We start from the raw sequence: 115,343 nt of genomic DNA on the forward strand, positions 1-115,343 counted from the left end.
GCCGTCGGCCTGGTGGCGCGCGCCCTGCCCGGAGCCGCCGCCGACCGGCTCGGTCCCGTCGTGGCGCGACTGCAGCTCGGCGTGGCTCCAGCGACGGTCTGGGCCGACCTCGCCGCCGACGCCGACCTCGCGCCGCTCGGCCGCACGATGGCCCGTGCGCAGGACTCCGGCGCGCCCGTGGCCGCCGCCGTCGAGCGGCTCGCCGACGACCTGGCCCGTCGCGCGCGAGCCGACGTCGAGGACCGCGCCCGGGCCGTCGGCGTCAAGGCGGCGGTGCCGCTCGGGCTGTGCCTGCTGCCGTCGTTCGTGCTGATCGGCATCGTGCCGCTGGTGGCGGCGCTGCTGGAGTCGATCGCGTGGTGAGCGCGTGCCCCGGGCGGCCCCGATGCCGCTCGAGGGCTGTGGAACCGTCCCGGAAGCGTCCACAGGGCGGCTCCCGTGCAGGGTTCTCCACAGCCGCAGGTCGCGCGGTCGCGGTCACCGGCGCGACGGCGCAGGGTCGACGTCGACGGGCCGCACGGGGCGGCCCCGCACCCAGGAGAACGTCCGTGACCCATCTCGCCCGCACCACCCGCATCCACCCGCGCGACGAGCGCGGCATCACCACCGCCGAGTACGCCGTCGGCACCGCGGCGGGGGCCGGCCTGGCCGGCCTGCTCTACACGCTGCTGTCCGGCGGGTTCGGCGACAAGCTGCTCAAGACCCTGTTCGACCACGTGCTCGGGCTGCTGGGCATCGGGTGAGCCGGAGCCGCGTCGAGCGTGGCGCCGTCACCGCCGAGCTGGCCATGGCGCTGCCGCTGCTGCTCGCGGTCACCGTCGGCCTGGTCTGGCTCCTCTCCGTCGGGGCCGCGCAGGTGCGCACGGTCGACGCCGCCCGCGAGACGGCCCGGGCGATGGCCCGCGGCGACGACACCGGTGCGGCGGTCGCCGCCGGCACCCGGGTGGCGCCACCGGGGGCACGGGTGCAGGTGACGACGTCGGGCGAGCAGGTCGTCGCGACGGCCTCGGCCCGGGTCGACGGACCGGCCGGCCTGTTCGGCTTCCTGCCGTCGGTCACCGTGCACGCCGAGGCCGTCGCGCTCGCCGAGGACGACCCGTGACGTCGTCGCGGCGGCACGACGACCGCGGGGCGGCGACCCTGCTGACGGTCGCGCTCGCCGGTCTGCTGCTGTTCGTGGGCGCCGCGCTCGGCGTCGTCGGGGCCCTGCTGGTCGCCCACCGCACAGCCCAGGCGGCGGCCGACCTGGCTGCTCTTGCAGCCGCCGAGACCGCCGCTCGCGGCGGCGACGCCTGCGGTGCGGCCGCGACCATCGCCACGGCCAACGACGCCGCCCTCACCTCGTGCGTCGTCCGCGGGCGCGAGGTGCGGGTGGGCGTCGAGGTCACCGGGCCACGGTGGCTCGGTCAGACGGGCGACCTGGTCGCCGAGGCGCGGGCCGGCCCCGTCGGCGGCTGACCGACCGGCGCCGGGGTCACCCGGCCACGGCGGCCACGGCCGGCGGCGCCGGGTCGGCGTCGGCGTCGGCCAGCAGGGCGTCGAGCAGCCGCACGGCTCCGGCCTTGTCGAGCGGGTTGTTCTGGTTGCCGCACTTGGGCGACTGCACGCACGACGGGCAGCCGTGCTCGCACTCGCAGGAGGCGATCGCGTCGCGGGTGGCTCGCCACCACCGGTGGGCGGCCCTGAACCCGCGCTCGGCGAACCCGGCGCCGCCGGGCTGGCCGTCGTGCACGAACACGGTCAGCGCCCCGGTGTCGGCATGGCGTGCCGTCGAGACGCCGCCGATGTCCCAGCGGTCGCAGGTGGCGACGAGGGGCAGCAGGCCGATCGCGGCGTGCTCGGCAGCGTGCGCGGCGCCGGGCAGGTCGACCCCGGTCTCCGCAGACCCGGGGGCACCGGGCGCACCGGCGAGGCCGGCCGCGGCGAGCACCGCGTCGGGCACGGTCCACCACACGGCCGCGGTGAGCAGGGTGCGCGCGGGCAGGTCGAGCGGGTGCTCGGCCACCACCTCGCCCGAGGGCTGACGACGCTGGAGGAACGAGACGACCTGCGAGGAGACCTCGACCTGTCCGAACGAGAGCCGGCACGCGCCCCACGACCGGTGCAGCTGGTCGGCCTCGTCGCTGACGACGGTGATGTCGGTGACCTCGCGAGCCGACGTGGTGTAGCCGAGGTCGCGGCGCTCGATCGTGGCGACGCGCTCGTCGAGGTCGAGCTCGGTGACCAGCCACGACTCGCCCATGTGCACGTAGACGGCGCCCACGTGGGCGTGGGTGTGGGCGCGACCGCCGTCGACCGTGCCGACGACGCGACCGGTGCCGGCCTCGACGAGCGAGACCGCCGCGCCGCCCGCGCCGCGGATGTCGACGAGGTCGGCTGCCCGTTGACGGTCGGTCCAGTACCAGCCGCGGGTGCCGCGCCGACGCAGCAGGCCGCGCTCGGTCAGCAGGTCGACGACGCCGCGGGCGCCTGCGCCGAACCCGGGCAGGTCGGCCTCGACGAGCGGTCGTTCCTGCGCGGCCGCGCACAGGTGCGGGCCGAGCACGTGCGGGTTGTCGGGGTCGAAGACCTGGGCCTCGACCGGCTGGCCGAGCAGCACCTCGGGGTGGTGCACGAGGTAGGTGTCGAGCGGGTCGTCGCGGGCGACCAGCACGCCGAGAGCGTCCTGCGAGCCACGGCCGGCGCGGCCGAGCTGCTGCCACAGCGCGGCCCGGGTGCCGGGGAACCCGGCGACGACGACGGCGTCGAGCCCGCTGACGTCGATGCCGAGCTCGAGGGCGTTGGTGGCCGCGAGCCCCATCAGGTCGCCGCGCCGCAGGGCTGCCTCGATGGCGCGGCGCTCCTCGGGCAGGTAGCCGCCGCGGTAGGCCGCGACCCGAGAGGCGAGCGCCGGGTCGACCTCCTCGAGCAGCTCGGAGGCCGCCATCGCCACCTGCTCGACGCCCGAGCGCGACCGCACGAACGCGAGGGTGTGCACGTCGTTGGAGACCAGGTCGGCCAGCAGGTCGGCCGTCTCGCTGGTGGCCGCGCGGCGCACCGGGGCGTCGAACTCGTTGGTGTGCGAGGTCAGGGGTGGCTCCCACAGGGCGACCGTCAGCTCGCCGCGCGGCGAGCCGTCGCGGGTGACGGCGGCGACGTCGAGGCCGGTGAGCCGGCTCGCGGTGACGGCCGGCTCGGCGGTGGTGGCCGAGGCGAGCACGAATGTGGGGTGGGCGCCGAGGTCGGCGCACACCCGGCGCAGGCGGCGCAGCACGTGGGCCACGTGGGCCCCGAAGACCCCGCGGTAGTGGTGGCACTCGTCGACGACGACGTAGCGCAGCGTCGACAAGAACGCCGCCCAGCGCTCGTGGCCGGGCAGGATCGAGCGGTGCAGCATGTCGGGGTTGGTGAGCACGTACTCGGCGTGCGCCCGGGCCCAGTCGCGCTCGTCGCGGCTGCTGTCGCCGTCGCAGGTGGTGATGCGGGTGGCGTGCCGCAGGGTGCGCAACGACGACAGCTGGTCGTGCGCGAGGGCCTTGGTAGGGGCGAGGTAGAGGGTGCTGGCACCGCGTTGTCCGCGGTCGCCGCGCGCCGCTGCGGCGGCCGAGAGGGCGGGCAGCTGGTAGGCCAGCGACTTGCCGGACGCCGTGGCCGTCGCCACCACGACGTGCCGTCCGTGCCACGCCGCGTCGGCGGCCTCGACCTGGTGCGACCACGGCCGGACGACGCCGCGCGCGACCTGGGCCTCGACGAGCGCGGGGTCGGCCCAGGCCGGCCAGTCGTCGTGCACGGCGGCCCGCGCCGGACGCACGTCGAGGTGGGTCAGCCGGCCGTCGCGGCCCGGGACGGCGGCGAGGCGGGCGACGAGGTCGGCGATCGGCTCGCGCCGCGGTGCGCCGGGCCCGGGAGCGGTGGTGGCAGTGGCTCCGGGCATGCTGGCGATGGTGGCACAGGGTCCCGACAGCAGAGGTGGGGAAAGGACCTTGTCTGTGCGCGCTGACAGGTGGCGTGGTTGGATGTACCCGCCCTGCTGCTCCCTCCCCCGGAGATCCACGTGGACCTGAGTCTCGAGACGCGCGCCGTCGACGGACGCACGATCATCGCTGTCGGCGGTGAGATCGACGTCTACACCGCGCCCAAGCTGCGCGACAAGATCACCGAGCTCGTCGCGGCCGGTTCGTACGACCTCGTGGTCGACATGGAGGCGGTCGAGTTCCTCGACTCCACCGGCCTGGGCGTGCTCGTCGGCGGCCTGAAGAAGGTGCGCGCGCACGACGGCTCGCTGAGCCTGGTGTGCAACCAGGACCGCCTGCTGAAGATCTTCCGCATCACCGGTCTGGCGAAGGTCTTCGTCATCCACTCCTCGGCCGAGTCGGCCCTGGCCTGACCGGCCTCCTGCCGCGCGTGTCGCCCTCGCGACGACGCGCGGCTCTTGCGCGCCCTGAAACCGGGTTCACCCCGCCGGGCGACAAGACGTGGTCCACGTCACACCCTGTGCCCCTGCGGGGGTGACTCGTGCGTAAACTCCGCTCCGTTCCACACGAGACCTGAGTCACACCGACACCGGTCGGCCCTCATGGCGCATCGGCGCCCGCCCCCAATACGCAGGAGGAAGCATGGTCGGGATTCATCCCGCAGCCGTGGATGGCAACGTCGAGCTGGCCGGGGGCAACCTGGTCCTGGTGCTCGTCGTCGCGGCGATCTCGCTCGGCGCGCTCGCGATGGCCTACCTGTTCCGCCAGGAGGTGCTGGCGGCCGGCGAGGGCAGCGACAACATGAAGACCATCGCCCAGGCGGTCCAGGAGGGCGCCGACGCCTACCTGCAGCGGCAGTTCCGGACGCTGGCGATCTTCGCCGTGGTCGCCTTCTTCGGGTTGCTGGCGTTGCCGGCCGACGACACCACGGTGCGGATCTTCCGCTCGATCTTCTTCGTCATCGGTGCCGGCTTCTCGGCTGCCGTCGGCTACCTGGGCATGTCGCTCGCGGTGCGCGCCAACCTCCGCGTCGCCGCCGCGGCCAACGAGCCCGGCGGCCGCGAGCCCGCGATGCGCATCGGCCTGCGCACGGGCGCGATGGTCGGCATGCTCACCGTCGGCCTGGGCCTGCTCGGCGCCAGCCTGGTGGTGCTGTTCTTCCAGGACGAGGCCCCCGACGTGCTCGAGGGCTTCGGCTTCGGCGCCGCGCTGCTCGCCATGTTCATGCGGGTCGGTGGCGGCATCTTCACCAAGGCCGCCGACGTCGGCGCCGACCTCGTGGGCAAGGTCGAGCAGAACATCCCCGAGGACGACCCGCGCAACGCCGCGACGATCGCCGACAACGTCGGCGACAACGTCGGCGACTGCGCCGGCATGGCGGCCGACCTGTTCGAGTCCTACGCCGTGACCCTGGTCGCGGCGCTGATCCTCGGCTCCCAGGTGTTCGGCGACAAGGGCCTCGTCTACCCGCTGCTCATCCCGGCCATCGGTGCGCTCACCGCCGTCGCCGGCGTCTACCTGACCAAGCCGACGCCGGGCGTCAACGGACTGACCACGATCAACCGGTCCTTCTACCTGTCCTCGGGCATCGCGGCGGTGGCGAGCGTCGTCCTGTCGTTCATCTACCTGCCCACCGACTTCGCCGACTTCGGCCCGGCGTTCGCCGAGATCGACGGCAACCCGGCCGTCATCGCCTCCCTGGCCGTCGTCATCGGCATCGTCATGTCCGCGGGCATCCTCGCGCTCACCGGCTACTACACCGGCACCGAGTACGAGCCGGTCAAGGGCGTGGGTCGCACCTCGCTCACCGGTGCGGCCACCGTCATCCTCTCCGGGCTCTCGGTCGGCTTCGAGTCGGCCGTCTACACGACGCTGGTCATCGGAGCGGCCGTGTTCGGGGCCTACCTGCTCGGTGGCGCCACGCTCGGCGTCTCGCTGTTCGCCGTCGCCCTGGCCGGCACCGGACTGCTCACCACCGTCGGCGTGATCGTCGCGATGGACACCTTCGGCCCGGTCTCCGACAACGCCCAGGGCGTCGCGGAGATGTCCGGCGACGTGAGCGAGGAGGGCGCGCAGATCCTCACCGACCTCGACGCCGTCGGCAACACCACCAAGGCCATCACGAAGGGCATCGCCATCGCCACCGCGGTGCTGGCGGCCACGGCGCTGTTCGGCTCCTACGCGACGTCGGTCTCCGAGGCGCTCGACAAGGCCAACCCCGACCTCGACGAGCTCTACCTGCTCGACTTCAGCGTCTTCAACCCCGCGGTCATCGTCGGCGTGCTCATCGGTGCCGCGGTGGTGTTCCTGTTCTCGGGCCTGGCCATCAACGCCGTGGCCCGGGCGGCCGCGGCCGTCGTCTACGAGGTCCGGCGCCAGTTCCGTGAGATCCCCGGGATCATGGAGGGCACCGGTCGTCCCGAGTACGGCAAGGTCGTCGACATCGTCACGCGCGACTCGCTGCGCGAGCTGGTCACGCCCGGCATCCTGGCCGTGCTGGCGCCGATCGCCGTCGGCTTCGGCCTCGGTCCCACCGCCCTCGCCGGCTTCCTCGCAGGAGCCATCGGCACGGGCACGCTGATGGCCGTCTTCCTGGCCAACGCCGGTGGCGCGTGGGACAACGCCAAGAAGCTCGTTGAGGACGGCAACCACGGCGGCAAGGGGTCCGAGGCGCACGCCGCCACGGTCATCGGCGACACCGTCGGCGACCCGTTCAAGGACACCGCGGGGCCGGCGATCAACCCGCTGATCAAGGTGATGAACCTGGTCTCGCTGCTGATCGCCAGCGCCGTGGTCTCGCTGAGCGTGGGCGACGACCAGAACGATGTCGTGCGCATCCTGATCGCGCTCGTCGCGGTCGCGATCATCGCCGGTGCGGTCGTGGTGTCGAAGCGTCGCAGCTCCGACCTGTCCGACGACGTCCCGGCCGCTGGGGGCGTTGTCTGACCCACGTCCACACCACCACGGCCCGTCGTCCTCGGACGACGGGCCGTGGTGCGTCCGGCGCAGGAGGCCCGGCGCCGCGGTGGTGCGGCACCGCCGGGCTCGAGGCGGTCGGCGGGTGACGGTCAGCGGGTGACGGTGAGCACCCGCACGGACGAGGTCGACGCGGCGTGGGCGACGTCGCCGCCGTAGACGGCGGTGAGCCGGTGGCGGCCGACGCCCTGGCGCGGCAGCGTGATCGTCGTGACCCCACGCGCCGCCCTGACCATCCGGACGACGCGCACCGAGCGCGCCTCGTCGCGGATTGTGATCGGCCCGGTCGGCGCGAGCCCCGCGCCGCTGCGCACCTGCACCCGCACGGTGGGCGCCTGCGACTTCTTGACCGTCGCCCTGGTCAGCGTCAGGGCCACGGAGGTCTTCGCCTTCGGCACCACGACCAGGTTCGAGACGGCGGCGCCGCGCTCGTAGCCGACCCGGTCGGCGGTGACCAGCACGGCCAGGACCCGCCCGGAGTCGCCGGCCACCGGGCGGTAGGTGGTCGTGGTGGCGTCGGCGATCGCCTCCCACCCGGTCGCGGTCGCGTTGGTGCGGTACCACCGGTAGGTGAAGTCGGGCTGCGGCTCGCCCCACGAGCCCGACGTCGTCGTGAGCGTGCCGCCGACGGTCGGCGAGCCGGAGACGGCCGGCGGTGCCGAGGCCGTGATCTGCTCGCCGAGCACCGGCTCGACCTCGGCCGAGGTGGCCTGGCCCGGGGCGAGCGAGCCAGGGCTGGCGCCGGACGCGCGCACCGACAGGACCTGGTCGTAGTCCTGCGACACGAGCGTGTAGCTCTGGCTCGTGGCGCCGACGATCGGCTGTCCGTCGCGCAGCCACTGCCACCCGGTGGTCGTCGCGGTCGGCTGGTCCCACGTCGGGGGTGTCGCGGTGACGGTGGCGCCGATCCGGGCCGGCGTCGGGATCGTCGGCGGCGTCGTCGCCGCGGGCGAGGTGATGCAGGTCAGGGGCGGCAGGAGGCACGGTGCCGCGCTCGCGACGTCGGCTCGGACGACGGGGACGACGAGGAGGGCGGCGGTCGACGCCGTCGTGAGCAACCCGAGACAGGCGCGGCGGGGGGAGCGGCAGGTGGGGGGCATGCCGGCAGCGTAGGTCTGGACGGCGCGCCGTGGAGGCGATCAGCCAGGATGGTCGGGTGGACCCCGCCCTCGCCCCCGCACTCCGCTCGGCGCTCGTCGCGGCCGGCTTCACCTACGACGGTGTCGCCGGCCTCCTCGGACCCCGCGCCCACGACGCCCTGGCCCGCAACGAGACGGCGCCCGGCCGCACCGCGACGGCCGGCGGCAGCCCGCTCGAGACCCTGGTGCGCCTCTTCCTGCTCCAGACCACCGTGCCGCTCGCCGACGCCGAGCGGGCACTGCCCGGACTCGTCGACCGGCTCGCCGTGGCCGGCCTGCTCGAGCGCAGCGTCGGCGAGGTCGCCGCACGGCTCGACTGCCGGCCCTACGCCGCCACGGGCGCCGACGGCGCCGACGACGACCTGTGGGTCGTCAGCGACCTGACGCCCGGCCTCGACGGCGGCCCGCAGCGGGTCACGAGCGACCACGTGCTCGGCATCAGCCCGGCCTCGACGTCGCTCGCCCAGCTCACCATCCGCGAACCGGTCTGCAGCGCCCTCGACCTCGGCACCGGCTGCGGCGTCCAGGCCCTGCACCTGGCGCGGCACGCGGGCCGGGTCGTGGCCACCGACGTCAACGCGCGCGCGCTCGCCGTCACCCGCTTCAACGCCGCGCTCAACGAGGTCGACGTCGACGTGCGCGACGGCTCGTTCTTCGAGCCCGTCCGCGGCGAGAGGTTCGACCTCATCGCGACCAACCCGCCGTTCGTCATCAGCCCCGCGACCGGCGAGCGGCTCGTCTACCGCGACTCCGGCCTACCCGGCGACCAGGTCGTCGAGCACGTCGTGCGCACCGCGCCGCGACACCTCGCCCCCGGCGGCTGGTGCCAGGTGCTCGCCAACTGGGTCATCGAGCGCGACCGCCCGTGGGACGAGCGGCTCGCCGGCTGGCTGCCCGACGACCACGACGCGCTCGTCGTCCAGCGCGAGGTGCTCGACCCGTCGGCCTACGTCGAGCTGTGGCTCAAGGACTCCGGCCGCCACGGCGGCCCCGACTACCTCGACCGCTACGACACCTGGCTGTCGTGGTTCGACGAGCAGGGCATCGAGGCGATCGGCTTCGGCTGGATCAACCTGCACGCGACGAGCTCGCCGGGCCGCCGCGAGCTGCTCGAGTGGCCCTACGACGTCGAGCAGCCCATCGCCCCGGCCGTCCGTGACTGGGGCACGGCCGTGCGGGCCGAGGCCGACGTCGACGACCACCTGGTGGCCCGCCCGGACGTCGTCCAGGAGACCCACGGGCCGGTCGGCGCCGAGCACCCGGAGACGATCGTGCTGCGCCAGCAGCTCGGCTTCCGACGGGCCCGCACGGCCGACACGGTCGAGGCCGCGCTCGTGGGGGCCAGCGACGGCGACCTGTCGGTCGGGGCCATCCTCGACGCGCTCGCCGACCTCCTCGAGCTCGACGTCGACACCACCCGCGACACCTACCTGCCGGTGGTCAGGGAGCTCGTCGCCCAGGGGTTCTTGAGCCAGGCGTCCTCCCCGGCGGATGAACCGACCCGGCGGGCGCTCCTTCACTAGACTCCCGCCCGTGGCGACTCCTGGCTGGTACCCCGATCCGTCCGGTCAGCCGGGCGCCTACCGCTACTGGGACGGTCAGGCGTGGGGCGACGACGTCACCGACAACCCGTTCGGCGGCCCGCCGAAGCCACCGGTCCCCGGCGCCGGCGACCCCTTCGCCGCCCCCACCGTCTTCCCGGGCGCCTCCCAGGAGCCGGAGCCGCCCGAGAGCGACCACACGGTCGTGGCCGGCGGACCGAGCGGGCCCCCGCCGTCGAGCCCGCCGCCGACCCCGCCGCCGTCGAGCCCGCTGTCGGCCGAGCCGACCCAGGTCGGCTGGTCCACGCCGCCGCAGCCACCGCCGTCCCAGCCGAGCTGGCAGCAGCAGCCGGCGCCCTACCAGGGCTACCAGCCGCCCGGCGCGTCCTCCCCGCAGCAGTTCGCGCAGCCGTTCGGCGCTCCGCCGCCGGCGGCCCGGGGAGGCGGTGGCAAGACCGTCGGCCTCGTGGTGCTCGCGGTGCTGCTCGTCGTCGCCATCGGCATCGGCTCGTTCTTCGTCGTCCGCGGCCTCACCGACGACGGCGACGACACCGCCGGCGAGGGGGAGTCCTCGCAGACCGACGACCCGACGTCCGACCCGACCGAGACCGACCCGACGACCGACCCGACCGAGGACCCGACCGAGGACCCGACCGAGGACCCGACCGAGGACCCGGGCGGCACGATCGCCGATCCCGGCGACCCGTTCACCGACGGCATCACGCCGGTCGGCTGCACCGTCGGCACCCCCACGCAGGGCGTCACCGGCGAGGTCGGCAGCACCTGGACCGGCGGAGGCCTGAGCATCCCGAAGGTGCCCGGCTACCTGACGATCAACAACGAGGGTGTGACCTACGACCAGTCCGCGGCCTTCGAGTTCGCCGACGGCGTGCTGGCGCCCTCGCAGGAGGTCGAGGCCGGCTGGGCCTCGGTCTACGCCCTGGGAGGTCTCCGGAAGTCGACCTTCGCCGACCCGGGCGCGGCTGCCGCCGCCGTCATGGAATGCATGTCGGCGTCCCCGAAGTTCTACCGCGACCTCAGCGGCGCCGAGCTCACGGACTCGAAGGAGATCGAGGTCGACGGCGCACCGGCGTGGGAGATGGACGCCGTCATCCGCATCGACGACCCCGAGGTGCAGGCCGAGGGCGACGTCGCGAAGGTCATCGTCGTCGACACCGGCGACCCGCAGCGCTGGGGCATGTTCGTCTCGGTCGTGCCGATCGGCGACGACTCGCTCACCGGCCAGCAGCAGTCGGTGGCGGCCTCGCTCTCAGTGGGCTGAGATCGCCGGCGCCACGTCGGTGTGGGTGGAGTCGTCGCCCTTGAACGGCTGTTCGGAGCCGCCGTCGTGGCCGTGGACGACGGCCGCCGCACCCGCCCATCCACAGCCCGGTGGTCAGGGGGGCTGGACAGCACGCGCTACCGTGATCGGCGCTGAGCCCCGGAGCGGGGCCACCCCCCCCCCCAGCACCTCCCCAGCACGGCATCGGAGTTCGGAAGACACGTGGCACACAAGCTCGTCATCGTCGAGTCGCCGGCCAAGGCCCGCACCATCGGCGGCTACCTCGGCAAGGACTACGTCGTGGAGTCGTCCATCGGGCACATCCGCGACCTGCCCAACAACGCCGCGGACACGCCTGCGTCGATCAAGGACAAGCCGTGGGGCCGCCTCGCGGTCGACGTCGACAACGAGTTCACGCCCTACTACGTCGTGCCCCGCGACAAGAAGTCGCACATCTCGAAGCTGAAGAGCCTGCTCAAGGACGCCGACGAGCTCTACCTCGCCACCGACGAGGACCGCGAGGGCGAGGCCATCGCGTGGCACCTGCTCGACGAGCTGAAGCCGAAGAAGAACGTCACCGTCAAGCGCATGGTGTTCCACGAGATCACCAAGCAGGCGATCATCGACGCCGCCGCCAACCCGCGCGAGCTGGCGATGGACCTCGTCGAGGCGCAGGAGACCCGCCGCATCCTCGACCGCCTCTACGGCTACGAGGTCAGCCCGGTGCTGTGGAAGAAGGTGATGTCCGGGCTGTCCGCGGGCCGCGTGCAGTCGGTCGCCACGCGGCTCGTCGTCGACAAGGAGCGCCAGCGCATCTCGTTCAAGGTCGCCTCCTACTGGGACCTCGAGGGCACCTTCGACGCCGGCTCGAAGCACGAGCAGCGGATGTTCCCGGCCAAGCTCCACTCGATCGACGGCACCCGGGTCGCCTCGGGCGGCAACTTCGGGCCCGACGGCCTGCTGAAGGCCGGCGCCACCGTCGTCCACCTCGACCGCGCCCGGGCCCAGGGTCTGGTCACGGCGCTCGAGGACACCTCCTACGACGTCCGCTCGGTCGAGGCCAAGCCCTACCGTCGCTCGCCCTACGCGCCGTTCCGCACCACCACGCTGCAGCAGGAGGCCGGTCGCAAGCTCGGCATGAGCGCGTCGGTGACGATGTCGGTGGCCCAGCGCCTGTACGAGAACGGCTACATCACCTACATGCGTACCGACAGCACCACGCTGTCCGACGGTGCGATCCGCGCGGCGCGCACGCAGGCCACCGAGCTCTACGGCGCCGAGTACGTCCCCGACGCGCCGCGCACCTACACCTCCAAGGTCAAGAACGCCCAGGAGGCGCACGAGGCGATCCGCCCGGCCGGCGAGTCGTTCCGCACCCCCGCGCAGACCGGCCTCACCGGCGACCAGTTCCGCCTCTACGAGCTGATCTGGATGCGCACCGTCGCCTCGCAGATGAAGGACGCCACCGGTCAGACCGTCTCGATCCGCATCGGCGGTGCGGCCGCCCACGCCGACGGTCGCAGCGAGGACGTCGTGTTCTCGGCGTCCGGTCGGGTGATCACGTTCCACGGCTTCCTGAAGGCCTACGTCGAGGGCACCGACGACGGCGGCGCGAAGGACGACCAGGAGACCCGGCTGCCCAACCTCGAGCAGGGCGACGCCGTCTCGGCCGCCTCGCTGTCGGCCAACGGCCACGAGACCAAGCCGCCGTCGCGCTACACCGAGGCCACGCTCATCAAGGAGCTCGAGGACCGCGAGATCGGCCGCCCGTCGACCTACGCCTCGATCATCGGCACGATCCTCAACCGCGGCTACGTCTACAAGAAGGGCACCGCACTGGTGCCGGCGTGGCTGGCGTTCTCGGTGATCCGGCTGCTCGAGGAGCACTTCCCGCGGCAGGTCTCCTACGAGTTCACCGCCTCCATGGAGGACGTCCTCGACGAGATCGCCGGGGGCCGCAAGGGCCGCATCGACGAGCTCACCGAGTTCTACTACGGCTCCGAGGAGGTCAAGGGCCTCAAGCCGCTCGTCGACGGCCTCGGCGAGATCGACGCCCGCGAGCTGGCCACGTTCCCCGTCGGCGGACCCGACTCCGGCATCAACCTGCGCGTCGGGCGCTACGGGCCCTACCTCGAGGGCCCCGACGACGAGGGCAACCCCACCGGAAAGCGGGCCAACGTGCCCGACGACCTGCCGCCCGACGAGCTCACGCTCGAGAAGGCCAAGGAGCTGTTCGCCAACCCGGCCGGTGAGGAGATCCAGCTCGGCAACCACCCCGAGACCGGACTCGCCGTCGTCGCCAAGAACGGCCGGTACGGCCCCTACGTCACCGAGGTGCTGCCGGAGGATGCGAAGAAGAGCGACAAGCCGCGCACCGGCTCGCTGTTCAAGTCGATGTCGCTCGACACCATCACCCTCGACGACGCCGTCAAGCTGCTCTCGCTGCCCCGCGTGGTCGGTGTCGCGCCGCCGGCCGAGGGCGAGGAGCAGGGCCAGGAGATCACCGCGCAGAACGGCCGCTACGGGCCCTACCTGAAGAAGGGCACCGACTCGCGCTCGCTCACCAGCGAGGAGCAGCTGTTCACCGTCACCCTCGACGAGGCGCTGGCGATCTACAGCCAGCCCAAGCAGCGCGGCCGCGCCGCCGCGGCTCCGCCGCTGAAGGAGCTCGGCAACGACCCCGTGTCGGGTCAGCCGATCGTGGTGAAGTCGGGCCGGTTCGGCGAGTACGTCACCGACGGCGAGTACAACGCCACCCTGCGCAAGGACGACTCCGTCGAGTCGATCACCACCGAGCGCGCCGCCGAGCTGCTGGCCGAGCGTCGCGAGCGCGGACCGGCGAAGAAGGCGGCCAAGAAGGGCGCGAAGAAGGCCCCGGCCAAGAAGGCGGCGGCGAAGAAGGCGGCCAAGAAGACGGCGGCCACGAAGGCGCCGGCGAAGAAGGCCGCGGCGAAGAAGGCGGCCAAGAAGGCCTGATCGGTCAGCCCCGCTCCGGTGGTCTGCCATCCTGGGGCGGTGGCTGACCCGATGCGCCGGCTGATCGACCGCGTCGACGACGCCGGCGTCCGGCGGTCGATGTCGCACGGCGGGTCCGGTTGGTCGGCCGAGGCCGACCTCGAGCAGGTCGTCGGGGTGCTCCGCCTCGAGCACGGCGAGCACGTCGACGAGGGCGCCGCCGACACCGATCGGCTCCTGCGCGACGTCTTCGGGCTCGACGAGACCGACACCGCGCTGCTGTGGGCCGCGGCCGCGTGCGACCTCGACGCCTCGGTCGCTCTCGCCTACGGCCACCTGCGCGGCTCGGGCGCGCCGAGCCGGGCCACCGTCGCCCTGGCTCTCGAGCTGGCCGGCGTCCCGACCGCGACGCCCGAGCCGTTCGAGCGGCTCGCCGCGGGCAGCCCGCTGCGTCGTCACCGGCTCGTCGACGTCGGCGGCACCGGCCCGTGGCTCGCGCGCGAGGTCAGCGTCCCGGACGCCGTCCTGGCCCGGCTCGCGGGCGGCGTCGCCGCCGACCCGTCGGTCGAGCGGCTGCGGGTGCCGGTCGTGCCGCTGCGCCTGCCGGGCAGCGACGTCGTCGCCCGCGGCATCGCCGCCGGCGTGCCCCTGGTCTGGGTGCGGGCCGCCACCGGCACGTCGGGCGCCTCCACGGCCGCCGGGGCGTTCGCCGAGCTCGGGCGCGAGTGCCTGGCCGTCGACCTGCGCCGCCACCCGGCCGAGGCGCCGGTCGGCGACCTGCTCGCCACCGCCGCCCGCGACGCCGGCCTGCACGACCGCGGGCTTGTGGTGCTGGGGTGCGAGGCGCTGTCCGCCTCGCCCGAGATGCACGTGCTCGACGAGCTCGAGCGCGCCGCCGTCCCCGTCGTCGCGATCAGCACCAAGCCGTGGAACCCGCACTGGCTGCCGCGTCACCCGCTCGTCGTCGAGGCCCGCCCGCTCACCGTCGACGACCGCGCCCGCACCTGGGCCGACCACCTCGCCGGCGACGTCGGCGCCGACCCCGAGCTGCGCGAGGCGCTGCTCGGCCTGCGGCTCTCGGCCGAGGACATCGTCGAGGCCGCCCGCTACGCCGACGTGCTCGCGCGCTCCTGGGACGAGCCCCTCGGCGCCGAGCGGGTGCGCGAGGCGGCCCGGCGCGTCGGCGGCTCCGGCGGTGCCCTCGCCGAGCGGATGACGGGTCGCTCGAGCGGCGGCCGGCTCAGCTTCGACGACCTCGTGCTGCCCGACCACGTCGCCGACCCGCTGCGGCGCCTGGTCAGCTGGGCCCGGCACCGCGACTCGCTCGACGTCGCCGCGTCGCTGCGCGGCCGTGGTCGGGGCCTCGCCGCTCTGTTCACCGGCTCGCCCGGCACCGGCAAGACGCTGGCCGCGCACGTCATCGCCGAGGAGCTCGCGATCGACCTCTTCCAGGTCGAGCTCTCCTCGATCGTCGACAAGTACATCGGCGAGACCGAGAAGAACCTCGAGCGCGTCTTCAACGCCGCCGAGGCGCTCGACGTCGTGCTGTTCTTCGACGAGGCCGACGCGCTGTTCGGCGCTCGCTCCGGCGGTGGCGACGCACGCGAGCGCTACGCCAACCAGGAGGTCGCCTACCTGTTGCAGCGCATGGAGCACTTCGACGGCATCACCATCTTGTCGACCAACCTGCGCGGCAACCTCGACAAGGCGTTCTCGCGCCGGATGAGCTTCATCGTCAACTTCCCCGACCCCGACGTCCCCACGCGCACGCGACTGTGGCAGCACCACGTCGACCAGCTCGGCGACCGCGACCCCGACGACCCGATCGACGTCGTCCGGCTCGCCGAGGCGGCCGAGCTCGCCGGCGGCGACGTGCGCAACATCGTGCTGGCCTCGGCCTACGACGCCGTCGCGGCCGGCGAGAAGGTCGGGCACCGGCACGTGCTGGCCGCGACCCGCCGGGAGTTCACCAAGCTCGGCCGCGTGGCCCCGGCGCTCTGACTTCGCGAAAGCGCCCCCCGGGGCGTCGGTGACGGCTAGCGTGGTGTCCCCGTGCCCGCAGCCCTGGACGGAGCGGGGACGACGAGGAGCCGGCCGTGACCAGCACCCAGCACGCCCCCACGAAGAAGCCGACCGGCCGCAAGCGCAGCGACGCGACGGCCTCGCAGACGACGCCGCCGATGCAGCAGGACCCGGTGTGGAAGAAGGCCCAGCTCGGCCTCGCGAAGGTCGGCGCGCCGATGCCCGAGGTGGAGAACAAGGTTGGCGCCTGGACCGAGGACACCACCGAGCGCGGCTACGACGTCGCCGAGGACGGCTCGGTCAACGGCACCACCTACGAGCGCAAGACCGGCGCGGGCGCCGGCGCCAAGCGCAGCACGAAGACCGAGCACCACGTCTTCGACGGCACCACGACGACCGACTACGAGTCCGAGACCGAGGGCCTCGCCGGCGTCGAGGTCGCCGCGACCATGCTCGGCAAGCACACCAGCCAGGAGATCTCGGCCGGCATCGAGACCCTCGCGCGGGCCGGCGCGTTCGGTGAGGCCAAGTGCAAGGGCGCGATCAAGCGTCACATGATGAGCGCCGGCTACGAGGCCGAGGCCTCCGGGGGCGCCGGCGTCGAGGCGCGGCTCAAGGCCGAGGCGAAGATCGACCGCACCGGAGCGATCCCCGCACTCCTGGCCACGCTCGACGCCGGCATCAAGGCCGGCGTCTGGGCCGAGGGCAAGTTCACCGGCACCGCGACCCTGGGCCCGGTCGGCGCCACGGTCCTGGCCGAGGTCAACGGCCTCATCGGCGGCGAGGCCACCATCACCGGCAAGCTGTTCGCCTCGCTCGAGGAGGGCATCGGCGGCGAGCTCGAGGCCGGCGCCATGGTCGGGGCCAAGGGCTCGGCGAGCGGCTCGGTCGAGGTCGGCATCCCCGGCAAGGTCGGCATCGAGCTGGGTGGCTCGGTCGAGGCCATGGCCGGCGCCGAGGCCAAGCTCGAGGCCGGCGTCACCATCTCGCTCAAGGGCGTGAGCGCGAAGTTCAAGGCCGAGGCGTTCGCCGGGGCCAAGGCGAGCGCCACCGGCAAGGCGTCGATCAAGCTGATGGGCAAGACCATCCTGGCGGCCGAGGGCACCGTCGAGGTCAGCGCCGGTGCCGGCGGCACCGCCGAGGGCGAGTTCACCTTCCTCAACGGCAAGCTCAAGATCAGCGCCAACCTCGCCGCCACGCTCGGCATCGGCCTGGGCGCCTCCGGCGACATCGAGATCGACCTCGGCACGCTCGGCACGATCATCTACGCCAAGCTCTACGAGATCCAGAAGAGCTCGAGCGACCCCGTCGTCAAGGACGTCAGCCCCGACTTCAAGCGCGAGCCGCTCAAGGACCCCGCCGAGGCCGCGAAGAAGCACCAGATCGGCTACGACGCCGTCTACGAGAGCTTTCTCGCCTACGCCCGCAAGAAGACCATGCAGGGCAAGGGTGTCGCCGCGGCCCCGCAGTTCGGCCCGGGCACCAACCGCGACAACGAGGGCATCAAGCGCGAGCGGGTGCAGGCGATCATCGACGACGTCTCGCCGCTGCTGCGCGCCGACATGGCCTACCTCGAGACCGACGAGGGCATCCAGAAGGCCGCGCTCGACGCCTTCGGCGGCCAGCTCTCCGGCGTCATCGTCGACCACGGCAAGATCCGTTCCTGGACGCCGACCGACCGCGCCACGGCCATCGAGAGCCGCGAGAAGCTGGCGGCCGAGGAGAAGATGCGCGTCGTCCGCGACCCGTTCCTCGACGAGCTGCACGGCTACTGCCGCAAGAAGATGACCGAGGGCGCTCACGGCGTCAAGGAGTCGGTGGTGCAGGGCATCATCGACAAGCACTACAAGAAGCTGCAGGCCACCTTCACCGCCAGCGCCTCCGAGCCCGACGAGGTCGTGGCCTGGGTCGCGGAGGAGATGAAGGCCCGCTACCTCAGCGACTTCGCGGTCAAGAACGGCAAGATCACCTCCTTCGTCGTCGACGAGGCCAAGACCAAGCAGGTCAAGGACGAAGCGGCCGGCCAGCTCGCCGACGCCGCGCTCGGCACGGCGCTGCAGCAGCTCGACGCCGGCCTCACCGGCTACCTCAACGGGGTGCTGGGCAAGAAGGACGGCAGCGTCGACGGCGCCTCGATCACCAAGGTGATCTCGAAGGCCATGGCGAAGGTCTCGGCCCAGCTGAGCAAGCCCGAGGTGGCCGAGGCCGTCAAGCTCAAGGTGATGACCCGGCTCGGCGACGTCGTCCAGGGCATCGAGATCAAGGACGGCGTCGTCACCGCCCTCGTGCTCAAGGACGGCGGCGTGGCCGCCGCGCGCACGAAGCGCGACGCCGACGCCGCCGAGGCCGCCAAGCAGGCGTGCGCCGACAAGTTCGGCCGCGCGCTGGTGGCCTACCGCGAGCACAAGACGGCCAAGGGCACGAACGGGCTCAAGCCCGTCAAGGTCCAGGGGCTCCTCGACACCGCGCTCAAGACCGAGGCGGCGTGGAAGACCTCCGGCGACGCTGACGCGGCGCTCATGGGCGCGGCCACGACGTCCCTCGGCGAGAGCCTCAAGGGCGTCAGCATCGTCAACGGCGTGGTCAAGATGTTCGACTTCGACAACGCCGGCCTGGCCGAGGACAAGAAGTTCCGCAAGGAGAACGGCACGGCCCGCCTCGGTGGCGAGGAGGACGACAACCAGCGCCGCTCCATGGTCACCGCCGGCGTCCGCGGGCCGCTCAAGGCGTTGTGCGACAGCTTCCGCGCGGCCGCGGAGAAGGACCCGACCGCCCGCCTCGACAAGTCGAAGCTGCAGGGCATCCTCGACAAGGGCGTCAAGGGCATCCGAGCCGACGCCAACACCCCGGCCGGCAACGAGGCCCTCGAGGACGCGCTCAAGCTCTACCTGCCGATGATCAAGGACGTGACGGTCGAGAACCTCCAGATCACGACCCTGGTCGTCAACGAGGGCATGTGGGTCGGCAAGGCCGCCCAGAAGACGTCCGACACCGCCCGGGCCGCGATCAAGTCGGAGCTGAAGAAGAAGAAGGGCTCGATGACCGCGGCGCTGGCCAACGAGATCATCGCCAAGCACAAGGCCAAGCTGTCGAGCCTGCCTGCCGACGAGCTCGACATGGTCCTGCAGCTCGACATCGTCGAGGCGCTGCTGGCGGTCCTGCAGAGCAACGACCCCGTCACCGTGTCCGGCGGCACCGTCACCAAGCTGCTGCTGAAGGCGAAGAAGTGACCGATCCCGACCCGGCACCGGCCGAGCTGGTGCACTTCTACAGCTACGCCACCGGCGTCTCCCTCGAGCTCCCGGTCGGCTTCGAGCAGGTCGCCCACGACGACGGGTCGGCGACCTATGCCGTTCTCGGTGACGACGACGTGACTCCCGTGCCCGGTACGCAGCTGCTCGTCCAGGTCGTCGCCACGCTCCCCGACGACGCCACCGACACCGACCGCGACGAGGCCGTCGACGGGCTCGCCACCGCGCTGGCCGACCGGCCCGGCACCCCGGTCGAGCAGGCCGAGCTGCAGGTCGACGACGAGCGCGTGGTGCTGCTGACCACGCGCGGCGACGACGCGACGACGGTGCTGTCCGCCGCCGCCGTCACGCCGCACCGCCTGGTCTCGGTCACCGCGGTCGCGCGCGACGGCGACGTCCTGGCCGCGCACCGCGCCGCCGTCGAGTCGATCCGGTGGGTGGGCCTGTGAGCACGGCGTCGCTCGAGACCGCGGGCCCCGACTGGGTCTCGCTGACCGCGGCCGACCTCCTCGTCTCGATGCGGGTGCCGCGGGGCTGGGAGGCCACCGCACCCGACCGGACGACGATCGCCGCCGCCGGCCCCGACGGGGTCTCGCTCAGCGTGCAGCGCGGCGTGCCGGAGGAGCCGGGCCACGACTGGTTCGTCGAGTTCGCGCGCGCGGTGCCCGCACAGCTGCAGGACGACGTGCCGGGCTTCGAGCTGATCGAGACCGAGCGGTTCCGGCTCAGCAGCGCCTACGCCGACGTGCTGCTCGTCGCCGCCCGTCGCGACGACGGGCTCACGGGCGCCGTCGGGCCGACCGCGCAGGTGCAGGCCTACGTGTGGGCCGGCGACCGGCGCATGTACGTCGTCGCGGGCTCGACCCCCGCGGTGCACGAGGCGCGCGACCTCCCGGTGCTGCGCGCCGTCGTCCACTCGCTGCGGCTGCTGCCCCCGCGCGGCTGAGTCACCAACGACCACGAGCCGCCGGACGAGGGGTTCTCGTCGGGCGGCCCGTGGGTCGTCAGTGGTTGGTCAGCGATGCGTCACTGGCCGTAGGGGCTCTGGCTCGGCGGCTGCTGGCCGTAGCCGGGCTGCTGGCCGTACTGCGGCGGCGGGGGCGGCTGCTGGCCGTACTGCGGCTGGCCGTAGCCGGGCTGGCCGCCGTACTGCGTCTGGCCGTAGCCCTGCTGCGGGTAACCGCCGCCGTAGCCGGTCGCACCCTTGGGGTTGGGGCCGTACTGGTTGTCCGGGGTGCTGTCCTGGACCAGGAAGTAGAGCAGGATCAGCCCACCCACGAACGGGATGAGGCCGATGAAGTAGAACCAGCCGCTCTTGCCGGTGTCGTGCAGGCGCCGCACGACCACCGCGATCGACGGAATCAGCACGCCGAGCGCGAAGACGAAGAACACCAGGCCGAACACGACCGCCAGGGCGGTGCTGTCGGCGAAGATGCCGACCAGGAGCAGCGCGTAGAGCGGGATGTAGCAGAGCATCACCGCGAGGGTCCAGTACCAGTACTCCGACCTGCGGGCTCGGCCCGAGAAGTCTGCGTACTTGCCCAGGACGGCGCGGACCGCCTCCATCAACGACATGGATGTCTCTCCTTGGTTCAGGTGGTCGTGGCCGGTTCGGACGCAGGCACCATGCCCCACCGTCCGACGGTTCACACACCATCCGCTCGACCGGTCCAGTCCACCTGCTGCGGGACGGCGCAGGTCTTCCAAAGGGGGAGGCGATCGCGGTGCGCGTCGCCAACAGTGGCCGGACCCGACCAGGAGGCCATCACCATGAGCCAGACCGCACCGCACTCGACCAGTTCGGCCGCTCGCACCATGAGCATCATCGGCATCGTCCTCGGCGTGCTCGCCGTCTTCGTCCTCCCGATCATCCTCGGGCCCATCGGCGCCGTGCTCGGCTTCGTCGCCAACTCGAAGGGCGACCGACCGCTCGGCATGTACGTGGGCATCGGCTGCATCGTCGCGACCGTTCTCGGCATGGTGCTGGGCGCCGTCGTCTACAGCTCCATGAACTGACCCGCTTCCGGCCCCGCTTCCGGCCCAGCCGTCGGCCGCCCTGTCGGCGGCGGCCGGTAGCGTCGTCGCCGTGCCACCCACCGCCCCGCCGCCGCGCTACGCCGACCGCGGGGTGTTCGTGTGCTTCGAGGGCGGCGAGGGCGCCGGCAAGTCCACGCAGTCCGGCCGGTTGCGCCGGTGGCTCGAGGCCGAGGGGCACGACGTCGTCCTGACGTTCGAGCCCGGCGACACGTCCGTCGGGCAGGAGGTCCGGCGCATCGTGCTGAGCCCCGAGACCGGTGCGCTGGCCGATCGCACCGAGGCGCTGCTCTACGCCGCCGACAAGGCCGAGCACGTCGAGACCCTGGTCGACCCGGCCCTCGCCCGGGGCGCCGTCGTCGTCACCGACCGCTACGTCGACTCCACGCTCGCCTACCAGGGGGCCGGTCGCACCCTCGACGTCGCCGAGGTCGAGGCCGTGGCGCGCTGGGCCACCACCGGGCTGCGTCCGCACCTGACCGTCGTCCTCGACCTCGAGCCCGAGGCCGGCCTGGGGCGGTTCGAGGGCCGCGACCGCATCGAGGGCGAGTCGCTGGAGTTCCACCAGCGGGTGCGCCAGGCGTTCCTGGCCATGGCGCACGCCGACCCCGAGCACTACCTCGTGCTCGACGCCCGCGCCGACGTCGACGACATCGAGGCGGCGGTGCGGGCGGGCGTCGTCCCCCTGCTCGGCCAGGCGGTGCGGCGATGACGGTCTGGAACGACCTCGTCGGCCAGGCCGATGCCGTCACCGCGCTGCAGCGAGCCGTCAACGGTGACGGCATGACCCACGCCTGGCTGTTCACCGGGCCGCCGGGATCCGGACGCTCCAACGCCGCGATCGCCTTCGCGGCCGCGCTGCAGTGCCCCCGGGGCGGCTGCGGCGAGTGCCACGACTGCCGCACCGCGCTCGCCGGCAGCCACGCCGACGTCACGATCCACCGCACGCAGAGCGTGCAGCTGCGCGTGCACGAGGCCAAGGACCTCATCCGCAAGGCCGCGCTGTCGCCGGTCGGCTCGCGCCAGGTGCTCATCGTCGAAGACGCCGACCGGTTCAACGACACTTCGGGCAACGCGATGCTCAAGGCCATCGAGGAGCCGCACCCCCGCACCGTCTGGCTGCTGTGCGCGCCCACCCTCGAAGACGTGCTGCCGACCATCCGCTCGCGGTGCCGGCAGGTCAACCTCGTCACGCCGACCCCCGACGACGTCGCCGCGTTCCTCGTGCGCACCGAGGGCGTCGGCGAGGCCGTCGCCGCCTACGCGGCCCGGGCGAGCCAGGGCCACATCGGCCGGGCGCGGGCCCTCGCGCTCGACGAGCCCACCCGCAACCGCCGGCGCGAGATCGTCTCGCTGCCCAACCGCCTCACCTCCCTCGGCGCCTGCATGACCGCGGCGTCCAACCTGGCCGCCGTGGCCAAGGAGGAGGCCGAGGCGATCACCACCGACCTCGACGCCCGCGAGAAGGCCGACCTCGACCGCGCCTACGGCGTCGAAGAACGCGGACGCCGTCCGCGCGAGTACGGCCCGGCGCTCCGCGAGCTCGTCGACGACCAGAAGCGCCGCGCTCGACGCCGCATCATCGACGTCGTCGACCGCGGTCTCATGGACCTCGTCTCGGTCTACCGCGACGCGATCTCGGTGCAGCTCGGCGCCGGCGTCGACCTCGTCAACGCCGAGATGCGGGCCGACGTCGCCGACCTCGCCCGCGACTCCACGCCCGAGCTCAACCTGCGGCGCATCGACTGGATCTTCGAGGCGCGCGAGCAGATGGTCGAGTTCAACGTCCCGGTGGCCTTGGCCCTCGAGGCCATGATGGTGGCGCTCAAGGTCCCGGGGCGGAGCGAGTGACCAGCGCGGTGACCAGCGTGCGACCGAGGCGGAGGATGCAGTGAACAGGAAGCTCGTCGGAGCGGTGGCGCTCATCGCCATCTTCGCCGTCGGCATCGGCGGCGGGGCGCTGGCCGCCGTCGTCGTCGGTCTGGGCGACGACGACGACGCCGCGCAGTCGGTCGACGAGCCCGACGGTCCTGCCGGCCCGGTGCCGGCGGGGCTCGGGCGTTTCTACGAGCAGCGCCTCGACTGGCAGCCCGACTGCCACCGCGGCACCGAGTGCGCCACGCTCACGGTGCCGGTCGACTACCGCGAGCCCGACGGCGCCACCGTCGACCTCGCGCTCGAGAGGCGCCTCGCCGACGACCAGTCCGACAAGGTGGGCTCGCTCGTGGTCAACCCCGGCGGGCCCGGGTTCGGCGGCACGATCATGGCCGAGATCGCCACCGGCTTCTTCCGTCCCGAGCTGCTCGAGCGCGTCGACATCGTCGCCTTCGACCCACGGGGCACGGGCGACTCCGATCCGCTGGACTGTGTGTCCGACCAAGACCTCGACACCTACCTGGGTCAGGACCCCACGCCCGACGACGACGCCGAGGTCGCCGAGGTGGCTGCCAACCAGGAGGCCTTCTTCGCCGGGTGTGTCGCCAGCTCCGACGAGCTCGTCGGCCACGTCTCCACCGCCGAGACCGCCCGCGACATGGACGTGCTGCGCGGCGTCCTCGCCGAGGAGGAGCTCGACTACCTCGGCTTCTCCTACGGCACGACCCTCGGCTCCACCTACGCCCAGCTCTTCCCCGGCAACGTCGGCCGCTTCGTGCTCGACGGCGCCACCGACCCCTCCCTCGACCTGAAGAGCGACCTGCTCAGCCAGGCCGAGGGGTTCCAGACGGCCCTCGACGCCTACGTCGACGCCTGCGTGGCCGGTGGCGACTGCTTCCTGGGCGGCGACCGCACCGGCGCCCTCGTCACGATCGACGACCTCCTGGCCACCATCGACGCCACGCCGCTGCCGGTCGACGACGGCCGCGAGCTCCAGGCCGGCAACGCCTTCTACGCCCTCGCCGCGCCGCTCTACAGCGAGCAGCGCTGGCCCGAGCTCGACCGCGCCATCGGCGACGCGCTCGACGGCGACGGCACCTCGATGATGCAGCTCTTCGACGGCTACTGGTCGCGAGGCCCGTCGGGCTACACCGACAACGTCGCGGAGGCCATCTCGGCGATCAACTGCCTCGACGACCCCAGCTTCGTCGAGCCGGCCGACATCCCGGCCACCTATCCCGAGTTCGACGCCGCCTCGCCGACCTTCGGCCGCGTGTTCGCGTGGTCGCAGCTCGGCTGCCGCGGCCTTCAGGTCGAGCCGGCCGAGGTGGTCCCGCCCATCCGGGCCGAGGGTGCCGCGCCGATCGTCGTCGTCGGCACCACCCGCGACCCCGCGACGCCCTACCAGGAGGCCGTCGCGCTCGCCGAGCAGCTCGAGAGCGGCGTGCTGCTCAGTCGCGACGGCGACGGCCACACCGCCTACAACAGCGGCAACACCTGCATCGACGAGGCGATCGAGGGCTACCTGCTCGACGGCGTCGTCCCCGCCGACGGCACGGAGTGCTGACGGGCCCGGACGCGTGGTGGCGGTGCGTGAGCCACCGTTCGGTGGTCGTGCGAACGCCGGTTAGGTGGCTCACCTACCGCCCGATCCGCCGGGCGACCACGGGTCAGGGCAGCCGCGAGAACCACAGCAGGCTGAACCCGGCGGCGAGCATGCCGAGCACGAGCGCGATGGCGATCGCCCACGCGGTCACGTCGCGGGGCTCGGTGCGGTAGCCGATCGAGGACTGGATGTCCTCGTAGACCTGGTCGAGCTCGTCAGCGGTCTCGGCGGCGTAGCCGTTGCCGCCGGTGGCGTCGGCGAGCGCGTCGAGCGAGGGCTGGTCGACGGGCACCGGGATCGTCTGCCCGTCGACCTCGACCCGGCCGTCGGGCGTGCCGTAGGCGATGGTCGAGATCGGCACGTCGAGCTCGTTGGCGGCGGCCGAGGCCTGCTCGAGGGTGCTGCCGACGGTGTTGGAGCCGTCGGAGAGCAGCACGATGTGCGCCGGGACCGGCTCGGTCAGGTCGGTGCCGTCCTCGGCCGTCGTCTGCTCGCCGAGGGCGCGGATCTGGGCCAGCGAGGTCAGGACGCCGTCGCCGATGGCCGTGCCCTCGGCGAGCTCGAGCCGGTCGAGGGCGGCGATCGCCTGGTCGTGGTCGGGGCTCGGCTCGGCGAGCACGGCGGCCGAGCCGGCGAACTCGACGACGCCGACGTTGAAGCCGTCGGGCAGTCCGCGCACGAACTGCTGGGCCGCCTCGCGCGCGGCCGTGAGCCGGTCGGGCGAGACGTCGGTGGCCTGCATCGACAACGACACGTCGACGGTGACGATCACGGTGGCCCGCTCGCGCGGCACCTGCTCGTCGACCTCCGGCCGGGCGGCCGCGAGGGCCAGCGCCACGAACGTGAGCAGCAGCAGGACGGCGGGCACGTGCCGCCGCCAGGCCGGGCGGCGCGGCACGAGTCGCTCGAGCATCGGCAGCGTGGCGAACCGGACGGCGTAGCGGCTGCGGCGCTTCTGCACGACCAGGTAGAGCACGGCGAGCAGCGCGACCGGCACGAGCAGCCAGAGCCAGCGCGTGTCGGCCAGGGCGAGCAGGGGAGCGGGGATCGTCATGCCGGCACCACCCGTCGCATCGGCGCCCCGTGCACGTGGCGGGCGAGGTCGCGCACCCAGTCGCGGTCGGTGCGCAGCAGCACGTGCCCGGCCCGGGCCGAGCGGACGGCGTCGGCGGTCGCGGCCCGGTGGGCCGCGGTGGCGGCGGCGTAGCGGGCGCGCAGCCGGCGGTCGGAGGTCGGGATCTCCTGGCGGCGTCCGGTCTCGGGGTCCTCGAGGGTGACGGTGCCGACGTCGGGCAGGGCGAGCTCGCGCGGGTCGACGACCTCGACGACGACGGTCTCGTGGGCGGCGGCCATGCGGCGCAGCGGCTGCTCCCACGCGAAGGGCCGCTCGAGGCGGCCGTCGGGCTCGACGAGGTCGGTGACGACGACCCGGACGCCGGGGCGCGGATGGCGGCGGGCGAACGAGCCGAGGGCCGAGGCGAGGTCGGGTCCGCTGCCCGGCACTTTCGGCACGTGACGCCGCAGCGCCCGGTGCGCGGCCGCTCGCGAGGGCACGGGGGCCGACCAGGTCAGCCCCGCGCCGGTGAGGTGAGCGGTGCCGAGCCGGTTGCCGGGCCCCTGGGTGAGCAGCGCGACGGCGGCGACCACACCGGCCGCGATGTCGCGCTTCTCCAGGGCGATGGTGCCGAACGCCATGCTCGGGGTGTCGTCGACGAGCACCCACGTCTCGAGCTCGTGCTCGGCGACCGGGCGCCACACGTGCGGCACGCCGGCCGAGCGGGCGGTGACGTTCCAGTCGATGCGGCGCACGTCGTCCTCACCGGGCCGGTAGCGCACGATCTCCTCGGGGTCGGAGCCCGACCCGAGCCGGAGGCCGCGCTTGTCGCCGTGGAGGCGCCCGGGCAGGCGCCGTCGGACGGCGAGCTCGAGCGCGCCGAAGACGGCCTCGGGCGACGTGGTGCCGCCGAGGGGCGGCAGGTGGTCGGGGTGCTGGCTCATGTCGCGCGGCCGGTCAGGGCGCGGTCGGGCCGGCGTGGTTGCCGCCGGGCCCGGACGGCGCGGGGCCGACGGGCAGCGGCTCGGTGTGCTCCGGCTGCCTCTGCAGGAGGTCCGGCGCCTCGCGCGTGGCCACCGTGGGCTGCGGGACGGCGTGCAGCACCTCGCGGACGACGTGGCGCGGGTCGACGCCGTCGGCGACGGCGTCGAAGCTGAGCAGCAGCCGGTGGCTCATCACGTCGGAGGCGATCTCGGCGATGTCGGAGGGCAGCACGTAGGAGCGGCCGCGCAGGAGGGCGAGGGCGCGGCCGGCGGCGAGCATGCCGAGCGAGGCGCGCGGGCTGACGCCGAGCTCGATGACGTTCTGCAGGTGCGGCAGGCCGTAGCGCTCGGGCGAGCGCGTGGCGACGGTGAGGTTGACCAGGTAGGAGGCGACGGAGTGGTGCACGAAGAGGTCGTCGGCCACCCGCTGCAGCCGGACGACGTCGTCGGGGGTGAGCACGGCCCCGGCCTCGGGCGGGTCGACGGACATGCGGTGCAGGATCGTGAACTCCTCCTGCCCGGTGGGGTAGGGCACGTCGACCTTGAGCAGGAACCGGTCGCGCTGGGCCTCGGGCAGGCGGTAGACGCCCTCGGACTCGACCGGGTTCTGCGTGGCGAGCACGAGGAACGGCGTGGGCAGGCGGTGGCTGGTGCCGGCGATGGAGACCTGCTTCTCGGCCATGGCCTCCAGCAGCGCGCTCTGCACCTTGGCCGGCGCGCGGTTGATCTCGTCGGCGAGCACCAGGTTGGCGAAGATCGGGCCGAGCTCGACGTCGAACCGCTCGCTGCTGGAGTGCCAGACCCGGGTGCCGGTGATGTCGCCCGGCATCAGGTCGGGGGTGAACTGCAGCCGGGCGAAGTCGCCGCCGACGACGGCCGCGAGCGTGCGCACCGCGAGCGTCTTGGCGACGCCGGGCACGCCCTCGAGCAGGATGTGGCCGCGGGCGAGCAGACCGATCATCATCCGCTCGACCATGGCGTCCTGGCCGACGACGACCTTCTTGACCTCGATGAGCGCGCGCTCGAGCGTCTGTGAGGCCTCGGCGACCTCGCGCTCCTGTTCAGCCGACATGACCCCTAGGTTCCCAGACGCTCCTAGCGCTACGCCTGGGAGCGACCCCGACGCGGTGCTACAGGAGATGCAAAGCCGGCTCGACGAATCCCGCCGTCGTCGGTGTTAGCCGCGCCACACCCGTTCCTACAGTGACGGACGCCACCACGCACCACCACGATCCCGTCTCCGTCCGAGACGTGCGACCTGACTCCGCCCGCGTGGTCTCGCACGCCCACTCACGCAAAGGTTTTGCCATGGACGCCATGTTCCGGACGTTGGGGAAGATCCCCGGCGCGCTCCTCATCGTGCCGCTGTTCCTCGCCGCGATCATCAACACCCTCGTGCCAGAGGTCCTCGACCTCGGCAGCTTCACCACCGCGCTGTTCCGGGACGGCGCACTGCCCCTCATCGCGATGTTCTTCTTCGTGATGGGCTCGCAGATCCGCATCAAGTCGGTCGCCTCCTCGCTGGAGAAGGGCATCGTGATGCTGCTCGGCAAGTACGTCGCCGCGCTGCTCATCGGCTTCTCCGTCGCCTGGTTCACGCCCAACGGCACGCTGTTCGGCCTGGTCCCGCTGGCCATCATCGCCGCGATGGGCAACTCCAACGGCGCCATGTACATCGCCCTGACCGGGCAGTTCGGCAACAAGTCCGACAAGGGCGCGGTCGCACCGCTGTCGCTCAACGACGGGCCGTTGCTGACCCTCATCGCACTCGGCGCCGCCGGCCTCGCCGACTTCTCGGCGAAGGCGCTGCTGGCGGTGTTCCTGCCCATCGTGCTCGGCTTCATCGTCGGCAACACCAGCACGATCGCCCGCGAGTTCCTCGCCCCCGGCGAGAAGATCATCCTGCCCTTCGCGCTGTTCGCCATCGGCGCGGGCATCGACCTCGGTGTCCTCGTCAGCGCGGGCTCGGTCGGCATCCTGCTCGGCGTCATGACCGTGGTCATCTCGGGCGGCATGGCGATGGGTGCGCTCCAGCTGTGGCACGTCGTCCGGCGTCACCCGAAGCCGACGCGCAACCTGATCGGCGGGGCCTGCGAGGCCACCACGGCCGGCAACGCCATCGCGACCCCGGCCGCCGTGGCGCTGGCCGACCCGTCCTACGCCGACGTGCAGGCGGTCGCGACCTCTCAGGTGGCTGCGGCCGTCGTGGTCACCTCGGTGCTCATCCCGTTCGTGGTCGTCGCCGTCGACCGGTGGCAGCGCAAGCGCGGCGTCACGCCGGAGGCCGAGGAGGCGCTCTACGAGCCGGACGCCGCCCGCGAGGCAGATCCGCAACCGGCCTGACGGCACCACCTCGACGAGGGGCCGGGACGACGGCGCGTCGTCCCGGCCCCTCGTGCTGGTCGTGGACGGCGGCCGCTCACCGGGCGGCGAGCAGCCGGCGCAGCGTCAGGCCCAGGTGCAGCTCGAGCCGGACCCGGCCGTCGTCGAGGTCGAGGCCGGTCGCCTCGCGGATGCGGTCGAGGCGGTAGTAGAGCGTGGTGCGGTGCACGTGCAGGTCGATCGCGGCCGCGGCGCCCGAACCTCCCCGGTCGAGGTAGGCCTGGAGGCTCTCGAGGAGGCGGCCGGAGGGGTCGACGGCGAGGAGCCGGTCGAGCGCCGCCGGCACGGCGGTGTCGTCGAGCTCCTCGGCGGGGATGCGGAGCAGGACCGAGAGCGGGCCGAGCTCGCCCCACCGGGCGGTGCGACCGCCGAGCACGGGCACGGCCCGGCAGGCCAGCTCGGCCTGGCGGCGCGAGCGCCACGCGTCGCCGGGGTCGGCGACGGGCTCGCCGATGCCGACGCGGCTGCCGAAGCGGTCGGCGGCGAACGAGTCGACGTCGCCGAGCAGGGCCTCGGCGTGCGCCGCGACGACCTCGTCGGCGAGCGCGACGGGCGAGGCCAGCACGAGCACCCCGCGACCGTCGGCGACGGCGTGCAGCGTCGCGCCGCGAGGCAGGCGCGGTGCCGACTCGAGCGCGTGGCGGAGCGCGAGGTCGACCTGGTCGTCGTCGGGCGCTTTGCCGGGGGACTCGACCGCCTCGAGGACGACGACCTGCAGGTGCCGTGCCGCGGCGAGCAGGCCGCGCGACTCGAGCTCGCGGACGGCGTCCGCGCGGCCGGCGGCCTCGGGCCCGAGCCACGCCAGCAGGTGTCGCTCGAGGGCCTGGCTGCGCTCGTCGGTGGCGTGCCGCTCGGCGACGATGAGGCCGGCCGCCTCGCGGGCGAGGTCCTCGACCAGATCGATCTCGGCGGCCGTGAGGTCCTGGTCGCGATCGATGACCACGATGAAGCCGAGCAGCTCGCCGTGCAGGCGCACCGGCGCGACGAGGCGGGCCAGGAGCTCGTGCTCGGTCGAGGGCGGCACGTGACCGGCCCGGGTCCACCGGCTGATGCCGTGGCCGAGGAGGTAGCCGATCGGCCCGCTGCCGGCGTTGCGGTGCAACATCGCGCGGATGCGCACGGGGTCCTCGTCGCCGAAGTGCTCGCTGGCGAGGACGAGGTGGATGTCGGGATCGTTCAGCACCACCGAGCGCCCGAGTCGCCGGCCGAGCGCGTCGATCCTCTCCTGGATGTCCGACGTCACCGTCGACAGGCTAGCCCGGCCCGACGGGATCAAGCCGGGACGGCGAGCGCGGCGTCGGCCATCGACGGCAGGAGGAGCACCTTGCCCGCGTCGCCGCGCATCAGGTCGAGCGCGTCCGGCAGGCCGCTCAGCGGCAGACGGTGGGTGACGAGTCCGTCGAGGTCGACGCGACCGGCGACCACGAGCGAGGTCAGCTCGTCCCAGGTCCGCCAGATCGACCGGCCCCAGCTGCCACGGAGCGTGAGGCCGCGGGTGATGAAGGTGCGTGTCGCGGGCACGGCGAGGTCGCCCGGCGCCAGCCCGACGACCATGACGGCGCCCTCGTTGCGCACGTGCCCGAGCACGGCCTCCAGGGCAGGCATCGCCCCCGAGCACTCGAAGGCGACGTCGAAGCCGCCGCGCTCGCGGGTGCGGCGATCGGCCGCGGCCACGGGGTCGTCGCCGACGTCGACCGCGACGGCGCCACGCTCGGCGGCGAGCCGTCGGCGGTGCGCGTTCGGCTCGCTGACGACGACGCTGCGCGCGCCCAGCGCCTCGGCGATCTCGACGAGCACGAGGCCGACCGGGCCGGCGCCGGCGACCAGCACCGACGAGCCCGCGAGCGGCACGGGCGAGCGCAGGACGGCGTGCATCGCGCTGCCGGCGGGCTCGAGGAGGGCGGCCGACTCGAGGGAGACCTCGTCGGGCACCTGGTAGCAGCTCGCGGCCGGCACCACGACGCGCTCGGCGAAGGCGCCGTCGCGGTCGACGCCGAGCAGCGACAGCTCGGCGCAGTTGTGGCCGTCACCGTGGCGGCAGGGCCAGCAGTGCCCGCAGGCGAGGTGGGTCTCGACGCCGACGCGGGCTCCGAGGGGCACGCCGGTGGTGTGCGGGCCGACCTCGACGACCGTGCCCCCGATCTCGTGACCCATCGTGATCGGGAGCACGAGGCCGAGAGCCTGGGCGGCGGGGCCGTGGGCGTAGAGGCTGGCGTCGGTGCCGCACACCGAGGTGGCGGCGACCTCGACCCGGACCTCTCCGGGGCGCAGCGCCGGCTCGGAGCGATCGGTGACGAAGGTGCAGCCGGGGCCCGGCTCGGCCTTGATGACGGCGCGCATGCGCAGGTACTCCCTCGCTCGGTGGTGACGGCCCGTGGATGTGGGCGTGGATGTGGGCGTCGCCACACTCTGCGACGTCGCCGCCGTCGTCCGGCACCGACCGCCGCCGAGTTGTGGCACGGCTCCTTCCTGCCCGTGTCGAAGGCGCGCGCCGTGCCGGGCCGCGGCGCCGGGGTCTTCCGACTGGTGTCGAGCCGAGGCCGCCCCGCGCTCGGCGAAGGTCGGTTGTGACGAGCCGCACGCTGCCGCACGGTGGACGCCGTACCTGCACGACCTGCACGACCCGAACGACCCGCACGTCTCCCAGGAAGGACCCGCATGTCCTCGGTCTCGATCGTCGGCTGGCAGCACAGCCCGTTCGGACGCCTCGCCGCGCCCGACACCACCACCCTCATGGCCGAGGTGGTGCCCGGCGCCCTCGCCCACGCCGGGCTCGGCGCGGCCGACGTCGACGCGGTGTTCGCCGGCGTCTACAACAATGGGTTCTCCACCCAGGACTTCCAGGCCGCGCTCGTCGGCGTCGGCACGCCCGAGCTGGCGCAGACGCCGGCCACGCGGCTCGAGAACGCCTGCGCCACCGGCTCCGCCGCGCTCTACGCGGCGTGCGACTACGTCGAGGCCGGCCGCGGCCGGGTGGCCCTGGTCGTCGGCGCCGAGAAGATGACCGGCGTCGCGACGGCGCGGGCCTCCGAGATCCTGCTCTCCGGCTGCTACGGGCCCGAGGAGGCGGAGGTCGACGGCGGCTTCGCCGGCGTGTTCGCCGGCATCGCACGGGCCTACGCCGAGCGCTACGGCGACCCGACCGACGCGATGGCGCGGATCGCGGCCAAGAACCACCGCAACGGCGTGTCCAACCCCTACGCCCAGCTCCGCAAGGACCTCGGCTACGAGTTCTGCCGCACGGTCTCGGACAAGAACCCCCTGGTCGCGGCACCACTTCGCCGGACGGACTGCTCGCTGATCTCCGACGGTGCCGTCGCGCTGGTCGTGGCCTCGGCCGACGTCGCCGCCACCGCTCCGCAGCGGGTGCGGTTCCGGGCCCGCGCGCACGCCAACGACGCCCTGCCGCTCTCGCGGCGCGACCCGGTCGAGTTCGCCGGCGTGCGCCGGGCGTGGTCGGCCGCGATGGACCAGGCCGCGATCACCACCGGCGACCTCGACCTCGTCGAGACCCACGACTGCTTCACGATCGCCGAGCTGATCCAGTACGAGGCCTTCGGCCTGGCCGAGCGCGGACAGGGACACCGGGTGCTCGAGGAGGGCCTCACCGAGGCCGACGGCAAGCTCCCGGTCAACCGCTCCGGCGGGCTCAAGGCCAAGGGACACCCGATCGGCGCGACCGGCGCCTCGATGCACGCCATCGCCGCCATGCAGGTGACCGGGACGGCGGGCGAGATGCAGCTGCCGACGGCCGACCTGGCCGGCGTCTTCAACATGGGCGGCGCCGCCGTCGCCAACTACGCGAGCGTCCTGGAGGCCTGGTGAGCACCCGCGGCGGTTCCCGGGTGCTGCCCGACATCGCGCAGCGCACGACGAACCTGGCGACCCTGCTGCGGCAGACGGCGGCGCGCCTGCCCGACGAGACCGCGCTGGTGCGCGGCGACGTGCGGTGGACGTGGCGCCACCTCGACGACCGCGTCGACGCGCTCGCCGAGGCCCTGACCCAGCAGGGCATCGGCGACGGCGACGTCGTCATGCTCCACGCGCCCAATGCGCGCGACTACCTCACCGTCATGTTCGCCACCTGGCGGGTCGGTGCGGTCATCACGCCCACCAACGCCAAGCTGACGCCCTCGGAGGTGCGCCGCCTCGCCGACGTCGTCCGGCCCGACCTGCTCGTGGTCGAGGAGGGAGCCGACGGCCACGTCGACGCGCTCGGCCTGCCGGCGTGGACGCTGTCCGACGGGCCCGGCACCGACGTGCTGCCGCACGTGGGCGCACTCGTCGAGAAGCACCTCGGCGCCCGCGTCGCTGACGCGCTGGTCGACGTCGGGCAGCCCTGCTGGTTCTTCTTCACCTCCGGCTCGTCGGGCCGGCCGAAGGCGGCCGTGCTCACCCACGACCACATGGCCTTCGTGGTCACCAACCACATCGCCGACCTGATGCCGGGCCTCGGCGTCGACGACGCCACGCTCGTGCTCGCGCCGCTCTCGCACGGCGCCGGCGTGCACGTGCTCACCCACGTCGCGCGCGGTGCGGGCGTCGTCCTGCTGCCCGGCGAGTCGCTCGACGCCGAGGAGGCCTGGCGCTTGGTCGCCGAGCACCGGGTCTCGACGATGTTCACGGTGCCGACGATCCTCAACCGGCTCGTCGCAGCGGTGGACGACGACACCGACCACTCCTCGCTGCGCTACGTCGTCTACGCGGGTGCGCCGATCACGCGCCGCGACCAGGCCCGTGCGTTCGACGTCCTCGGCCCGGTCGTGGAGCAGTACTACGGCCTGTGCGAGGTCACCGGCGCCATCACGGTGCTGCCGCCCGCGCTGCACGCCGACGTGCCCACCCACGAGGGCATCGTGACCGCGGGCTACGCCCGCACCGGCATGACCATCACCGTCCAGGACCCCGACGGCCGCATCCTCGCACCCGGCGAGCGCGGCGAGATCTGCGTCGTCGGCCCGGCGACCTTCCGGGGCTACCTCGACCACGACGAGGCCAACGAGAGGTCGTTCCGCGACGGCTGGTTCCGCACCGGCGACCTCGGCGTGCTCGACGGGTCGGGCTGGCTGTTCATCACCGGCCGCGCCTCCGACATGTACATCTCCGGCGGCTCGAACATCGACCCGCGCGAGGTCGAGGAGAAGATCCTCGCCCATCCGCAGGTGCGCGCCGTCGGCGTCGTCGGCGCCCCCGACGCCGCCTGGGGCGAGGTCGGCTACGCCGTCGCGGTCGTCGACGACGGGCTGGGGGCCGACGAGCTGCTGGCGTGGTGCCGCGAGCACATGGCGCGCTACAAGGCGCCGAAGGTCGTCCACCTCGTCGACCAGCTGCCCACCACGGCCTACGGCAAGGTCACCACGCCCGTGCTGCGCACGCTCCTGCAGGACGCCGGCCGCTGGCCCGAGGGGTCGGTCCGATGACCCTCGCCCCGCCCGTGCTCGTGCACCCGGGCCCGGTCGCCGACGAGCGCGTCGTCGCCGTCGCGACGCGGCTGGTCGCGCACGAGCTCCCGCTGCCCGCCGGCGTGCCCCTGCTGACCGCGCTCGACGACGTCCTGCACGCCACCGGGGCCCGGTCGGCGTGCGGCGAGCTCGTCGGTGGCCGGCTCGCCGAGTTCTCCTACTTCATCCCCGACGTCGGGGCTCCCGGCGGACCGGTCGCCAACTTCAGCCCGCCGCACACCGGCCGCGCCCCGGCCCGGCTGGTCCGGGGCGGGCTCACCGTGGGGCACCGCGACGGGTCGCTGTTCGCCCACAGCCACGCCCTGTTCGTCGACGCCACCGGCGAGCGCCGTGCGGGTCACCTCATCCCCGACTCGGTCGTGCTCGGCGACAACGTCCTCGCCCGGCTGTGGACGGCGTCCGACGTCGCGCTCGAGTCGGTGCCCGACCCCGAGACCGGCATGACGCTGTTCGTGCCCCGCGCGACCGCCGAGCCGGACGCCGGGCCGGACGCCGGGCCGGACGCGTCGCGCGGCGGCGTCGACGCCGTGATGTGCCGCGTGCGGCCCAACGTCGACCTGGTCGGCGTCATCGAGTCGGTGGCCGACGCCCAGGGCTGGGACGCCGCCCACGTCCGCGGGCAGATCGGCTCGCTCGTCGGTGCGCACCTCCGCCGTCCCGACGGCTCGGTCGACGTCGTCGACGGCCCGGCGACCGAGGTGATGTACGTCGACGGCACCGTGCGCCGCGCCGGCGGGCGGATGACCGCCGACCTGACCGCCGGCCTGGTCGACCGACACGCCCGGTTGCACGAGGGCGCCCTGGTGGCCGGCCTCAACCCGGTCGCGATGACCTTCGAGCTCACCCTCACCCGCGCGTCGACGGACGCCTGAGCCGGGCGGTCGGGGTGATCACCCCAGCGGCTCGGCCATCTCCTGGATGCGGCGGGTGGCGAGCTCGATCATCAGCTGCGCGGCGGGGGAGAGGACGGCGCCGGAGCGGTGCACGACCGCGAAGGTGTCCCACACCCGCGGTCGCAGCGAGACGAACCCGGCGCCGGGAGCCAGGCGCGGGATGAGCTGCTCGGCCGCGCCCTTGGGGATGACGCTGTCGGCGAGGCCCAGCCCGACGAGCTCGACCGCCGTCTCGACGTCCTCGACCTCGATGCGGGTCTGTGGGTTGCGGCCGGTCTCGTGGAGCAGCTGGCGCAGCAGCTGACGGGTGGAGTCCTCCGCACGCCAGGTGGTCTCCGGCATCACCAGGGTGGCGAGCGAGAGGCGGTGCGCGGTGACCGGCGTCGCCAGGCGGGCGTGGTCGGCGCTGACGTAGACCAGCTCCTCCCGGGCGACCGGGATGATGTCGATGCCCTCGCTCTGCACGCCCGCGACGGCGAGCATCGCCGCCTCGAGGCGGCCCCGGCGCAGGTCGTCGGCGACCTGGGTGGAGTTCTGGCCGACCAGCTCGACCCGCACCCCGGGGTAGCGGGTCAGGACGTCGGCGATCAGGCCGGCTCCCGCGTAGAGGCGCGCGACCCCGAACATGCCGAACCTGATGGTCCCGGTCTCGAACGCCTTGACGCTCTGCACCGCCTGCCGTGCCTCCTCGACCGAGGCCAGCACCTTCTCGGCGTGCGGTCGTAGCGTGTCGCCCACGGTGGTGGGGACGACGCCCCGCCCGACCCGGCGGAACAGCTGCACGCCGAGCGACTTCTCCAACGCCCGCACCTGCTCGGAGACCGACGGCTGCGCGTAGCCGAGCTCGTCGGCGGCCGCCGTCAGCGAGCCGTGCTCGTAGGTGGCCAGGAAGCACCGCAGCTGGTGGAGCGAAAGCATAGGTCTCTCCTAGGGATCGTGCTGGAAAGCAAGGCTACCCCTTGGCCGGTTCGCGGCTCATGCTGGAAGCATGTTCGTTCACCACTGCACCGCCTGCTCCCGTCGCCAGCTCATCTTCCCCAGCCTCGTCACCGGTGTCGTCCCCTCCGGCGACGGCCTCGTCCTCGCCTTCACCTGCTGGTGCGGCGCCGAGCAGACGACGGTCACCGACAACGTCTTCACGGCCCCCTTCGAGCCGACCACCGTCGAGCCGTCGACCGTCCTCGACGACGCCACGGCGGCGGCCTGAGCCTGCCGTTTGGGTGGCTGCGGGGACCGTTCCCTATACTCGACCGCGCTGCTCGAGGTGATCGGGCGGCAGGCCGCCTTAGCTCAGTTGGTAGAGCGAATCACTCGTAATGATTAGGTCGTCAGTTCGATTCTGACAGGCGGCTCAGACACACAGCCCCTGACCTGCAGAGATGCGGTCAGGGGCTGTAGTCGTTCGTGGCCCCCGGGCCCAGAAGTCCGGTGAAACTCCGGTGAAACTCGCCAGCGGTCATGGGCGCCGGTCGGTCCTCGTCGGTCCTCGTCGGCTCTCGACGTACGCGGTCGGTCTAGGCGGAGCAGCGCGAGCGGCCTTCTGCGCCTCGGCGCCCCTAGGCGGCGATAAGACGCACTCTCAACGATCCCGGATGGCGGTGGGCACGCGGAGCATCACACCTCATCAAGCGTCCCTTTGCTGGATCGAGGCACTCGCGTCCGAAAGTCAAACGAGCAACCTGGGCCGGGCCGCGACCGCTTGTCAGTTACGTTCACGACGCCGGCATCCCTCAACGTTGAGGGGTGAAGTGCCACACTCCGTAGCGTGAGTGACCTCGGAGCGACCAACGGCACAGCGCCAGGCACTCTCGTGCAGTTGGGTGCCGCGGCCGGCGAGGACGTGAGCGATCTCCTCCGCGGCCGTGGGAGTTTCAGCAGGAACAACGAGGTGTCGCCGGCCCTCGCGGTCGTCCTCGCAGCGGTTCTACTCGCCGCCACCGAGCAAGTCAATGCACGCAAACTCGCAGCGTTCAGCGTGACTTCGCGGGAGGAGTTGTCGATCCTGCAGTTGGCGATGGCGTTTCGGGGCGACGACACCGGGTTGACGGGTGACGTATTTGAGTGGTCGCTGCTGCTGGCGCTTAGCGGAGGCGACGCGGACCTGGCGCAGATCATGACCGATGCGCTCTGGCTCGTGGACGGGATCAGAGTCCAGGAACCGCTGGCGGTGCTGGTGGCCGCTGAACCGGGGCGGCTCGTCGCGTACTCGCCAGATCTTCCCGAGCGGGCTGCTCTTGCCACGGGGCGACGTGGCCGCCCGCCCTACGTCGCGAATTTGCTCGCGTCCGCCGACTCGCGCAGATGGAAGTCGGACTTGGTCATCGGCGGTGACGGCGAGCGGTGGGTGGGAGCATCCTTGAAGTCGAACCCCAGAGATCTGCAGCGGTCCCTACGTCAGGGAGCAGGCACCCCGTATCCACCGCGAATGGGCATCACCGCCAGCTACCGGCCAGGTATCACCCGGGACGCGGCGACGGGTGCAGTGCTCGTGCACGTCCCCGTCGAGGGCCACGTGATGGGACTGTCGAAGTTGGTGCTCACGGACGTGTTGGAAGCCTTCAGCCGCGACCTGGCGCTGCCGGACACCCCGCTTCGTCAGGACGCGACCGGAATAGGTCGCCAGCTCTACCGATGGCAGAACAGGACAGTCGCCTACGTCGCGAACATTCTCCTGCAGAAGGCCGCGGACATTTCCCCCATGCACCGATCCCTACCGACGACCACAGGTGCCAGCGAGCCCGACGCGAACGGTGCGCTAATTGCCATCAACACTCTCTCTTCTGAGGAGTGGGATCCCGAACGCGGGCCAGGAAGGTCTTCTAGCGAAGTGCGCCGTCGCTACGCTCAGTTCGACCCCATCGACTGATCAATGGTTCGAGTTCTCGGTTGAAAGGTGGGTCTGCACGTCGGCTCAACGCGACAGTCGGGCTCGCGGGTTGCGGCAACCAGCACGGATTGTCGGTTGCTTCTGTGCGTTCGCGTCAGCCTGAAGTCGCGTCAAGAGGTCAGCCAACGACTCTCAGCGCTACTCGCTTTCGGATGGACTGAGCCAGTCGGTCGCCTCTCTCAGAACGAGTCGACGGAACCCGCCCAAAAGTCGGTGTTCTGCGCTAAGACTGCGACATGGGGTTTGACGTTATCCAGGGAGGTCGCGGAGAGATGACAAGCGGTTGGGCTCGTTTCTGGGCCGTTGATCTTCACGTACACACGCCCGGATCAAGTGACGCCCGGGACGAGGACTTCGGTGCGGCAGCAGACATTGTTCAGGCTGCTCTCGACGCTGGGCTGGACGCGATCGCGGTGACCGATCACAACACGGCGTCCTGGTGCAGCCAGATGGCTGAGGCTGCCGAAGGCACCAACCTGGTCGTGCTACCTGGCTTCGAGCTCAGCACCAGTGATGGACACCTGCTTGGAATCTGGGAAGAAGGCACGAATCCTTCGACGATCGAAGACGTGCTCATCCGGCTCGGCATTGAGCGCAGTCGTTTCGGTGACCTCAATGTTGTCTCTGCGAAAAGCATGGCTGAGTGCGCATCCGAAATCCGCGAAAAAGGCGGCCTTGCGATCGCTGCGCACATTGACAAAGAGCGTGGCATTCTTACCCAGCCTGTGCAGACGCACGTCAACCAGCTGCTGGCCGACCACAACATCGAAGCTTTCGAATACGTGCTGGCCGAGACGCCCACGAAGGTTTCGGCCAAACTCGGGGACGTTCGTCGCCCGGCGTTGATTCAAAGCTCCGACGCCTACGACGCGAAGCTCAGTCGTCACGCCGCAACGGGTATCGGCATTCGGCGTTCGTGGATTAAGGCGGCGCGCCCAGATCTTTGTGGACTCCGTTACGCGCTTGAGGATCACGAGCTGCGCGTGAGGCTAACCGATCCAGCGACCGCGGCTCCGCATCCAACGATCAACTCGGTTTCGATCTCTGGCGGCTTCCTGTCGGGTACGGCATTGGAGTTGAGCCCAGACCTTAATTGCCTGTTGGGCGGCACTGGCGCCGGCAAGTCACTGGTCCTAGAGGCGATCCGTTTTGCGCTGAACCAGCAGGTCGACGGCGAACTCTTCAGCACGATCCGCGATGAGGTCGACCGCCGGCTGAAAACCGCTCTCCGTGAGGGAACAACGGTTGCTGTCGAGATCAGTACGCCCACCGAGCAGTACCGCGTGTCGCGGACGTTCGCGGTTGCGGGATCTACTCCCGTGGTCGAGCAGGACGTTGCCGACGAATGGGTTCGGGTCGACCACGACCCGGCCGACCTCCTCACCGTCGCCGCTTTCTCGCAGGGGGAGATCCTCGAATACGCAAGGCAGCCCGTCGGTCGGGTAGGACTCGTAGACGCCAAGCTCGACCTGACTGACGTTGATGACCGGATCGCGAAGAGTGAATCCAAGCTTCGTGAGAACAGCACCGCTCTGATCGGCGCCCGCGACAAGGTTCGAGCGCTCACCGAACAAGCCGCCGAAGCGAAGAGCCTCAAAGAACGCGAGCGTGAATTGTCGGCACTCTTCGATGATGACCTCGTCAAGTCTCAGGCGCGCTGGACATCCGAGCAAGCGAAGCTCGCAACTTTGGTCGATGCTGTCGATGACATCGTCTTCGTCCGGCCGAGTGAGCCCGACGCCGCCACGGCGAAGATGACGCCGGAACACGATGAGCAGTTCGAGAAGATCCGCGTCGCTCAGGCGGGGTTCAAGGCCGCTGTTGACGCGGCTGAAGAGCTGGTCGCTGACAGTCTGGTCAGACTCAAGGCTGTCTTAGACGAGGTCAAGGGTGAACTGGATACCGAGTTCAACGCGTTTAAGAATGCGCTCGATGAGACGCTGGAGAAGTCGGGGGCAACGTCCCTCACGCGCCTGCGCAGTGAACTTGAAACGGCGCAGACGAACCTCAGCAAGGCCGAGGCTGCCGGGCAGACGTTGAAGAATGAGGCGGAGCCCACCTATGAGCGGCTCGTCGACGAGCGCGAGACCTTGCTTGGCCATCTCAAGCAGGCACGCGATGACCGACGCACGCTACGAAGAGCCCGCGCCGCAGATCTCAATCGCAAGACCTCTGGCTTCGTCAAGATTGACGTCCCCGCGAAGGGAGATGTGACTTCCTTCCGCCGAGCGCTGGACGCACTGAAGGTCGGTTCACGAGTCCGTGAGCACGTGCTCGATCTGATCGCCGAGAACATCCGGCCGTACAACTTTGTCCGTGCACTCTGGAGTGGCGATCCCTCGAAGGCTGGTGATCTCCCCGACGGGGTCACGTCGTTGGATCTCGCCCGACTGCTAACGACGGTAGGCGACCGCGACCTGTGGGCGCAGCTACTGGATGCTCAACTGATCGAGACGCCTGATGTCCTCAAGGTGAAGTTCCGCAAGCCCGAGGGGCGGGACTACGTCAACATCGAGGATCTATCGCACGGTCAGAAGTGCACCGCCATCTTGGTCATATTACTCGCTGACGGTGCGACGCCGGTACTCATTGATCAGCCCGAGGACGCGCTGCACGCACCCTGGATCGAGGAATACCTTGTCGACCGCCTCCGACAGTTGAGGGGCTCCCGCCAGTACATGTTCGCGACGCGGAGCCCTGGGTTGGTTGTAAGCGCCGACTCTGAGCAGTTGATCACAATGCGTGCCACAGCCGGCAAGGGTGAGGTCGAGGCGCGCGGTTCTCTCGAGCGCTACGATCTCAACAATCTGGCACTCCACCACCTAGAGGGCGGCAAAACCCCCTTCGCCAGGCGCACTCGAAAATTAGACGCCTCCCTAACTCCTAGGCTTTGATGGACGCTTAGCGAAGAGGTTTGCCAAGCCGCGCGGCAATTGGTAACTACAACGCAAACTCGCCCGAGGTTGACCAGCAAGTGCGGTAATTCGGCGCTGTCTCACTGCGAGCAAGGCTCGAACGGTTGGCGAAATTGTCATCCTGCGAGTCACGCGCCCGAAGTGGACGTCTGAGCTGCTGAGCCACGTTCGGGAGTGGCGTCGTTCTGGGCGACGTGCGCGCCGTGCCCGCTAGACGCCGGCGACGTACGCGGTGAGGAAGTGGACGCCGTGGCGGTCGAGGTTGCCTCGGGCGCGGTCGTAGTGCTCGGTGGTGCGCGGGTCGGCGTGCCGGGCGAGGATCTGGGCGTCGCGTAGCGGGACTCCGGCGTCGAGGGCGTTGGTGATCGCAGCGTGGCGTAGCGAGTGCGGGCTGATGTGTCGCGGGATCGCTGCGGCATGGGCGATGCGCTGGACCATCCGGTACACGTCACGTCGGTCGACCGGTTTGCCGGTGAGCGGACGCAGGATCAGCGGTCCGGCCTGCCGCTCGCCTCGGCATGCCTCGAGCACTCTGAGGACCGGGATGGTGATCGGCATCGTGGCGGGCTTGTTGCCCTTGCCGACCAGGTGCAGGACGCGGTGTCCGCGGAGCGTTTCGGCGTAGTCCTCGATCCGGACAGCTGCCGCTTCGGAGGCTCGTAGGGCGTTGATGCCGAGCAGGTAGGCGAGTGCGCCGTGGTGGACGGTGGGGTCTGCTGCACTGATCGGTGACATCTGATCTGCGTCGATGTGTGTCGGCGCTGGAAGGATGTGCACCATGCCGAAGGCGTTCCCGAAGGAGTTCCGCGAGGACGTGATCCGGGTCTTCAGGGACTCGGATTCCTCCATCGCTCAGGTCGCGAGGGACTTCGGTATCTCGCCGTCGTGCCTGAAGCGGTGGCTCACGATCGATGATCGGAGGTCGGCCAGCCCGTCGTCGGCCGGCCGGGCCGCGAACGAGTCCGATGCGCTGCGTGAGGCGAACAAGCGGATCAAGCTCCTCGAGCAGGAGAACGAGGTCCTGCGCCGCGCGGCCGCGTACCTGTCGCAGGCCGTCCTGCCGGGAAAATGATGTACCCGCTCGTCCGCGAGCTGGCCGTTGACGGGATCCCCGTCGCGGTGACGTGCCGGGTGCTGAAGATCGCCCGCCAGCCCTACTACCGCTGGCTCACTTGCCCGGTCACCGACACCGATCTCACTGCCGCCTACCGGGCCAACGCGCTGTTCGATGCTCACCGCGACGACCCGGAGTTCGGCTACCGGTTCCTCCTCGACGAAGCCAGGGATGCTGGCCAAGCGATGGCGGAACGGACAGCGTGGCGGATCTGCTCGCAGCTGGGCTGGTGGTCAGCGTTCGGGAAGAAGCGCGGCAAGAACGGCCCGCCGGTCCACGACGATCTCTGCGCAGTCGTCGACAAGCACGGCGTGACCCGCCACGAGTTCACCGCCAACGGCCCGAACGAGCTGTGGCTCTCCGACATCACCGAGCACTGGACCCGCGAAGGGAAGCTCTACCTCTGCGCGGTCAAGGACGTCTACTCCAACCGGATCGTCGGCTACTCCATCGACTCACGGATGAAGTCCCGCATCGCGGTGGCTGCGCTCGATAACGCCGTTGCCCGGCGCAACGCCGAAGGCGCGAGTGTGGCCGGTTGTGTCCTGCACACCGACCGCGGGTCGCAATTCCGTAGCCGGAAGCTGGTCCACGCGCTCAACCGTCACGACATGGTCGGGTCGATGGGCCGCGTCGGCGCGGCCGGCGACAACGCGGCCATGGAGAGCTTCTTCTCTCTGCTGCAGAAGAACGTCCTCGACCGCAGGTCCTGGAACACCCGAGAGGATCTGCGGATTGCGATCGTGACCTGGATCGAGAGGACCTACCACCGCCGCCGTAGACAGGCTGCTCTCGGCCGATTGACCCCGGTCGAATACGAGCTGATCATGCTCCCAACCGCCACTCAGGCGGCCTAACCCAACCTGTCACCGGATGATGCAGCAGACCCGATGGACTTGTGCCGGGTCTGGGCTCGTCAGGACTATTTCGGCGTCGCGACGTCTCAATCAATGTGGGCGTTCATCAGTTCACGCGCCGAGTACTCGTCGCGCTCGCGGACGACCTTGATGACCTCGACATGGTCGCCGTGCCTGTCGGCAAATCTCGGCGGACAACGAGCCTGCGACGCTGAGGGCCCACGGAGGGCGTAGTCATAGCCGCCGGCTCTGGGGTGAGTGGCTCACGATCGACCGATCGGCGCTAGGCGGTGGAGCTGGGTGACGTGCGCGGGTTCGAGTTCGTCTATGCCCGAGGCGCCCAGTAGCTGCATCGTGCGGACGATCTCGGCCTCCAGGATCTCGATGGCCTTCATGACGCCCTGGCGGCCGCCGGCCATCAGGCCGTAGAGGTAGGCGCGGCCGATCATCGTGAAGTCGGCGCCCAGCGCCATGGCAGCCACGATGTCGGCGCCGTTCATGATGCCGGTGTCGACGCCGATCTCGACGTCGGATCCGACCTCGCGGACGACCTCGGGGAGCAGGTGGAACGGTACGGGTGCGCGGTCGAGTTGGCGCCCACCGTGGTTGGACAGGATCACACCGTCGACACCCAGTCCGGCCAGCTTCTTCGCGTCCTCGACGTTCTGGACGCCCTTGATCACGATCTTGCCGTCCCACATCGACCGGATGACGTCGAGATCGTCGAAACTGATCGTCGGGTCCATCGCGGAGTTGAGTAACTCGCCGACCGTGCCGCCGGTGGAGCTGAGCGATGCGAACTCGAGCTTCGGCGTGGTGAGAAAGTCGAACCACCACCACGGGCGGACAGCGGCGTTGACGATCGTCTTGAGCGAGACCTGCGGCGGGATCGAGAAACCGTTGCGCTTGTCGCGGAGGCGGGCGCCGGCCACGGGGGTGTCGACTGTGAACTGCAGCGTGTCGAAGCCGGCGGCCTGCGCGCGCTCGACCAGCCCGTAGGAGATCTCGCGGTCGCGCATGACGTACAGCTGGAACCAGTTGCGCCCGTCAGGGTTGGCGGCCTTGACGTTCTCGATCGACGTGGTGCCCAGGGTCGACAGCGTGAACGGGATGCCGGCCGCGCCCGCGGCACTGGCGCCGGCGATCTCTCCCTCGGTCTGCATCAGCCGGGTGAAGCCGGTAGGGGCGATCGCGAACGGGAGCCGCGACGGACCGCCGAGGATCGTGGTCGAGGTGTCGACCGACTCGGCCGGACGTAGCACGCGCGGGCTGAACTCCACGTCCTCGAACGCCTGGCGGGCCCGGGCCAGCGACACCTCGCCCTCGGCGGCGCCGTCTGTGTAGTCGAACGCGGCCCGCGGGGTACGGCGAGCGGCGATCCGGCGGAGGTCGTGAATGGTGAGGGCCGCCTCGAGTCGCCGTCTACTCGGGTTGAGGACCGGCTTCTTGAACCGCAGCAGCTCGAAGATCTCGCGAGGGTTCGGAACCTGGCGCCGGGTCATGGGTTGCCTTTCGTCGTCAGCCCGCAAAGCGTGCGGTGCACGCCGGACGGGCCTCGGTCGCACGGGGTACGTAGAGGCGCAGGAGGAACAGGGGCCAGGTCGCGGCCGAGAGTCCGCACACGGTCGTGAGCCAACCGATCTCCCGCGCGTGCCGGAGGCCTCACGGCCCATCGAGCTCGCCCGGGTCCCAGCGCTTGTGTCGCGTGGTCGTGAACCAGCGGCTGTCGGTGCTCGTCCCCGGTCATGCCCACGCCACCGAGAAGTACTGGGTCTCGGTGAACTCGGCGAGTCCCTCACGTGCGCCTTCGCGCCCTAGACCGCTCTGTTTGAGGCCGCCGAACGGCGCAGAGGGGTCCGAGACGAGCCCGCGGTTCACGCCGACCATGCCTGCATCGAGACCCTCGGCCAGGCGGAGCGCGCGGTGCAGGTCCCCGCTGAAGACGTATGAGGCAAGGCCCATCTCCGACTGGTTGATCATCGTCATCAGCTCGGCTTCGTCGTGCCACCGCACGATCGGCGCGACGGGGCCGAACAGCTCCGTCTCCAGGATGTCCGCGTCGGGCGCTACGTCGACGAGCACGGTCGGCGGGTAGAACCAGCCCGCGGACGTGAGGACCTCGGCCCGATGTGCCACGCGAGCGCCCGAGGCGACGGCTTCCTGGACGACCTTCTCGAGGTCGTCGACCGCCTTGCTGGAGATGAGGGGCCCGATCTCGGCGCCCGAGGCGGCCGGGCCGACCGTCAGGGCCTCGACCGCCCGGCCGAACCGGGCCACGAACACGTCGTGCACCGCCGCGTGCACGTAGAACCGGTTCGCCGCGGTGCAGGCCTGTCCGCCGCCACGGAACTTGGCGAGGAGTGCACCGGCCACCGCCGCGTCGAGGTTGGCGTCGTCCGCGACGACGAACGGGGCGTTGCCGCCCAGCTCCATCGAGGCGTTCACGATGCGGTCGGCGGCTTGCTTCAGCAGCATCGTGCCGACGCGGGTGGAGCCGGTGAAAGAGATCTTGCGGACGCGGGGGTCGGACAGCCAGGTCCTCGCGATGCCTGAGGAGTCTGTGCCTGGCACGATGTTGACGACGCCAGCGGGGACCCCGGCCTCCACCAGGAGGTGGCCCACGGCGATCGCGGTCAGGGGTGTCTCGGACGCCGGGCGCAGGACGACCGTGCACCCCGCCGCGAGGGCTGGGGCGATCTTGCGGGTCGCCATTGCGGCCGGGAAGTTCCACGGCGTGATCAGGGCCGCGACGCCCACGGGACGGTGCGTGACGATCGTGCGTGTCCCACCGGCGGGTGACGAGCCGTAGTCGCCGCCCGGGCGGACGGACTCCTCGGCGAACCAGCGGAAGAACTCGGCCGCGTAGCCCACCTCGGTGCGCGCGTCGGCCAGGGACTTCCCGTTCTCCAGCGAGATGATGGTCGCGAGTCGATCGAGGTCGCGGTGCATGAGCGCGAAGGCTCGGCCCAGGATGTCGGAGCGCTCGCGGGGCGCGGTTGCCCGCCAGGCATCGAACGCGGCCGCCGCGGCGTCGACGGCGCACGTGGCGTCGCGCAAGTCGCCGTCGGCCACGTGGTCCACGAGCGTGCGGTCGGCGGGGTTCTGGACCTCGAAGAGACCAGAGCCGCCGCTGCGCCACCGTCCGTCGATGAGGATCCCGTGGGCGGGGTCGATGCTGACGAGATCGTGGGTGTTCACGGATACAGGCCTCTCTGGACGTGGGCTTGGGCGACGCGCTTGACGGCGAGGCTCGTCGCCGCGGCGCGCAGAGTGAGGTCGGCGCGCCGGGCGTACTCGAGCACGTGCTCCCAGGCGGTGGTCATGCGGGCGGCGAGGCGCTCCTCGACTTCGCCCTCGGTCCACCAGTAGGCCTGGTTGGCCTGGACCCACTCGAAGTACGACACGATCACGCCGCCGGCGTTGGCGAGGATGTCGGGAACGACCGTGACGCCACGCTGCGCGAGCACGGCGTCTGCGTCGGCGGTGGTGGGGCCGTTGGCGCCCTCGACCACGAGCTGCGCGCGGACGCGGTCGGCGTTCCCGGAGTGGATGACGCCCTCGACGGCGGCGGGCACGAGCAGGTCGACGTCGAGCTCGAGCAGGTCGTCGTTCTCAATCGGCTCGCCGCCGGCGAACCCGACCACGGAACCGGTCGCGTCTACGTGCGCCTCGAGGGCCGCGACGTCGAGGCCGTCGGCGTGCTGCACGCCGCCGTACTGGTCGCTCACCGCGCGCACGGTCACGCCCGCGTCGCCGAGGAACCTGGAGGCGCCCCGTCCGACCTTGCCGAAGCCCTGGACCGCCGCGCTGGAGCGCGTCGGGTCGAGGTCGAGGTGCCGCAGCGCCTCGAGGGCGACGTGGACGACACCACGTGAGGTGGCCGTGGCCCGGCCCAGTGATCCGCCGAGGCTGATCGGCTTTCCGGTCACGACCCCTAGCACGGTATGGCCACGTCCGACGGAGTAGGTATCCATCATCCAGGCCATGGTCTGCTCGTCGGTGCCGATGTCCGGCGCCGGGATGTCGTGAGCCGGACCGATCAGCGGAGAGATCTCGGACGTGTAGCGGCGGGTGACGCGCTCGAGCTCGGCGGCCGAGTAGTGACGCGGGTCGATGGCGACGCCTCCCTTCGCGCCCCCGTAGGGCACATCGAGCAGGGCGCACTTCCACGTCATCCACATCGCGAGGGCACGCACCTCGTCGAGGTCGACCTGCGGGCTGTATCTCAGGCCGCCCTTGGCCGGCCCTCGGGAGTAGTTGTGCTGCACACGGTGCCCGGTGATGATCTCGACGCTGCCGTCGTCGCGGCGCAGCGGGATGCAGACCGTCAGCTCGCGCCGAGGGGTCGCGAGAAGGTCGAACGTGCCTCGGTCGAGGCCGAGCAGCTTGACCGCGTCGGCCAGTTGCCGGCGCGCGTCGACGAGCGGCGAGCTCATCGCTGCGAAAGGTGGACGCAAGGGGACATCATGCTCTTTCGGTAACCTAACGAACGTTAGGGGCAACGTACACGCCGACATCGAAGCTGGCTAGGGTCCGGCAAGCCGAGTTCGACCAGGTCATGGGGGAGTGGACGGCGAATGTTCTGATGCAGCGACGCGCTGAGGCGGATGGCCGCAGATAGCCCGGCTGGCCAATCTAGTGCGCCTCTTGCAATCAGCGCCTAACGATTGGTAGGGTCGATGCATTCGAGGCCCGCGCCGACGCAGGCGGGGGCCAACAGGCGAAACCGGAAGGGCCTAGTCGTGGCATCTCAGTTCGTGGTCACCAACCCCGCCAGCAACAAGGTTGAGGCGACGTACGACCGTATCGACGCGAAGCGCCTCGAGTCGGCCCTCGCGACTGCCGACGCAGCCCAGCGTGAATGGCGGACGACCGACCTCGCGAAGCGCGCTGACGTCCTCCGCGCGGTTGCAGGACTCATGGAGGAGCGCAAGGACGACCTCGCGGCGACCATCTCCCGCGAGATGGGCAAGCGTCACGTCGACGCCAAGGGCGAGCTCGACATCTGCATCGCGATCCTGGGCTACTACGCCGACCACGCCGCCACCCTCCTGGCCGACGTGCCGGTGCCCTCCTACGACGGAGCCCGGGCCTACGTCCGCAAGTCCGCCACGGGCGCGTTGCTCGGGATCATGCCGTGGAACTACCCCTACTACCAGGTGATCCGGTTCGCTGCCCCCAACATCGTCGCGGGTAACACCGTGCTGGTGAAGCACGCCTCTCAGTGCCCCGAGTCGGCCCTCGCGATCGAGACCCTCTTCGCGGATGCGGGTGCCCCCGTCGGCGTGTACACGAACCTGTTCGTCGACCACGCACAGCTCGAGACCATCATCGCTGACCCGCGCATCGCCGGGGTCTCCCTGACCGGCAGCGAGCGCGCCGGCTCGACCGTCGCCTCGCTCGCCGGCCGGCACCTGAAGAAGGTCGTGCTTGAGCTCGGTGGCTCCGACCCCTACCTGGTCCTCGCGACCGACGACATGGACGCCACGATCGTGCACACGACCAAGGCCCGGATGAGCAACGGTGGCCAGTCCTGCAACGCCGGCAAGCGATTCATCGTCGTCGAAGAGCTCTACGACGAGTTCGTCGCCAAGACCAAGGCCGCCTTCGAGGCGCACCAGCCGGGGGACCCCTTCGACGACGCGTCGACCTTCGGGCCGATGTCGTCGGAGGGCGCAGCTGTAGAGCTCGTCGAGCAGGTCGAGGATGCCGTCGCCCACGGCGCCACCGTCCTGGTCGGGGGCGGGCGCCCTGACCGCGAGGGCGCGTACGTCGACGCCACGGTGCTGCTCGACGTCCCCCGCGAGGCGCGGGCCTTCGAGGAGGAGCTGTTCGGCCCGGTCTCGGTGATCCACCGGGTGCCCGACGTCGAGGCGGCGATCGAGCTCGCCAACGAGAGTCCCTTCGGGCTGGGCGCGGCTGTCTTCCACACCGACGTCGCGGTCGCCGAGGAGGTGGCGAGCCGCATCGACGCGGGCATGGTCTTCATCAACCAACGGGAGGGCGGCGGACCCGAGATCCCCTTCGGCGGCACCAAGCGGTCGGGCTTCGGCCGTGAGCTCGGACCGTCGGGGATCGAGGAGTTCCTCAACCACAAGCTGATCTACGTGCCCGCCGGTTCCTGACCGCGACGACCCACACCCGGAGCCACCCATGTCCCACATGCCCAAGATCGCGATCATCGGCGGCGGCGCGGCCGGTCTGAGCACGGCGATGTACACGGCCGAGCTCGGCTTCACCAACATCGTGGTGTTCGAGGCGCACCACCCCGCAGAGGGATCGTCCGGCCGCTCGGCCGGGATCTTCAACCGGCAGACCAACAAGGTCGAGGAGCTTCAGATGCGGGCCTTCACGGCCCGGGAGCTGGAGCGGGTCTCGACCTGGAGCGACTTCTCGCTGGTGCGGCGGGGCTACGTGCGCGTCGCCAAGACTGCTGAGCAAATGACGGCCTACGCGCAGGCACGTGAGCTGCAGGACGAGCTGGGCGTACCGGGCGAGCTGCTCGACCAGGCCGGTCTCGCCGCGTTAGTCCCGGGCATGCGCGTGGACGACTTCGTCGGCGGTCTCTACGGCCCCAAGGACGGTCACATGGACGGGCACGAGCTGTGCGACGCGTTCCGCATCCGCGCGGTCGCGCTGGGCGCGAAGGTCCGTAACCGCACCCGGGTCACGCGCGCCGAACGGGTGGGCGGCCAGGTCCGCCTGCACGGTGCGGGCGGCGCCGACCTCGGGACGTTCGACATCGTGGTCAATGCGGCCGGGCCCAGCGCCCCGGCAGTGGCCGAGGTCCTGGGGGTTCAGCAGAACGTCGTGAACGAGCGGCACCAGATCTGCATGGTCGAGTTCGAGGACCGGCCGGAACGGCGCATCCCCGCGGTGCAGACCTACGTGCCGGGATCGGGCCAGGAATCGCTGTGGGTCCGGACCGAGGGGACCGGGTCCCTGCTGGCGGGGCTGCACACTCAGGAGATCCGGAGCGGCGGCGAGACGATCGACCCCGAGAACTTCAACCTCAAGATCGACCCGGACTACGCCGAGGCCATCGGTGAGGAGATCCTCTCGCGGTTCGAGGGGTGGGAGGACCTTCGGTTCTCCGGTGGTTGGTCCGGTCTCTACCCCGTCAGCGCCGACGGGCGCTTTCAGATCGGTCCGTACCGCGACCGGCCCGACATCGTGGCCGTCGGCGGGCTAGGCGGGGTCGGCCTGACGAACGCCCCCGCAGCCGGTCGTACCGCCGCGGAGTGGATCGTCCACGGCGAGCCCACCACCTTCACCTTCGCCGCCGAGCTCGTGCCCGACCGGCCGAGCCTGGCTCTCGGGAGCTGAGCGCCATGCATGCCCTGTTGACGAACGACGACGGCTTCGACAGCCCCGGCCTTGCCGCTATCCGAACCGCGCTGATCGGCGCAGGACACGACGTAACGGTCGTCGCGCCCGACGGGAACCGCAGCGCCACCGGGCACGCCGTGACGATCCGTCCGGCGCTCGAGCTGCGCCGGGTGACGGACGCGGGCGAGCCGCAGGCGATCTACGCGTGCTCCGGACGACCCGCCGACTGCGTCCGCGTTGGCCTGTTCACCGACGGCCTGTGGCCTGCGGTCGACGTGGTCGTCTCGGGTATCAACATCGGCATCAACCTGGGGCACGACGTCAGCTACTCGGGAACCGCGTCCGCTGCTGCCGAGGCGACGCTCCACGGTGTCCGCGCGATCGCGTTCTCCCAGCAGGGCACGGCGGGGGGAGCGCCGTTCATCAACCACTCCGACCACGAGTACCGGCTGACCGGCTACGCCGTGCGCCTCGTCGAGGCGTTCGTCGCGTCGGAGCCCTTCAAGAGCATCTTCCTCAACGTGAACCTGCCGCACGAGCCGACGGGTGACCCGTCCCTGGTCACGCGGCTCGGTCGGCGCTACTACCGGTCGCGGGTGATGCCCACCGAGGTGGCCGAGGGCCGCTGGACCGTGGCGCCGTACGACTCCGCCGATTTCCCGGACCCCGGCTTCGAGGACGAGCCGGGTACCGACTTCCACGCGACGCTTGCCGGCCAGGTCGGCATCACGCCCGTCGACGCTGACCGCCGACCAGAGGGTCACGACTCGCGCGCCTGGGTCGAGCAGGTCATTGCCCGCGCCGGCGACGTCACGCTCGACTGACCAGCGACCGACCAGCCATCCGAACAGGGGATGACATGACTGACGCACCGACCGCCGCCGACGCGACCCGCTTCACGTTCGCCGACGACGTGGAGCCTGGTTCACGCCAGGCCGTCCTCGAGGTCCTGGCTCAGCTCGACGCCCCGGGTCTCGATGGTCCGGTCGCGATCCGTCGCCTCGAGGGCGGAGGCAGCAACGAGAACTTCGTGGTCTCCACCAGCGAGGTCGACCTCGCGATGCGGCTCGCCGGCCTGATGACCGAGCGGTTCCTGTTCGACCGTCCACGGGGGCTCGACGCCCACCGGCACGCCTTCGCCAGCGGCCGCGTACCGCGCTTGTACTCCTCGGTGCTGCCGGAGGGTCACTGCCTCTCGCAGCTCGTGCCGGGTCGCACGATGACCGCCGACATCCTGGCCGAGGACGACGTGATCGAGCTGTGCACGGAAACGCTCCTGAAGGTCCACCACGCCGAGCCCATCGCCGGCCGACGTTTCTCGATGTTTCAGGACGCCCGGACGTGGATCGACGTCGCGCACGACGAGGGCCTGCCGCTGCCGGACGACATCGCCGCGATCGAGGCGATGCTGGAGCGGCTCGAGGCGCTGTTCGACTCGCTCGACGTGCCCGACCGGCTGTGCCACAACGACCTGCAGGTGCAGAACTACCTGATCGAGCCCGGCCGGGCCTGGCTCGTCGACTGGGAGTACGGCGCGATGGGGACGCCCTACTCGGACCTGGCGATGCTCATCCACTACGGCGCGCTCGGGCCCGAGGGTGCGTCGCGTGTCTTCACCGCCTACCTCGGGGTCGACCGGCCGTGCGACCATGCCCGCGCCCTGCTCATGTACTTCGGTGCGGCCATCCGCGAGGCCGCATGGTCGGTGATCGCCGAACCCGTGCTCGGCCCGGTCACGGGCTACGACTATGCCGGGTCGGCGCGTCGCTTCTTCGCGGCCACGGCGACATTGATGCAGGACTCTGAGTTCGAGGCCGCGCTCGTCGTGGGCGGTCCGAGCGACGACGACGCCGCCGTGTTCGCGCAGGCCGCCGAGCGAGCCCGTCGATGACGGCCCGGTCCGCAGGCAGGCTCGAAGGCAGGACGGTTGTCGTGACCGGTGCCGCGCGGGGCATGGGCGCGGCGCACTGCGAGGTGCTCGCCGCCGAGGGCGCTTACGTCGTCGCCACCGACATCGACGGTGCGGTCATGGCGACCGCGCAGCGGGTCGGCGCGGCGGGGGGCTCGGCGACCGGAGTGGTCCACGACGTCGCCTCCTCGGACAGCTGGGCCTCGCTGGTCGCCGACGTCGTGGCGCAGCGCGGCACGATCGACGTGCTGGTCAACAACGCCGGTGTCCTCGACATGCGGGACGCCGTCGACATCGAGGAGAGCGCGTACGAGCGCGTCGTCGCGGTGAACCAGCGGGGCACCTTCCTCGGGCTGCGCCACGTCGTGCCCGTGATGCGACGCGCCGGAGGCGGCTCGATCATCAACGTCAGCTCCGTCTACGGCCTCGTCGGCACCGCGGGGTACCTCGCGTACTGCGCCTCCAAGGGCGCCGTCACGCTGATGACCAAGAGCGCCGCGGTGACCCACGGGCCCGACGGTGTCCGGGTGAACAGCGTCCATCCCGGCGTGGTGTTCACCGAGATGCTGGAGCAGGAGCTGGCCGGGCTCGGTCCCGACTCGCTCGACGCCTTTCTGCAGGCCACGCCGCTGCGGCGGGGAGCGCGCCCCGACGAGGTCTCCGGATGCGTGCTCTTCCTCGCCTCCGACGACAGCTCCTTCGTCACGGGCGCCGAGATCGTCGTCGACGGCGGCCTGATGGCCGGCCGCTGACCCTCATTCCGCCTCACCGTCCGTGAGGCATCTGCAAGGGAGCCCACCATGACCCAAGCCACCGCCATCACCTACCCGCTCGCCGTGCGCGGCGCTGTGCTCCGCAGCACCGGATCGGCCACACCCTATGTCGACTCGCGTCCCCTGACGATCGAGGATCTCGCGCTGCAGGCACCCGGGCCCCACGAGGTGTTGGTGCGGATCGAGGCAGCGGGCCTGTGCCACTCCGACCTCTCGGTCATCAACGGCTCACGCCCGCGCCCGCTCCCGATGCTGCTCGGCCACGAAGCCGCGGGCATCGTCGAGGACCTCGGTCAGGCCGTCAGCGACCTCGAGCGCGGACAGCGGGTCGTCATGGTCTTCCTCCCGCGCTGCGGCGAGTGCGCAGGCTGCTCGACCGACGGTCGCCGACCCTGCGAGCGAGGTTCGGCGACCAACGCGGCCGGCACGCTGCTCGACGGCGGACACCGGATCACCGCGCCCGGTCCGCAGGTCCAGCACCACCTCGGCGTCTCAGGCTTCGCGACCCACGCCGTCGTGGACCGTCGCTCGGTCGTCCCGGTGGACGCCGACGTCCCGGCGCCCGTCGCCGCGGTGCTCGGGTGCGCTCTGCTCACCGGCGGCGGAGCGGTCCTCAACGTGCGTCGGCCGACCCGTTCCGATTCTGTCGCTGTGGTGGGCCTGGGTGGCGTCGGGATGGCGGCACTCATCACCGCGCGAGCCCTCGGCGTCGAGCGGCTCGTCGCGATCGACCATCTTCCGGAGAAGCTGGCCCGCGCGAGCCAGCTCGGCGCGACCGAGGTGCACACCCCCGAAGAGGCCGCCGACCGTGGCGTCACCGCCGACCTGGTGATCGAGGCGGCCGGCCACCCGCGCGCATTCGAGACCGCCGTCTCCGCCACCGCCGTCGGCGGCACCATGGTCACGGTCGGTCTGCCGGCGCCGGGGGACGTCTCCTCGATCGAACCCCTCGGCATCACGGCGGGAGCGCGGTCGATCGTCGGGTCCTACCTGGGCTCGGCGGTGCCCGACCGCGACATCCCCCTCTACGTCGATCTCTGGCGCGCCGGGCGCCTCGACGTCGAGGCGCTCGTCTCGGCGTCCATCGGTCTCGACGACGTCAACGCGGCCATGGACAGCCTCGCCGCCGGCCACGCCGTCCGTCAGGTCATCACCTTCTGAGTCAGCAGGTCCGAAAGGCAACCCCATGAAGCACGAGCTCTACCCCGGGACCGTCGCCGGGACCGTCGAGGTCGACGGCGCGGTCGTCGGGTACCAGGACGCGGGCGAGCAGCGGCCCGGTCGGCCCGTGGTCGTGATGATCCACGGCACCGGAGGCTCCGTGGAGTCACACTTCTTCACGCTTTTCCCGATGCTCGCGTCGCGGAGCCGGGTGGTCGGCATCGACCTCGGCGACACCGGCGGCGGCCCCCTGGACCTGGACCACCTGGTGGCGCAGGTGCTGGCGGTGCTCGACGAGCGGTGCCCGGGCGAGAGCGTGAGCCTCCTGGGGTACTCGATGGGATCCTGCGTGGCGTCGGCGACCGCGGCGGCCCACCCGGCACGCGTCGAGTCGCTCGTGCTGCTGAACGGCTGGGCACGGACCGACAACGCGATGCGTCTGAGGTTCGACCTGTGGCAGCGGCTACACACACTGGAGGACCGAAGCCACTTCCGGACATTCATGGTGATGAACGTCTACGGTCGTGCCTTCCTCAACTCCATCCCCTACATCGGCCCGCGCCCGTGGTCGCAGGTCGAGCAGATGTGCGACGACTACGCCACCGGACCGTCGGCGGCCCGCCACATGGAGATGAACTCCCGCATGGACATCGCCGACCGCGTCGTCGACATCGCCTGCCGGACCCTGGTCATCGGCTCCCGCGGCGACCAGCTCGTGCCGCTGGAGCACAGCCACGAGCTGTTCGGCGCCATCGCCGGATCCACCCTGGCCGAGGTGGCAGGCGGGCACGCGTCCGTCACCGAGCGGCCGGCCCACCTGTTCCACCTGGTCGACCGGTTCCTGCGCGAACCGGGCGCCTTCACGCCCGGAGCGCGCGTCGACGACGACGTGGTCCTCCAGCTCGCCGCCTTCGAGAGGAAGTCCGCATGACCGCGACCCAGCACCCCCCCTTCGACGACGAGACGACCGTGCACGACGTCGTCATCATCGGCACCGGCTTCTCGGGTCTCGCGATGGCGGTCCAGCTGAAGCGCCGGAGGAACGACTCCTTCGTCCTCCTGGAGCGCGCCAACGACGTCGGCGGCACCTGGCGCGACAACACCTATCCCGGAGCCGCGTGCGACCAGCCCTCGCACATGTACTCCTTCTCCTTCCGGCTCAACCCGGACTGGTCGAGCATCTTCTCCGAGCAGCCCGAGATCCTCGCCTACCTGCAGGCGACAGCGCGCGAGGAGGACCTGCTCTCACACGTCCGCTTCGGGGCCGACGTCGAGCTTGCCTCGTGGGACGCGTCGAGCCACACCTGGAGCGTGCGCACGAGCCGCGGCACCGTCCGCGGGAGGGTGCTGGTCTCGGCGGCGGGCCTGCTGTCCGAGCCGCGGCTGCCCGACATCCCCGGCCTCGCCGACTTCCGGGGTGACGTCTTCCACTCGGCGCGCTGGGACGAGAGCGCCGACCTCGACGGACGCCGGGTCGGCGTCATCGGGACCGGCGCCTCGGGCATCCAGATCGTGCCCCGCATTGCGCCGCTCGTTGACCGGCTGTTCGTCTTCCAGCGCACCCCGCACTGGGTCACGCCCCGCGGCGACCACCGGTACAGCGAGCTGGAGAGGCGCATGTACCGGCGCAACCCCGAGAAGCTCCAAGAGCTCCGGACCGCGATGTTCTGGGAGAACGAGGAGCGCTTCGCCCAGCGAGCCGGTATCCCGCTGCTGCTGGCCAAGGTGGAGAACGTTGCCCTGACCCTCCTGGAGGAGCAGGTCCCGGACGCCGAGCTTCGCGCCCGCCTTACCCCCGACTACGCGATCGGCTGCAAGCGGATCCTCAAGTCGAGCGACTACTACCCGGCCCTCATGCGCGAGAACGTCGAGCTCGTGACGGGCGGGATCTCGCACATCGATCACGACGCGGTCGTCGACGCGGCCGGCGTGCGGCACGAGATTGACGTGCTCGTGCTCGCCACCGGGTTCGAGGCGACCGAGCCGCCGATCGCCCAGCACATCGAGGCCCACGGTCAGACCCTCGCGGAGCGCTGGGCGGGCGGGGCCGAGGCCTACCAGACCACCTCCGTCAGCGGTTTCCCGAACCTGTTCCTGATCGGCGGACCCAACACCGGGATCGGTCACAACTCGCAGGTCTACATGTTCGAGGCGCAGGTCGAGCACATCCTCGGTGTCCTGGACCTGATGAGCACGCGTGGCGTCGACGCCGTCGAGGTCTCACGCAGCGCGGAGGTCGCCTTCATCGAGGCGATGGAGGCCAAGGCCGCGACGACCGTCTGGATGACCGGCGGCTGCCAGACCTGGTACATCGACGACCGCAACGGACGGCTGACGACGCTCTGGCCCGACTACTCGCACACGTTCCAGGAGCAGATCCCGTGGGTCGACGCCGAGAGCTACGTGTCCGTCTGACGGGTCGTCGGCGGCCTCTCGCGGGGCTCCGTGGAGCGGCTCTGCGAACGGTTCGAGGCGACGATTGGTGAGGCCGGGGCGCCGGCGTCCACGAAGTGGCAGACGCTGCTTACCGTGAGCCCGGTACGCCGACGGTAGTCGTCGCCGAGTCCGAGGTCCGCGAAGCACCGCTTGCAGCCGAGCAGATGCAGGCCGATGTAGCCGCGCACGTCGAGGTGACCGTTGACGTCGACGTCGTCTGGTTCGACGGTGTGCTCGAGCAATCGTCGTGCCCCGACCGCGACGTCGAGCGGGGAACCTCGATGCGCGCGGTCATGCCTGGGTTCGGGCCCGCGCGGCTCAGGCCGGCGTGAGGTCGGCCAGCCTGACGACCTGACCGCCGTCGGCGACGACGTTCGAGCCGGTCATGAAGCCCGCCTCCTCGCTCGCGAGGAAGGCGATGACCTGAGCGATCTCGTCCGGGTGGGCGGGACGCTGCATAAGGTTGGCGCTGATGGGCCGGCCCTCGAACTCCGGCGACCCGAAGAGGTACTCGGTCATGGGCGTGCGCACCCAGCCCGGGAGGACCGCGTTGACACGGACGCCGACGGCGGCCAGCTCGACCGCCGCGTATCGCGTGAAGCCAATGAGCCCGCTCTTGGACACGCCGTAGGGAACGGCCTCGGGCTCGGCCTGGAGCGCGTTGATCGAGGCGACGTTGACGATGCTGCCTCGCGACTCCGACAGCAGCGGCGCCGCCGCCGCGGCGGCGACGACCGGACCGACCAGGTTGATGGCCAACGCCTCCGTGACGTCCGCGTCGGTGAGCTCGGTCAGGGGCTTCATCGTGCCCAGCACGCCGTGGGCGCACACGAGCACGTCGAGCCGCCCGTGGCGTCCGCGGACGGTCTCGACCACGTGCTCGGCCGCGGCCGTCGTTGACATGTCGGCGACGACGTACGACCCCGGGCCGCCCTCGAGCCCGTCGATGGTGGCCCGCAAACGGGCCTCGTCGCGCCCGGTCACCACGACGGCCCACCCCCGGCTGGCCAGCAGACGTGCGGTCGACTGACCGATGCCGCTCCCGCCACCGGTCACGAGCGCGACGCGCTGAACCTCGTTGCTGCGTGCGGTCATGGGGCGCCTCCTCGAGCCTGCGTCCAGAGGACGCGTATATGATTAGCAGAACCCTACTGGTCGTTAGGTGAGGCTAGCACGGGACTCTCTTCCCACGCGCGGAATCGCAGCGCTTGCAGGGCTCTGTCCACCAGGGGCTGAGGCTAGAGTGTCGAAGGAAGCTCGACTGTAGCCAGCAAGAACCATTGACCATTTTTCCTAACATTCGTTAGGTTCAACTTATGCAGATCTCCAGCTTTGGCGAGCGGCCCGTCGACCTCGGCCCCGTCCTCGCACGCGTTCCGGGATCGGTCGAGCACATGGAGCGCGCGCGTCGAGTCATCCCGCGCGGCATGTCCTCCCGTGGTCGGCTGCGTTCCGTGCCTGTGGCGTTCGAGCGTGGCCGGGGCGCTTACCTCGTGGACGTCGACGGCAACGAGTACGTCGACCTCGTGCTGGCGCTCGGTCCGATGCTGCTGGGTCACCACCCTGAGCACGTCATCGAGGCCGCCGTGCGCCAGATGGACCACGGACTCCAGTTCGGCGGTCAGAGCCTGGGTGAGGTGGAGCTGGCCGAGCGGATCGTGGCGCACGTCCCCTCCGCGGAGAAGGTCTTGCTGACCAACACCGGGTCAGAGGCGGTGCAGACGGCCGCACGGGTCGCGATGGGGGCAACGGGGCGTCACGTGATCCTCAAGTTCGAGGGCCACTACCACGGATGGATCGACCCGTTCTTCATCAACAGCCCGGGGGTCGCGGCTGCCGCCGACCAGCGGGCGCCCATCCCGGTCGTGCACAACATCGCCGGTCAGCCCACGTCGGCCGACGTCGTGGTCGCGGCCTGGAACGACGTCGCCGACTTCGATCGCATCATGGCCGAGATCGGGCACCGGGTCGCTGCGGTCCTCATGGAGCCGATCCCGTTCAACTTCGGCTCGATGCACGCCGCCCCTGGCTACCTCGAGCACGTCGCCATGCAGACGAGGAGGCACGGAGCCCTGCTGATCTTCGACGAGGTCGTGTCCGGCTTCCGGATGGGTCTCGGCGGGGCGCAGGCCATGGTCGGGGTCACGCCCGACCTCAGCATCTTCGCGAAGGCGATCGCCGCGGGGTTCCCGATCGCCGCCGTCGCGGGCAGTGACGCGGCGATGGAGTGCGTGAGCAACGGGTCGGTGACGCACGGTGGCACGTACAACGGTCTGCCCTTCTCCGTCGCCGCCGCGATCGCGACTATCGACCACCTGGCCGAGCGCGGGGACGTGCTGTACCCGCAACTGCAGGCTCGCGGGTCCCAGCTCGCCGACGGGCTTCGCGCGCTGGGCGCGAAGCACTCCGCCCCGCTCGTGGTCAACCAGATCGGCTCGGTCCTGCAGACCTTCTGGGCACCGCACCTGCCCATCGGCAACTACGCCGACGCGGCGACCTCCCATGCTGGCCCGATCGCGGCCATCAACGAGCTGGTGCTGGCCGAGGGGGTGCACGTGGCTCCGCGTGGTATCACGTTCATCTCCACCGAGCACACGAGCGAGGACATCGACCGAGCGCTGAGCGGGTTCGATGCAGCGATGCAGCGATACCTCGGCTGAGAGGGCCTCAGAATGATGTGCGCAGTGCCGCAGACCCGAGCGCCCAGGCTTGATCAGCGAGCTGGTCCGTCGGTGTCTCGTTCGACTCGGCCCACGCCGTGGTCCGGTCGCACAGCGTCAGTAGGGCGCGCGAGCGCAGCACCGGGTGCGGACCGGGGAAGGCCTCGGCCACGAGGCTCGTGACGACGTCGAGGTAGAGCTGGCGCAGCCCGTTGAAGACCTCGACCTGGTCGGCCTCGAGGTGCTTCTCGAGCGTGTGTGCCGCTGCGAGCGAGTCCCATGCGCCGGCGCGCTCGGCGAAGCTCACCTGCCAAGTCACGTGCTGGCGCACGATCTGCTCGAGCTGCTGCTCGGGGAGGAGGTCGAGATCGACAACCTGGCGGATGAAGGCCTGGAAGTCGGAGAGGACCTCCGTCATCGCGGCAATGAGCAACTCGGGCTTGCCCCCGAAGTACTCGTAGATGCTGGGTGCGCGGATGCCGCACGCGTCAGCGATGATGCGCATCGAGCTCGCCGCGTACCCGTCCTCGGCGAACAGCCGGATGGCCGTCTCGAGGATCTGGCGGCGGGTGGAGCTCGCGGGCGGAACAACGGGCGGCTTCGCCGCTACCAGGAAGCGGAGCATGGCCTGCTCGGTGCTGATGACCGGTGCGGGTGTGGTCATGACGTCCTTGATCTCGCAACGGGCAGGCCCGCGGCCTGAGGTGTGTCCACCCTAACGTACTGTCGTCCGTGTCGTGATGGCGAGAAGGCCTCATCCCTAGGAGCCAACCGCCTTCGCCCGACGCACACGTTCAGGTCTAACCGGCAGACCACCAAACATGCGTTAGGTGAGTTTGTCCGGCGTTCGCCCCGGTATCCGGTGCCGTCGGTACTGCATGCGTTCGGGCGCTCGGTGGCGGGAACTGCCCCATGCCAGAGAAGTGGGCTGGAGCGACGTCATTACCGAGAGTCTCGTCGCGGCGGTCTCGTCGCGCCGCTCGTGGGTTTCGGCAGCATCACAGGCATGAGTCCCGAACGTACATTAGGAGAAGAATCTGGATGCGATTCCCCTGCGCCAGGAGATTTGTACGACGAAGTACTGGCGTACGAGCCGGATCTCTGATTAATGTTCCCGAACACCCGTTAGGAGCGCGCTTGTGCTCGTACAGCGGGGTAGACATACGTCGGCGTAGGAGAAGGGGACCATCACATGTCATCCGTTCAGGATCCGGTGCCGTTGCAGCCGCAGCACGGCGCATCGGGCGGTGAGTTCCGCAGGGACATGGGCCTGCTCTCGACGCTGTCGCTGGGCTTCACCTACCTCTCGCCACTGGCCGCCATCTGCGCGCTGATGCCCTTCGCGCTCGTCACAGGCGGTCCAGCGGCCATCTGGTGGATCGCTATCGCCGCCGTCGGCCAGCTGCTGGTGGCGCTCGTGTTCGGCGAGGTCGTGTCTCAGTACCCGATCTCCGGCGGCCTCTACCCCTGGAGCCGGCGTCTGTGGGGCCGCAAGTACGCCTGGCTAGCCGCGTGGATCTACCTCGCTGCGCTGGTCGTGACCATCACGTCAGTGGCGCAGTTCGGCGTCGTCTTCGTCACGAGCTTCTTCGGCATCGAGTGGTCGACCTCGGTGAACCTGATCGTCGCAGTGGCCCTGATCGTGACCGGCTTCGCCATCAACATCGCCGGCACCCGCACGCTCGGCACGGTCGTCAAGGTCGGGTTCTTCGCCGAGATTGCGGGCGTCATCGTGTACGGCGTCTACCTGCTCGTCTTCGAGCGGCACAACTCGCCGTCGGTCTTCCTCGACTCGCTCGGTGCGGGAGGCGACGCCAGCTACTTCTCGACCTTCCTTCTCGCCGGTCTCACCGGCCTGTTCCTCTTCTACGGCTTCGAGGCGTGCGGCGACGTGGCGGAGGAGGTCAGCGACCCGGCCCGCCAGATCCCGAAGGCCATGTACCTCACCATCGTGGTCGGCGGAGGCTCGGCGGCCCTGGGCTTCATCGGCTTCATCCTCGCCGCGCCCGACCTGCAGTCCATCGTCGACGGGGAGGTAGCCGATCCCGTCTCGTCGATCCTCGACGCGACGGTCGGCACCGTCGGCGCCAAGGTCTTCCTCGGCATCGCCATCACCGTGTTCGTCGCCTGCATCCTGTCGCTGCAGGCGGCGTTGAGCCGCCTGATCTTCTCCTTCTCCCGCGACGACATGCTGCCCGGGAGCAGGTGGCTCAAGGTCGTCGACCAGCGCAGCCAGGTCCCGCGCAACGCCCTGATCCTGTGCTGCGTCCTGCCCTCCGTGCTGTGCCTATGGGTGTACTTCCAGGCCGACAGCCTGACCCGCATCACCTCGTTCGCCGTCATCGCGATCTACGTCGCCTTCCAGATGGTCGTGCTCGCCGCACTGCGTCAGCGCCTGAAGGGCTGGCGCCCAGCCGGCCCCTGGAACCTCGGCGCAGCCGGCTTCGCGGTCAACGTCGCGGCGCTCGTCTACGGCGTCCTCGCCATCATCCTCCTGGCCCGACCCGGCGACGCGTCGCTCGGCTTCGTGGACCGCTACGTGGTCCTGCTCGGACTGGGCGTGGTCCTCGTGGCCGGCCTCGCGTTCATGGTCCTCGCCAAGCCCTACGAGAACTCCGAGGGCCCCGAGGGAGACGCCGTGGAGGTGGCGGCGCGACTGCGTTCAAGCCACCAAGCCTGATTTGTCAACGCAACCCACGAAGGAGCACCTCATGCCCAAGCCCACCCCGAACGGTCCCGCCAGCGCGCCGATGCTCTACGAGTTCGAGCTGATCACCGAGTCCAAGATCCAGACCGAGGAGGACCTGGACGTCCTCGCCACCGGCATCTGCGAGCTCTTCACGGACGACGTACTGCTGGAGGACCTGTCCACGGACGAGGTCACGCGAGGCCAGGACCAGCTGCACGACTTCTGCAAGCAGCTGTTCGGCCCCTACTCGAACGTGAAGATCGAGGCCAAGGAGGTCATCGACTCGCCCAACGTGTCGACGATGGTCATCGAGATCTCCGGCGACCACACCGGCGAGTTGTACGGCTACCCCGCGACCGGTCGTCGGGTGTCGTTTCCGGCCGTAGCGATCTACCGCACGAACGATGACAACACGAAGGTGCGTCACGAGACCCTCGCGTACGACACGAACGTCATCATCGAGCAGATCAAGGGCTGATCATGTTCGGACTCGACGGCAAGACCGCTGTCGTCACCGGCGCGGGCTCCGGCATCGGGCGGGCCTGCGCCGTCCGGATGGCGCAGGCCGGTGCCTTCGTGGTCGGGCTGGACCTCGACGAGGCCTCGGCGGTCGAGACGGCTCGAACGACCGGCGGGCTGGGCGTGGGGGTCGACGTCTCCAACAGCGACGCGATGGATGCGGTCTTCGCCGACATCGCCGCGAGCCGGGGCGGCATCGACGTCCTCGTCAACAACGCGGGGATCGCGCTCGATCTGGTGGCGATCGCGGACACCGAGCCCGAACACCTCATGAGGCACCTCGAGGTGAACACGCTCGGCGTGCTCAACGGCCTGCGCCACGGCGGCAGCCGCATGAACGACGGCGGGGCCGTCGTCAACACCTCGTCCGTCCTGGGCGTGTTCGGCGTCTCCGGCTACGCCTCCTACGCGACGTCTAAGTTCGGCGTCATCGGTCTGACCAAGGTGGCGGCTGTCGAGCTCGGACCTCGCGGCATCAGAGTGAACGCCGTCTGCCCGACCACCGTCGACACCCCGATGCTGTACTCGTTCCCGGCAGGGGCGCAGGAGGCGAAGGTCTTCGGCGACGCCGCGACGCTCGGCGGCATCATCGACGCTGAGCAGGTCGCTGCGCTCGTGCACTTCCTGGTGGCTGACGACTGCCCAGTGTTGTCGGGTCTCGCGATCCCCATCGACAAGGGCATCACCGCCGGCGTCAGCCAGACCCGGTGGGACCGCGGCGCGAGCTGAGACTCGTCACCACGAGGAGGACCTGCATGTTGGTACGTACCGCCGACGGCGTTGACATCGCCTACGCCATTCAAGGAGACGGCGGCGGCAACCGCGACACCGTGGTCCTCGTCAACGGACTGGGCGATCCGATGGAGGCGTGGGACCAGCAGGTGCCAGCGCTGACCGACGCCGGCTACCGCGTCGTAACCCTCAACAACCGAGGGGTGAGTCCCTCCTCGGCGCCGCCGGGGCCGTACTCGATCGAGCAGATGGCCGACGACGTCCACGAGGTCGTGCAGGCAGTCCGCCCGGGTCAGCCGTTCCATCTCGTCGGAGTCTCGCTGGGAGGGGCGGTGGCGCAGCGGTACGCCCTCGACCACCCCGCCGAGCTGGCCTCGCTGACCTTGCTGTCGACGTTCGCGGAGCCGGGCGCGCACTTTCGTTCCGTCATCAGGTTGTGGCGCGAAGCGATCGGCCAGCTCGGTCTCGCGTTCGTCATGCGCGATGCGGTCACCCGGTGCCTGACGCCGGAGTTCTACCTCGAGCATCCGGACGAGGTCCGGTCGATAGAGGAGGATCTGGAGCTGGTCGACATGTCCGTCGCCGCCTTCATCGCACAGCTCGACGCCATCGAGGCGACAGACCTGACAGCCGAGCTTGCTTCCATCGACGTACCGACCCGGCTCGTCATTGCTCGGGACGACCAGCTGATCCACTCGAGCCTCGGCCACGTCGTCGCAGAGACTATTCCGGGAGCAAGCGTCGTCAGTGTGCCAGGAGGTCACCTCTCGTTCGTCGAGAGAGCGGAGGAAGTAGACGCTGCAATCCTCGCGTCTCTCCGCTCTTGACGGATAGCGTTGCACTACGCGGCGCGACAGGCTCCTGGGTGCGAGCAACGTCCGGGTCACAGACGGCGTACGCCGACTACGTCACCGGGTGAAGCCGACTGATTCGCCTCGGCGGCCCAACGTGACGGGTCGGTGAGCGCGCTGCGCCGTGCCGACCCGCTTGATGGTGATCCAAGCCCTGGTTCGCTGAGCCTCGTTCTGATTCCGTCCCTGCCGATGTCGAACGGGGTTCTAGAAGTGGCCCTGACCTGCGGACCATGAGACTTGGTGACGCGTAGTGATCGCGCCGAAAGATACCCTTAGGTGGTGGGTTAGAGTCCCACCGGGACCTACCAAACGTTGACCCGGTCGCCTCGCGGGCCTACGGCGACGTCAGCGTCGACGGCGACATAGCCGCCACGAGCATCCCGATCTTCCGCCTCGACGGCACCACGCTGCAGGAGCCCGACCTCTCCGGGGGCGGCAACGAGGTGGTCCTGACGGGCTCGGGCGTGTTCTTGACCGACGGTGCAGCCACTTTGCTGAACGACACCTTCGGCATCAACGACCTGAGCGGCGAGGTCAAGGTCGGGGTCGCTACCATCACCGCCAAGACCGGCTGACAATCCCGCGAACCTGATCGTCCTCGCTACCTACCCGCGACGCGATCAGAACCCGCCTCGGGGCCGCCAGGCCGTCGCGCTCAATCCTTCCGGATTGGGGACGCGACGGGCTGGCTCTGTCACACCCCGCGCCTGACGCTGACGTGCGCTGCCAGCGTGACCTCGGGGGCCGCCGGACGACGACCACGCCTGGTTGTCGGTCGTCGACGCTGCGCTCGTGCCTAGGCCTTCGCGGGTGCGGGTGCAGCAGTAGTGGGTCGAACAAGGTCGGTTTCTTACCTGTGGCGTGGTCGACGGGTCTGGTTGCGTCGCAATCACGTGGAGCAGCGTGCAACGACTCGAGCGCGCACCGCGGCTCGCGAGGCCCGGCCGCAACCGCCCGATCGGCTCATGGCCGAGTACCCGACCAGTAGCGCGACCGACCAGTTCGCGGCATGGTCGGGCAGAGCCGCCCGAGGTACGTTGCGCGTGTGCGGAGACTCCCCATGTATGCCGAGCCCAGATGGGTTCTCGTCACTGCCATGAGCACTTTGCTTGTCGTCCTCATTCTCGACGCCCCCTGGTGGCTTCGGGCGGTGGTCCTTGCGCTGGGCGCGTTCATGGTTGTCACCGCACTGGGGAACATCGCGCGCGAGCGCCAAGAGCGCGACAGGTCGATTTAGCGCTCCTTCGCCCCACGTCGGCACGACCGCGCAGCGCGGCATGGTCGGGCGGCTACCGGCCGTTGCGCCGGTCAGTCGCATTGGCCCATCGGAAGACGACGATGAGTCCGAGGACGCAAACCACGAAGCCCGCAACGCCAGCAAAAACCCGCAATGCCAAAGCCGTACCCGCAGACTGCGACACGTTGAACAGCAGTGAGACAGCCGCAGAGCCGCCGATGCCGAAAAGGATGATGGCCCAGACCGGCCACGAGCGATACCCAGCAGAGGCGGCCATGAGCCGACCCTAGAAGGTGCGCCCGCTCATCGGCATGTGCGGGCGGTTGAGGGAGCTGAAGCGATCGGTGTTGCGGCTCGTTTACGGCTCAAGAAGCGACTGCGGTTGCTCGCCTCGCGACCTGATATGACGGGAGACGTCACCTGTGGACAGGATCGGGACGGGCCGCTGACCTGCTACTTTCGGGAGCAAGAGGTTGTCGTCCGTAGGCGCGTCGGGACGGCAACGGGCACCCCGTCTGAGCCCTACGGATCAGAAGATCCAGGTGAACGGACTCAGTTCGGTCCGGGAGGAAAGAGCTTAACCCGCGGGTACGCGTCGGAAGACTGCCTCCAGGTCCGTGAAGGGTCGGCTCGTTAACGGGTCAAGTTCAGCGATGGGACCTGAGGTGCTCGCCGACAGATGCCGATCGGGCTCCGGTGAAACTCCGGTGAAACGGCCGGTCTGGGTCGGTCCTGGTCGGTCTTCCTCAGGTCCTCCTGTACAGGTTCTCGTGCGTTTGCGCAGGTCAGCGGCTTGCGGCCAGCATGGAAGTCCCACCGTCAAATCACCTACTCGTAATGATTAGGTCGTCAGTTCGATTCTGACAGGCGGCTCCGGCGAACAGCCCCTGACCTGCAGAGATGCGGTCAGGGGCCGTTGTCTTTCCTCGACCCTGGCCGCAAGCTCCGGTGAAACCTGGGTCGAACTCGCCGGCGGTGATGGACACCCGTCGGTCCTGGTCGGCTCCCGTGCGTCCTCGATCGCGCCGCGGGAAGGGCCCGAAAGTGGGGGGCTGTACCCCTGGATGCGGAAATCGTCCGTCTGGCCTGACGCGATCCGCACGTCGTGCTGACACCTTCCTGACTTCGCGTTCCTACCGTCGGCGCATGATCGCCGCACCCCGCTCGCGCTCTCGCGCCGTCCCCGCTCTCGCCGTGCTCACGCTCGGCCTGCTCATGGCTGCCTGCGGCTCGCACCCCGACGAGCCGCAGGTCGCCAGCCTGCCCGAGACCGCGCTCCCCGCGCCGACCACCACCGGGCCGGGCGCGGCGCCGTCCGCGGCCGACCCGGCCGGCCCGGTCGAGGGTCAAGCCGCGGGCACCGACGAACGCCCGGTGTTCCGGGTCGACGACACCGAGCAGCGACGGCGGCAGGTCTGGAACGCCTACAACGCCTGCCTGCTCGGCCACGGCGCCACGGAGCCACAGGGGGAGATGGGCGTCGGGCTCGGCGACTCGTTGGTCGACTATGCCAACGCGCCACGCTCGGCGCTCGAGGCCTGCGCCCACCTCGAGCCGCGGCAGCCGCCGGCTCTGGACGCTGCGACCAACCCCGACTTCCGGCAGGACACGCAGGCCTACGTCGCCTGCCTGGCCGGGCGCGGGCTGTTCGTCACCCTGCTGGGCGACGACAGCCCGGACTGGACCTACACCGAGGGCCACCCCGTACCCGACGACTCGGCGCAGATCGAGCAGGACTGCCTCGTCGAGGCCTACGGGGCCGGGTGATGGCGCGCCGGGGAGCCCTCGTTGCGGGGCTGGCCGTCGTCGTCCTGACGGGCGGGGCCGGTGCCGTCGTCTCGGTCCACGCCGCCCGCGACGACGCCGGGCCGGGCCCGGCGAGCGGGACCACCGTCCGGCGGACCGTCGAGGTCACCCGCGGTGACCTGCGCCTCAGCACCCGCGTGGACGGCGAGCTCGGCCACGGCGTCGCCACCACCGTCACCGGTCGCGGCGAGGGCATCGTGACCTGGCTGCCGCGCCGCGGGCTCGGCGTCGGACGCGGCGAGCAGCTCTACCGCGTCGACGACGCCCCGGTCGCCGTGCTCTTCGGCGACCTGCCGCTCTACCGCACCCTCGTCCTCCCCGACCCGTCGTTGCGTCAGGAGCCCGCCGGGGCGCCCGGGCGCGACCAGGGCGACGCGGGCGACGGGGCCGACGCGGGCGACGCGGACGACGCGGACGACGCGGAGAAGCCGCCGCCCGAGCCCCCGCAGACCGGCCGCGACGTCGACCTGGTCGCTGCGAACCTCGCGGCCCTCGGGCTGTGGGACGGCCCCACCACCGACGCGACCTATGACGAGGCCCTCGCCGACGCTGTCGAGCAGTGGCGCGGCTCGCCCGTGCTCGAGCCCGGCGACGTCGTGGTCACCCACGGCGCGGTGCGCGTCGAGGACGTGCTCGCGCAGGTGGGTGGCGACGCGGCGGGCGAGGTCGTGACGGTGACCGGCACCGAGCGCACGCTCGTCCTCCAGGTCCCGCCCGAGCTGGCCTCCGAGCTCGAGCCCGGGCGCGGCGTCATGGTGACCCTCGCCGACGGGTCCCGGGCCCGCACCGCCGTCCGCTCCGTGGGCGCCCGAGCCACGGACGACGCCGACGGCGGCCCGCCCACGGTCGCCGTCACGCTCGCACCGCGTCGCCCGGTCGCCGTCGCCGACGCCCCGCTCGGCGCCGTCACGGCCGAGGTCCTGACGGCGGCACGCACCGACGTCCTGCGGGTGCCGATCACCGCGCTGCTCGCCCTGGCCGGCGGCGGCTACGCACTCGAGCGACCCGACGGCCGGCTCGTGCCGGTGCGCCTGGGCATGGTCGCCGGCGGCCGGGCCGAGCTGCTCGGCGACGCCGTGGCCGCGGGCGACGTCGTGGTGGTGGCCGGGTGAGCGGCGCCGTGACCACCGTGAGTCCCCCGGTGCTCCGCCTCGAGGCGGTGCGTCGGGTCCACCCGGGCGGGGTCGTCGCGCTGCGCGGCGTCAGCCTCGAGGTCGCGGCCGGAGACGACCTGGCCATCGTGGGGCCGTCGGGGTCGGGCAAGTCGACGCTGCTGCACCTGATGGGCACCCTCGACCGGCCCACCTCGGGCATCGTCCACCTCGGCGGGCACGACACCGCGGGGCTGCGCGACGCCGAGCTGTCGCGCCTGCGCGCACGCCAGCTCGGCTTCGTGTTCCAGCACTCCCACCTGGCCGAGCGGCTCGACGCGGTCGCCAACGTGGCCACCGGCCTGCTGTACGCCGGCGTCCCACGTCGTCGCCGGCGCGCCCGGGCCCTCGAGGCCCTCGACCGGGTGGGCCTCGCGCACCGGGCGGGTCACCTGCCCGGGCAGCTGTCCGGCGGCGAGCGGCAGCGGGTCGGCATCGCCCGCGCGCTGGTCAACGAGCCCGCGCTTGTCCTGGCCGACGAGCCCACCGGGGCCCTCGACCAGGCCACGGGCCGGCAGGTGCTCGACCTCTTCCGTGAGGTGCACGCCCAGGGCACGACGATCGCGCTCATCACCCACGACCCCGGGGTCGCGGCGGTGTTCTCCCGCCGCGTCGAGATCCGCGACGGGGTGCTCACCGAGGTCGCGACCGGCGTCGCGGGAGCGCGCGCATGAGCGCGCTGGTCGACGCCCTCGTGCTGGGCTGGCACGGTGTCACCGGCCGTCCTGGTCGCGCCGTCCTCAGCGCGTTGGGCATCGCGCTCGGCATCGCGACGCTGGTGCTCGTGACCGGCATCCCGGCGAGCGGGCAGGCCGACCTCGAGCGTCGCCTCGACGACCTCGGCACCAACCTGCTCGTCGCCCAGCCCACGGGCACGGGCTCGGGTCAGCCCCCCTCGACGCTCGACCCGGCGGCCGCTGCCTCCGTCCGGCGGATCGGCCCGGTCGAGGAGGCCACGGCCGTGGCCAACCTCAACGTGCGCGTGCTGCGCGACGACCTCGCCGACCCCAACACCACCGCCGGTATCACCGCCCTGGCCGCGGGCCCCGACCTGCTGGGCCCCCTCGACGCGCGGGTCGCCGACGGCGTCTTCCTCACCGACGCCACCGAGCACCTCGGTGCCGTGGTGCTCGGGGCGAGCGCCGCGGAGTGGCTCGGCGTCACCTCTGTCGACCTGCAGCAGCCGCGCCGGATCAAGGTGGGCCCGGCCTGGCTCACCGTCGTCGGCGTGCTCGCCCCGACGCCGCTCACGCCCGAGCTCGACCAGTCCGTCGTGGTCGGGTGGGGCACGGCGCGCGCCGAGCTCGGCTCCGACGGCCGGCCCACCGTGGTCTACGTGCGCGCCGTCGAGTCGCAGGTCGAGGCCGTGCGTGCCGTGCTCCCGGCCACCCTCGACCCGGCCACCCCCGGCCTGCTCGGGGTGAGCCGGCCCTCTGACGTCCTGACCGCCAAGCGGGCCACCCAGGGCACGTTCTCCGGGTTGTTCCTGGGCCTGGCCGCGGTCGCGCTCGCCGTGGGCGGGGTCGGCGTGGCCAACACGATGATCGTCTCGGTGCTCGAACGTCGGCGCGAGATCGGGCTGCGCCGCGCGCTCGGCGCCACGCGGCGCGACGTCCGGCGGCAGTTCCTGGTCGAGGCCGTCCTGCTCTCGCTGCTCGGCGGGGCAGCCGGCACGCTGGTCGGGCTCGCGGGTTCGCTGGGCTGGGCCGTGTCGCGAGGGTGGCCGGCCGTCGTCTCGCTGCAGGCGGTGGCCGCGGGCGTCGTCGGTGCGGTGGTCGTCGGCGCGCTGGCCGGCCTCTACCCGGCGGTGCGGGCCTCGCGCCTGGCCCCGACCGAGGCGCTGGCCGTGTGAGTGGCTTCCCGAGCGGGCAGGCATAGGGTCGGGCCGTGGCGCGAGTACTGGTCGCCGAGGACGACGCCAAGCAGGCCGAGCTGGTCCGCCGCTACGCCGTCGCCGAGGGGCACGAGGTCACCGTCGTCGGCGGCGGGCGCGAGGCCGTCGACGCCGTCCGCCGGCGCGTGCCGGACCTGTTGGTGCTCGACGTGATGATGCCCGGGATGGACGGCCTCGACGTGTGCCGCATCCTGCGCGCCGACCCGGCCACGCAGGACGTGCCGATCCTCATGCTCACCGCCCGCGCCACCGAGGACGACCTGCTCCACGGGCTCGACCTCGGCGCCGACGACTACCTGACCAAGCCCTACAGCCCGCGCGAGCTGATGGCGCGGGTCCGGTCGCTGCTGCGCCGGCACCGGCGCCACGGCGTCGACCCCGCGCGGCCGACGGTGGTGCTCGGACCCTTGAGCGTCGACCCGGGCACCCACCAGGTGCGCTGGCACGGCGACGTCGTGGTGTGCACGCCCGGCGAGCTCACGCTGCTCGAGACGATGGCCGCCGAACCCGGGCGCGTCTTCACCCGCGAGCAGCTGCTGTCCCGGCTGCACGGGCACGGCGACGCCGCCTACGTCTCGCCGCGCACCGTCGACGTGCACGTCGCCAACCTGCGCAAGAAGCTGGCGCCGGGCCTGGTGCGCACCGTGCACAGGGTCGGCTACGCGGCGGTGGACCCCTCGTGAGGGTGCCGTGGCGCCGCAGCCTCGTCGTCCGGCTGTTCCTGGCAGTCGCCGCCATCGTGCTGCTGGCCGTGGCGGCCACCACGTGGGCCACGGTGAACGCCACCTCGGTCGCCCTCAGCGAGGACCGGCGAGACTCCCTGCACGCCGACGCCCGCGCCTACGACGAGCTGCTCGAGCACGCCGCCACGCACCGGTCGTGGCGGGGAGCCGCCCGCCTCGTCGCGGAGCTGTCGGAGGAGATCGGCGGACCGGTCACCGTCACCGACCTCGAGGGGCAGGTGCTGGCCGACTCCGAGCGCCGCACCGGCGTCCGGGACCCGGCCGATGCGCGCGCCACCCTCGACGCACTCGACGTCGACGCGGTGCTGCGCGACACGCTGCGGTCCACGCTGCCCCCGGAGGACGACGTCGTCGCGGTGCCGGCCGAGTGCGCGAGCGGCACCGCATGCCGGCTGAGCGTGGTGCCGGCGAGCGGCCTGATCGACGGGCGCGTCCGTGGCCCCTTCGCCGCTGGCGGCGACGTCGCCGCGTGGCGCGACCTCGAGCGGCGCATCGACCGGTGCCTCGACGCCGCCGGCCTCCCGGACGCGGTCGCGGTGCGCGAGGACTTCGCGGTGCTGGTGCCCTTCGACCGCGCCGCCCCGACCGTCGCCCGGTGCGCCGACCAGTCCCGCCGCGCCGTCCTGACCCCGTACGTCGCGCCGCCCGCACTGCTGTTCGTCGGCGACGAGGCGGCCCCGCCCGAGGTGCTGTGGGACCTCTCGCGCGACAGCCAGGTGCGCGTCGGCCTGCTCGCCGGCGGCGTGCTGGCCGCGACCCTGCTGCTGTGCGCACTCCTGGCCGGCAGCGTCGTCCGGCCGCTCCGCCGCATGACCGCGACCGCGCAACGGGCCGGCGACGGCGACCTGTCGGCCCGGGTGTCCGAAGGTCGTCGCGACGAGGTCGGTGTCCTGGCCGCGGCGTTCAACCGGATGGCGGCGCGACGCGAGGCCGACCACGACGCCCGGGTGCGCCTGACCAGCGACGTGTCGCACGAGCTGCGCACCCCGCTGGCCAACGTGCGCGGCTGGCTCGAGGCCGCGCAGGACGGCCTCGTCGAGACCGACCGGGCGCTGGTCGACAGCCTGCACGACGAGACCGTGCTGCTGCAGCGGCTCGTCGACGACCTCCGCGACCTGGCGGTCGGTGACGCCGGCGGTCTCGTCCTGAACCGCGAGGTGCTCGACCTCGACGCCTTCCTGGCCATGGTCGCGCGCTCGTTCCGGCCCGCCGCCGAGGCCGGCGGCGTGACTCTGTTCGTCACCGCCGAGCCGGACGCGACGGCGTACGCCGACCCGGTGCGCCTGCGCCAGGCCGTCGGCAACCTGGTCGCCAACGCCCTGCAGCACACGCCGTCCGGCGGCACGGTGCGCGTGCACGGAGCCCCCGACAGCGTCGCGGTCGCCGACACCGGTCACGGCATCCCCGCCGACGACCTGCCCCACGTCTTCGACCGCTTCCGCCGCGTCGACCCGTCCCGCAACCGGGCGACCGGCGGCAGCGGCCTGGGGCTGGCGATCGTGCGCCAGATCATCGATGCCCACGGCGGCGCCGTCCGCCTCGACAGCAAGTCCGGCACGGGCACCACCGCCGTCGTCACCCTGCCAGCGGCCAGGTGACGAGCTGCACGTCGCGGGCATCCGGGCTTCTGCTCGAGAGTGTTCAACGCCAACAGGGCCGATGGGACAGGCGGCTCCACCCCGGCTCCCTCTCGCGGGGTGCCGTCGCGTGACCAGGTCGCGGCGTGCTGGGATGGCAGCGTGACGAAGCAACGCAAGGCAGACCAGCGGCTGGTCTTCGTCGTCGTGGCGTCGACCGCGCCGGGGCACTACCCGCACCCGGTCGAGATCGCGCTCCACCCCGACGGCGCGCGGTCGCGGATCTCGTTCTCCATCGGTCCGCACGCCGCGAACGCGGGTGGGCAGCTGCCCCTCGCGAACGTCCTGGACGGGACCGGCCTGAGCCCTCTGTTCGACACGGAGTTCGACGCCGCCGAGCTGCACTGGCTCGTGCCCTATCTCGTGCGCCTCCAGGGCGGCGAGGACGTCACCGAGGAGATCGTCGCGGGCTACGTCGAGCGGCACGGCAAGCGGCCGAGGTGGACCGAGCAGGCGCGCCACGGGGACTGAGTCCCGCGGCTGGTGCCGCGCACGACGGTCCTAGGGGGCGTCGGTCAACCTGGAGTGGTGGAAGCCAGCCTGTTCGACTCCGACGAGCCCGCGGTCGACGCCTCGTTCGGCGGCGCCCGACGCATCGCGCTCGACGACACCTCCTGGGTCGAGGTCGTGCCGGGCTGGTTGACCGGGGCCGACGTCCTCGTCGCGGCGCTGGTGCGGACCGCAGGCTGGGAGCAGCGCCACCGGTGGATGTACGGACGGCGGGTGCTCGAGCCGCGTCTGACGGCGACGTACCCGCACATCGAGCACGCCCCGCACCCGCTGCTGCGCGAGGCCGGCTCGGCGTTGTCGGAGCACTACGGCGTCACCTACGACGGGCTCTGGATCAACCTCTACCGCAGTCACCACGACAGCACCGGCTGGCACGGCGACCGCACCTCGCAGCCGACCACGATCGTGCCGGTGCTGACGCTGGGCGCCCAGCGCCGCTTCCTGCTGCGTCCGGTCGCCGGTGGCGCGAGCACCGTCCTGCGGCCGGTGGCGGGAGATCTCGTGGTGATGGGCGGACGCTGCCAGGCTGACTGGCGCCACGCCGTCCCCAAGCAGGCGACGCCGGCGGGGCCTCGGGTGAGCGTCAACTTCAGCGCCACCGCGCAGAGGTAGGGATGGCGGGCGCGGGCCTGCGGGTCAGCCTCGGTCGACCTGCGCGGAGCTCGTGAGGACGACGCGATCCGCCTGAACGCCCCGGGCACACCCGGTGGGGCGCCGGGTGACAGCCCCGCATCGTCACGACCGGACGCCGGCCCGCCACCTCGGCTGAGGTGACGGGCCGGCGTCGGACCAGCGGTGGGGTCAGCGTCGCTTCACCCGCAGCACGACGACGTTGCTGCTCGCCGCCGTCGTCTGCGGCGTGGCCACGGCCTGCGCCCGGATGCGGTGCACCCCGACGGCCAGCCGCGGCAGGACGACCACCGTGCGTCGACCCGCACGGACGGTCACCGTCGTGACGACCCGGTTGCCGTCGCGGACCACCACGGTCGTCGGACCCGGCGCGGGCGTGGCGAGCGTGACCGTCACCTTGGCCCGCTTGCCGGCCTTGACCTTCTTCATCGGAAGCGCCGCGGTGATGCGTGGCGTGGCCCGCGTGACCCGCACCGTGGCGGTAGCCGTGCTACCCGCGACGGTCGGGGAGCCGGCGTACGTCGCCGACACGAGGTGCGTGCCGACGGGGACGTCGGCGGGCAGGCGGAGCGTCACGCTGCCGCCGGCGAGCGTGCCGGTGACGCGTCGTCCGGCGACCTGGACCGTGACGGCTCCGGTGGCCGCGGGGTCGGCGGCGACGGTGACCTTCGCGGTGGTGGCGGTGCCGTACGTCGTGCCCGTCGAGCCGAGCGTCAGTGCCGTCGTCGACGGGGCCGGGCCGGACCAGGCGAGCGCCGGGGCGAACGTCGTCCGCTGGTGGGCGTCGACCTGCTGCTCCAGGGCGTAGCCCATGCCCAGGACGGTGGCGTCGGACCAGGCGCGGCCGACGATCTGGACGCTGTTGGACTGGCCCTCCTCGTTCTGGCCGATGGGCAGGATCACCGTCGGCAGGCCGACCGACTGGGTGATGACGCCCGAGGCCCGGTCGGAGCTGAAGATCGCCGACGAGGCGTCGTTGTTGCCGATGCTGGTGAGGAAGCCCGGGTAGATGACGGCGTCGACGGGGGCGCCGAAGGCGGTGTCCATCCAGGCCGCGGCGTTGGTCTTGTAGTCGTCACGACGACGCAGCAGGTTGTCGACGCTGGTGTCGTCCATGGGCTGGGCGGTGTAGTTGCCCGACACGTTGTAGGGGAGGTTGGCCTGGCTCTCCATCAGCTGCTTGGTCGTGTAGGGGAACGTCGCCGGCCGGCTCTCGGCGATGTAGCGCTCCCAGCCCTCGGCGCCGGCGCTGCCGGTCGTCGGGTACCCGGCGGCGGGCGGCTGCGTGGGCGAGGTCGGGGCCCCGGTCGGCAGCGGCACCAGGGTGCCGCCGGCGGCCGAGACGGCGGCCTGGGCCTGGGCGAGCGCGACGGCGCCGGCGTTGTCGTCGGTGATCACGCTCGAGACGAACGCGGCCGGGTTGTAGCCGATCACCTTGCCCTGCAGGGCGGAGGACTGCAGCGACGACTTCCACTCGGCCGGGCGCAGCGTGTTGTCGACGCGGCTGGTCAGCAGGTCGTCGGGGTTGTTGCCCGTCGTCCGCGTGGCGGTGGCGTCGAGCATGATCGCCAGGTCGGTGACCGACTTGGTCATCGGGCCCGCGTAGTCGGTGGCCCACGTCAGCGGCATGACGCCGTTGGTGCTCGTCAGGCCGTCGGTGCCGCGGAAGGTCGACAGGCTGGCGCCGGTCGACGGCGCGTACAGCGAGACACCGGTTTGCGTGCCCATCGCGGCCGCGGCCAGGTCGGCGCCCACGGCGGTCGCCGAGCCGCCGCTGGAGCCGAACGACGTCTTCGACGGGTAGAGCGCGTTCCAGGTCTGCTTGAACCCGCTCTCGCTGAACGAGCCGGAGTTGGCGAACTCGGACAGGTTGGTCTTGCCGATGATGACCGCGCCGGCCTCGCGCAGCTTGGCGACCTGCCAGGCGTCGGCCCCGGTGCTCCAGCCCTCCAGGGCGCGCGTGCCGCCCGTGGTCGGCATGTCCTTCGTGTCGTAGAGGTCCTTGAGCGCGATCGGGACGCCGAGCAGGTCGCTCGTCCGCCCGTCCCGGCGGGCCTGGTCGGCCGCCATGGCCTGGGCGACGGCGTCCTTGGCGACGGTGATGAAGGCGTGGAAGCCGAGCGGCCCGTCGTCGTAGGCCTCGATGCGGTCGAGGTAGGCCTTGGTCACCTGCACCGAGGTCACCGTGCCGGCGGCCATGTCGGCCTGCAGGTCGGCGATGGTCTTGCCGGTGACGTCGTAGGCGACGTCGGTGGTGCGCTCGACCTCGAGGTCGACGGCCGGCAGCCGCAGCGGCTGGGCGCCCGTGCACGCGGTGGCGTAGGCCGTGAGGTCCCAGTTCTGCAGGGTGCAGATCTCGTCGGTCGTCAGGTTCGACAGGTCCGGCGTCGCGGCCAGCGCCGCGGCGGCGGCCGGCACGGTGGTGTCCTGCAGCGCACCGGCGACGACGTACTGCACCAGCGACTCGGTCTGGCCGGGCTCGATCGTCAGGTCGCGCACGAAGCCGAGGTCGTTGGCCCGGCTGCCCGTCGGCACGTAGTCGGTGGTGGAGGGGTCGGACTGCTGGTCGCCGAGCCCGTCGACGCCGGAGCCGACGACCACGGCGACGGGCCGGGTGTTGCCCGACGGCGTCGAGACGATCCAGCTGTCGTCGGTGCCGACGACGGCGTCCCCGCTGCTGGTGGCGGTGACGGTGCCCTTGTTGGCCAGGTCGCCGGAGCCGAGGGAGCCGCCGAACGAGACGGCCAGCGAGACCGGCTCGGTGGAGGTGTTGGTGAAGGTGTCGAAGAAGCTGACCGTGTTGGTGGCGCTGGTGACCTGGATCTTGCGGGTCATGGCCACCGAGCCGAGGAGCACCGACGACGTCGATCGGTAGGCGCCGGGGGCGGCCGCGGTGAGGCCGAAGCCGCGCATCATCTGGTCGTTCATCCGCGGCTCCTCGCCGGCGGGCGTGTCGACGTGGACGAACACGCTGCCGAGCGCCTCGGCGCGGGCGCCGCTGATGTTGCGGATCGAGCCCGTGTCGATGCTCGGACGGCGGGCGTCGTTGACGTTGAAGGTGGCGCCGTTGCTGGTCGTCACCGAGGTGATGGCCTGGGCGGACGGGGAGACGGCCAGGGCGGCCAGACCGAGTGCGGCGACGGCCGACGCGGCGACGAGTCGCCGGTGCGGTCGACGCGGTGCCCCGTTGAGGTGGAGTGACATGCGAGGTCAGCAACTTTCCTAGGAGGTCCCGAGATCCGGACCTCGTTCTACGGCTGACATGTCACCGCGAACCGTCGTTGCTGTTGCCTGGCTGTAACGGATGGCGCCGTCCGCGGGCGGTCGCACCGATCGGCGCGACCACCCGCGGCTCGGCTCAGTGCCCGGAGTGGTCCTCCACGCCTGCGGCGCCGGTGGTGCCGGTGGTGCCGCTCATCGGCATGTGGCCGTGCTCGGGCGGCCACGGCCCGGTGGGCGGGCGGCCCTGCCGGTCGTGCACGTGGAAGTAGGTGCTCATGCCCATGTCGGAGTGGGTCTGCAGGTGGCAGTGCAGCATCCAGTGCCCGGGCCCCGACCCCTCGCCGGCGATGACCTGGAAGCCGAAGCTGTCGCCGGGGCCGATGGTCTTGTTGTCGATCACCGGCACCATGTCGGCCCACGCGTCGTCGGGCAGGACGCCGGTGCGGGTGTCGGCCCACGTGTGCCCGTGCAGGTGCCAGGTGTGCAGCTCGGAGCCGAGGGCGAGGTTGACGAACTCGATCCGCTCGCCCTGGTTGGCCACGATGCTGGTGTTAGAGCGCACCGGGGCGGCGGGGTCGTAGGTGTCGGTGTCGGGGTAGCGACGGGCGTTGAGCTCCATGCCGTCGCCGAACGCCGTCACGTAGGTCGTCACCGGCAGCGGGTCGCTGCGACGACGCACGATGAGCGCCCCGAACAGCCCGGCCTCGAGGCCGCCGGTGCCGTGCTGGGTGCCGACGACGTGGTCGTGGTACCACCAGTAGCCGGCCGACCCGGCGATGCCCGCGGCCCGGTTGACCGGCCGCGCCCACCACACGTAGCTGCGCGACTCGCCCGGCGCGACCCACGACCCGCTGTGCACGGTGCCGTCGGAGTCCTGCCCGTAGCGGACGCCGTGCGCGTGCAGCGAGACGCCGATCGGGGTGTGCTCGTCGGTGCGCAGCGCCTCCAGCGTCTCGGCAGAGACCTGGTTGTGCAGGACGATCTCGATCGCCTCGCCCTCCAGCATCTCGATCGTCGGGCCCGGCACCGACGCGGTCTCGGGCGTGAGCCCGTAGCCGACGCGCTTCTCGCCGGAGTAGTCCGGCAGCTCGACGGCGTACATCTGCAACCGTCGGCTCGGCGCCGGGAACGCCGACGGGACGGCGGCCGCGTCGGCCTGGTGAAAGGCCGTGACGCCGGCGACGGCGACGACCGGCGTCGCACCGAGGCCGCGCAGGACCGAGCGGCGCGTGGGGCGGGTCAAACGGTTCGACATCGAACGATCTTCCTTCGAGGTGCTCATCAGGCGCCTTCCTTGCCGACGGTGGAGCGGGTGGCGGCGTTCACGACCTTGGTGCGCTCGGCACCGGTGACGTAGCCGCTCTCGAGGAGCCCGGCGAGCACCGAGCGCACGTGCGTCATGAACGCGTCGTGGCTCGACCAGCGGGCCTCGTCGCGGATCAGGTCGTCGATCGTGCACGAGCCGTCGTCGGTCACCCGGTTGCGGACGTCGGTGCCGACGTCGCCCATGACGACGACCGGGCTCGGGTCGGGCGCCGGGCAGGCCGGGGCGGCCGTGTCGGCCACGATGGTGAAGCCGACCGTGCCGACCTCGGAGACGTTGCCGCCCAGGTCGACGGCGCGGTACTGCACCGAGTGCGCGCCCTCGTCGTCGACCGTGACCGGCTCGTCGTAGGTCGTCCAGTCGCCGTCGTCGAGCAGGTACTCGACGCGCGCGACGCCGGAGCCCTCGTCGGTGGCGGCCAGCGTGACGGTGACCTCGCCGCGGTAGGACCACGAGCTGTCCTGGGTGCCGGCGACCGAGGCCGTGGCCACGGGCGGCTCGGTGTCGTCGTCGGGCGCCTCGACCACGGTGAAGGTGAGCTCGCCGGCCTCGGAGACGTTGCCCGCGACGTCGGTGGCCCGGTAGGCGACCGTGTGCTCGCCGACCTCGGTGACCGCGACGACGTCGGTGTAGGCCGTCCACTCGCCGCCGTCGAGCGCGTACTCGACCGAGGCGACGCCGGACTGGGCGTCGTCGGCCATGAGCATGACCTCGGCCCGACCCAGGTAGGCGCCGTCGTCGTTGGTCTCGCCGTGCACCATGGCCTCGACGGTCGGCGGGGTGGTGTCGGGGCCGTCGACGCCGACCACGGAGAAGGCGGTGTTGCCCTCGGCCGAGGCGTTGCCGGCCTCGTCGGTGGCGCGGTAGCCGATGGTGTGGTCGCCGACCTCGTCGACGACGACCGGCTCGGTGTAGGGCTGCCAGCCGAGGTCGTCGACCTGGTACTCGACCGAGGCCACGCCGCTGCCGCCCTCCTCGTCGGTGGCCGTCACGGTCGCGGTGGCCTGGCCGATGTAGGCGCCGTCGGCGTCCTGCTCGCCGGCGAGCTCGACGTCGACCTCGGGCGCCGTGGTGTCCTCGCCGGGCTCACCGCCCCCGCCGTCGGTGACCACGAGCTCGCCGGTCATCTGGCCGTGCCCGGGGATGGTGCACAGGAACTTGTAGGTGCCGACGCTGAGGTCGACCTCCACCTCCCAGCGGCCGGCGTTCTCGTCGCTGGGGTAGGCGAGGATGTTGACCTCGACGTCGTCGTTGTACTCCCCGCCGCCCTGGTCGAAGGTCAGCGTGTGCTGCATGCCGCTGGTGTTGCCGGTCGCGGTCGAGTTCTCGAACACGATCGTGGTGGGCCCCGCCACGGCCTCGGTGGGCGCGGTCTTGTAGCGGGTGGTGCTGTTGTCGGCGGTCCAGGTCAGCGTCTGCGCCGCCCGCTCCGCCCGCGCCGGCGACGGCGACGGCGACGGCGCCGCCGAGGCCAGGGACGCCACGGCGAGGCCGGCGATCATCAAGACGGTGGTCATCAGCACGGCCAGCAGGCCGCGGTTCCTCGTGGGCACGGTGGTCCTCCTCGTCGTCATCGCTGCTGCACCCGGATGTTGCGGAACTCCGCGGCGTCGTTGTCGCTGTGGTTCTGCAGACCGAGGTAGCCCGACAGGAACTGCCGCATGTCGGTCGGCGGGTCACCCGCCCGGGACGACGCCAGGCCGGGGGAGTTGGTGAAGGTGTTGATGCGCACGCCGTTGCGGCTGATCGTGTACTGCTGGCCCTGGACGCGGATCTCGTAGTCGTTCCACTGCCCCTTGGGGGTCGGCCGCGCGGCGGCGAGCCCGACCGGGTCGAAGTTGTAGACCGAGCCGGTCTTCTGCACCTCGCCGGTGTCGCCGTCGTAGATCTGGATCTCGTGGCCGCAGTAGATGGCCACCCAGGCCGCCGAGGTGCGGGCCGAGCCGACGGTGCCGCACGAGCCGGCGGGCCGCTCCTCCAGCGGGGTGCGGAGGTCGGGGAACCGGGTGAACACGCCCGTGTTCGCCCGGAAGCCGTCGGGGGCGTTGTCCTTGAACTGCAGGCGCACGGTGAAGTCACCGAACGGCTGCTCGGCGTACCAGAGCATGCCGAGGCCGCCGGCCGTGGTCATGGTGCCGCGCGCGGTGCGGGTGAAGCTGCCGGACGGCGCCTGCTCCCACTTCGCGAAGGAGGCGGCGCTGCCGTCGAAGATCGGCGTGTACGACGGCGCGACGCCCACGCCCGAGGTGATCGCGGCCCGCTCCATCGCCCGCTTCTCAATGGCGTTGATCGAGCGGTCGGCGACCATCCGCCGGGTGAGGTCCTTCACGTACGCCGCGAACTCGGCCTGCGAGCCCCAGGCACTCTCGTCGTCGACGACGTCGTTGAGCGTGCAGCCGCCGCCGACGTCGAGGTTGAAGACCCCTGTGTCGTCGTCGAGGAACCACACGGTCTCGCGGGCGTCGGGGGCCTCGCAGGTGACGTCGACCGTGGCGGTGCTGGTGGCCTGCTCGCCGTCGGCGTAGCCCACGGTCAGGCTGACCTCGTGCTCGCCGCCCTCGGTGAAGGTGTGCGCCGGGTTCATGCGGTTCGAGGTCGTGCCGTCACCGAAGTCCCAGGCCCACGACGTGCCGCCGGGCGCCTGGAAGGCGTAGCGCGTCGGCGTCGCCTGGGTGATGGGGGCGGCGTCGTAGGCCGCGGCCGCGGCGCGCACGTCGGCGTCGTCGAGGGCCCGCATCTGCGCCGGGGTCGGGGTGGCCGGACCGCCCTTGTAGACGATGCGGATCAGCTTCTGGTTCGGGTGCAGGCTGAAGAAGCCGCCGCCGTAGTCGAGGAGGTAGAGCGCGCCGTCCTCGCCGAACTTGGCGTCCATCCAGCTCTGCAGCTGCTGGGGTCCGGTGCCGCCGGGGATGATCTGGCGCAGGTCCTCGGCGAACGCCGGCGGGCCGGCCTGCGCCACCGTGCCGGGGTCGACGGTCACGGCGATGCGGTTGTTGGCGTTGGACTGGTCGCCGATCAACCACTTGCCCTCCCAGTACGACGGCCAGGAGACGTCGCTGTCGGGGTCGACGTCGGCGCCGCGGAAGGTCGGTCCGGACATGACGGCCTGCCCACCGCCCTTGAGGTAGGGCTGGGTGAAGGTCTGCTCGTCGGCCTCGTAGGTCGGCACGCCGCTGCCGTCGGCCCGCTCGGGGTAGACCGGGCCGCCGCCGGACGGCGAGTACCAGATCATGTTGGCCCGGGCGTCGGGGATGTCGACGAGGCCGGTGTTGCGCGGCGAGGTGTTCTGCAGGTCGTCGCAGTCGTACCACTCGGCCGGCTGCGTGGCGTCGTCGTTGCTGCGGTCGCGGTAGGGCTGCTTGTTGCCCATGCAGTAGGGCCAGCCCTGGTTGCCGGCAGACGTGATCACGGTGGCCGTCTCGTACTTGGCCGGACCCCAGGTGGTGCTGGGCTCGGAGGCGTCGGGGCCGACCCAGCCGGCGGTGAGCCAGTCGGTCTCGGTGTCGATCTGCAGACGGGAGATGTTGCGCACGCCCATCACGTAGATCTCCGGGCGGGTCTTGCCGCCGCCCTCCTCGTCACCGGTGAACAGGTTGCCGGCCGGGATCGAGTAGGTGCCGTCGTCCTCGGGACGGATGCGGATGACCTTGCCGTTGAGGTCGTTGGTGTTGCCCGAGGTGCGGCGGGCGTCCTGGAACGACAGGCCCTCGTAGTCCTCGGTCCAGTTGTTGCCGGAGTAGCCCTCGGAGCCGCCGGAGGAGTTGCTGTCGCCCGAGCCGATGTAGAGGTTGCCGTCGGAGTCGAAGGCCATGCCGCCACCGGCGTGGCAGCAGGAGTGGATCTGGGTCTCCCACTGCAGCAGGTCGACGCGCGTGCCCTGGTCGATCGTGTCGGTCGCGGGGTCGTAGGTGAAGCGCGAGATGGTGCGCAGGCCGACGCGACGCTCGCGGTCGATCGAGTCGTGCGGCATCCAGTAGGTGTAGAGCCAGTTGTTGTCGGCGAAGTCGGGGTCGGCGACGATGCCGAGCAGGCCCTCCTCGTTCTTGACCAGCTCGTCGCCGCTGCCGCGGTTGCCCATCACCTCGAGCGTGGTCAACAGCGAGACGCCGCCGGTCTCGGGGTCGTAGCGGTGGATGGTGCCGCAGCCCAGCCCGACGTCGGGGTCGTCCCAGCTCGCGATCGGGCCGGAGGGGCAGGCCGCCTTGCCGACGTAGAACACGTCGCCGCCGGGGGCGACGGTGATGCCGTGCGACTCGCCGATCTGGTCGAGCTGACCCGCCTGGTTGGGCGCGGTGAGACGTTCGACCTCGTAGTTGTCGGCGATGGTGGCCTGGCAGTCGCCGCGCACCATGCCCGCCGTCCACTGGACCGCACCGGCGAGGTGGGTGCGGAAGTCGTCGTTGTCGAACGCCGCGGCGGTGGCGCCCATGCCGGTGTAGAACGACCGGCCGCGCTGGACGTCCTGGCACCACGAGATCGGGTGGAACGGACCGTTGCCGCTGACCTGGCCGGCCGCCGGGGCGTAGGTGTTCTCCTCGACCTGCGCGACCGTGTGCACGCTGCCGAGCGGGTTGGTCTGCCAGTTGGTCCACCGGTCGGTGGCCTCGAAGGTGTAGTCGAGCCCGCGACCGGCGGGGTGCTGGCGGTCGAGGACCGAGACCGTGGCCTGCTGCGGCTTGAAGGGGCTGTTGGTGGGACGGGCGCCGACCAGCTCGGTGAACCAGGCGTTGCCCGCCTGGGCCTTGGCGGCGTCGTGGATGCCGAGGAACCCGCCGCCGCCGTGCACGAAGGTGCGCAGGCCGGCCAGCTGGGTGCCGGTGAGCTCGGCGCCGACGTTGGACAGGAAGACCACCGAGCGGAACCGGCTCAGGTCGCCGGCGAAGATCGCGGGGTCTTCCGAGACCTCGGTGGCGAAGCCGTGCTCGGTGCCGAGCTGGCGGACGGTGCGGGCCGCGGCGGCCACCGCGTCCTCCTGGCGCGCGGCCGAGCCGTGGAAGACGAGCACCGTGGGCCGGGCGGCGGCCGCGACGGCGGCCATCGTCGTCCGCGCGGCCGCACCGGTGGGTGCCGGGTCGGCGGCGGGTGCCGCCGTCGACGCGGGCTCGAGCGGGGCGGCGAGCGGCCGGTCGGCCGCGCCGCTGGACGCCGTGCCGAGGCCGACGGCCAGGGCGAGCGTGGCGCCCACGGCGACGGCTCGGCGGCGGAGGTGGCGGCGGGTGGACCCGCGGCCGTCCGGGGCTCCGGGAGCCTGCGGCCCCGGATCCGGGCATGACTGTTCGACGTGCATGTGCGGGCCTTTCCCGAGAAATCAAGGCGTTGCGATTGCCTCTTTAAAGTAAAGGCGTTGTGACGGCGACCACAACCCCTTGTGACCGATCATCGACAATCTTTTGTTCGATGACCCGACAGAACGCGCCCGTCGTCATGTCGGGCGCCGGGCCTCCTGATGGCCCGGGAGCGCCGGTTCGCACAGGGGTTGCGGAATCAATCAGGCATCGCGTCCGGTGGAATTGCGGAGCCCCGGCGCAGAGGCGTAACACGGTCGTCATCACGCGCGACCTCGGCGACACATCGGCTTCCGTAGCGTCCGGACCGCCCGGGTGCACGACCCGGGAACACGCACGTCGCCGTGGTCGGCTCGGGCCGGTCCGACACCTCGTCGTGCCCGCCCGGCGCGTCGTCCACGAAAGGCACCCGATGAGCCCCAGCCCCGACCACGACGCCGAGGCGTCGGTGACCACCTATGACGACTGCGGGCACCCGGTCGCCCCGTCCCGGCTGTCGCGGCGCAGCCTGTTCGCCGGGATGGGCATCGGCGCGGCCGCAGCGGCGCCGCTCGCCCTGCGCGTGCCGAGCGCCGGCGCAGGTGCCGCACCCGCTGCCGGACCGGTGCGGGCGGCGAACCAGGTCCGCCGCGGTCACTACCTGATCAAGGACGCCACCCTTGTCTCGGTCGACCCCGAGATCGGCAACCAGGCCGGTGTCGACATCGAGGTCCGTGACGGCGAGATCCTGCGCGTCGGCCCACGCCTGGTCGCCGCCGGCGCCGAGCAGATCGACGCCTCCACGATGATCGTGATGCCCGGCTTCATCGAGACGCACTACCACATGTGGAGCGCCATCGGCCGCAACTTCGTGAGCGACGGGTTCGAGTACTTCCCCTCGAAGTCGGCGACGGTGGCGGCCTACGAGCCCCGCGACTTCTACAACAGCGTCCTCTTCGGTCTTGCCGAGGCGGCCAACGCCGGCATCACGACCGTGCACAACTGGGCGCACAACGTGCGCGGCCCCGAGTGGGCCGAGGCCGAGCTCAAGGCCCACCGCGACGCCGCCGTCCGGGCGCGCTACTCCTACGGCCACCGGGACGGCCAGCCGGCCACCCAGCTCATCGACCTCGCCGACATCGACCGGGTGCGCACGAAGTGGTTCGGTGACCCCAACCCCTTCGAGGACCTCGTGCACCTCGGGGTCAACGTGCGGGGGCCGTCGACCATGGCCACCTTCCAGGCCGAGATGGCCGCGCTGCAGCAGCGCGGCATCCCGGTCAGCGTGCACTCCGGACAGGGCCCGACCACGGCGGTCAAGCCGGCCGAGCTCGAGGGCCTGGGCTACCTCGGCCCGGACTTCCTCGTGTGCCACAACCTCCCTGCGACCGCAGCCGACCGGGCCGCGATGAAGCGCACCGGCACGCCGGTGAGCTTCGCCCCGCACTCCGAGCTGCGCCTCGGCACGGCCGGTGGCTACCACGGACAGCTGATGCACTCCAAGGCCGACGGCCTCGTCATCTCGCTGTCGTTCGACGCCTCCTCGCTGGCGCCGATCAACATGTTCGAGTCGATGAACCTCACCTGGAACCTGGGCATCCCGCACGTCGGCACCGACGCGGCGTCGCTCCCGGCGGTGACACTGAAGGACGTCATCGAGTGGGCCACCATCGGCGGAGCCCGCGCCCTCGGCATCGACGACGTCACGGGGTCGATCACGCCGGGCAAGCGCGCCGACCTCATCATGATCCGCCAGGACGACCTGAACATGGCGCCCGCCTGCGACGTCGAGTCGGCCGTCGTCCGCGTGGCCACGCCGGCCAACGTCGACACGGTCATGGTCGACGGTCGCGTGCTCAAGCGCGGCGGGAAGCTCGTCGCCTTCGACACCCCGAAGCTGGTGCGCAACGCCGCCAGCTCGGCCCACGCCGTTCGGACCCGCGCGGGTGGGCGGCTGACGCCCGCCTCGCGCCGCGTGCCGACCTTCTGACCCCGAGCCCCCGCCCCCCGAGCCCTCCCAGCCACCTGAAGGAACCCATGCCACTCCCCGTCATCCGGCGCGCCACCGTCGCGGGCCTGTCCGCCGTCTGCGTCCTCTCCCTCGCCGCCTCCGCCCTCGCCGGCCCGGCCAGCGCCGGCCCCGTGCCGGTGCCTGCGGCAGCGCTGCCCGCCGACTCGCCCGCCGTCGTCGGTCTCGGCATCGCCGAGACCCAGGACCTCCTGAGCTCGGGCACCACCACCTCGGTCGCCCTCGTGCAGGCCTACCTGGCCCGCATCGAGGCCTACGACGACCCGTACGGCGACCAGCCCGGTCTCAACGCGATCATCCGCCTCAACGACAGCGCGCTGGCCGAGGCGGCCGCCCTCGACGCCGAGCGGGCCGCGGGCACCGTGCGCGGCCCCCTGCACGGCGTCCCGATCCTGGTCAAGGACAACTACGACACCGGCGACCTGCCGACGACGAGCGCCTCGGTGGCGCTGCAGGACTTCCAGCCCGCGGACGACGCCACCCAGGTCGCGCGGCTGCGCGCCGCCGGCGCGATCGTGCTGGCCAAGACCAACCTGCACGAGTTCGCCTACGGCATCACCACGAACAGCTCGCTCGGGGGACAGACGACCAACCCCTACGACCAGACCCGCAACCCCGGCGGCTCGAGCGGCGGCACCGGGTCCGGCGTCGGGGCGTCGTTCGCCGCCGGCGGCATGGGCACCGACACCTGCGGCTCGATCCGCTACCCGGCCGCGCACCAGAACCTCGTCGGCCTGCGCCCCACGCTCGGCCTGACCAGCCGCGACGGCATCGCGCCGATGTCGGAGACCCAGGACACCGGCGGCCCCATCGTGCGCTCGGTGCGCGACGCCGCCATCGTGCTCGACGCCACGGTGGGCGTCGACCCGAAGGACCCGCGCACCCAGGACTCGGTCGGCAAGACCCCCGAGTCCTACGAGGACGCCCTCGACGACGGCCTGGACGGCAAGCGCGTCGGCCTGCTGGTCAACTCCCAGTACCTGGGCACGACCGAGGCCGAGGAGCCGGTCACCGACCTCGTGGACGGCGCCGTCGTCCGCCTCGAGCAGGCCGGCGCCGACGTCACCGAGGTCGCGCTGAGCCCCGACCTGATCGCCGACATCGGTGGCGCCAGCGTGCTCGCCCAGGAGTTCCGCCGCGACCTGAACGCCTACCTCGCCCAGCCCGGTGCGACGTACCCGGCCGAGCTGGCCGCGCTCACCGCGCCGGCCGACGTGCTGACCCTGAGCGACATCATCGCCACCGAGACCTCGGTGGTGCAGAGCCAGATCACCGGGGCGCAGAACCAGCCCGAGCTGCCCAGCGCCGACTACGAGACGCGCCTGGCCAAGCGGGCCTCGGCCCAGGCCAAGCTGGCCGAGCTGCTCGAGGTCAACGACCTCGACGCCCTGGTCTACCCCACGCTCAAGCAGACCGCCGCCCCCATCGGGCAGAGCCAGCCCGGCGGCAACTGCAGCATCTCCGCGGTCACCGGGTTCCCCGCGCTGACCGTGCCCGCTGGGTTCGTGCCCAGCGGCATGCCCATGGGCCTCGAGCTGCTCGGTGCGCCGTTCAGCGAGGAGACGCTGCTGGCCATCGGTGCCGGCTTCGAGGCCACCGGCGACTACCAGGAGCCGCCGGCCTCGACCCCCGAGCTCGCCGTCGACGCCGTGCGGCCGGTCGGGCTGACCGGTACCGCCACCACCGTCGCGTTCGGCGCGCCGACCACGGTCACCGCCACGGTCACCTCCGCCGTGCGGGCGCGCGGCACCGTGCAGCTGCGCTCCGGTTCGCGGGTGCTGGCCAGCGCCCCGGTGGCTGCCCAGGGTGTGACGACGACCGTGCGCCTGCGGGTGCCGGGCGGACGTCTGAGCGGTGGCGCGACCAGGCTCGTGCTCGCCTTCGCGCCGTCGTCCGGCAATGCCACCGGTGCCGCGCAGTCGAGCCTCGTCGTCCGCGTCACCAAGGCCGCGCCCCGAGCCCGGGTCGTGCAGTCCGCGCGACTGCGGGTCGGTCGGAAGGCCCAGGTGCGGCTGCGCCTCGAGCCCGTCGCCGGGCTCGCCCCGCGCGGCGTCGTCGTGATGCGCGTCGCCGGTCGGCCCGTCGGGCGGGCCACCGTGCGCAAGGTCGGCAACGCCTGGGTGGCCGACGTCCGCACCTCGCGCCTGCGCCGGGCCGGCTCGGTCGCGCTCGCCTACCAGCCCGGGCCCGTCGTCCGGCGGAGCCTGGCGTCGACCACCTACCGGCCCGCCCTGCGCGTGCGGAGGTGACGGCGGAGCCGTCGTAGCCCGGCGCTGAGCGGTGGGGCCGTCCGTGGACGGCCCCACCGCCGTGTTGCGCCGACTCGCGGGGCTCGCGGGGTCGTTCTGGGGTCAGGCGCCGACGCGCTCGGGGCGCGGCGGCACGCTGAGTCTGACCAGCACGCGTCCGCGTGGGTCGTAGACGGTCTCGACGCGGACCAGGTCGCCGAGGTCGACGCTCAACAGGTGGGCGGCCTCCATGAGCTCGAGCACCTGGTCGCGGGCGGCGCTCGGCAGGTCGCGTCGCGCCCAGCCGTGACGGTCGAGCTCGGTGCCGAGCTGACGCAGCAGCAGGGGACGCACGCGTGGACGGGTGGGTGGCGCGCCCTCGGCCCGGCGGACGCGGGCGGCCGTCTCGGCGTCGGCGACCCGTTCGGCCTGGGCGTCGGACAGCGTGACCGTACGAGACGGGACGCCGGCGTCGCCGCCGCCGGGCGTCTCGGCGGCGTCGGCCGGGGACGGTCCGGTGAGCTCGAGCCAGTAGCGGACGGCGCGCGAGCGCGACGTCACCTGGCACTTGCGGTAGGCCGAGCGGATGTAGGTCTTGACCGAGTTGACGGACAGGTCGAGCGACAGCGCGATCTCGCGGTTCGACAGCCCGGCCGCGATGAGCGCCATGATCTGCGCCTCGCGCGGGGCGAGCTCCTCGGTGCGGCGGGCGGGATCGCCCACGGTGGTCGTAGGTCGCCGGACCTCGACGGTCGCGGCGTTGACCGCCTCGATGATCCTCTGCAGGTCGCCGGACGACGCGATGGAAGACGTGTCGGTCGGCGAGACGGAGGGGCGGGACGGAGCGGACGGGCGTGGTGTCACGGGGTACTTCCTTCGTCGAAGGAAGCGGGGCATCCCCACCGTGCCTCACCGACGAACCGGGTGTGCCCACCCGCGCGGGCGATTGACCGGCCGGGTCGTGCTCAGCTTCCGGTGCCGAACGCCCAGGAGTGGCGGACGTGGCAGTCGTCGTTGGCCCACCACTGCAGGTCGAGCCGCTCGACGGCGGTACGCACCGGCAGCAGCCCGGCGAGGTCGGCCGTCATCGACTCGGGGGAGGCGCCGGTCAGTCGGTGCCCCACTGTCAGGTGCGGCACCGGGTGGGCGAAGCGTCCGCCGTAGGGCGGCGTGGCGGGGAACGCCTCGGCGAGGGCCGAGGTGAGCCGCTCGAACGGTGAGGCCGGCTCGACCGTCAGGTGGAGCAGGCCGTCGGGGAACTCGCGCACGACCCGCAGCGTCACCTCGAACGCGGGCTCCTCGGCGACGACCGCGCCCACCGCAGCGAGGTCGGCTGGCGTCGGGTGCTCCAGCCACGGTCCGAGCACCGTGACGTGGGCGTTGCTGAACGACGGGTCGGCCGACAGGAACGAGGCGTCCTGGCGGGCGGTCTGCGCACGCACGAACGGGTCGAGCGCCAGCACTGGCACCGCGAGGACGGCGTGTCCTCCGCGGTGGCCGGTCATGGCCGGAGGCTACCGATGCCGTCTCCTCAGATGAGCCGGCGCCGCACGGCGAACACGATCACCTCGATGAGGGTGTCGACCTGCAGGTCGGACTTGAGGCGGGCGACCCGGCGGTCGACGGTGGCCGTGCTGCACCCGAGCCGCTCGGCCACCTCGGGCCGGGTCGCGGCGCGCGCGAACATCGCCAGCATGAGGGCGTCGTCGGGGGAGACGTCGAGCGTCCTCGACTCGGTCTGCACGGGATCCAGGCAGGGTGCGTCGTTCACGGCGTCCTCGGGTCGGGGCACGGCACGGCGGCGCGGCGCGTCCCCGGGTCGCGGTGGCGACGGCCTGGGCCGTCGGTCGCGCCGTCGGGGACGTCGCGAGCGGTCGCCACGCTCGGCGCGGCTGGTCGACGTCGGGCGGACGACCCGACGCCGGCTGGACGTCGTCAGCGGGCCGCCGACTGGGTGCCAACGATGGCGCAGGCGACCGGGGTCGGGAAGACGCAGCTGCCTATGGTTCGCATGCCGCGGCGCTATAGCTGGGCGGGCGGGACGAGCTCGGGTGACAGGCGGCTCGCGGCCTCGCGGGTGATGGAGCGGAACCAGCGGTGCACCGGGTCGTCGCGCCGGCTCGGATGCCACCACAGCGCCTGGCGGAGCCCGCCCAGCGACACCGGGCCGGGGATCTCGCGGATGCCCATCGTCTCGCCGAGGTCGGTGATGAGGCGACGTCCGATGACGGCCACCCGGTCGGTGCCCTGGAGGAAGAACGGCATGGCCATCGAGCCGGCGACGTCGACGTCGATCCGCGGCCGGATGCCGGTCGAGAGCAGCGTGCGCATGCCGGGCGCCAGGTCGCCGCTGGGCAGCCGGGCCACCAGCCAGGGCCGGGTCTCGAGGTCCACGAGGGTCAACGACTCGGCCGGGTCGTCGGCAGAGACCGCCAGCACCCACTCATCGACGAGCAGGTCGATGTGCTCGAGCCCCGACGGGGCACCGTGCGGGCGGATCAGCCCGTCGACGTAGCCGGCGAGCATCGAGTCGACCGAGACGTCTCCGAGCTCGGCGGGCTCGCGCACACGCAGGCGGCTGCGGGGCGCCTCCAGCCGCATGCGGCGTCCGATCTCGGGGACCAGCAGGATCGCCAGCACCTCGCTGCACACGATCGAGACCTCGAACTCCTCGCTCGCGTCGAAGCTCTTGCGGGCGTCGGTGACGCGTCGCACCGCCTGCAGCGCCTCGGCCACGGCCGGTCGCAGCTGCTGCGCGAGCGCCGAGAGCTCGTAGGAGCGGCCCTGGCGCACGAGGATCGGGTCGTCGAAGAACCGCCGGATCTTGGCCAGCGCCGCGCTCGCGACCGGTTGGCTCACCTGCAGGTCACGCGCCGCGCGCGACACGTTGCGCTCGCGCAGGAGGGCGTCGAGGACGACGAGCAGGTTGAGGTCGAGTCGGCGCAGGTTCGAGTCCGCGGTCACGCTCGCAGCATGGTCCATCCCGGCCCACGATCCGGGGCGGACCGGGGTGATGGGATGCGGCCATCTTCAGCGGGACGGCTTGTTGTCGCCTGTGACGGCTGCCACGATCACGACCCGGGTGAAACGTTCAAATCGCCCGGCCGCCGCTCGAGAGCGCGCCATGTCCCGGCGCGCCCGACGGCCTGCCATCGACACGACTGAGGGGTTGGACGACGTGAGAGCAGTGATCAAGAGAGGGCCGGTGGGTGCCGGGCTGGCGCTCGTCGTCTCGACGGCCCTGGGGCTGACGGCCGTGAGCCCGCTCTCCGCGGTGGCGGACGAGTCGCGTGACCGTTCGAGCCGGTCGGAGCCGGCCGCCCCCCGCGCGACCACGGACTTCCTGCGGACCGCGGCCCAGCCGCGCAGCTCGGAGTTCGCGCGCCACCTGGAGTCGAAGTACGTCGACCCCGACCGCGTCTACAGCACCGACGTCCGCTGGTGGCTCGGTGAGGCGGCCAACACCGACGAGACGCTGCTCGAGGAGGTCCAGGCCCTCTACGACGCCGGCTACCGCGGTGTCGAGCTGTGCATGCAGAGCGACGCCGGCGCGGCCGACGCCGACTACGCCTACGGCTCCGCGATGTGGACCCACAAGTGGAACCTGATGATGAACAAGCTGCTCGACCTGGGCATGGCGGTCTACCTGACCTCGGGCACCAACTGGGCGACGTCCAACGTGCCCGGCCTCGACCCGACCAGCCAGCAGGCCATGCAGAACCTCACGCTCGGCACCGGCACGGTCGCGCCGGGGCAGACGCTCACCGCGCTCACCGCGCCGGCCGCGGCCGCCCGCAAGGACGGCGCCCGGTTCGTCACCGCCTACGCCTACAGGGTCACCGACGGCGACACCGTCGACCCGGCCAGCTTCGTCGACCTGAAGCCGCTCGTCACCCAGGGCTCCGACGCGTGGACGCAGAACCTGTCCTGGACCGCGCCGAACGACGGCACCTACCGGGTCTTCGGCCTGTGGACCCAGGGCACGTTCCACGCCTCGAGCCCCTCGGCCGTGCCGAGCTACGCCACCAACTACTTCGACGAGCGCGGCGTCGCGGCGCTGCGGGCGTTCTGGGAGAGGAACTACCTCGCCGACCCGGCGCTCCGGGCCAAGATCGCCGAGGGTGACGTCCAGCTGTTCATGGACTCGCTCGAGATCAACACCGGCACCGGCTTCACCTGGTGGGCCGAGGACATGGCCGCGGAGTTCAAGAAGCGCAAGGGCTACGACGTCACGCCGTACCTGTTCCTCATCAGCGGTGTGGCGGCCACGCCGTACCACCCGTACCACGAGGTGCGGAACACCGGCACCTACAAGCTCGACGGCGCCGAGCAGCGTCGTCAGGGCATCATCAACGACTACCAGGACGTGCTCACCCAGCTCTACCGCGAGCGCATGCTGCAGCCGCTCAAGACGTGGCTGAACTCCGTGGGCATCGAGACCCGCGCGCAGATCTCCTACGGGCGCCCGATCGAGATGTCCGAGCCGTCGATGGACGTCGACTACCCTGAGGCCGAGAACTTCAACCAGTACAACCAGGTCGACATCTTCCGTCTCTGGACCGGCGCGGCCAAGCTCGAGAACAAGGTGCTGTCCTCCGAGACGGGGGCCCAGCTGCCCACCTACAACGGCACCCGGCAGATGGACGTGCGCGACGCCTACTCCGCCTACGCGGCCGGCTTCCAGCGCATGGTCTGGCACGTGTGGGGCGCGGGCTACAGCTACGGCAACAAGGCGTGGCCCGGCCACAACCCGACCGGCTTCCGTCAGCTCGGCACCCGCAACCCGGGCTACTCCGACTACGACGAGTTCAACGCCCACCTCGGCCGCGTGCAGCAGCTGCTGCAGACCGGCAAGAGCCGCACCGACGTCGGGTTCGTCAACCAGAAGTGGATCCACGGCGTCAACTACCAGACCGACATCGGCAGCGACAACAACAAGATGAACTGGCAGCTCGCGCACCAGGGCGTCTACTACCGCTCGACCGAGCTGCAGGACAACGGCTACACCTACGACTACTTCAGCCCGAAGTTCCTCTTCGACGACGACGTCCGCTTCGACGAGAAGACCAAGACGATCGAGAAGGCCGGCTACAAGGCCGTCGTGCTCTACCAGGACTGGCTCGACATCGAGGCGGCCAAGCGCCTGCTGCAGTGGGCCAAGAAGGGCCTCAAGGTCGTCGTCCTCGAGGACGCCGCGTCGCGCACCCCGTTCGACGACGGCAAGGACGGCGCGCTCAAGAAGGTCACCGACGAGCTGAAGTCGCTGCCCACGGTGCGCCGGGCCACGGTCTACGACGACATCGACTACTTCAGCCCCCAGCCCGGCGGCTACGACGACAACGTCATGGAGAAGCTCCAGGAGCTCGGGGTCGAGCCCTACACCGGCTACCCCGAGCCCAACCTGCAGCTGCTGACCCAGACGCGGCAGGACGCCGAGGGCAACGAGTACGTCTACGTGTTCAACTACGACTCGGCCGACTACCTCGACAAGAGCCTGAAGCCGAGCGTGCGGGCGGCCACGCACGGGCAGAACATCACGACCGACATCGTCAAGGACGGCCTGTTCGTGCCGTACACGATCGACGCCTGGACGGGTCGGACCACCCAGCTGGCCGACTACCGCTGGGAGGACGGCAAGACCGTCGTGCCGATCGACCTCGACTTCAACAACATCGCCCTCCTGGCGTTCGAGAAGGTCGACGCCGCGCAGCTGCACGTCGTCGAGACCAACGCCGACTCGGCGTTCGCCACCGACGACGGCGTAGCGATGCGGGCCACGCGGTCGGGCGTCGTCACCGGTGAGCTCAGCGACGGGACGACGATCAGCAAGGCCGTCGACGTCCCCGCTGCCTACGACATCACCGACTGGGACCTCACGGTCGAGTCGTGGCGTCCGAGCGCCACGCCCGGCGACCTCGTGCGCACCGAGACGATCGACGGGCTGACCACGACGAACTACAAGTCCTCGACGCTCACGACCGACATCGACGTCGAGCTCGACACGCTCACGACGTGGGACGAGATCCCTGAGGTCGGCAGGGCCGTGTCGGGCAAGGGCCACTACGAGGCCACGTTCGAGTGGGACGCCGACGCGGCGTCGGGTGCCTACCTCGACTTCGGCGACACGCTCGAGGAGTCGATGGTCGTGTGGGTCAACGGCCGCAAGGTCGGCGGCGAGGTCTCGACCAACCCGACCAAGGTGCGCAAGGACGTCGGCGGCGTGGGCAAGCCCACGATCGACGACGGTCGCGGCAACCAGGTCCCGCTGGTCGGCACCGACCTCTACACCGGTGGCGTCAGCTGGACCAAGCCGGTCGCCGACGTCAGCGACTACCTGGTCGACGGCACCAACGAGATCGTCATCGACTACTCCTCGGCGCTGGCGAACGTGCAGCTCGACCGCGGCATCGTCCAGGTCCAGACGCCGAAGGTCGGCCGCCTCAACACGCTGTGGTGGGGCAACGACCAGAAGTACCTCTCCTTCGGTCCCCGGCAGGCGAAGGTCGTGCCGTTCGTCGACGTGGAGCACGTCGAGAAGGCGGCCACGTCGCTGCGCACCGCCGCGACGCCGGCGACCTACGGCCGGCCGAGCGTGGTGACCGCCGTGGTCACCGGCAGGTCGCCCACCGGCACGGTCACGGTCTCGAAGGGATCGACCGTGCTCGGCACCGCCCCGGTCAGGGCAGGTACGGCGAAGGTCGCCATTCCGCGACTCAGCCTGTCCGCCGGAACGCACCAGCTGACCGTCGTCTACAGCGGCGACGCACGCAACGAGGGCGCCTCCTCCGCGCTGCGCCTGGTCGTGGCCAAGGCCCGGTCGACCGTCAAGGCCGCACTGGCCCCGAAGAAGCCCAAGGCCGGCACACGTCCCGCGCTGCGGGTCTCGGTCTCGGCGCCCGGGGTCAGGCCTGGTGGCCGCGTCGAGGTCCGCCGCGCCGGCACGGTGATCGCGACCGGTCGGCTGAACGCGGCCGGCAGGGCCGTCGTCCGGCTGCCGAGGCAGAAGGCCGGCTCGCGCACGCTGACCGTGTCCTACGCCGGTGACCGCAACATCGGCGCGGCGAAGGTCAAGGTCGCGCTGAGGGTGACCAAGCGCCGCTAGTCGACGCGGCAGGTCGAGCCCTCCGGGTCGGGGCCGGGCGTCCCAGACGCCCGGCCCCGACGTCGTGCGGGGGAGGCGCTCAGGGCACCACGACCGCCGGCACCGGGGAGGCCCGGATGATCCGGGTCGCGGTGGAGCCCAGGAACAACCGTGACACCATGCTGGCCGCCGACGACCCGACGACGAGCACGTCGCTGCGCTCCCAGGTGACGCCGGCGAGGGCGCTGGGCCAGGTGGGGCCGGTCGCGACCGCGGTCTCGACCTCGCCGGGCTCGAAGCCGACGAGGGCGTCGACGGCGTCGCGCTGGCGCGCCGAGGCCTGCTCGACGTAGGCGCTCAGCACCTCGGTCTCGCCCACCACCTCGGGCGGGTACATCGTCCTGCCGCGCACGCCGAACGTGACGACGCGGAGCGCCGCGCCGACCTCGCGGCAGATGGCCGCGGTGCGCTCGAGCACCGACGTCGAGGCCTCGTCGCCGCGGAAGGCGCAGGTGGCGCGGGTGACGCGGGCGTCGGGGGCGGCGCGGAAGCCGCGCGGCGCGATGGCGACCGGTACCGGCGAGGAGTGGAGGAGCCGGTCGCCGGTTGAGCTGACGACGATCGTGCCGCCGGGGTCGTCCGGCGCCTCGGCGCGTGACCCGACGACGATGAGCGACGCGTCGACCCGCTCGGCCTGCTCGATGAGGGTCGCGGCCTCGGACTTGCCCGGCGTCGCCAGGACCGACGACGAGACGTCGGGGCACAGCCCGGCGAGCACCTCGCCGGCGGCGGATGCCGACCGGGCGCCCTCCTCGCGGGTCCACGCCTCGTAGTCGCGGTCGGCGCCGCGTGCGACCGGGGTCGGCCACGCGGCCGGGACGACGACCACGACGAGCAGGTCGTCACGTGCCGACCGGGCCAGCGTCGCGGCGAGGTGCAGCGGCGAGGGGTCCCCCTTGGCCGGCGAGTAGCCGACCACCACGGTCATCAGTGGCCGCCCGGCGTCGGCTGGTCGGGCACCTCGGTGTCGGCCACCACCCCCCGCTCGAGCGCGGCGTGGCGTCGTCCCCACAGCAGGTAGAACGACATGACGACGGCGAGCCAGACGGCGAAGATCAGCCAGGTGACGGCGGCCAGGCCCGAGAGCACGTAGACGCAGGCGACGATGGTGAGCACCGGGGTGACCGGGTAGCCGGGCACCCGGAACGGGCGCTCGAGGTCGGGCTGGGTGCGGCGCAGCACGAGCACCGCGGTGGCGACGACGATGAAGGCGATCAGGGTGCCGATCGAGACGGTGTCCCAGAGGTAGTCGGCCGGCACGAACCCGCCGATGAGGGCGACGACGACCGCGACCACGATCGTGTTGAACGTCGGCGTGAGCGTCAGCGGGTTGACCGAGGCGAACCGCTTCGGCAACATGCCGTCGCGGCCCATGGCGAACAGGATGCGGGTCTGGCCGTAGAGCGTCACCAGCGTCACGGAGAAGATCGAGATGACGGCGCCGGCGGCCAGGATGGTGCCTGGCACGCCCGAGCCGGTGATGTTCTCGAGGATCACCGAGAGGCCGGCGCTCTGCTGCTCCTCGCTCTCGAACTCCGCGACCGGCTGGGCGCCGACGCCCGAGACGGCGACGAGCACGTAGATCGCGACCACGACGACGAGCGCACCCATGATCGCTCGTGGGAGGGCGCGTTGGGGGTCGCGTACCTCCTCGCCGGCGGTCGAGACGGCATCGAGTCCGATGAACGAGAAGAAGATCGTGCCGGCCGCCGCGCTGATGCCGGCGGCGCCGGAGTCCCAGAAGCTGCTGAAGTGGTCGCCCTCGAAGGCGGTGAAGGCGATGACGGTGAACAGCAGCAGCACGCCGAGCTTGATGAGGACCATGATCGTGTTGACCCGCGCCGACTCGCTCGCCCCGCGCAGCAGCAGCAGCAGGCACATCAGCACCAGGACGACGGCCGGCAGGTTGACCAGGCCCGTCACGTTGTCTTCGTAGGGGATGGGGGAGTACGACAGCGCGTCGGGCAGGTGCCAGCCGAAGAGGTTCTCGAGCAGCTCGTTGAAGTAGCCGCTCCACCCGACCGACACCGCGGCCGAGCTGACGCCGTACTCGAGCAGCACGCAGGCGGCGACCACCATCGCCACGCCCTCGCCCATCGAGTGGTAGGCGTAGGAGTACGTCGACCCGCTGACCGGGATCGCGCTGGCGACCTCGGCGTAGCAGATCGCCGACAGGCCCGCCGCGACGCCGGCGACCAGGAACGCCACCACGACCGCCGGGCCGGCGTCGGGCACGGCCTCCTGCAGCACGAAGAAGATGCCGGTGCCCACGGTGGCGCCGACGCCGAACAGCATCAGCTGGAACGTGCCGAAGCTGCGCTCGAGCTCGGGTCCGCCGTGGCCGCCCTTCTGCGCCGCGATCGGCTTGCGTCGCCGTAGCTGCTCGCCGAACGTGGTCGGCCGGTTGCTCACGTCAGTCATCTCGCCCTCCCGCGCTCGGGGACGAGCGGCCCCGACAGGCTTCGCACGCTAGACCCACCACGGTCTCCGGGCGAGCCCCTGCCGCAAAACTTCATGCCGTGGTGACACGGGCGCCCGGCGGGCCGGCGGCCTACTCGCCGAACCCGTCGGCCACGAGGTCGCCGACGACCCGCAGTGCCGTCGCGGCGTCGGGGCCGGACGCCGACAGCTCGAGCTCGGCGCCCTGCCCGGCGCCGAGCGCCATCAGCTCGAGCGAGCTGCCGGCGTCGGCGTCGCGGCCGCCGTGGGAGATCCGGACCTCGGCGTCGAGGTCGCCGACGGCGGTGGCGAGCAGGGCGGCGGGCCGGGCGTGCAGGCCCTGCGGGTTGCGCAGCGTCACCCGGACGACGCCGTCCCGGCCCGGCCCGTCGGCCGACGACGCAGGCTCGGGTGGGTCGGCGGGTGGGTCGGCGGGAGCGAGCGCGACTCGCTTGGGCTCGAGGGCGCCCTCGGCCTCTGCGGCCACCGTCGCCAGGTCGGCTCCGCCGGCCGCACGCACGACGGCCGCCACCAGCCCCTCGACCAGCGGGGCGCCGCTCAGCCGGACCTCGTGGTCCTCGGGAGGACTGAGCTCGAGAGCCAGCTCGGCGCTGAGCACCGCCGAGCCGAGGTCCATCAGCACCAGCACGCCGTCGGGCGACGCCGCCTGCTCGAGCGCCGCGGCGACCTCGGTGGCGTCGGTGCCGAGGCCGCCGTCGGTCGTGCCGGCGGCCACCGCGACCACCGGTCCGCCGGTCGGCACCATCTGCGCGGCCAGGTCGACGGCGGCCGCGGCCAGGGCCGCGCTGTGCGAGACGACGACGATGCCGATCACGGGGCGAGGGTCCTCGCGAGCGCCTCGAGCAGCATCGTCGCCGAGGCCGAGCCCGGGTCGACGTGCCCGACGCTCCGCTCGCCGAGGTAGCTGGCGCGGCCCTTGCGGGCCTCCATCGGCTCGGTCGCGTCGCGGCCCTCCGCGGCGGCCGCGGCCGCCGCCCGCGCCGCCGTCGCGATGTCGTCACCCGCGGCCACGGCCGCGTCGTAGGTGTCGACGGCGGGGCCGAGGGCGTCGTACATCGTCTTGTCGCCGAGCTCGGCCTTGCCGCGCGACCGGATGCCGTCGACTCCGGCCCGCAGCACCGTGCCGAGAGCCGCGGCGTCGAGCTCGGTGACGTCGCCGGCGGCGGCCCCCGCCCGCAGGAAGAAGGTGCCGTAGAGGGGTCCGCTCGCGCCGCCCACCGAGGTCACCAGCGTCATGCCGGTCTTCTTGCCCAGCGCGGCGACCGTGTCGGGCGGCGGGTCGAGCGCGGCCATCACCGCGTCGGTGCCGCGCACCAGGTTCGAGCCGTGGTCGGCGTCGCCGATGGCGGAGTCGAGCTCGGTGAGGTGGTCGCCGTGCTCGTGCACGGCGTCGCGGAAGGCGCCCAGCCAGGCGATCGCGCCCTCGAGCGTGAGGGTGTCGGCCATCTCAGACGCCCCAGCGCAGTCCGGAGGTGTCGACCGGCGCGTCCCACAGGCGCAGCAGGTCGTCGTCGGCGCCGAGCACCGTCAGCGACGCACCGGCCATGTCGAGCGAGGTGATGTAGTTGCCGACCAGGCGCCGCGCCACCGGCACCCCGGCGGCATCGAGCAGCCGCGCCACCTCGCCGTAGAGCACGTAGAGCTCGATCAGCGGGGTGCCGCCCATGCCGTTGAGCATCACGATCGCCGGCCCACCGGTGAGGTCGTGGTCGGCCAGCACGGGCTCGACCAGCATCTCGGCGATCTCGGACGCCGGCGCCAACGGCACCCGACGGCGTCCGGGCTCGCCGTGGATGCCGACGCCGACCTCCATCTGGTCGTCGGGCAGGTCGAAGGTCGGCCGTCCGGCCGCGGGTACGGTGCAGCTCGTCAGGGCGATGCCCATCGAGCGGCCGGAGTCGTTGACCCGCTGAGCGAGCGCGACGACGGCGTCGAGGTCCTGGCCCTCCTCGGCGGCCGCGCCGACGATCTTCTCGAGCAGCACGGTCAGGCCGACCCCGCGCCGTCCGGCGGTGTAGGTCGAGTCCTGCACGGCGACGTCGTCGGCGGTGACCACGGTCTCGACCCGGACGCCGGAGTCGGCCGCGGCCAGCTCGCCGGCCATCTCGAAGTTCATCACGTCGCCGGTGTAGTTCTTCACGATGTGCAGGACGCCGGCCCCGCGGTCGACCGCCGTCGTCGCCTCGACGACCTGGTCGGGCGTCGGCGAGGTGAACACCTCGCCGGCGCAAGCGGCGTCGAGCATGCCCGGCCCGACGAACCCCCCGTGCAGGGGCTCGTGACCCGAGCCGCCGCCGGAGATGATGGCGACCTTGCCGTCCTGCTTGGGCTCGGCGCGGTAGATCACGCGGTGCTGGTGGTCGACGCGGAGCTCGGGGTGCGCCGCCTCGATGCCGCGCAGGGCGTCGGCCAGGACGGCCGCCGGGTCGTTGATGAGCTTCTTCATGTCGCGCTCCTGGGGTCTGGCGTCGACGTCGTCGGCGCTGCCGTTCTCCTCCTGCCAAGGAACCGCTTCCGGGGCCCGGCCGCAAGCCCCCGGGGAACACCTCGCTCGCGGTCGGGGTTGCGACCTGACGTGACCGACACCTCGACCCGACCCGAGAAGCCGCTCGAAGCGCCGGCCGACGGCGGCGTCCCGTCGTCCATCTGGCTGATCGCGCTCGGCGTCTTCGCGATGGTGACCAGCGAGTTCATGGCGGCCGGGCTGCTGCCCGAGATCTCGCGCGACGTCGGGGTCAGCGTCGGCGCGGCGTCGATGCTCATCTCCGGGTTCGCCGCCGGGCAGGTGCTCGGCGGCTGGCTCGTGGGCATGCCGCTGTCGCGCTTCGGCCCGCGCACCGTGCTGCCCGCGCTGCTGGTCGTCTTCGCGGTCGTGCAGACGATCGGCGTGCTGTCGCCATGGCCGGTGATGCTGGCGATGCGGGCCCTGAGCGGCCTCGCGCTGGCGGCGTACTTCTCGGTGGCGCTGACCACCGTGACCCGCATGGTGCCGGGCGAGGCGCAGCCGCGGGCGACGTCGCGCGTCTTCGCCGGCGTCACGATCGGCACCACGCTCGGCCTGCCGCTCGCGACATTCGGCGGCCAGGCGCTCAGCTGGAGCAGCGCCTTCCACGCCGACACCGTCGTGGTGCTGCTCGCCGCCGTCGCGGTGGCTCTCGCCCTGCCGTCGGTCGACGGCGTTGCGCCGGTGACCGCGCGCGAGCTGGTTGGACAGCTCTCGGGCCTCCGCCTGTGGGGCGCACTGGTCACGGCCGGTCTCACGACCGGCGGCACGCTGGTCGCCTTCGGATTCTTCAGCGCGATCCTGCAGGACGAGACCGGCGTCTCGGAGGACCTGGTGCCGTGGCTGCTCGCGCTCTACGGCCTCGCGTCGGTGGTCGGCAACTGGTACGTCGGCCGCGTCACCCACACCGGGCCGGCCCGTGTGATCGCGATCGGCACCGCCCTGCTGCTGGCCGGGCTCGTGGCCTTCCGGCTCGCCCCGGGATCCCTGCCGGTCGTCGTGGTCGCGCTCGTGGTCGTCGGCGCCACCGGCGTCAGCCTCAACGCCGCCCACACCGCGCGGATCATCGACGTCGGCGGCGCGACCCCCGCGATCCTCGCGATGACGCCGACCGTCGTCACCGCCGGCATCCTCCTCGGCACCGCGACCGGCGGCGTCGTGGCCGACGCCTACGGCGTCCTCGCCCCCCTCGTCGTCGGAGCTGCGCTGGCGGCGGTCGCGCTGCTCACGCTGGTGCCCGAGCTGCTCGGCGCCCGATCCCGGGGTGCGGTGGCCGGGGTCGTCGACGGGCCGTGCCCGGAGCCCTGCCCGGCTTGACGAAGCGGACCGAGAAACCCCCGTGGTTGAGCGGGATTCTCGGTCGGTTTGTGTCGGTGGTGGGTGCTTGGATGGACTCATGTCAGAGCACTCCGAGGTCGCTCGGTCGGGTCACCCGATCGAGGAGTTCCTGTGCGGGGTGCTCGACGAGCTGACAGGTCTGGCCGAGGTCGCGACGTGGTCGCTCGACGAGGCCACGATGACCCGGCTGGTCGGCCTGGCGGCACGAGTCGCCGCGGGGGTCGCCGAGGTCGAGGCGCGGGTGATCGGACAAGCCGTCGCGGCTGGTCTGCCCGACCGGGCCTCGTGCCGAGACACCCCACGGTGGCTGCAGCAGCAGACACACGTCACCCGCCGGGCCGCGAACGCCAAGGTCGACCTCGCTGCGGCGCTGCGTGAGCTGGAGTCGACCCGGGCCGCGATGGCCCGCGGCGCGGTGCACGCCGAGCAGGCGGTCGCGATCGCGGGCCAGGTCGACCGGCTCGACGACGACCGCTTCAGCGCCCACGACCAGCAGCGCGCCGAGTGCTTCCTGCTCACCGAGGCCGCTGATGATGACGCGACCGCGCTGGCGCGGTTGGGTCGGGAGATCTACGTCCACCTCGACCCCGAGTCCGCCGACGAACGCGAGTCGAAGGCACTCGAGCGGCTCGAGACCGAAGCACGCGCCGCCACGCGGTTCACGATGCGTGACGACGGCGCCGGCATGACCCATGGCCGGTTCACGATCCCGACCGCGCAGGCCTCGATGCTCCGCAAGCACCTCCACGCCCTCGCCGCCCCGAAGGCCGTCCGCGCCGAGCACGGTCCCGGGTCCTACGACGTCACGGTGCCGTCGGCGCGGAAGCTCGGCCAGGCGTTCTGTGAGTGGATCGAACGGATCCCCGCCACTGCGCTGCCGAAGGTCGGTGGGTTGAACGCGACCGTGGTCGTGATCGGTGACTACGACGCCCTCCAGGGCCGGGTGAAGGCAGCGTGCCTCGATACCGGGGTCCGGGTCTCCCACACCGAGTTCCTGCGTCTGGCGTGCGAGGCCGGGATCATCCCGATGTGGATGAACGCCGACGGTGAGGTCCTTGCCACCGGGCGCCGGCACCGGTTCCACACCCCGACCCAACGCCTGGCCAAGATCACCGAACAACGCAGGTGCGAACACGCCGGGTGCGACGTCCCGGCCTACCTGTGCCACCTCCACCACCGACAACCCTGGGCCGACGGCGGCACCACCGACCTCCGCACCGCCGAGGTCCTTTGCCCCTTCCACCACCACCAGGCCCACACCCGACGAAGTCGCAGCCACCCGATGCGTCGGTGATCAGCGAGCCCTACCTCGCTCAGTCGGACGTCCGTCGTCATCGGGCGTCGTTGCTGCTGGCTTGAGCAATCCGTACGCCCGCACGTGCCGACGTGCGGACGCGTGGATCTCTCGCACGTGGGCCCATACGACCGTGAGCGGGCCCACCCGAGGGGCGTCAGGAGGCGGCTTGGAGGGTGAAGAAGATGAATCCGATGAATCGGGTCGGGTCAGGTGCGGCCGGTGGCAGCACCTCGGGCGGCGTGTCAGGAGACACCGGCGGCTCGGTGATGGCCATCATCCGGAAGCCGGCCGTGGTGAAGGACTCCGACATCGCGCTGAGAGACCGGTACCAGATCGTCAACGTCGCGGTGATGCCGTCGAAGTCGTAGTCCTCGTCGTTCGGCTCGGTCGCGAAGTAGTCCATCTCGGGGTACATGACAGGTGGGATGACCGGGTGGTTGACCACCACGACGAGACGACCGCCATCGCGCAGCACGCGGTGCAGCTCGCGCAACGGACCCGACCAGTCCTCCAGGTAGTGGAGGACAAGCACTGCTAGCGCGTCGTCGAAGGTCGCGTCTTCATAGGGAAGCGTCTGGGTCAGGTCTGCCACCTGCAGGTCGGCCTCGTCGCCGAGTCGCTGACGGGCGAGCTGGATCATTGCGGGACTCGCGTCAAACCCGGCTGTGCGGGCATCACGCTCGGTCAGGTCGGCAAGGAGAGGACCGGAACCGCAGCCAGCATCCAGAATTCGTCGCCCAGCGACGTCACCGAGCAGGTCCAGCACGGCTGGTCGCGCGTACCACCTGTTGAACAGTCCGTTCTCGTTCGCCCGCGCGTACGCTTCCGCGAATGTGTCGTAATGATCTGGCTGCTGTTCGAATGCGTGTCCCGAGGTCGTGACGGGCGAGTCTGTCATCGAAGCGACAAGACACACCGCGCCGCGGGGCTCCGCCCGACCATGCCGCTGTCGGGGCTCCGCCCCGACGATGCCGCCGTCCGGGGCTCTCGACGGCGCCGCGAGCTGTGCCATCGCGCCGACGCGAGGCCGAGCCATAGCCGGACGCCGCCGCGGTTCTACCAAGCTGCGATGATCCCTCGGACTCTCAGCGGGAGATCTGCGCTGTCGCCGGTGCTGGTTTCGAGCACTCGTGTGTATCGGGTGACGGGCTGTGCCGTGCGTTCTTCGCCGACCACGAGCAGCCGCGCGCCGGTCGTGTCCGGCGCGAAAGCATATGGTTTGTCGAGGCCGTCCAATCGCCAACGCACGACCGTGGTGGAGGTCCCGCCGGTGGCGCGTACTTGTTGCAGTGACTGGTGACGCCCGACGGCTCGGGTGTAGAAGATCCAGCGGCCGTCGCCGGAGGTGCGCATGTCGTAGGCGTTTCGTGCTATCACGCGCGACTTGGAGCCTGGGCCGAGCGTCGGGAAGAGCCGAATGGTGTTTCCGTCTTTCGTGACGATGCCTCGGCGCGTGACGGCTACATCACCCGAGGCGACCCCGAGAGCACGACCGTTGACCGGCCGCCCGCGACGCAGGTGACGGTCGGAGACTCGAATCGAGAACAACCGTGCCTCCACTTGGGGTTTGGCCGGTTCCTCGACGAAGGACTGAAAGATCAGCCGTCGGCCATCGCGCGACCATCCGATGGGTCCGAGGCCAATCGCGCCGCTGCGCCGAGGGAACAGGTTGCGGGCCTGTCCGCCGGTGGTAGGCACGACCATCAACCGGGTTGCCGGACCGCGTCTGTCGAACGGGGCGAAGGCGACCATGGACTCGTCGGGGCTGAGCACCAGGTTGTAGGCGTCCTGTGAAGTCCGCTCATAGATCACCCTGCGGTCGGTCCCGTCGGTGCGCGCGGAGACGATGCGTAGACCCCGCAGGGTGTCGTTCCAGACGACGCGTTCATCCGAGCCAGACGTGAGCATGGCCGACGTCGGAACAGGTGGGACCGGACCTGGCGCGATAGCTCCAGCCGAAGGTAGAACCGACGCAGCCAGAATCAAGCCCACAAGAAGACGACGCACAGGCGAAGCGTAGGTCTGACACAGAGCCGCAGCGGAGAATCGCCGCTACTCGCCAGAGCCTCCAAGAAACCCAGGGCGATTCACACGTGTGCGCGGAGCCGACCATGGCGCGAGCGGTGCATGGTCCGCCCGCAAGCCGTTCTAGTGGAACCGCAGATCGGCCAGGATGGCGTCGCGTCGATCACCGGGAACGTCTCCAGCGAAGTAGAGGGTCGAGCCGCTCCCGTACGTGACGACCACAGCCTCGGTCGCCGACACCCCTCTGACAGGGCGAAGCGTCACGGACGCCGAGGAGTCGTCGAAGTACGCCCCTCGGGCTTCGGGGCCCTGATCGCCGCAGCTGGACACCTGCCCGGTGCCGAGGGTCTGAGTCGAGTCGACGACCTGGTCCACGTGGATGCCCTCGTACAGGCCGCCGTCCCACTCGAGGAACACGGCACAGTCGGCTGCGCTCCCCGTCGAGTCGCCGTCGCAGCCGGTAGCCACGAGGAACATCGCCGCACACGCGGCGACGGGCACCCTCCGTCTGAGCATCACGACGAGCTGGACGTGCAGATCGGCTCTGCGGTTCCGGAGAAGCTCGCAGGTCGGCTTGACGCCGCCTCCTGGGCCATGCCCGACCATCCGCGCCGCGGGCTCCGGCGGGCTGGCGGTTGCAAAATCGGGTCGGCGCGTAGGCGATCGAACTCCTAGGCTCAGCGGGTGAGCGAAGACCTCGACGTTCGTCGACCGGAGCTGTACGGCGTCCAGCGCACCGGCACGGTGCGATGGTTCAAGCAGGAGAAGGGATACGGCCGCATCACTGCCGACGATGGCGAGGTTCTCTTCGTCCACTTCGCGGACATCGAGATGGACGGCTGCAAGTTCCTCGCAGAGGGACAGCGCGTCGAGTTCACCTGGCGCGGCGGGCTCGCCGACCACGGTCGCCACCACGCTGAGAACGTGTCGGTCATCGGCAAGGCACGCCGACCAGGCCGCACGTAGCGGGCGCGGCCCTGACGATGTGTGACGATCCACCGGTGGCGTCGAACCGCAAGCGACCCGAGTGGCCGGTGACCCTGGGCGTGGTGGTGACCATCTCGGCTCTGCTCCTGGTCGCCTTCGGCCTCCTGGCCAACAGTGACTCCGGGTTCAGCATTGGCGGCTGAACGCGCCGTCGCCGGACAACGGCCCCGGCGACCAGACGCGCTCAGTCCGTCCCGCGCGCCGAGTCGACGGCGTCCTGGTAGTCCTGCTCGGTGACACGCTCGAACCGCGACGGCGAGAGGTTGAGCAGCGGGGCGGAGAGCTGCATGAGCGCCCAGTCGTCGCCGTAGCGCACCGCGGTGGCGCCGCCCATCATCTGACCCTCGGCGGTGTCGAGGAGCATCGCGACGGTGCGCATCTCGTCGGCGCCGAAGATCGCGGCCTGCTGCTCGAGCGACTCGCGGTAGCGGTCGTCGTCGCGGTCGACGTCGTCGACGCGAACCACCGACAGCTCGGAGAGCGGTGCGGGGTCGAGGTCGGTCGCGAGACCGGCCGCGGTCTGGTCACCGTCGACGGGCACGGTCTGGGTGAAGTCGACGTCGGGCACGAGCACGCTGCGGACGACGGAGCGCAGCTCGGCCGCGACCTCGCCGCGGCGCACCTCCCGGTTGAGGTCGTCGTAGCCGGTGGAACCGCCGGGCAGCCAGGTGTTGAACTGCAGGACCCGGAGACGCTCGGCCAGCGCCTCGAAGTCGTAGCCGTCGACGACGGAGTCGACCGCGAAGGCCTCGGCCGCCGCTCCCGCGTCGCCGTCGGCCAGGCGCTCGACCATGAACCGCGCCGCCTCCTCCGGGGAGTCGAAGCCGCGGTCGGCGCCGCGACCCGAGTCGCTGTCGTCGCCGGTCGCGAGGACCACGACCAGGGCGACGACCGCGGCGATCGCGACCAGCGCGGCCAGGGCGGCCACGAACCACGGCGTGCGGCTGCGTCGAGCGGCGCCGGACGGCGGCGACGGCGGCATCGGCGGCATGGACGGCGGCGGCGGGGCGGCGTAGGACACGGGGGCTCCTCGGGTGGTGCGGCAACTCGGGGTGGGTCATGCAATCACGAACCAGACGGCGGCCGGCACCTCTCGGTTCCGAGGCCCGGCGGAACGCCGAGCCGCGTCCGGGGCCCAGGTCGACGTCGATAGCGTCCGGGGGTGGCTACCACCCGCCGATCGCGCGCACGTCGCGGCCGCCCGACGTCGCGCCGCGGCGGGTCGCGCCCGCTGCCGACCCCCGGTCCTGGTGAGCGGTTGTGGGTGCTCGACGTCCCCTACGGCGTCCAGGTCGACGGCGCCACGTGGCACCCGGCGGTCAAGGCGCACCTGCACGTCGGTCGGTCCGTGCCGGCCCACCTGGCGCCGTACGTGCCCGGTCCGTACACGCTCGGCCGGTTCGTCGAGAACCAGCTCAACCCCGGTGACCCCACGCCCGCCCCCGACCCGACCGACGCGCTCGAGCCCCGCCGGCTCCAGTTCGAGGCGGCCGACGCGATCGCGGCCCGCGCCGAGGCCGGTGGCCGCCTGTTCCTGCTCGCCGACGAGCCCGGCGTGGGCAAGACCGTCTCGGCAGTGCTCGGCGCGACCGCGGTGGGCGACCTCCGCGGTGCGCGGCGCGTGCTCGTGGTGGCCGACCGGCCGGCGGCCATCACCATCGGCCACTGGTGCCGCACGATCGCGACGCTGGGCGACGGCGGCCTCGAGTGGGTCGTCATCACGTGGGACCGGTTGGAGAAGGTCGCGGACCACGCCTGGGACGTGATCGTCGCCGACGAGGCGCACGCGCTGCGCCGGACGACGACCAAGCGGTGGAAGCTCTGGACGAAGGTCTCCGGCCACGGCAAGCCCCACGACGCCGCGCCGTTCGTCATCGCCACGACCGCGACACCCGGCCACACGCCGCTCGAGCTGCCCTACCTCGCGCCCGCCTACGCCCAGGTGCACGGCGAGCCGGTGCGGTCCTGGACGTCGGCGACCCAGCCGGACCAGACGTTCGCCGCCGCGGTCGAGCGCCACGGCGTCGGGGTCGAGCAGGGCCGGTACGGCGCGACGTGGACGACGGACCCGGCGCGCCGCTCCGCCGACCTCGCGCTGGTGCGGGGCTGGCTGGCCGACGAGCGGCCGCCCGCGATGCTCCACCGCGCCGCGCCCTGGGGGCCGGTGCCGATCTCCGGCATGCCGGTGGCGCTGTCGCCGTCCGAGCGGACGGCCTACGAGGCCGAGTGGGGCGAGTTCTGCCGCGAGATGGACGTCGCGCGCCGCGGTCGCAACGTCGCCCGCGGCCGAGCCGCGCTGCTGCGGTTCCGCCAGAAGGCCGGGCTCATCCGGGTCGACTCCACGGTGGCCTGGATCGCCCAGCAGGTCGAGGCGGAGCGGCAGGTCGCGTGCTCGGTCGAGTTCGTCGCCACGGCCGCCGACCCCATCGCCGGCCGGCTGCGCGACGCCGGCCTCGAGGTCGCCACGATCTACGGCCGCGACCGGTTCGACGTCGAGGCCGAGCGGCTCCGCTTCCAGACCGGGCAGGCGAAGGTCTGCGTGTTCACGACGGTGGCCTCGATCAGCCTGCACGCCGGCGAGACCCTGGTCGACGGACGCCGCGCGAGCACCGAGCCGCGGGTCGGGGTGTTCCACCAGGCCCGCTTCTCGGGCATCGCCGGTCGCCAGGTGACCGGTCGGACCCACCGCGACCACCAGGTCTCGCCGTGGCACGTCGCCTACGCCGAGGGCACGGTCGAGGAGCAGGTCGGTCGGGTGATGGTCGAGCGGATCGCGGCGGCGTCCGAGACCGTCGGCAGCGACACCAGCGGTCTCGCCGACCTCGCCGACCTGCTCGGCGCCGACTGGCTGCCGCCGTCGAGCCTGACCGATGTGGGCGCAGGGCCCGCCTGAACGACTGGACGGACCGTCCGATGAATTGCTGCGACGGCGGCGCGACGCCACTCAGTCCCAGTCGAGGCCGCCGCGCTTCCACTCGTAGGCGAACGCGATGGTCAGGTTGAGCAGGAAGATCATCATCGCCACGTAGCCGATCGTGCCGAGCGCGTCGAAGTGGATCGCCCACGGCACGAGGAACATGATCTCGACGTCGAAGATGATGAAGGTCATCGCCACGGTGTAGAAGCGCACCGGGATGGTGTTGCCGCGGGCGCCCTCGGCCGGCTCGATGCCGCACTCGTACGACGCCGTCTTGGCCAGGTTGGCGCGACGGGGGCCGACGACGGCACTGGTGAGCAGCGAGCCGACCGCGAACGCGCCCGCGAGGGCGGTGAGCACGACGACGGGCAGGTAGAGATCCATGGCGACGGTGTCCTCGAGGTCCTTGTCGCCCGAGCCAGGCGGGTGTTCGTGCGTGCTGCGGGAGGTGCCCCGAGACTACCGAGCCGGTCAGACCACGTGCGGGTCGGGCTCGCCCGTGACGTCGTGCGCACGGTCGTCGCGCAGGTGGGAGCCGCCGACCGGGTCGCCGGTCCACGACGTCATCGTCCAGCCGGTGTCGGGGTCGCCGTCGAGCACCGCGCGGGCGGTGTTGGCGAGCCGACGGTCGGGGGCGCCGAGACGCAGCACCAGGTAGGCGCGGATGGCGGCGCCGTGGCTGACCACGACCGCCGTCCCGCCGGACGGCGTCGCCGCGACCACCGCGCGGAGGGCGGCGTCGTAGCGGGCGAGGAACGCGTGACCGTCGGCGCCGCCGGGGAGGGTGTGGTTGAGGTCGCCGGCCATCCACGCGTCGAGGTTGGCGTCATAGGCGCCGATCGCCTCGGCGGAGGTCTCGAGCTCGTGGTCGCCGGCCGAGATCTCCTCGAGGCCCTCGACCTCGGTGACGGCCAGGCCGCGGTGGTCGGCCAGCGGCTGCGCGGTCAGGCGGGTGCGCACCAGCGGTGAGCAGAAGACCGCGTCGACGGGCTCGCCGTCGAGCGCCGGGACGACGGCGCGCGCCTGCTGCTGACCGAGCTCGGTGAGCCCGGCGCCGGGCCGCGCGGTGTCGAGCGCGCCCGCGACGTTGTGGGGAGTCTGGCCGTGGCGGAGGAGGTGGATACGCATCGTCGTCCAGCGTAGGGACGTGACCGAGGCCACCCGGCTAGCGCCCGGTGGTGCCGTCCAGGAGCTCGCGGACGACGTCGGCGTGGCCGGCGTGGCGGGCCGTCTCGCTCGTCATGTGGGCGACCACCCAGCGCACCGACAGCGGTCGGTCGTCGACCGGGACCGCGGTGAGGGCGTCGAGCCCCGCCTGCTCGACGACGGCGTCGCTGGCCGCGCACGCCGTCCGGTAGGCCTCGACCACGTCGGCCGTGCTGCGCGAGGTCGGCACGTCCATGGAGAAGTCGAGGTCGGCGAGGGCGGGGTCGCCCGCGACGGTGTGGCCGAACCAGTAGCGCTCGCTGTCGGTGAGGTGCTGCACGAGCCCGAGCAGGTTGGTGCCCGAGACGACGGGGGAGCGGCGCACGGCGCCGTCGTCGAGCCCGTCGAGCTTCTTGACCACGCACGCGCGGGCGAACCTCAGGAACGCCAGGGCCGTGTCGAGCTCGCCGCCGTCGTCGCGGGGCACCGGCTCGCGCTGGGTCTCGAGGCCGTCGCTCATGCACCCGATGGTGCCAACGCGCGGGGGCGGACGGCGGCAGCCACGCCCGGCGGGGAACAGGTGCCCGGTTAAGGTCGGGCGGGTGCGGGCGACGCGAGGTCTGGGCGGCGAGGTGCTGCGGCGCCTGCGCGACACCGGGCCGCAGACGAAGGCGCAGCTGGCCGCCGGGTTCGACGTCCCGCGCACGACGCTGGCCGGCACGTTGCGCCAGCTGGTCGCCGACGGTCTGGTCGACGACGGACCGGTCGCCCCGAGCTCGGGCGGACGACGCTCGGTCAGCGTGCGGATCCAGCCCGACCTGCGGTTCGTGGCCGTGTCGATCGGCGAGCGGCGCATCCGCGTCGCCGCCCTGGGCGGCCACCTCGCGATCACTTCGGGTCACAGCATCGACCTGGCCGAGCACGGCGACGACGTCGACGCGGTCGGGTCCACCGTGCTCGACGCCGTCGCCGACGTCGTCGACGGGGCGAGACCGCTCGCGCTCGCCATGGCCGCGCCCGACCTCGCGGCGCCGTTCGCCGAGGCGCTGCGTGCCCGCCTGGCCGACCACCTCCCGGACATCGACCACGTGGCGCTCTCCGCGGTGCGAGCGATGGCCCTAGGCGAGCGCCACTCCGGTGCCGCGACCGGTCTCACCGACGTCGTCGCCGTCCGCCTCGGCCACAGCGTCACGTCGGCGACGATCGCCGGCGGCCGGCTGGCCCGCGGGGCGGCGAGCGCCGCCGGCGAGATCGGACACCTGCGCGTGGAGGAGTTCGGACCGTCGTGCACCTGCGGGCGCACCGGGTGCCTCGATGCCTACGCGAGCTCGGCCGCGGTGGTGGCGCGCGGCCGCGAGCTCGCCGAGCGCGGGCGCTCGCCCCGGCTGACCGAGATCCTCGACGCCCAGGGCGACCTGACCCTCGCCGACGTCGTCGCGGGCGCCGAGGGGGGCGACGCCGCCGTCGTCCAGCTGGCCCGGGAGGCGGGGCAGCGGCTCGGCCCGGTCGTGGCCGGACTCGTCGCGCACGCCAACCCGAGTCGGGTCGTGCTCGGTGGCCCCGTTGCGGCGCTCGGCATGCACCTGCTCGGCGACGTCCGGGCGGCGGCCTACCGGCTGGCGCCCCCGCGGGCCGCGGAGGGTGTCGAGATCGTGTTGAGCGAGCGGGGCGAGCGCGCGGTGCTGGTCGGTGCCGGGATCGAGGCATTCGAGGCCTGGACCCGCGATCTTGCGACGTGATCCGTCTGAAGTGCGTCCGTTTCGGTCTCAACCGTTCAAGTCGGTGAACCCGTTCGGGGTGAACCGCTTGCCGGACCCCCGTGCTGCCTCTTAGTTTGGGCGTCGCCCCAACAAACCGGTGATGACCGTCACAGCGGTTCGTCGGGGCTCCAATGCTTGTCCACCCGGCTCGGACCCGTGCGTGTACAAACCGCCCGTCCGACCCTTCAACCCGACCCGACGCACCGCGCCGGGGCGCAGGCTGCCGCGCCGTGCCCGAGAGGAGGCTGCCGATGTCCATGTTCGACCAGACGACCACCGACCACAGCCTCGCCAACCTCGACCTGCGCCGCTCGAACCTCGGCCTCGCCCTGCGCTACCTGCGCGACCAGGGCCCGCGCTCGCGCGCGGCGCTCGCCTCCGAGCTCGGGATGACCCGCTCGACGATCTCGACGCTGATCACCGAGCTCGCCGAGCGGTCCCTCGTCTCCGACGGCCAGCTCGTGCAGCGCTCGGTCGGCCGGCCCAGCACCGCCGTCGAGCTCGACGGCCGTGGCGTGTGCGGCATCGGGGCCGAGGTCAACGTCAACCACGTCTCCACGATCGCGCTCGACCTGCGCGGCGAGGTCGTCGAGGAGCGCAAGCTCTCCCTCGACGGCCGCTCGCTCGACGCGCCCCGCGTGCTCGGCCACCTCGTCGACCTCGTCCGCGAGACCGTCAGCGCCCTCGACCAGCGCGGCGCGATCACCGCGGGCCTCACCGTCGGCGTCGCCGGTCTCTACGACCAGACCCGCGACGTGCTCACCCACGCGCCCAACCTCGGCTGGTACGACGTCCCGGTCGGCGCCATGCTGCGCGCCGACCTCGGCGACGCCCTCCCGATCGTCGTCGACAACGAGAGCAACCTGGCCGCCGCCGCCGAGGCCACCCCCGGCGACCCGCACCGCCAGGACATCCTCGTGCTGCACGGCGAGGTCGGCGTCGGTGGCGGCATCGTCGCCGGCGGACGCCTCCTGCGCGGCAGCCACGGCTACGCCGGCGAGTTCGGCCACATGATCGTCGAGGCCCGCGGGCGTCAGTGCGGCTGCGGCCGCCGCGGCTGCTGGGAGACCGTCAGCGGTCTGCGTGCGCTGATGGACCTCGCCGCCGACCCCGACGACCCCATCCGCGACGCGCGGATGGCGATCGACGACCGGCTCGCCGAGCTCAACCGCCGCGCCAACCTCGGCGACGCGCGCACCCTCGAGGCCCTCGAGGAGGTCGGCGCCTGGGTCGGCATCGGCGCCGCCATCCTCAGCAACGCCCTCAACCCGTCCACCGTGGTGCTCTCGGGCTACTACGCCGCGATCGGCCACCACATGCGCCCGGCCATCGAGCGCGAGCTGAGCGCCGGCGTCCTCGCCCCCGAGGCGGGCGGCACCCGGGTCGAGCTGTCGACCCTGGGCTTCAGCGCAGCCGTCCGGGGTGGCGCCACCGCCTCGCTCGAGTCGGTGTTCGCCGACCCCACCCGCGTGCCCCGTCGCACCACCGTGTCAGGAGAGACCGCATGAACACGTCCGACGCCCCGCTGCTGCAGGTCCGCGGCATCGTCAAGGAGTTCCCCGGCGTGCGCGCGCTCGGTGGCGTCGACCTCGACGTGCGTGCGGGTGAGGTGCACTGCCTGTTGGGTCAGAACGGTGCGGGCAAGTCGACGATGATCAAGATCCTCTCGGCGTCCTACATCCCTGACGAGGGCACGATCACGTGGAAGGGTGAGCCGGCCAAGTTCGGCAGCCCGCAGGCGGCGATCAATGCGGGGATCGCGACGATCTACCAGGAGCTCGACCTGGTCGATGGTCTGACGGTGGCCGAGAACGTGTTCTTGGGTCATGAGCTGTCGTCGGTGGGGTTCTCGCGTCGGGCGGCGGCGAACAAGCGCACGCGGGAGATCCTGGCTCGTCTGGGGCACAGTGAGATCAGCCCGACGCGGTTGGTGGGGGAGCTGTCGCCGGCTGGTCAGCAGGTGGTCTCGATGGCGCGGGCGTTGTCGCACGAGGTCGACCTGTTGATCCTCGACGAGCCGTCGGCGGTGCTCGACCACGGTGAGGTGGAGAACCTGTTCCGGGTGGTGAAGAACCTGACCGAGCAGGGTGTGGCGATCGTCTACATCTCGCACCGGTTGGAGGAGATCCGCGAGATCGGCGACCGCATCACCGTCCTGAAGGACGGTTCGACCGTGGCCACCGGCCTGCCGGCCAAGTCGACGCCGACCGCCGACCTCATCAAGCTCATGACCGGCCGCAACATCGAGTACGTCTTCCCCCAGCGCGACGACGCCGCGCAGGTCGCCGACGACGTGGTGCTCGAGGTCCGCGACCTCGCCCTCGACGGCGTCTTCTCCGGCGTCGACATGACCGTGCGCGCCGGAGAGATCGTCGGCCTCGCCGGGCTGGTCGGCGCCGGCCGCTCCGAGATCCTCGAGACGATCTACGGTGCGCGGCGTGCGACGTCCGGCACGGTGAGTGTCGACGGCAAGCGGCTGCGTCGTGGCGCGGTCGACGCGGCGGTGAAGGCCGGTATCGGCCTGGCTCCCGAGGAGCGCAAGTCGCAGGGCCTGCTGCTCGACCAGGCCGTCGCGACCAACATCACCGTCTCGAGTCTCAACCGCTTCTCCCGGCTGGGCTTCATCGACCGCAGCGGTGAGAAGGCGCGCTCGATCGAGCTGACCGAGTCCCTCGACGTCCGCCCCACCGGCGTGACGCGCGCCGTCCGCACGCTCTCGGGTGGCAACCAGCAGAAGGTGGTGCTCGCGCGGTGGCTGCTGCGTGGGTGCCGGGTGCTGCTGCTCGACGAGCCCACGCGTGGTGTCGACGTCGGCGCCCGGGCCGAGATCTACAAGCTCATCCGCTCCCTCGCCGACTCGGGTGTCGCGGTCGTGGTGGTCTCCAGCGAGGTCGAGGAGGTGCTCGGCCTGGCGGACCGGGTGCTGGTCGTCCGCGAAGGCCGTGTCGTTCACGAAGCCGCCGCCGCCCACATCGACGAGTCCCGGGTCCTCGACCTGGTGATGGAAGGAACCCCTGCATGAGCACCCCACGAAGCTGCCCGACTCCTCCGCTCCGCTCCGTTGTCGACCACCTCCTAGGGGGCCTCGCATGACCGACTCCACGACCGAGCGTCCTGATCTCGGCAAGACCACGGATCCGCACGAGGGCGTCGACCCGGTCGACGTGCTGCCGGAGACCGGTGGGACTGATTCGTCGCAGGCGATGGTCGCGCCGGCGCCTGGTGGCAGCGACTTCATGACGCGGCTGGGTGACACGGGCTTCTTCCGGATCGCCGGTCTGGCGGTGGTGCTGTTGGTCATCGCGATCGTCGGCACGGTGACCGCGGGTGATCGGTTCCTCGACGTGAACAACTTCCTGACGATCTTGAAGCTGTCCGCGGTGTTGGGCGTGGTCTCGGTCGGGATGACGTTCGTGATCATCGGCGGCGGTATCGACCTCTCGGTCGGTGCGGTGGTCGCGTTGTCCTCGGTGTGGGCGACCACGGTCGCCACGCAGGACATGGCGCGTGACTCGCACTGGCTGTTGATCTTGTTGGCCGCGGTCGCGGTGGGTGCGGTGGCCGGTCTGATCAACGGTGTGTTGATCGCCTACGGCAAGGTCGTGGCGTTCATCGCCACGTTGGCGATGCTGGTCGGTGCGCGGGCGTTGGCGGAGAACATCTCCGACAACCGCACGCAGATCGTCTCGGACATGCCGGGCTTCTACGACTTCTTCGGTGCCGAGCCGCTCGGGATCCCGATGACGGTGTGGGTCTTCGCGCTCGTCGCGGTCATCGGGTGGGTGCTGTTGAACCGGACCACGTTCGGTCGTCGCACGTTCGCGGTGGGTGGCAACCCCGAGGCTGCTCGT

At 71.6% G+C, this 115,343-nt stretch carries 95 protein-coding genes, 1 tRNA gene and 1 pseudogene (2 of these 97 cut by a window edge); 60 read left to right on the forward strand and 37 right to left on the reverse strand.

The window, feature by feature from the left end:
• The 4 genes from ABFT23_RS04505 to ABFT23_RS04520 all read left to right on the forward strand — a co-directional run.
• Window positions 1–363 carry the 3' portion of a type II secretion system F family protein gene (locus tag ABFT23_RS04505; protein ID WP_347892896.1) on the forward strand. The gene continues 354 nt to the left of window position 1, outside the view, so only the last 363 of its 717 coding nucleotides appear in the window; its start codon lies off the left edge, out of view; it ends in the stop codon at window positions 361–363.
• 185 nt (window positions 364–548) lie between these two features.
• Entirely contained in the window at window positions 549–743 is a 195-nt protein-coding gene (locus ABFT23_RS04510; RefSeq protein WP_347892897.1) for a DUF4244 domain-containing protein, read from the forward strand.
• Window positions 740–1,102 (forward strand): TadE family type IV pilus minor pilin, encoded by a 363-nt coding sequence (locus tag ABFT23_RS04515; protein WP_347892898.1) that lies wholly within the window; start codon window positions 740–742, stop codon window positions 1,100–1,102. The genes ABFT23_RS04510 and ABFT23_RS04515 overlap by 4 nt, the downstream gene beginning before the upstream one ends.
• Window positions 1,099–1,458, forward strand: a complete 360-nt coding sequence (locus ABFT23_RS04520) for an Rv3654c family TadE-like protein (protein ID WP_347892899.1) — start codon at window positions 1,099–1,101, stop codon at window positions 1,456–1,458. The genes ABFT23_RS04515 and ABFT23_RS04520 overlap by 4 nt, the downstream gene beginning before the upstream one ends.
• Window positions 1,459–1,474: 16 nt before the next feature.
• Here the strand turns inward: ABFT23_RS04520 and ABFT23_RS04525 are convergent, their stop codons facing one another.
• Window positions 1,475–3,913 carry a DEAD/DEAH box helicase gene (locus tag ABFT23_RS04525; RefSeq protein WP_347892900.1) on the reverse strand — a complete coding sequence of 813 codons (2,439 nt, stop codon included), beginning with the start codon at window positions 3,911–3,913 and terminating at the stop codon, window positions 1,475–1,477.
• Window positions 3,914–4,033: 120 nt separating this feature from the next.
• Here ABFT23_RS04525 and ABFT23_RS04530 point away from each other — a divergent pair, with 120 nt between their 5' ends.
• Both ABFT23_RS04530 and ABFT23_RS04535 read left to right on the forward strand, forming a co-directional pair.
• On the forward strand, window positions 4,034–4,366 hold the full coding sequence (locus ABFT23_RS04530) for an anti-sigma factor antagonist (protein WP_347892901.1): 333 nt from the start codon (window positions 4,034–4,036) through the stop codon (window positions 4,364–4,366).
• Between the two features lie 229 nt (window positions 4,367–4,595).
• Complete coding sequence (locus tag ABFT23_RS04535; RefSeq protein WP_457622955.1) at window positions 4,596–6,899, forward strand: sodium-translocating pyrophosphatase; 2,304 nt, start codon at window positions 4,596–4,598, stop codon at window positions 6,897–6,899.
• 122 nt (window positions 6,900–7,021) lie between these two features.
• Here the strand turns inward: ABFT23_RS04535 and ABFT23_RS04540 are convergent, their stop codons facing one another.
• Window positions 7,022–8,029 carry an Ig-like domain repeat protein gene (locus tag ABFT23_RS04540; RefSeq protein WP_347892904.1) on the reverse strand — a complete coding sequence of 336 codons (1,008 nt, stop codon included), beginning with the start codon at window positions 8,027–8,029 and terminating at the stop codon, window positions 7,022–7,024.
• Between the two features lie 56 nt (window positions 8,030–8,085).
• Here ABFT23_RS04540 and ABFT23_RS04545 point away from each other — a divergent pair, with 56 nt between their 5' ends.
• The 7 genes from ABFT23_RS04545 (at window position 8,086) to ABFT23_RS04575 (ending at window position 20,065) form a co-directional block, all read left to right on the forward strand.
• Window positions 8,086–9,591, forward strand: a complete 1,506-nt coding sequence (locus tag ABFT23_RS04545; RefSeq protein ID WP_347892905.1) for a class I SAM-dependent methyltransferase — start codon at window positions 8,086–8,088, stop codon at window positions 9,589–9,591.
• 10 nt (window positions 9,592–9,601) lie between these two features.
• Window positions 9,602–10,891 carry a DUF2510 domain-containing protein gene (locus tag ABFT23_RS04550; RefSeq protein ID WP_347892906.1) on the forward strand — a complete coding sequence of 430 codons (1,290 nt, stop codon included), beginning with the start codon at window positions 9,602–9,604 and terminating at the stop codon, window positions 10,889–10,891.
• A 222-nt stretch (window positions 10,892–11,113) separates the two neighbouring features.
• Window positions 11,114–13,867, forward strand: coding sequence for a type I DNA topoisomerase (topA, locus tag ABFT23_RS04555; RefSeq protein ID WP_347892908.1), 2,754 nt, complete (start codon window positions 11,114–11,116; stop codon window positions 13,865–13,867).
• A gap of 39 nt (window positions 13,868–13,906) precedes the next feature.
• Window positions 13,907–15,847: an ATP-binding protein gene (locus ABFT23_RS04560; RefSeq protein ID WP_347892909.1), complete on the forward strand. Its 1,941-nt coding sequence runs from the start codon at window positions 13,907–13,909 to the stop codon at window positions 15,845–15,847.
• Window positions 15,848–15,942: 95 nt separating this feature from the next.
• The gene (locus ABFT23_RS04565; protein ID WP_347892910.1) at window positions 15,943–19,098 is read left to right on the forward strand and encodes a hypothetical protein; all 3,156 of its coding nucleotides are present in this window, start codon (window positions 15,943–15,945) and stop codon (window positions 19,096–19,098) included.
• A complete protein-coding gene (locus tag ABFT23_RS04570) occupies window positions 19,095–19,568 on the forward strand; it encodes a hypothetical protein (RefSeq protein WP_347892911.1) in 474 nt (157 codons plus the stop codon). The genes ABFT23_RS04565 and ABFT23_RS04570 overlap by 4 nt, the downstream gene beginning before the upstream one ends.
• The gene (locus ABFT23_RS04575) at window positions 19,565–20,065 is read left to right on the forward strand and encodes a hypothetical protein (protein ID WP_347892913.1); all 501 of its coding nucleotides are present in this window, start codon (window positions 19,565–19,567) and stop codon (window positions 20,063–20,065) included. Before ABFT23_RS04570 ends, ABFT23_RS04575 begins: the two co-directional genes overlap by 4 nt.
• Before the next feature lie 80 nt (window positions 20,066–20,145).
• On the opposite strand, the gene ABFT23_RS04580 is transcribed toward ABFT23_RS04575, so the two are convergent.
• Window positions 20,146–20,694 carry a DUF805 domain-containing protein gene (locus ABFT23_RS04580; RefSeq protein ID WP_347892915.1) on the reverse strand — a complete coding sequence of 183 codons (549 nt, stop codon included), beginning with the start codon at window positions 20,692–20,694 and terminating at the stop codon, window positions 20,146–20,148.
• Window positions 20,695–20,889: 195 nt separating this feature from the next.
• Between ABFT23_RS04580 and ABFT23_RS04585 the strand changes: the two genes are divergently transcribed.
• The 4 genes from ABFT23_RS04585 to ABFT23_RS04600 all read left to right on the forward strand — a co-directional run bounded on the left by ABFT23_RS04585 (window position 20,890) and on the right by ABFT23_RS04600 (window position 24,595).
• Window positions 20,890–21,135 (forward strand): hypothetical protein, encoded by a 246-nt coding sequence (locus ABFT23_RS04585; RefSeq protein ID WP_347892916.1) that lies wholly within the window; start codon window positions 20,890–20,892, stop codon window positions 21,133–21,135.
• A gap of 70 nt (window positions 21,136–21,205) precedes the next feature.
• Complete coding sequence (gene tmk / locus ABFT23_RS04590) at window positions 21,206–21,865, forward strand: dTMP kinase (protein ID WP_347892917.1); 660 nt, start codon at window positions 21,206–21,208, stop codon at window positions 21,863–21,865.
• Window positions 21,862–23,004 carry a DNA polymerase III subunit delta' gene (locus ABFT23_RS04595; RefSeq protein ID WP_347892918.1) on the forward strand — a complete coding sequence of 381 codons (1,143 nt, stop codon included), beginning with the start codon at window positions 21,862–21,864 and terminating at the stop codon, window positions 23,002–23,004. The genes tmk and ABFT23_RS04595 overlap by 4 nt, the downstream gene beginning before the upstream one ends.
• Window positions 23,005–23,044: 40 nt before the next feature.
• Window positions 23,045–24,595: an alpha/beta hydrolase gene (locus tag ABFT23_RS04600; RefSeq protein ID WP_347892919.1), complete on the forward strand. Its 1,551-nt coding sequence runs from the start codon at window positions 23,045–23,047 to the stop codon at window positions 24,593–24,595.
• A 103-nt stretch (window positions 24,596–24,698) separates the two neighbouring features.
• Here the strand turns inward: ABFT23_RS04600 and ABFT23_RS04605 are convergent, their stop codons facing one another.
• Genes ABFT23_RS04605 through ABFT23_RS04615 form a run of 3 tightly spaced genes read right to left on the reverse strand, consistent with a single transcriptional unit; the run spans window position 24,699 to window position 27,743 of the window.
• On the reverse strand, window positions 24,699–25,688 hold the full coding sequence (locus ABFT23_RS04605; RefSeq protein WP_347892920.1) for a VWA domain-containing protein: 990 nt from the start codon (window positions 25,686–25,688) through the stop codon (window positions 24,699–24,701).
• Window positions 25,685–26,632 carry a DUF58 domain-containing protein gene (locus tag ABFT23_RS04610; protein WP_347892921.1) on the reverse strand — a complete coding sequence of 316 codons (948 nt, stop codon included), beginning with the start codon at window positions 26,630–26,632 and terminating at the stop codon, window positions 25,685–25,687. The genes ABFT23_RS04605 and ABFT23_RS04610 overlap by 4 nt, the downstream gene beginning before the upstream one ends.
• Window positions 26,633–26,645: 13 nt before the next feature.
• Window positions 26,646–27,743: an AAA family ATPase gene (locus ABFT23_RS04615; RefSeq protein WP_347892923.1), complete on the reverse strand. Its 1,098-nt coding sequence runs from the start codon at window positions 27,741–27,743 to the stop codon at window positions 26,646–26,648.
• A 236-nt stretch (window positions 27,744–27,979) separates the two neighbouring features.
• Between ABFT23_RS04615 and ABFT23_RS04620 the strand changes: the two genes are divergently transcribed.
• A complete protein-coding gene (locus ABFT23_RS04620) occupies window positions 27,980–29,014 on the forward strand; it encodes a 2-keto-3-deoxygluconate permease (RefSeq protein WP_347892924.1) in 1,035 nt (344 codons plus the stop codon).
• Between the two features lie 76 nt (window positions 29,015–29,090).
• Here the strand turns inward: ABFT23_RS04620 and ABFT23_RS04625 are convergent, their stop codons facing one another.
• Both ABFT23_RS04625 and ABFT23_RS04630 read right to left on the reverse strand, forming a co-directional pair.
• Window positions 29,091–30,296: a PucR family transcriptional regulator gene (locus ABFT23_RS04625; RefSeq protein ID WP_347892926.1), complete on the reverse strand. Its 1,206-nt coding sequence runs from the start codon at window positions 30,294–30,296 to the stop codon at window positions 29,091–29,093.
• A 29-nt stretch (window positions 30,297–30,325) separates the two neighbouring features.
• On the reverse strand, window positions 30,326–31,393 hold the full coding sequence (locus ABFT23_RS04630; RefSeq protein ID WP_347892928.1) for a zinc-dependent alcohol dehydrogenase: 1,068 nt from the start codon (window positions 31,391–31,393) through the stop codon (window positions 30,326–30,328).
• 318 nt (window positions 31,394–31,711) lie between these two features.
• On the opposite strand from ABFT23_RS04630, the gene ABFT23_RS04635 reads away from it, so the two are divergent.
• Genes ABFT23_RS04635 through ABFT23_RS04645 form a run of 3 tightly spaced genes read left to right on the forward strand, consistent with a single transcriptional unit; the run spans window position 31,712 to window position 35,387 of the window.
• On the forward strand, window positions 31,712–32,878 hold the full coding sequence (locus ABFT23_RS04635) for an acetyl-CoA acetyltransferase (protein ID WP_347892930.1): 1,167 nt from the start codon (window positions 31,712–31,714) through the stop codon (window positions 32,876–32,878).
• Window positions 32,875–34,473 carry an AMP-binding protein gene (locus ABFT23_RS04640; protein WP_347892932.1) on the forward strand — a complete coding sequence of 533 codons (1,599 nt, stop codon included), beginning with the start codon at window positions 32,875–32,877 and terminating at the stop codon, window positions 34,471–34,473. The genes ABFT23_RS04635 and ABFT23_RS04640 overlap by 4 nt, the downstream gene beginning before the upstream one ends.
• Window positions 34,470–35,387: a PCC domain-containing protein gene (locus tag ABFT23_RS04645; protein ID WP_347892933.1), complete on the forward strand. Its 918-nt coding sequence runs from the start codon at window positions 34,470–34,472 to the stop codon at window positions 35,385–35,387. Before ABFT23_RS04640 ends, ABFT23_RS04645 begins: the two co-directional genes overlap by 4 nt.
• A gap of 18 nt (window positions 35,388–35,405) precedes the next feature.
• On the opposite strand, the gene ABFT23_RS04650 is transcribed toward ABFT23_RS04645, so the two are convergent.
• Complete coding sequence (locus ABFT23_RS04650; RefSeq protein WP_347892934.1) at window positions 35,406–36,326, reverse strand: LysR family transcriptional regulator; 921 nt, start codon at window positions 36,324–36,326, stop codon at window positions 35,406–35,408.
• A gap of 70 nt (window positions 36,327–36,396) precedes the next feature.
• On the opposite strand from ABFT23_RS04650, the gene ABFT23_RS04655 reads away from it, so the two are divergent.
• From ABFT23_RS04655 to ABFT23_RS04670, 4 genes are all read left to right on the forward strand, one after another.
• On the forward strand, window positions 36,397–36,615 hold the full coding sequence (locus tag ABFT23_RS04655; RefSeq protein ID WP_347892935.1) for a hypothetical protein: 219 nt from the start codon (window positions 36,397–36,399) through the stop codon (window positions 36,613–36,615).
• A gap of 72 nt (window positions 36,616–36,687) precedes the next feature.
• Window positions 36,688–36,760 (forward strand) — tRNA-Thr (locus ABFT23_RS04660).
• Between the two features lie 413 nt (window positions 36,761–37,173).
• Window positions 37,174–38,274: a hypothetical protein gene (locus ABFT23_RS04665; protein WP_347892937.1), complete on the forward strand. Its 1,101-nt coding sequence runs from the start codon at window positions 37,174–37,176 to the stop codon at window positions 38,272–38,274.
• Between the two features lie 257 nt (window positions 38,275–38,531).
• The gene (locus ABFT23_RS04670) at window positions 38,532–41,189 is read left to right on the forward strand and encodes an AAA family ATPase (RefSeq protein ID WP_347892938.1); all 2,658 of its coding nucleotides are present in this window, start codon (window positions 38,532–38,534) and stop codon (window positions 41,187–41,189) included.
• Window positions 41,190–41,420: 231 nt separating this feature from the next.
• Here the strand turns inward: ABFT23_RS04670 and ABFT23_RS04675 are convergent, their stop codons facing one another.
• Window positions 41,421–42,059: a tyrosine-type recombinase/integrase gene (locus ABFT23_RS04675; RefSeq protein WP_347892939.1), complete on the reverse strand. Its 639-nt coding sequence runs from the start codon at window positions 42,057–42,059 to the stop codon at window positions 41,421–41,423.
• On the opposite strand from ABFT23_RS04675, the gene ABFT23_RS04680 reads away from it, so the two are divergent.
• Window positions 41,989–43,181, forward strand: a protein-coding gene (locus tag ABFT23_RS04680; RefSeq protein ID WP_347892941.1) for an IS3 family transposase whose coding sequence is annotated in 2 segments (ribosomal slippage) — window positions 41,989–42,273 and window positions 42,276–43,181 — 1,191 coding nt in all. Because the reading frame shifts where the segments join, the coding sequence is not laid out codon by codon here. The two genes, ABFT23_RS04675 and ABFT23_RS04680, sit on opposite strands and share 71 nt — an antisense overlap.
• 263 nt (window positions 43,182–43,444) lie before the next feature.
• Here the strand turns inward: ABFT23_RS04680 and ABFT23_RS04685 are convergent.
• The 3 genes from ABFT23_RS04685 to ABFT23_RS04695 all read right to left on the reverse strand — a co-directional run bounded on the left by ABFT23_RS04685 (window position 43,445) and on the right by ABFT23_RS04695 (window position 47,617).
• Complete coding sequence (locus tag ABFT23_RS04685; RefSeq protein ID WP_347892943.1) at window positions 43,445–44,683, reverse strand: alpha-hydroxy acid oxidase; 1,239 nt, start codon at window positions 44,681–44,683, stop codon at window positions 43,445–43,447.
• Window positions 44,684–44,924: 241 nt separating this feature from the next.
• Window positions 44,925–46,379, reverse strand: a complete 1,455-nt coding sequence (locus ABFT23_RS04690; RefSeq protein WP_347892945.1) for an NAD-dependent succinate-semialdehyde dehydrogenase — start codon at window positions 46,377–46,379, stop codon at window positions 44,925–44,927.
• The gene (locus ABFT23_RS04695) at window positions 46,376–47,617 is read right to left on the reverse strand and encodes a Glu/Leu/Phe/Val family dehydrogenase (RefSeq protein WP_347892947.1); all 1,242 of its coding nucleotides are present in this window, start codon (window positions 47,615–47,617) and stop codon (window positions 46,376–46,378) included. The genes ABFT23_RS04690 and ABFT23_RS04695 overlap by 4 nt, the downstream gene beginning before the upstream one ends.
• Before the next feature lie 306 nt (window positions 47,618–47,923).
• Between ABFT23_RS04695 and ABFT23_RS04700 the strand changes: the two genes are divergently transcribed.
• The 9 genes from ABFT23_RS04700 (at window position 47,924) to ABFT23_RS04740 (ending at window position 57,121) form a co-directional block, all read left to right on the forward strand.
• Window positions 47,924–49,306, forward strand: coding sequence for an NAD-dependent succinate-semialdehyde dehydrogenase (locus ABFT23_RS04700; RefSeq protein ID WP_347892948.1), 1,383 nt, complete (start codon window positions 47,924–47,926; stop codon window positions 49,304–49,306).
• 37 nt (window positions 49,307–49,343) lie between these two features.
• Window positions 49,344–50,507, forward strand: coding sequence for an NAD(P)/FAD-dependent oxidoreductase (locus tag ABFT23_RS04705; RefSeq protein WP_347892949.1), 1,164 nt, complete (start codon window positions 49,344–49,346; stop codon window positions 50,505–50,507).
• Complete coding sequence (gene surE, locus ABFT23_RS04710; RefSeq protein ID WP_347892951.1) at window positions 50,423–51,334, forward strand: 5'/3'-nucleotidase SurE; 912 nt, start codon at window positions 50,423–50,425, stop codon at window positions 51,332–51,334. Before ABFT23_RS04705 ends, surE begins: the two co-directional genes overlap by 85 nt.
• 35 nt (window positions 51,335–51,369) lie before the next feature.
• Window positions 51,370–52,401 (forward strand): phosphotransferase, encoded by a 1,032-nt coding sequence (locus tag ABFT23_RS04715; protein ID WP_347892953.1) that lies wholly within the window; start codon window positions 51,370–51,372, stop codon window positions 52,399–52,401.
• Entirely contained in the window at window positions 52,398–53,171 is a 774-nt protein-coding gene (locus ABFT23_RS04720) for an SDR family NAD(P)-dependent oxidoreductase (protein WP_347892954.1), read from the forward strand. Before ABFT23_RS04715 ends, ABFT23_RS04720 begins: the two co-directional genes overlap by 4 nt.
• A gap of 48 nt (window positions 53,172–53,219) precedes the next feature.
• Entirely contained in the window at window positions 53,220–54,353 is a 1,134-nt protein-coding gene (locus ABFT23_RS04725) for an alcohol dehydrogenase catalytic domain-containing protein (protein WP_347892956.1), read from the forward strand.
• Window positions 54,354–54,378: 25 nt separating this feature from the next.
• Window positions 54,379–55,284 carry an alpha/beta fold hydrolase gene (locus ABFT23_RS04730; RefSeq protein WP_347892958.1) on the forward strand — a complete coding sequence of 302 codons (906 nt, stop codon included), beginning with the start codon at window positions 54,379–54,381 and terminating at the stop codon, window positions 55,282–55,284.
• Complete coding sequence (locus ABFT23_RS04735) at window positions 55,281–56,768, forward strand: flavin-containing monooxygenase (RefSeq protein WP_347892959.1); 1,488 nt, start codon at window positions 55,281–55,283, stop codon at window positions 56,766–56,768. Before ABFT23_RS04730 ends, ABFT23_RS04735 begins: the two co-directional genes overlap by 4 nt.
• Before the next feature lie 95 nt (window positions 56,769–56,863).
• A complete protein-coding gene (locus ABFT23_RS04740; RefSeq protein ID WP_347892960.1) occupies window positions 56,864–57,121 on the forward strand; it encodes a hypothetical protein in 258 nt (85 codons plus the stop codon).
• On the opposite strand, the gene ABFT23_RS04745 is transcribed toward ABFT23_RS04740, so the two are convergent.
• Window positions 57,108–57,884 carry an SDR family NAD(P)-dependent oxidoreductase gene (locus ABFT23_RS04745; RefSeq protein ID WP_347892961.1) on the reverse strand — a complete coding sequence of 259 codons (777 nt, stop codon included), beginning with the start codon at window positions 57,882–57,884 and terminating at the stop codon, window positions 57,108–57,110. The two genes, ABFT23_RS04740 and ABFT23_RS04745, sit on opposite strands and share 14 nt — an antisense overlap.
• A gap of 359 nt (window positions 57,885–58,243) precedes the next feature.
• On the opposite strand from ABFT23_RS04745, the gene ABFT23_RS04750 reads away from it, so the two are divergent.
• A complete protein-coding gene (locus ABFT23_RS04750; protein ID WP_347892963.1) occupies window positions 58,244–59,449 on the forward strand; it encodes an aspartate aminotransferase family protein in 1,206 nt (401 codons plus the stop codon).
• 7 nt (window positions 59,450–59,456) lie between these two features.
• On the opposite strand, the gene ABFT23_RS04755 is transcribed toward ABFT23_RS04750, so the two are convergent.
• Window positions 59,457–60,074, reverse strand: coding sequence for a TetR/AcrR family transcriptional regulator (locus tag ABFT23_RS04755; RefSeq protein WP_347892965.1), 618 nt, complete (start codon window positions 60,072–60,074; stop codon window positions 59,457–59,459).
• A 567-nt stretch (window positions 60,075–60,641) separates the two neighbouring features.
• On the opposite strand from ABFT23_RS04755, the gene ABFT23_RS04760 reads away from it, so the two are divergent.
• From ABFT23_RS04760 to ABFT23_RS04775, 4 genes are read left to right on the forward strand one after another with little or no spacing between them, the layout of a single operon-like run.
• The gene (locus ABFT23_RS04760) at window positions 60,642–62,129 is read left to right on the forward strand and encodes an APC family permease (protein ID WP_347892966.1); all 1,488 of its coding nucleotides are present in this window, start codon (window positions 60,642–60,644) and stop codon (window positions 62,127–62,129) included.
• A gap of 31 nt (window positions 62,130–62,160) precedes the next feature.
• Entirely contained in the window at window positions 62,161–62,616 is a 456-nt protein-coding gene (locus tag ABFT23_RS04765; RefSeq protein WP_347892967.1) for an ester cyclase, read from the forward strand.
• A gap of 2 nt (window positions 62,617–62,618) precedes the next feature.
• Window positions 62,619–63,386, forward strand: coding sequence for an SDR family NAD(P)-dependent oxidoreductase (locus ABFT23_RS04770; RefSeq protein WP_347892969.1), 768 nt, complete (start codon window positions 62,619–62,621; stop codon window positions 63,384–63,386).
• Window positions 63,387–63,412: 26 nt separating this feature from the next.
• The gene (locus ABFT23_RS04775; protein WP_347892970.1) at window positions 63,413–64,216 is read left to right on the forward strand and encodes an alpha/beta fold hydrolase; all 804 of its coding nucleotides are present in this window, start codon (window positions 63,413–63,415) and stop codon (window positions 64,214–64,216) included.
• A gap of 1,316 nt (window positions 64,217–65,532) precedes the next feature.
• Here the strand turns inward: ABFT23_RS04775 and ABFT23_RS04780 are convergent.
• Entirely contained in the window at window positions 65,533–65,757 is a 225-nt protein-coding gene (locus tag ABFT23_RS04780) for a hypothetical protein (protein WP_347892971.1), read from the reverse strand.
• 869 nt (window positions 65,758–66,626) lie between these two features.
• Here ABFT23_RS04780 and ABFT23_RS04785 point away from each other — a divergent pair.
• The 8 genes from ABFT23_RS04785 to ABFT23_RS04820 all read left to right on the forward strand — a co-directional run bounded on the left by ABFT23_RS04785 (window position 66,627) and on the right by ABFT23_RS04820 (window position 73,833).
• Entirely contained in the window at window positions 66,627–67,247 is a 621-nt protein-coding gene (locus tag ABFT23_RS04785) for a hypothetical protein (RefSeq protein ID WP_347892972.1), read from the forward strand.
• Window positions 67,247–68,398 carry a hypothetical protein gene (locus ABFT23_RS04790; protein ID WP_347892974.1) on the forward strand — a complete coding sequence of 384 codons (1,152 nt, stop codon included), beginning with the start codon at window positions 67,247–67,249 and terminating at the stop codon, window positions 68,396–68,398. The genes ABFT23_RS04785 and ABFT23_RS04790 overlap by 1 nt, the downstream gene beginning before the upstream one ends.
• A gap of 8 nt (window positions 68,399–68,406) precedes the next feature.
• Window positions 68,407–69,111 (forward strand): ABC transporter ATP-binding protein, encoded by a 705-nt coding sequence (locus ABFT23_RS04795; protein WP_347892975.1) that lies wholly within the window; start codon window positions 68,407–68,409, stop codon window positions 69,109–69,111.
• A complete protein-coding gene (locus ABFT23_RS04800; protein ID WP_347892976.1) occupies window positions 69,108–70,289 on the forward strand; it encodes an ABC transporter permease in 1,182 nt (393 codons plus the stop codon). The genes ABFT23_RS04795 and ABFT23_RS04800 overlap by 4 nt, the downstream gene beginning before the upstream one ends.
• Before the next feature lie 35 nt (window positions 70,290–70,324).
• The gene (locus tag ABFT23_RS04805; RefSeq protein ID WP_347892978.1) at window positions 70,325–71,014 is read left to right on the forward strand and encodes a response regulator transcription factor; all 690 of its coding nucleotides are present in this window, start codon (window positions 70,325–70,327) and stop codon (window positions 71,012–71,014) included.
• Window positions 71,011–72,672 carry a sensor histidine kinase gene (locus ABFT23_RS04810; RefSeq protein ID WP_347892980.1) on the forward strand — a complete coding sequence of 554 codons (1,662 nt, stop codon included), beginning with the start codon at window positions 71,011–71,013 and terminating at the stop codon, window positions 72,670–72,672. The genes ABFT23_RS04805 and ABFT23_RS04810 overlap by 4 nt, the downstream gene beginning before the upstream one ends.
• 141 nt (window positions 72,673–72,813) lie before the next feature.
• Window positions 72,814–73,182, forward strand: a complete 369-nt coding sequence (locus ABFT23_RS04815; RefSeq protein WP_347892982.1) for a hypothetical protein — start codon at window positions 72,814–72,816, stop codon at window positions 73,180–73,182.
• A 57-nt stretch (window positions 73,183–73,239) separates the two neighbouring features.
• Window positions 73,240–73,833 carry an alpha-ketoglutarate-dependent dioxygenase AlkB gene (locus tag ABFT23_RS04820; protein WP_347892983.1) on the forward strand — a complete coding sequence of 198 codons (594 nt, stop codon included), beginning with the start codon at window positions 73,240–73,242 and terminating at the stop codon, window positions 73,831–73,833.
• Between the two features lie 189 nt (window positions 73,834–74,022).
• Here ABFT23_RS04820 and ABFT23_RS04825 read toward each other — a convergent pair whose 3' ends face one another.
• The 4 genes from ABFT23_RS04825 to ABFT23_RS04840 all read right to left on the reverse strand — a co-directional run bounded on the left by ABFT23_RS04825 (window position 74,023) and on the right by ABFT23_RS04840 (window position 83,582).
• Window positions 74,023–77,055 (reverse strand): amidase family protein, encoded by a 3,033-nt coding sequence (locus tag ABFT23_RS04825; RefSeq protein WP_347892985.1) that lies wholly within the window; start codon window positions 77,053–77,055, stop codon window positions 74,023–74,025.
• A gap of 154 nt (window positions 77,056–77,209) precedes the next feature.
• The gene (locus tag ABFT23_RS04830) at window positions 77,210–78,355 is read right to left on the reverse strand and encodes a multicopper oxidase domain-containing protein (RefSeq protein ID WP_347892987.1); all 1,146 of its coding nucleotides are present in this window, start codon (window positions 78,353–78,355) and stop codon (window positions 77,210–77,212) included.
• Complete coding sequence (locus tag ABFT23_RS04835) at window positions 78,355–79,950, reverse strand: OmpL47-type beta-barrel domain-containing protein (RefSeq protein WP_347892989.1); 1,596 nt, start codon at window positions 79,948–79,950, stop codon at window positions 78,355–78,357. The genes ABFT23_RS04830 and ABFT23_RS04835 overlap by 1 nt, the downstream gene beginning before the upstream one ends.
• 17 nt (window positions 79,951–79,967) lie before the next feature.
• Window positions 79,968–83,582 carry a ThuA domain-containing protein gene (locus ABFT23_RS04840; RefSeq protein WP_347892990.1) on the reverse strand — a complete coding sequence of 1,205 codons (3,615 nt, stop codon included), beginning with the start codon at window positions 83,580–83,582 and terminating at the stop codon, window positions 79,968–79,970.
• 512 nt (window positions 83,583–84,094) lie between these two features.
• Between ABFT23_RS04840 and ABFT23_RS04845 the strand changes: the two genes are divergently transcribed.
• Window positions 84,095–85,651: an amidohydrolase family protein gene (locus tag ABFT23_RS04845; RefSeq protein ID WP_347892992.1), complete on the forward strand. Its 1,557-nt coding sequence runs from the start codon at window positions 84,095–84,097 to the stop codon at window positions 85,649–85,651.
• Window positions 85,652–85,698: 47 nt separating this feature from the next.
• Window positions 85,699–87,939 carry an amidase gene (locus ABFT23_RS04850; protein ID WP_347892993.1) on the forward strand — a complete coding sequence of 747 codons (2,241 nt, stop codon included), beginning with the start codon at window positions 85,699–85,701 and terminating at the stop codon, window positions 87,937–87,939.
• Window positions 87,940–88,041: 102 nt separating this feature from the next.
• On the opposite strand, the gene ABFT23_RS04855 is transcribed toward ABFT23_RS04850, so the two are convergent.
• The 4 genes from ABFT23_RS04855 to ABFT23_RS04870 form a co-directional block, all read right to left on the reverse strand.
• Window positions 88,042–88,782: a helix-turn-helix transcriptional regulator gene (locus tag ABFT23_RS04855; protein WP_347892995.1), complete on the reverse strand. Its 741-nt coding sequence runs from the start codon at window positions 88,780–88,782 to the stop codon at window positions 88,042–88,044.
• A gap of 101 nt (window positions 88,783–88,883) precedes the next feature.
• Window positions 88,884–89,423: a 2'-5' RNA ligase family protein gene (locus tag ABFT23_RS04860; protein WP_347892997.1), complete on the reverse strand. Its 540-nt coding sequence runs from the start codon at window positions 89,421–89,423 to the stop codon at window positions 88,884–88,886.
• A 26-nt stretch (window positions 89,424–89,449) separates the two neighbouring features.
• Entirely contained in the window at window positions 89,450–89,689 is a 240-nt protein-coding gene (locus tag ABFT23_RS04865; RefSeq protein WP_347892998.1) for a helix-turn-helix domain-containing protein, read from the reverse strand.
• Between the two features lie 251 nt (window positions 89,690–89,940).
• Window positions 89,941–90,882 carry a LysR family transcriptional regulator gene (locus ABFT23_RS04870; RefSeq protein ID WP_347893000.1) on the reverse strand — a complete coding sequence of 314 codons (942 nt, stop codon included), beginning with the start codon at window positions 90,880–90,882 and terminating at the stop codon, window positions 89,941–89,943.
• Between the two features lie 241 nt (window positions 90,883–91,123).
• On the opposite strand from ABFT23_RS04870, the gene ABFT23_RS04875 reads away from it, so the two are divergent.
• Window positions 91,124–95,020, forward strand: coding sequence for an Ig-like domain repeat protein (locus ABFT23_RS04875; RefSeq protein WP_347893002.1), 3,897 nt, complete (start codon window positions 91,124–91,126; stop codon window positions 95,018–95,020).
• A 79-nt stretch (window positions 95,021–95,099) separates the two neighbouring features.
• Here the strand turns inward: ABFT23_RS04875 and ABFT23_RS04880 are convergent, their stop codons facing one another.
• The 6 genes and pseudogenes from ABFT23_RS04880 to dhaK form a co-directional block, all read right to left on the reverse strand.
• Window positions 95,100–95,987, reverse strand: a complete 888-nt coding sequence (locus ABFT23_RS04880) for a universal stress protein (protein WP_347893004.1) — start codon at window positions 95,985–95,987, stop codon at window positions 95,100–95,102.
• Window positions 95,987–97,480: an amino acid permease gene (locus tag ABFT23_RS04885; RefSeq protein ID WP_347893006.1), complete on the reverse strand. Its 1,494-nt coding sequence runs from the start codon at window positions 97,478–97,480 to the stop codon at window positions 95,987–95,989. Before ABFT23_RS04885 ends, ABFT23_RS04880 begins: the two co-directional genes overlap by 1 nt.
• 130 nt (window positions 97,481–97,610) lie before the next feature.
• Complete coding sequence (locus ABFT23_RS04890; RefSeq protein WP_347893054.1) at window positions 97,611–97,859, reverse strand: HPr family phosphocarrier protein; 249 nt, start codon at window positions 97,857–97,859, stop codon at window positions 97,611–97,613.
• Between the two features lie 90 nt (window positions 97,860–97,949).
• Window positions 97,950–98,333, reverse strand: a pseudogene (dhaM, locus tag ABFT23_RS04895) (dihydroxyacetone kinase phosphoryl donor subunit DhaM); the annotation flags it as partial.
• On the reverse strand, window positions 98,330–98,965 hold the full coding sequence (dhaL, locus tag ABFT23_RS04900; RefSeq protein WP_347893008.1) for a dihydroxyacetone kinase subunit DhaL: 636 nt from the start codon (window positions 98,963–98,965) through the stop codon (window positions 98,330–98,332). The pseudogene dhaM and the gene dhaL, both read right to left, overlap by 4 nt.
• Before the next feature lies 1 nt (window position 98,966).
• A complete protein-coding gene (gene dhaK, locus ABFT23_RS04905) occupies window positions 98,967–99,965 on the reverse strand; it encodes a dihydroxyacetone kinase subunit DhaK (protein WP_347893009.1) in 999 nt (332 codons plus the stop codon).
• 129 nt (window positions 99,966–100,094) lie between these two features.
• Between dhaK and ABFT23_RS04910 the strand changes: the two genes are divergently transcribed.
• The gene (locus ABFT23_RS04910) at window positions 100,095–101,339 is read left to right on the forward strand and encodes an MFS transporter (protein ID WP_347893010.1); all 1,245 of its coding nucleotides are present in this window, start codon (window positions 100,095–100,097) and stop codon (window positions 101,337–101,339) included.
• A gap of 79 nt (window positions 101,340–101,418) precedes the next feature.
• Window positions 101,419–102,654, forward strand: a complete 1,236-nt coding sequence (locus ABFT23_RS04915; protein ID WP_347893012.1) for an HNH endonuclease signature motif containing protein — start codon at window positions 101,419–101,421, stop codon at window positions 102,652–102,654.
• A 157-nt stretch (window positions 102,655–102,811) separates the two neighbouring features.
• Here ABFT23_RS04915 and ABFT23_RS04920 read toward each other — a convergent pair whose 3' ends face one another.
• From ABFT23_RS04920 to ABFT23_RS04930, 3 genes are all read right to left on the reverse strand, one after another.
• Window positions 102,812–103,669 carry a class I SAM-dependent methyltransferase gene (locus ABFT23_RS04920; RefSeq protein WP_347893013.1) on the reverse strand — a complete coding sequence of 286 codons (858 nt, stop codon included), beginning with the start codon at window positions 103,667–103,669 and terminating at the stop codon, window positions 102,812–102,814.
• 44 nt (window positions 103,670–103,713) lie between these two features.
• A complete protein-coding gene (locus ABFT23_RS04925; protein ID WP_347893015.1) occupies window positions 103,714–104,565 on the reverse strand; it encodes a TolB-like translocation protein in 852 nt (283 codons plus the stop codon).
• Window positions 104,566–104,805: 240 nt separating this feature from the next.
• Window positions 104,806–105,288 carry a DUF6281 family protein gene (locus ABFT23_RS04930; RefSeq protein ID WP_347893017.1) on the reverse strand — a complete coding sequence of 161 codons (483 nt, stop codon included), beginning with the start codon at window positions 105,286–105,288 and terminating at the stop codon, window positions 104,806–104,808.
• A gap of 138 nt (window positions 105,289–105,426) precedes the next feature.
• On the opposite strand from ABFT23_RS04930, the gene ABFT23_RS04935 reads away from it, so the two are divergent.
• Together ABFT23_RS04935 and ABFT23_RS04940 are read left to right on the forward strand one after the other, a co-directional pair.
• Window positions 105,427–105,648 carry a cold shock domain-containing protein gene (locus ABFT23_RS04935; RefSeq protein ID WP_457622990.1) on the forward strand — a complete coding sequence of 74 codons (222 nt, stop codon included), beginning with the start codon at window positions 105,427–105,429 and terminating at the stop codon, window positions 105,646–105,648.
• Window positions 105,649–105,683: 35 nt separating this feature from the next.
• Window positions 105,684–105,812 (forward strand): hypothetical protein, encoded by a 129-nt coding sequence (locus ABFT23_RS04940; RefSeq protein WP_347893019.1) that lies wholly within the window; start codon window positions 105,684–105,686, stop codon window positions 105,810–105,812.
• Window positions 105,813–105,853: 41 nt separating this feature from the next.
• Here ABFT23_RS04940 and ABFT23_RS04945 read toward each other — a convergent pair whose 3' ends face one another.
• The gene (locus tag ABFT23_RS04945) at window positions 105,854–106,690 is read right to left on the reverse strand and encodes a hypothetical protein (RefSeq protein WP_347893020.1); all 837 of its coding nucleotides are present in this window, start codon (window positions 106,688–106,690) and stop codon (window positions 105,854–105,856) included.
• A 141-nt stretch (window positions 106,691–106,831) separates the two neighbouring features.
• On the opposite strand from ABFT23_RS04945, the gene ABFT23_RS04950 reads away from it, so the two are divergent.
• Window positions 106,832–108,562, forward strand: coding sequence for a DEAD/DEAH box helicase (locus ABFT23_RS04950; RefSeq protein WP_347893021.1), 1,731 nt, complete (start codon window positions 106,832–106,834; stop codon window positions 108,560–108,562).
• Between the two features lie 51 nt (window positions 108,563–108,613).
• Here ABFT23_RS04950 and ABFT23_RS04955 read toward each other — a convergent pair whose 3' ends face one another.
• The 3 genes from ABFT23_RS04955 to ABFT23_RS04965 all read right to left on the reverse strand — a co-directional run bounded on the left by ABFT23_RS04955 (window position 108,614) and on the right by ABFT23_RS04965 (window position 110,252).
• Window positions 108,614–108,970 carry an NADH-quinone oxidoreductase subunit A gene (locus ABFT23_RS04955; protein ID WP_347893022.1) on the reverse strand — a complete coding sequence of 119 codons (357 nt, stop codon included), beginning with the start codon at window positions 108,968–108,970 and terminating at the stop codon, window positions 108,614–108,616.
• Window positions 108,971–109,057: 87 nt separating this feature from the next.
• The gene (locus ABFT23_RS04960) at window positions 109,058–109,714 is read right to left on the reverse strand and encodes a histidine phosphatase family protein (protein WP_347893023.1); all 657 of its coding nucleotides are present in this window, start codon (window positions 109,712–109,714) and stop codon (window positions 109,058–109,060) included.
• A 37-nt stretch (window positions 109,715–109,751) separates the two neighbouring features.
• Window positions 109,752–110,252, reverse strand: a complete 501-nt coding sequence (locus tag ABFT23_RS04965) for a DinB family protein (RefSeq protein WP_347893025.1) — start codon at window positions 110,250–110,252, stop codon at window positions 109,752–109,754.
• Between the two features lie 82 nt (window positions 110,253–110,334).
• Here ABFT23_RS04965 and ABFT23_RS04970 point away from each other — a divergent pair, with 82 nt between their 5' ends.
• The 4 genes from ABFT23_RS04970 to ABFT23_RS04985 all read left to right on the forward strand — a co-directional run.
• Window positions 110,335–111,471 carry an ROK family transcriptional regulator gene (locus tag ABFT23_RS04970; protein WP_347893026.1) on the forward strand — a complete coding sequence of 379 codons (1,137 nt, stop codon included), beginning with the start codon at window positions 110,335–110,337 and terminating at the stop codon, window positions 111,469–111,471.
• Between the two features lie 272 nt (window positions 111,472–111,743).
• Window positions 111,744–113,000 carry an ROK family transcriptional regulator gene (locus ABFT23_RS04975; RefSeq protein ID WP_347893027.1) on the forward strand — a complete coding sequence of 419 codons (1,257 nt, stop codon included), beginning with the start codon at window positions 111,744–111,746 and terminating at the stop codon, window positions 112,998–113,000.
• Window positions 112,997–114,514, forward strand: a complete 1,518-nt coding sequence (locus ABFT23_RS04980; RefSeq protein ID WP_347893029.1) for a sugar ABC transporter ATP-binding protein — start codon at window positions 112,997–112,999, stop codon at window positions 114,512–114,514. The genes ABFT23_RS04975 and ABFT23_RS04980 overlap by 4 nt, the downstream gene beginning before the upstream one ends.
• A 67-nt stretch (window positions 114,515–114,581) precedes the next feature.
• Window positions 114,582–115,343, forward strand: partial view of an ABC transporter permease gene (locus tag ABFT23_RS04985; RefSeq protein ID WP_347893031.1) — the 5' portion only. It continues 354 nt past the right edge of the window; the window shows 762 of its 1,116 coding nt (coding positions 1–762); its start codon is at window positions 114,582–114,584; the stop codon falls past the right edge of the window.

Origin of the sequence: Nocardioides secundeburneus, assembly GCF_039939255.1 — a bacterium.
Taxonomy (GTDB): domain Bacteria; phylum Actinomycetota; class Actinomycetes; order Propionibacteriales; family Nocardioidaceae; genus Nocardioides.

Excerpts from the sequence above, each read along its gene's own strand:
- ABFT23_RS04525 (WP_347892900.1), bottom strand. The coding sequence starts at position 3,913 with ATGCCCGGAGCCACTGCCACCACCGCTCCCGGGCCCGGCGCACCGCGG.
- ABFT23_RS04535 (WP_457622955.1), top strand. The coding sequence starts at position 4,596 with ATGGTCGGGATTCATCCCGCAGCCGTGGATGGCAACGTCGAGCTGGCC.
- ABFT23_RS04540 (WP_347892904.1), bottom strand. The coding sequence starts at position 8,029 with ATGCCCCCCACCTGCCGCTCCCCCCGCCGCGCCTGTCTCGGGTTGCTC.
- ABFT23_RS04580 (WP_347892915.1), bottom strand. The coding sequence starts at position 20,694 with ATGTCGTTGATGGAGGCGGTCCGCGCCGTCCTGGGCAAGTACGCAGAC.
- ABFT23_RS04585 (WP_347892916.1), top strand. The coding sequence starts at position 20,890 with ATGAGCCAGACCGCACCGCACTCGACCAGTTCGGCCGCTCGCACCATG.
- ABFT23_RS04595 (WP_347892918.1), top strand. The coding sequence starts at position 21,862 with ATGACGGTCTGGAACGACCTCGTCGGCCAGGCCGATGCCGTCACCGCG.
- ABFT23_RS04605 (WP_347892920.1), bottom strand. The coding sequence starts at position 25,688 with ATGACGATCCCCGCTCCCCTGCTCGCCCTGGCCGACACGCGCTGGCTC.
- ABFT23_RS04610 (WP_347892921.1), bottom strand. The coding sequence starts at position 26,632 with ATGAGCCAGCACCCCGACCACCTGCCGCCCCTCGGCGGCACCACGTCG.
- ABFT23_RS04615 (WP_347892923.1), bottom strand. The coding sequence starts at position 27,743 with ATGTCGGCTGAACAGGAGCGCGAGGTCGCCGAGGCCTCACAGACGCTC.
- ABFT23_RS04620 (WP_347892924.1), top strand. The coding sequence starts at position 27,980 with ATGGACGCCATGTTCCGGACGTTGGGGAAGATCCCCGGCGCGCTCCTC.
- ABFT23_RS04630 (WP_347892928.1), bottom strand. The coding sequence starts at position 31,393 with ATGCGCGCCGTCATCAAGGCCGAGCCGGGCCCCGGCTGCACCTTCGTC.
- ABFT23_RS04635 (WP_347892930.1), top strand. The coding sequence starts at position 31,712 with ATGTCCTCGGTCTCGATCGTCGGCTGGCAGCACAGCCCGTTCGGACGC.
- ABFT23_RS04645 (WP_347892933.1), top strand. The coding sequence starts at position 34,470 with ATGACCCTCGCCCCGCCCGTGCTCGTGCACCCGGGCCCGGTCGCCGAC.
- ABFT23_RS04650 (WP_347892934.1), bottom strand. The coding sequence starts at position 36,326 with ATGCTTTCGCTCCACCAGCTGCGGTGCTTCCTGGCCACCTACGAGCAC.
- ABFT23_RS04655 (WP_347892935.1), top strand. The coding sequence starts at position 36,397 with ATGTTCGTTCACCACTGCACCGCCTGCTCCCGTCGCCAGCTCATCTTC.
- ABFT23_RS04670 (WP_347892938.1), top strand. The coding sequence starts at position 38,532 with ATGGGGTTTGACGTTATCCAGGGAGGTCGCGGAGAGATGACAAGCGGT.
- ABFT23_RS04675 (WP_347892939.1), bottom strand. The coding sequence starts at position 42,059 with ATGGAGGAATCCGAGTCCCTGAAGACCCGGATCACGTCCTCGCGGAAC.
- ABFT23_RS04685 (WP_347892943.1), bottom strand. The coding sequence starts at position 44,683 with ATGACCCGGCGCCAGGTTCCGAACCCTCGCGAGATCTTCGAGCTGCTG.
- ABFT23_RS04695 (WP_347892947.1), bottom strand. The coding sequence starts at position 47,617 with ATGAGCTCGCCGCTCGTCGACGCGCGCCGGCAACTGGCCGACGCGGTC.
- ABFT23_RS04705 (WP_347892949.1), top strand. The coding sequence starts at position 49,344 with ATGCCCAAGATCGCGATCATCGGCGGCGGCGCGGCCGGTCTGAGCACG.
- ABFT23_RS04715 (WP_347892953.1), top strand. The coding sequence starts at position 51,370 with ATGACTGACGCACCGACCGCCGCCGACGCGACCCGCTTCACGTTCGCC.
- ABFT23_RS04720 (WP_347892954.1), top strand. The coding sequence starts at position 52,398 with ATGACGGCCCGGTCCGCAGGCAGGCTCGAAGGCAGGACGGTTGTCGTG.
- ABFT23_RS04725 (WP_347892956.1), top strand. The coding sequence starts at position 53,220 with ATGACCCAAGCCACCGCCATCACCTACCCGCTCGCCGTGCGCGGCGCT.
- ABFT23_RS04730 (WP_347892958.1), top strand. The coding sequence starts at position 54,379 with ATGAAGCACGAGCTCTACCCCGGGACCGTCGCCGGGACCGTCGAGGTC.
- ABFT23_RS04735 (WP_347892959.1), top strand. The coding sequence starts at position 55,281 with ATGACCGCGACCCAGCACCCCCCCTTCGACGACGAGACGACCGTGCAC.
- ABFT23_RS04745 (WP_347892961.1), bottom strand. The coding sequence starts at position 57,884 with ATGACCGCACGCAGCAACGAGGTTCAGCGCGTCGCGCTCGTGACCGGT.
- ABFT23_RS04755 (WP_347892965.1), bottom strand. The coding sequence starts at position 60,074 with ATGCTCCGCTTCCTGGTAGCGGCGAAGCCGCCCGTTGTTCCGCCCGCG.
- ABFT23_RS04760 (WP_347892966.1), top strand. The coding sequence starts at position 60,642 with ATGTCATCCGTTCAGGATCCGGTGCCGTTGCAGCCGCAGCACGGCGCA.
- ABFT23_RS04765 (WP_347892967.1), top strand. The coding sequence starts at position 62,161 with ATGCCCAAGCCCACCCCGAACGGTCCCGCCAGCGCGCCGATGCTCTAC.
- ABFT23_RS04770 (WP_347892969.1), top strand. The coding sequence starts at position 62,619 with ATGTTCGGACTCGACGGCAAGACCGCTGTCGTCACCGGCGCGGGCTCC.
- ABFT23_RS04775 (WP_347892970.1), top strand. The coding sequence starts at position 63,413 with ATGTTGGTACGTACCGCCGACGGCGTTGACATCGCCTACGCCATTCAA.
- ABFT23_RS04780 (WP_347892971.1), bottom strand. The coding sequence starts at position 65,757 with ATGGCCGCCTCTGCTGGGTATCGCTCGTGGCCGGTCTGGGCCATCATC.
- ABFT23_RS04785 (WP_347892972.1), top strand. The coding sequence starts at position 66,627 with ATGATCGCCGCACCCCGCTCGCGCTCTCGCGCCGTCCCCGCTCTCGCC.
- ABFT23_RS04790 (WP_347892974.1), top strand. The coding sequence starts at position 67,247 with ATGGCGCGCCGGGGAGCCCTCGTTGCGGGGCTGGCCGTCGTCGTCCTG.
- ABFT23_RS04800 (WP_347892976.1), top strand. The coding sequence starts at position 69,108 with ATGAGCGCGCTGGTCGACGCCCTCGTGCTGGGCTGGCACGGTGTCACC.
- ABFT23_RS04825 (WP_347892985.1), bottom strand. The coding sequence starts at position 77,055 with ATGTCACTCCACCTCAACGGGGCACCGCGTCGACCGCACCGGCGACTC.
- ABFT23_RS04830 (WP_347892987.1), bottom strand. The coding sequence starts at position 78,355 with ATGAGCACCTCGAAGGAAGATCGTTCGATGTCGAACCGTTTGACCCGC.
- ABFT23_RS04845 (WP_347892992.1), top strand. The coding sequence starts at position 84,095 with ATGAGCCCCAGCCCCGACCACGACGCCGAGGCGTCGGTGACCACCTAT.
- ABFT23_RS04850 (WP_347892993.1), top strand. The coding sequence starts at position 85,699 with ATGCCACTCCCCGTCATCCGGCGCGCCACCGTCGCGGGCCTGTCCGCC.
- ABFT23_RS04860 (WP_347892997.1), bottom strand. The coding sequence starts at position 89,423 with ATGACCGGCCACCGCGGAGGACACGCCGTCCTCGCGGTGCCAGTGCTG.
- ABFT23_RS04880 (WP_347893004.1), bottom strand. The coding sequence starts at position 95,987 with ATGACCGTGGTGGTCGGCTACTCGCCGGCCAAGGGGGACCCCTCGCCG.
- ABFT23_RS04885 (WP_347893006.1), bottom strand. The coding sequence starts at position 97,480 with ATGACTGACGTGAGCAACCGGCCGACCACGTTCGGCGAGCAGCTACGG.
- dhaL (WP_347893008.1), bottom strand. The coding sequence starts at position 98,965 with ATGGCCGACACCCTCACGCTCGAGGGCGCGATCGCCTGGCTGGGCGCC.
- dhaK (WP_347893009.1), bottom strand. The coding sequence starts at position 99,965 with ATGAAGAAGCTCATCAACGACCCGGCGGCCGTCCTGGCCGACGCCCTG.
- ABFT23_RS04915 (WP_347893012.1), top strand. The coding sequence starts at position 101,419 with ATGTCAGAGCACTCCGAGGTCGCTCGGTCGGGTCACCCGATCGAGGAG.
- ABFT23_RS04920 (WP_347893013.1), bottom strand. The coding sequence starts at position 103,669 with ATGGCACAGCTCGCGGCGCCGTCGAGAGCCCCGGACGGCGGCATCGTC.
- ABFT23_RS04925 (WP_347893015.1), bottom strand. The coding sequence starts at position 104,565 with ATGCTCACGTCTGGCTCGGATGAACGCGTCGTCTGGAACGACACCCTG.
- ABFT23_RS04930 (WP_347893017.1), bottom strand. The coding sequence starts at position 105,288 with ATGGTCGGGCATGGCCCAGGAGGCGGCGTCAAGCCGACCTGCGAGCTT.
- ABFT23_RS04955 (WP_347893022.1), bottom strand. The coding sequence starts at position 108,970 with ATGGATCTCTACCTGCCCGTCGTCGTGCTCACCGCCCTCGCGGGCGCG.
- ABFT23_RS04960 (WP_347893023.1), bottom strand. The coding sequence starts at position 109,714 with ATGCGTATCCACCTCCTCCGCCACGGCCAGACTCCCCACAACGTCGCG.
- ABFT23_RS04965 (WP_347893025.1), bottom strand. The coding sequence starts at position 110,252 with ATGAGCGACGGCCTCGAGACCCAGCGCGAGCCGGTGCCCCGCGACGAC.
- ABFT23_RS04975 (WP_347893027.1), top strand. The coding sequence starts at position 111,744 with ATGTCCATGTTCGACCAGACGACCACCGACCACAGCCTCGCCAACCTC.
- ABFT23_RS04980 (WP_347893029.1), top strand. The coding sequence starts at position 112,997 with ATGAACACGTCCGACGCCCCGCTGCTGCAGGTCCGCGGCATCGTCAAG.